The 115,343-nt window shown below is 47.3% G+C and carries 113 protein-coding genes, 2 tRNA genes, 3 pseudogenes, 2 riboswitches and 2 other annotated features (2 of these 122 only partly in view); of the genes and pseudogenes, 28 read left to right on the forward strand and 90 right to left on the reverse strand.

The features are described from left to right. From FA954_RS10225 to FA954_RS14125, 5 genes are all read left to right on the forward strand, one after another. Positions 1 to 71, forward strand: the 3' portion of a protein-coding gene (locus FA954_RS10225; RefSeq protein ID WP_052186632.1) for a hypothetical protein. It extends 139 nt beyond the left edge of the window; 71 of the gene's 210 nt are visible here — the last part of the coding sequence; the start codon falls outside the window, past its left edge; its stop codon occupies positions 69 to 71. 18 nt (positions 72 to 89) lie between these two features. Beyond that, the gene (locus FA954_RS10230) at positions 90 to 392 is read left to right on the forward strand and encodes a hypothetical protein (RefSeq protein WP_052186633.1); all 303 of its coding nucleotides are present in this window, start codon (positions 90 to 92) and stop codon (positions 390 to 392) included. A gap of 398 nt (positions 393 to 790) precedes the next feature. Beyond that, entirely contained in the window at positions 791 to 1,408 is a 618-nt protein-coding gene (locus tag FA954_RS10235; RefSeq protein WP_037993741.1) for a stage II sporulation protein M, read from the forward strand. A 215-nt stretch (positions 1,409 to 1,623) separates the two neighbouring features. Continuing rightward, positions 1,624 to 1,770 (forward strand): hypothetical protein, encoded by a 147-nt coding sequence (locus FA954_RS10240; protein WP_220214882.1) that lies wholly within the window; start codon positions 1,624 to 1,626, stop codon positions 1,768 to 1,770. Continuing rightward, positions 1,760 to 1,867 carry a hypothetical protein gene (locus FA954_RS14125; RefSeq protein WP_121873965.1) on the forward strand — a complete coding sequence of 36 codons (108 nt, stop codon included), beginning with the start codon at positions 1,760 to 1,762 and terminating at the stop codon, positions 1,865 to 1,867. The genes FA954_RS10240 and FA954_RS14125 overlap by 11 nt, the downstream gene beginning before the upstream one ends. Here the strand turns inward: FA954_RS14125 and FA954_RS10250 are convergent. The 7 genes from FA954_RS10250 to FA954_RS10280 form a co-directional block, all read right to left on the reverse strand. Next, the gene (locus FA954_RS10250; RefSeq protein WP_138615074.1) at positions 1,862 to 2,056 is read right to left on the reverse strand and encodes an Imm6 family immunity protein; all 195 of its coding nucleotides are present in this window, start codon (positions 2,054 to 2,056) and stop codon (positions 1,862 to 1,864) included. The two genes, FA954_RS14125 and FA954_RS10250, sit on opposite strands and share 6 nt — an antisense overlap. Positions 2,057 to 2,230: 174 nt before the next feature. After that, positions 2,231 to 2,638 carry an Imm6 family immunity protein gene (locus FA954_RS10255; protein WP_037993744.1) on the reverse strand — a complete coding sequence of 136 codons (408 nt, stop codon included), beginning with the start codon at positions 2,636 to 2,638 and terminating at the stop codon, positions 2,231 to 2,233. Between the two features lie 47 nt (positions 2,639 to 2,685). Beyond that, positions 2,686 to 4,176: a cobyric acid synthase gene (locus FA954_RS10260; protein ID WP_062842903.1), complete on the reverse strand. Its 1,491-nt coding sequence runs from the start codon at positions 4,174 to 4,176 to the stop codon at positions 2,686 to 2,688. Between the two features lie 268 nt (positions 4,177 to 4,444). Continuing rightward, complete coding sequence (locus FA954_RS10265) at positions 4,445 to 6,046, reverse strand: xylulokinase (RefSeq protein WP_062843070.1); 1,602 nt, start codon at positions 6,044 to 6,046, stop codon at positions 4,445 to 4,447. Between the two features lie 5 nt (positions 6,047 to 6,051). Continuing rightward, positions 6,052 to 7,437 carry a sugar porter family MFS transporter gene (locus tag FA954_RS10270; RefSeq protein ID WP_037993748.1) on the reverse strand — a complete coding sequence of 462 codons (1,386 nt, stop codon included), beginning with the start codon at positions 7,435 to 7,437 and terminating at the stop codon, positions 6,052 to 6,054. A 192-nt stretch (positions 7,438 to 7,629) separates the two neighbouring features. Beyond that, positions 7,630 to 9,054 (reverse strand): L-arabinose isomerase, encoded by a 1,425-nt coding sequence (araA, locus tag FA954_RS10275; RefSeq protein WP_138615075.1) that lies wholly within the window; start codon positions 9,052 to 9,054, stop codon positions 7,630 to 7,632. 26 nt (positions 9,055 to 9,080) lie between these two features. Next, positions 9,081 to 9,776, reverse strand: a complete 696-nt coding sequence (locus tag FA954_RS10280) for an L-ribulose-5-phosphate 4-epimerase (RefSeq protein WP_062843069.1) — start codon at positions 9,774 to 9,776, stop codon at positions 9,081 to 9,083. Between the two features lie 322 nt (positions 9,777 to 10,098). Between FA954_RS10280 and FA954_RS10285 the strand changes: the two genes are divergently transcribed. Then, the gene (locus FA954_RS10285; protein ID WP_062842900.1) at positions 10,099 to 11,196 is read left to right on the forward strand and encodes a GntR family transcriptional regulator; all 1,098 of its coding nucleotides are present in this window, start codon (positions 10,099 to 10,101) and stop codon (positions 11,194 to 11,196) included. Between the two features lie 306 nt (positions 11,197 to 11,502). Here FA954_RS10285 and FA954_RS10295 read toward each other — a convergent pair whose 3' ends face one another. The 12 genes and pseudogenes from FA954_RS10295 to FA954_RS10350 form a co-directional block, all read right to left on the reverse strand. Next, positions 11,503 to 12,900: a cobyrinic acid a,c-diamide synthase CobB gene (locus FA954_RS10295; protein WP_121873963.1), complete on the reverse strand. Its 1,398-nt coding sequence runs from the start codon at positions 12,898 to 12,900 to the stop codon at positions 11,503 to 11,505. Positions 12,901 to 12,977: 77 nt separating this feature from the next. Then, positions 12,978 to 14,411, reverse strand: a complete 1,434-nt coding sequence (proS, locus tag FA954_RS10300) for a proline--tRNA ligase (RefSeq protein ID WP_138615076.1) — start codon at positions 14,409 to 14,411, stop codon at positions 12,978 to 12,980. Between the two features lie 193 nt (positions 14,412 to 14,604). Beyond that, positions 14,605 to 14,733 (reverse strand): hypothetical protein, encoded by a 129-nt coding sequence (locus FA954_RS14010; protein WP_255359647.1) that lies wholly within the window; start codon positions 14,731 to 14,733, stop codon positions 14,605 to 14,607. Between the two features lie 2,334 nt (positions 14,734 to 17,067). Next, the gene (locus FA954_RS10305; RefSeq protein ID WP_175413199.1) at positions 17,068 to 18,303 is read right to left on the reverse strand and encodes an MFS transporter; all 1,236 of its coding nucleotides are present in this window, start codon (positions 18,301 to 18,303) and stop codon (positions 17,068 to 17,070) included. 89 nt (positions 18,304 to 18,392) lie between these two features. Further along, positions 18,393 to 18,896 carry a condensation domain-containing protein gene (locus tag FA954_RS14130; RefSeq protein WP_138615078.1) on the reverse strand — a complete coding sequence of 168 codons (504 nt, stop codon included), beginning with the start codon at positions 18,894 to 18,896 and terminating at the stop codon, positions 18,393 to 18,395. Further along, positions 18,893 to 19,147: a hypothetical protein gene (locus FA954_RS10315; RefSeq protein WP_138615079.1), complete on the reverse strand. Its 255-nt coding sequence runs from the start codon at positions 19,145 to 19,147 to the stop codon at positions 18,893 to 18,895. The genes FA954_RS14130 and FA954_RS10315 overlap by 4 nt, the downstream gene beginning before the upstream one ends. Then, positions 19,144 to 20,256, reverse strand: a complete 1,113-nt coding sequence (locus FA954_RS10320; protein WP_244932703.1) for a condensation domain-containing protein — start codon at positions 20,254 to 20,256, stop codon at positions 19,144 to 19,146. The genes FA954_RS10315 and FA954_RS10320 overlap by 4 nt, the downstream gene beginning before the upstream one ends. Before the next feature lie 37 nt (positions 20,257 to 20,293). Further along, positions 20,294 to 20,896 carry an AMP-binding enzyme gene (locus FA954_RS10325; protein ID WP_175413202.1) on the reverse strand — a complete coding sequence of 201 codons (603 nt, stop codon included), beginning with the start codon at positions 20,894 to 20,896 and terminating at the stop codon, positions 20,294 to 20,296. A gap of 28 nt (positions 20,897 to 20,924) precedes the next feature. Further along, a pseudogene (locus FA954_RS14135) lies at positions 20,925 to 21,730 on the reverse strand (AMP-binding protein). Then, positions 21,669 to 21,932 (reverse strand): OapA N-terminal domain-containing protein, encoded by a 264-nt coding sequence (locus FA954_RS10340; RefSeq protein ID WP_138615083.1) that lies wholly within the window; start codon positions 21,930 to 21,932, stop codon positions 21,669 to 21,671. The pseudogene FA954_RS14135 and the gene FA954_RS10340 overlap by 62 nt, the downstream one beginning before the upstream one ends. A 341-nt stretch (positions 21,933 to 22,273) precedes the next feature. Continuing rightward, positions 22,274 to 22,492, reverse strand: coding sequence for a helix-turn-helix domain-containing protein (locus FA954_RS10345; protein ID WP_037993760.1), 219 nt, complete (start codon positions 22,490 to 22,492; stop codon positions 22,274 to 22,276). A 228-nt stretch (positions 22,493 to 22,720) separates the two neighbouring features. Beyond that, entirely contained in the window at positions 22,721 to 23,917 is a 1,197-nt protein-coding gene (locus FA954_RS10350; RefSeq protein WP_138615084.1) for a M24 family metallopeptidase, read from the reverse strand. A 164-nt stretch (positions 23,918 to 24,081) separates the two neighbouring features. On the opposite strand from FA954_RS10350, the gene FA954_RS10355 reads away from it, so the two are divergent. From FA954_RS10355 to FA954_RS10380, 6 genes are all read left to right on the forward strand, one after another. Beyond that, entirely contained in the window at positions 24,082 to 25,659 is a 1,578-nt protein-coding gene (locus FA954_RS10355) for an alkaline phosphatase family protein (protein WP_170151205.1), read from the forward strand. Positions 25,660 to 25,731: 72 nt separating this feature from the next. Continuing rightward, positions 25,732 to 26,442 carry a hypothetical protein gene (locus tag FA954_RS10360; RefSeq protein WP_037993323.1) on the forward strand — a complete coding sequence of 237 codons (711 nt, stop codon included), beginning with the start codon at positions 25,732 to 25,734 and terminating at the stop codon, positions 26,440 to 26,442. A gap of 85 nt (positions 26,443 to 26,527) precedes the next feature. Then, positions 26,528 to 26,845, forward strand: a complete 318-nt coding sequence (locus FA954_RS10365; RefSeq protein WP_037993325.1) for a winged helix-turn-helix transcriptional regulator — start codon at positions 26,528 to 26,530, stop codon at positions 26,843 to 26,845. Positions 26,846 to 26,891: 46 nt separating this feature from the next. After that, entirely contained in the window at positions 26,892 to 27,143 is a 252-nt protein-coding gene (locus tag FA954_RS10370; protein WP_037993328.1) for a hypothetical protein, read from the forward strand. A 218-nt stretch (positions 27,144 to 27,361) separates the two neighbouring features. Continuing rightward, a complete protein-coding gene (locus FA954_RS10375; RefSeq protein ID WP_138615218.1) occupies positions 27,362 to 28,894 on the forward strand; it encodes a fumarate hydratase in 1,533 nt (510 codons plus the stop codon). Between the two features lie 261 nt (positions 28,895 to 29,155). Then, a complete protein-coding gene (locus FA954_RS10380; protein WP_062842887.1) occupies positions 29,156 to 30,067 on the forward strand; it encodes a DUF1002 domain-containing protein in 912 nt (303 codons plus the stop codon). Between the two features lie 47 nt (positions 30,068 to 30,114). On the opposite strand, the gene sdhB is transcribed toward FA954_RS10380, so the two are convergent. The 8 genes from sdhB to FA954_RS10420 form a co-directional block, all read right to left on the reverse strand. After that, positions 30,115 to 30,867, reverse strand: coding sequence for a succinate dehydrogenase iron-sulfur subunit (gene sdhB / locus FA954_RS10385; RefSeq protein ID WP_037993331.1), 753 nt, complete (start codon positions 30,865 to 30,867; stop codon positions 30,115 to 30,117). Further along, a complete protein-coding gene (gene sdhA / locus FA954_RS10390) occupies positions 30,864 to 32,624 on the reverse strand; it encodes a succinate dehydrogenase flavoprotein subunit (protein ID WP_037993332.1) in 1,761 nt (586 codons plus the stop codon). The genes sdhB and sdhA overlap by 4 nt, the downstream gene beginning before the upstream one ends. Before the next feature lie 16 nt (positions 32,625 to 32,640). Beyond that, the gene (locus FA954_RS10395) at positions 32,641 to 33,291 is read right to left on the reverse strand and encodes a succinate dehydrogenase cytochrome b558 subunit (protein ID WP_037993334.1); all 651 of its coding nucleotides are present in this window, start codon (positions 33,289 to 33,291) and stop codon (positions 32,641 to 32,643) included. A 144-nt stretch (positions 33,292 to 33,435) separates the two neighbouring features. Next, a complete protein-coding gene (metX, locus tag FA954_RS10400) occupies positions 33,436 to 34,500 on the reverse strand; it encodes a homoserine O-acetyltransferase MetX (RefSeq protein ID WP_037993336.1) in 1,065 nt (354 codons plus the stop codon). A gap of 93 nt (positions 34,501 to 34,593) precedes the next feature. Then, positions 34,594 to 34,701, reverse strand: a riboswitch (SAM riboswitch). Between the two features lie 42 nt (positions 34,702 to 34,743). Then, a complete protein-coding gene (locus FA954_RS10405; RefSeq protein ID WP_049719810.1) occupies positions 34,744 to 35,757 on the reverse strand; it encodes an ABC transporter ATP-binding protein in 1,014 nt (337 codons plus the stop codon). Positions 35,758 to 35,780: 23 nt separating this feature from the next. Beyond that, positions 35,781 to 36,704 carry an ABC transporter permease gene (locus FA954_RS10410; RefSeq protein WP_062842886.1) on the reverse strand — a complete coding sequence of 308 codons (924 nt, stop codon included), beginning with the start codon at positions 36,702 to 36,704 and terminating at the stop codon, positions 35,781 to 35,783. Between the two features lies 1 nt (position 36,705). Further along, positions 36,706 to 37,638: an ABC transporter permease gene (locus tag FA954_RS10415; RefSeq protein WP_156473311.1), complete on the reverse strand. Its 933-nt coding sequence runs from the start codon at positions 37,636 to 37,638 to the stop codon at positions 36,706 to 36,708. A 226-nt stretch (positions 37,639 to 37,864) separates the two neighbouring features. Then, entirely contained in the window at positions 37,865 to 39,124 is a 1,260-nt protein-coding gene (locus FA954_RS10420) for an aspartate kinase (protein ID WP_138615085.1), read from the reverse strand. Positions 39,125 to 39,236: 112 nt separating this feature from the next. Next, a riboswitch (Lysine riboswitch) is annotated at positions 39,237 to 39,421 on the reverse strand. A gap of 195 nt (positions 39,422 to 39,616) precedes the next feature. On the opposite strand from FA954_RS10420, the gene FA954_RS10425 reads away from it, so the two are divergent. After that, a complete protein-coding gene (locus FA954_RS10425; RefSeq protein WP_121873957.1) occupies positions 39,617 to 39,790 on the forward strand; it encodes a twin-arginine translocase TatA/TatE family subunit in 174 nt (57 codons plus the stop codon). A 4-nt stretch (positions 39,791 to 39,794) separates the two neighbouring features. Here FA954_RS10425 and FA954_RS10430 read toward each other — a convergent pair whose 3' ends face one another. The 4 genes from FA954_RS10430 to uvrC all read right to left on the reverse strand — a co-directional run bounded on the left by FA954_RS10430 (position 39,795) and on the right by uvrC (position 44,608). Then, on the reverse strand, positions 39,795 to 41,351 hold the full coding sequence (locus FA954_RS10430; RefSeq protein WP_170151204.1) for a phytoene desaturase family protein: 1,557 nt from the start codon (positions 41,349 to 41,351) through the stop codon (positions 39,795 to 39,797). Positions 41,352 to 41,359: 8 nt separating this feature from the next. Then, positions 41,360 to 42,121, reverse strand: a complete 762-nt coding sequence (locus FA954_RS10435; protein WP_170151203.1) for a lysophospholipid acyltransferase family protein — start codon at positions 42,119 to 42,121, stop codon at positions 41,360 to 41,362. Between the two features lie 204 nt (positions 42,122 to 42,325). Then, entirely contained in the window at positions 42,326 to 42,823 is a 498-nt protein-coding gene (locus FA954_RS10440) for a DnaD domain protein (RefSeq protein ID WP_037993345.1), read from the reverse strand. Between the two features lie 72 nt (positions 42,824 to 42,895). Continuing rightward, positions 42,896 to 44,608 carry an excinuclease ABC subunit UvrC gene (gene uvrC / locus FA954_RS10445; protein ID WP_244932716.1) on the reverse strand — a complete coding sequence of 571 codons (1,713 nt, stop codon included), beginning with the start codon at positions 44,606 to 44,608 and terminating at the stop codon, positions 42,896 to 42,898. A 291-nt stretch (positions 44,609 to 44,899) separates the two neighbouring features. Between uvrC and FA954_RS10450 the strand changes: the two genes are divergently transcribed. Then, positions 44,900 to 45,667: a hypothetical protein gene (locus FA954_RS10450; protein WP_062842882.1), complete on the forward strand. Its 768-nt coding sequence runs from the start codon at positions 44,900 to 44,902 to the stop codon at positions 45,665 to 45,667. A gap of 63 nt (positions 45,668 to 45,730) precedes the next feature. On the opposite strand, the gene trxA is transcribed toward FA954_RS10450, so the two are convergent. The 6 genes from trxA to FA954_RS10480 form a co-directional block, all read right to left on the reverse strand. Beyond that, entirely contained in the window at positions 45,731 to 46,054 is a 324-nt protein-coding gene (trxA, locus tag FA954_RS10455) for a thioredoxin (protein ID WP_049719804.1), read from the reverse strand. 170 nt (positions 46,055 to 46,224) lie between these two features. Continuing rightward, positions 46,225 to 47,211 (reverse strand): electron transfer flavoprotein subunit alpha/FixB family protein, encoded by a 987-nt coding sequence (locus FA954_RS10460; RefSeq protein WP_037993353.1) that lies wholly within the window; start codon positions 47,209 to 47,211, stop codon positions 46,225 to 46,227. A 19-nt stretch (positions 47,212 to 47,230) separates the two neighbouring features. Beyond that, on the reverse strand, positions 47,231 to 48,010 hold the full coding sequence (locus tag FA954_RS10465; RefSeq protein WP_037993355.1) for an electron transfer flavoprotein subunit beta/FixA family protein: 780 nt from the start codon (positions 48,008 to 48,010) through the stop codon (positions 47,231 to 47,233). 30 nt (positions 48,011 to 48,040) lie between these two features. Further along, positions 48,041 to 48,625: a fatty acid metabolism transcriptional regulator FadR gene (locus FA954_RS10470; protein WP_037993357.1), complete on the reverse strand. Its 585-nt coding sequence runs from the start codon at positions 48,623 to 48,625 to the stop codon at positions 48,041 to 48,043. A gap of 139 nt (positions 48,626 to 48,764) precedes the next feature. Continuing rightward, positions 48,765 to 50,468, reverse strand: coding sequence for an AMP-binding protein (locus FA954_RS10475; protein ID WP_037993359.1), 1,704 nt, complete (start codon positions 50,466 to 50,468; stop codon positions 48,765 to 48,767). 215 nt (positions 50,469 to 50,683) lie between these two features. Then, on the reverse strand, positions 50,684 to 52,177 hold the full coding sequence (locus FA954_RS10480; RefSeq protein ID WP_037993360.1) for a spore germination protein: 1,494 nt from the start codon (positions 52,175 to 52,177) through the stop codon (positions 50,684 to 50,686). Between the two features lie 98 nt (positions 52,178 to 52,275). Between FA954_RS10480 and FA954_RS13725 the strand changes: the two genes are divergently transcribed. The 4 genes from FA954_RS13725 to FA954_RS10495 all read left to right on the forward strand — a co-directional run bounded on the left by FA954_RS13725 (position 52,276) and on the right by FA954_RS10495 (position 55,867). After that, positions 52,276 to 52,464 carry a hypothetical protein gene (locus FA954_RS13725; protein ID WP_037993363.1) on the forward strand — a complete coding sequence of 63 codons (189 nt, stop codon included), beginning with the start codon at positions 52,276 to 52,278 and terminating at the stop codon, positions 52,462 to 52,464. A gap of 229 nt (positions 52,465 to 52,693) precedes the next feature. Beyond that, complete coding sequence (locus FA954_RS10485) at positions 52,694 to 54,013, forward strand: helix-turn-helix domain-containing protein (protein ID WP_049719803.1); 1,320 nt, start codon at positions 52,694 to 52,696, stop codon at positions 54,011 to 54,013. A 179-nt stretch (positions 54,014 to 54,192) separates the two neighbouring features. After that, on the forward strand, positions 54,193 to 55,551 hold the full coding sequence (locus tag FA954_RS10490) for an RsmB/NOP family class I SAM-dependent RNA methyltransferase (RefSeq protein ID WP_049720021.1): 1,359 nt from the start codon (positions 54,193 to 54,195) through the stop codon (positions 55,549 to 55,551). A 121-nt stretch (positions 55,552 to 55,672) separates the two neighbouring features. Beyond that, positions 55,673 to 55,867, forward strand: coding sequence for a hypothetical protein (locus FA954_RS10495; RefSeq protein WP_037993365.1), 195 nt, complete (start codon positions 55,673 to 55,675; stop codon positions 55,865 to 55,867). On the opposite strand, the gene FA954_RS10500 is transcribed toward FA954_RS10495, so the two are convergent. After that, positions 55,864 to 56,886 (reverse strand): aromatic acid exporter family protein, encoded by a 1,023-nt coding sequence (locus FA954_RS10500; RefSeq protein ID WP_049719802.1) that lies wholly within the window; start codon positions 56,884 to 56,886, stop codon positions 55,864 to 55,866. The genes FA954_RS10495 and FA954_RS10500 overlap by 4 nt on opposite strands. 333 nt (positions 56,887 to 57,219) lie before the next feature. On the opposite strand from FA954_RS10500, the gene FA954_RS10505 reads away from it, so the two are divergent. Both FA954_RS10505 and FA954_RS10510 read left to right on the forward strand, forming a co-directional pair. Beyond that, positions 57,220 to 57,441 (forward strand): hypothetical protein, encoded by a 222-nt coding sequence (locus FA954_RS10505; protein ID WP_037993367.1) that lies wholly within the window; start codon positions 57,220 to 57,222, stop codon positions 57,439 to 57,441. Positions 57,442 to 57,723: 282 nt separating this feature from the next. Continuing rightward, complete coding sequence (locus FA954_RS10510; RefSeq protein ID WP_231564558.1) at positions 57,724 to 58,812, forward strand: S8 family serine peptidase; 1,089 nt, start codon at positions 57,724 to 57,726, stop codon at positions 58,810 to 58,812. 135 nt (positions 58,813 to 58,947) lie between these two features. Here FA954_RS10510 and FA954_RS10515 read toward each other — a convergent pair whose 3' ends face one another. The 9 genes from FA954_RS10515 to FA954_RS10555 form a co-directional block, all read right to left on the reverse strand. After that, on the reverse strand, positions 58,948 to 61,302 hold the full coding sequence (locus FA954_RS10515) for an endonuclease MutS2 (RefSeq protein ID WP_138615088.1): 2,355 nt from the start codon (positions 61,300 to 61,302) through the stop codon (positions 58,948 to 58,950). Between the two features lie 98 nt (positions 61,303 to 61,400). Then, the gene (gene sleB / locus FA954_RS14140; protein ID WP_037993371.1) at positions 61,401 to 62,414 is read right to left on the reverse strand and encodes a spore cortex-lytic enzyme; all 1,014 of its coding nucleotides are present in this window, start codon (positions 62,412 to 62,414) and stop codon (positions 61,401 to 61,403) included. A 161-nt stretch (positions 62,415 to 62,575) separates the two neighbouring features. Beyond that, complete coding sequence (polX, locus tag FA954_RS10525) at positions 62,576 to 64,300, reverse strand: DNA polymerase/3'-5' exonuclease PolX (protein WP_340712022.1); 1,725 nt, start codon at positions 64,298 to 64,300, stop codon at positions 62,576 to 62,578. Between the two features lie 82 nt (positions 64,301 to 64,382). Beyond that, positions 64,383 to 64,916 (reverse strand): CvpA family protein, encoded by a 534-nt coding sequence (locus FA954_RS10530; protein ID WP_037993373.1) that lies wholly within the window; start codon positions 64,914 to 64,916, stop codon positions 64,383 to 64,385. Between the two features lie 14 nt (positions 64,917 to 64,930). Then, the gene (gene zapA / locus FA954_RS10535; RefSeq protein ID WP_181732020.1) at positions 64,931 to 65,224 is read right to left on the reverse strand and encodes a cell division protein ZapA; all 294 of its coding nucleotides are present in this window, start codon (positions 65,222 to 65,224) and stop codon (positions 64,931 to 64,933) included. Positions 65,225 to 65,226: 2 nt separating this feature from the next. Continuing rightward, positions 65,227 to 67,644, reverse strand: coding sequence for a phenylalanine--tRNA ligase subunit beta (gene pheT, locus FA954_RS10540; RefSeq protein ID WP_138615089.1), 2,418 nt, complete (start codon positions 67,642 to 67,644; stop codon positions 65,227 to 65,229). Positions 67,645 to 67,661: 17 nt separating this feature from the next. After that, on the reverse strand, positions 67,662 to 68,663 hold the full coding sequence (gene pheS, locus FA954_RS10545) for a phenylalanine--tRNA ligase subunit alpha (RefSeq protein WP_037993383.1): 1,002 nt from the start codon (positions 68,661 to 68,663) through the stop codon (positions 67,662 to 67,664). 106 nt (positions 68,664 to 68,769) lie between these two features. Next, positions 68,770 to 68,988 (reverse strand) — a binding site (T-box leader). Positions 68,989 to 69,013: 25 nt separating this feature from the next. Beyond that, positions 69,014 to 69,850 (reverse strand): TrmH family RNA methyltransferase, encoded by an 837-nt coding sequence (locus tag FA954_RS10550; RefSeq protein ID WP_052186612.1) that lies wholly within the window; start codon positions 69,848 to 69,850, stop codon positions 69,014 to 69,016. Further along, positions 69,847 to 70,506, reverse strand: a complete 660-nt coding sequence (locus FA954_RS10555) for a potassium channel family protein (RefSeq protein WP_280524656.1) — start codon at positions 70,504 to 70,506, stop codon at positions 69,847 to 69,849. Before FA954_RS10555 ends, FA954_RS10550 begins: the two co-directional genes overlap by 4 nt. A gap of 112 nt (positions 70,507 to 70,618) precedes the next feature. Between FA954_RS10555 and sspI the strand changes: the two genes are divergently transcribed. Next, a complete protein-coding gene (sspI, locus tag FA954_RS10560) occupies positions 70,619 to 70,831 on the forward strand; it encodes a small acid-soluble spore protein SspI (protein WP_037993387.1) in 213 nt (70 codons plus the stop codon). Positions 70,832 to 70,889: 58 nt separating this feature from the next. Here the strand turns inward: sspI and FA954_RS10565 are convergent, their stop codons facing one another. From FA954_RS10565 to FA954_RS10575, 3 genes are all read right to left on the reverse strand, one after another. Further along, positions 70,890 to 71,063, reverse strand: a complete 174-nt coding sequence (locus tag FA954_RS10565; RefSeq protein WP_231564556.1) for a hypothetical protein — start codon at positions 71,061 to 71,063, stop codon at positions 70,890 to 70,892. 91 nt (positions 71,064 to 71,154) lie between these two features. Next, entirely contained in the window at positions 71,155 to 71,571 is a 417-nt protein-coding gene (locus FA954_RS10570) for a disulfide oxidoreductase (RefSeq protein WP_037993390.1), read from the reverse strand. 3 nt (positions 71,572 to 71,574) lie between these two features. Continuing rightward, positions 71,575 to 72,279, reverse strand: coding sequence for a DsbA family protein (locus FA954_RS10575; protein WP_082240556.1), 705 nt, complete (start codon positions 72,277 to 72,279; stop codon positions 71,575 to 71,577). 167 nt (positions 72,280 to 72,446) lie between these two features. Between FA954_RS10575 and thiD the strand changes: the two genes are divergently transcribed. The 5 genes from thiD to FA954_RS10600 all read left to right on the forward strand — a co-directional run bounded on the left by thiD (position 72,447) and on the right by FA954_RS10600 (position 76,902). After that, entirely contained in the window at positions 72,447 to 73,256 is an 810-nt protein-coding gene (gene thiD / locus FA954_RS10580; RefSeq protein ID WP_037993393.1) for a bifunctional hydroxymethylpyrimidine kinase/phosphomethylpyrimidine kinase, read from the forward strand. Continuing rightward, complete coding sequence (gene thiE / locus FA954_RS10585; RefSeq protein ID WP_037993394.1) at positions 73,253 to 73,888, forward strand: thiamine phosphate synthase; 636 nt, start codon at positions 73,253 to 73,255, stop codon at positions 73,886 to 73,888. The genes thiD and thiE overlap by 4 nt, the downstream gene beginning before the upstream one ends. A 381-nt stretch (positions 73,889 to 74,269) precedes the next feature. Beyond that, positions 74,270 to 74,794, forward strand: a complete 525-nt coding sequence (locus FA954_RS10590; RefSeq protein WP_037993397.1) for a matrixin family metalloprotease — start codon at positions 74,270 to 74,272, stop codon at positions 74,792 to 74,794. A gap of 28 nt (positions 74,795 to 74,822) precedes the next feature. Then, positions 74,823 to 75,503: a hypothetical protein gene (locus FA954_RS10595; protein WP_037993398.1), complete on the forward strand. Its 681-nt coding sequence runs from the start codon at positions 74,823 to 74,825 to the stop codon at positions 75,501 to 75,503. A 169-nt stretch (positions 75,504 to 75,672) separates the two neighbouring features. Next, on the forward strand, positions 75,673 to 76,902 hold the full coding sequence (locus FA954_RS10600; RefSeq protein ID WP_374057892.1) for a glycoside hydrolase family 10-like protein: 1,230 nt from the start codon (positions 75,673 to 75,675) through the stop codon (positions 76,900 to 76,902). Between the two features lie 55 nt (positions 76,903 to 76,957). Here FA954_RS10600 and leuB read toward each other — a convergent pair whose 3' ends face one another. From leuB to ilvD, 6 genes are all read right to left on the reverse strand, one after another. Continuing rightward, positions 76,958 to 78,067, reverse strand: a complete 1,110-nt coding sequence (gene leuB / locus FA954_RS10605; RefSeq protein ID WP_037993402.1) for a 3-isopropylmalate dehydrogenase — start codon at positions 78,065 to 78,067, stop codon at positions 76,958 to 76,960. Positions 78,068 to 78,081: 14 nt separating this feature from the next. Beyond that, positions 78,082 to 79,632, reverse strand: coding sequence for a 2-isopropylmalate synthase (locus FA954_RS10610; RefSeq protein ID WP_049719798.1), 1,551 nt, complete (start codon positions 79,630 to 79,632; stop codon positions 78,082 to 78,084). 23 nt (positions 79,633 to 79,655) lie between these two features. Beyond that, the gene (ilvC, locus tag FA954_RS10615) at positions 79,656 to 80,660 is read right to left on the reverse strand and encodes a ketol-acid reductoisomerase (RefSeq protein ID WP_037993406.1); all 1,005 of its coding nucleotides are present in this window, start codon (positions 80,658 to 80,660) and stop codon (positions 79,656 to 79,658) included. 18 nt (positions 80,661 to 80,678) lie between these two features. Further along, a complete protein-coding gene (gene ilvN / locus FA954_RS10620; protein ID WP_037993408.1) occupies positions 80,679 to 81,182 on the reverse strand; it encodes an acetolactate synthase small subunit in 504 nt (167 codons plus the stop codon). After that, positions 81,179 to 82,984 carry a biosynthetic-type acetolactate synthase large subunit gene (ilvB, locus tag FA954_RS10625; protein WP_082240557.1) on the reverse strand — a complete coding sequence of 602 codons (1,806 nt, stop codon included), beginning with the start codon at positions 82,982 to 82,984 and terminating at the stop codon, positions 81,179 to 81,181. The genes ilvN and ilvB overlap by 4 nt, the downstream gene beginning before the upstream one ends. Positions 82,985 to 83,506: 522 nt before the next feature. Beyond that, the gene (gene ilvD / locus FA954_RS10630) at positions 83,507 to 85,177 is read right to left on the reverse strand and encodes a dihydroxy-acid dehydratase (RefSeq protein ID WP_037993412.1); all 1,671 of its coding nucleotides are present in this window, start codon (positions 85,175 to 85,177) and stop codon (positions 83,507 to 83,509) included. A gap of 192 nt (positions 85,178 to 85,369) precedes the next feature. Between ilvD and FA954_RS10635 the strand changes: the two genes are divergently transcribed. Continuing rightward, a complete protein-coding gene (locus FA954_RS10635; RefSeq protein ID WP_165489704.1) occupies positions 85,370 to 85,780 on the forward strand; it encodes a MarR family winged helix-turn-helix transcriptional regulator in 411 nt (136 codons plus the stop codon). Between the two features lie 42 nt (positions 85,781 to 85,822). On the opposite strand, the gene rplT is transcribed toward FA954_RS10635, so the two are convergent. From rplT to infC, 3 genes are read right to left on the reverse strand one after another with little or no spacing between them, the layout of a single operon-like run. Further along, positions 85,823 to 86,176, reverse strand: coding sequence for a 50S ribosomal protein L20 (gene rplT / locus FA954_RS10640; protein ID WP_037993413.1), 354 nt, complete (start codon positions 86,174 to 86,176; stop codon positions 85,823 to 85,825). Positions 86,177 to 86,214: 38 nt separating this feature from the next. Beyond that, on the reverse strand, positions 86,215 to 86,412 hold the full coding sequence (gene rpmI / locus FA954_RS10645) for a 50S ribosomal protein L35 (RefSeq protein ID WP_037993415.1): 198 nt from the start codon (positions 86,410 to 86,412) through the stop codon (positions 86,215 to 86,217). Between the two features lie 15 nt (positions 86,413 to 86,427). Further along, positions 86,428 to 86,952, reverse strand: coding sequence for a translation initiation factor IF-3 (gene infC / locus FA954_RS10650; RefSeq protein WP_181732024.1), 525 nt, complete (start codon positions 86,950 to 86,952; stop codon positions 86,428 to 86,430). Between the two features lie 16 nt (positions 86,953 to 86,968). Further along, positions 86,969 to 87,098 (reverse strand) — a sequence feature (ribosomal protein L20 leader region). 208 nt (positions 87,099 to 87,306) lie between these two features. On the opposite strand from infC, the gene FA954_RS10655 reads away from it, so the two are divergent. Further along, on the forward strand, positions 87,307 to 87,855 hold the full coding sequence (locus FA954_RS10655; protein WP_037993416.1) for a DUF420 domain-containing protein: 549 nt from the start codon (positions 87,307 to 87,309) through the stop codon (positions 87,853 to 87,855). Positions 87,856 to 87,895: 40 nt separating this feature from the next. Here the strand turns inward: FA954_RS10655 and thrS are convergent, their stop codons facing one another. The 31 genes and pseudogenes from thrS to FA954_RS10810 form a co-directional block, all read right to left on the reverse strand. Further along, positions 87,896 to 89,803, reverse strand: a complete 1,908-nt coding sequence (thrS, locus tag FA954_RS10660; protein WP_175413204.1) for a threonine--tRNA ligase — start codon at positions 89,801 to 89,803, stop codon at positions 87,896 to 87,898. A 333-nt stretch (positions 89,804 to 90,136) separates the two neighbouring features. Next, complete coding sequence (gene ytxC / locus FA954_RS10665) at positions 90,137 to 91,021, reverse strand: putative sporulation protein YtxC (protein ID WP_062842875.1); 885 nt, start codon at positions 91,019 to 91,021, stop codon at positions 90,137 to 90,139. A 138-nt stretch (positions 91,022 to 91,159) separates the two neighbouring features. After that, positions 91,160 to 91,792: a metal-dependent hydrolase gene (locus tag FA954_RS10670; RefSeq protein ID WP_049719795.1), complete on the reverse strand. Its 633-nt coding sequence runs from the start codon at positions 91,790 to 91,792 to the stop codon at positions 91,160 to 91,162. A 170-nt stretch (positions 91,793 to 91,962) separates the two neighbouring features. Continuing rightward, positions 91,963 to 93,075: a cyclic dehypoxanthinyl futalosine synthase gene (mqnC, locus tag FA954_RS10675; protein WP_037993418.1), complete on the reverse strand. Its 1,113-nt coding sequence runs from the start codon at positions 93,073 to 93,075 to the stop codon at positions 91,963 to 91,965. 159 nt (positions 93,076 to 93,234) lie between these two features. After that, positions 93,235 to 93,324: transfer RNA gene (locus FA954_RS10680), tRNA-Leu, on the reverse strand. A gap of 7 nt (positions 93,325 to 93,331) precedes the next feature. Continuing rightward, positions 93,332 to 93,407 (reverse strand) — tRNA-Phe (locus tag FA954_RS10685). 111 nt (positions 93,408 to 93,518) lie between these two features. After that, positions 93,519 to 94,973, reverse strand: a complete 1,455-nt coding sequence (locus tag FA954_RS10690) for a replication initiation and membrane attachment family protein (RefSeq protein WP_037993419.1) — start codon at positions 94,971 to 94,973, stop codon at positions 93,519 to 93,521. A 96-nt stretch (positions 94,974 to 95,069) separates the two neighbouring features. Further along, positions 95,070 to 95,564: a transcriptional regulator NrdR gene (gene nrdR / locus FA954_RS10695; protein ID WP_037993421.1), complete on the reverse strand. Its 495-nt coding sequence runs from the start codon at positions 95,562 to 95,564 to the stop codon at positions 95,070 to 95,072. Positions 95,565 to 95,700: 136 nt separating this feature from the next. Further along, entirely contained in the window at positions 95,701 to 96,183 is a 483-nt protein-coding gene (locus FA954_RS10700; RefSeq protein ID WP_037993423.1) for a glutathione peroxidase, read from the reverse strand. 218 nt (positions 96,184 to 96,401) lie between these two features. Further along, positions 96,402 to 97,424 (reverse strand): glyceraldehyde-3-phosphate dehydrogenase, encoded by a 1,023-nt coding sequence (locus tag FA954_RS10705; RefSeq protein WP_138615091.1) that lies wholly within the window; start codon positions 97,422 to 97,424, stop codon positions 96,402 to 96,404. Positions 97,425 to 97,550: 126 nt separating this feature from the next. Continuing rightward, positions 97,551 to 98,189 (reverse strand): lytic transglycosylase domain-containing protein, encoded by a 639-nt coding sequence (locus tag FA954_RS10710; protein WP_049719793.1) that lies wholly within the window; start codon positions 98,187 to 98,189, stop codon positions 97,551 to 97,553. Beyond that, the gene (coaE, locus tag FA954_RS10715; RefSeq protein ID WP_309485138.1) at positions 98,159 to 98,755 is read right to left on the reverse strand and encodes a dephospho-CoA kinase; all 597 of its coding nucleotides are present in this window, start codon (positions 98,753 to 98,755) and stop codon (positions 98,159 to 98,161) included. Before coaE ends, FA954_RS10710 begins: the two co-directional genes overlap by 31 nt. Positions 98,756 to 98,778: 23 nt before the next feature. After that, a complete protein-coding gene (ytaF, locus tag FA954_RS10720) occupies positions 98,779 to 99,441 on the reverse strand; it encodes a sporulation membrane protein YtaF (RefSeq protein ID WP_037993427.1) in 663 nt (220 codons plus the stop codon). Between the two features lie 63 nt (positions 99,442 to 99,504). Beyond that, a complete protein-coding gene (mutM, locus tag FA954_RS10725; protein ID WP_037993430.1) occupies positions 99,505 to 100,329 on the reverse strand; it encodes a DNA-formamidopyrimidine glycosylase in 825 nt (274 codons plus the stop codon). Between the two features lie 12 nt (positions 100,330 to 100,341). Further along, positions 100,342 to 102,990, reverse strand: a complete 2,649-nt coding sequence (gene polA, locus FA954_RS10730) for a DNA polymerase I (RefSeq protein ID WP_037993431.1) — start codon at positions 102,988 to 102,990, stop codon at positions 100,342 to 100,344. Between the two features lie 246 nt (positions 102,991 to 103,236). After that, complete coding sequence (locus FA954_RS10735; protein WP_175413205.1) at positions 103,237 to 104,115, reverse strand: LacI family DNA-binding transcriptional regulator; 879 nt, start codon at positions 104,113 to 104,115, stop codon at positions 103,237 to 103,239. A gap of 91 nt (positions 104,116 to 104,206) precedes the next feature. Next, positions 104,207 to 104,404, reverse strand: a complete 198-nt coding sequence (locus FA954_RS10740; RefSeq protein WP_121873947.1) for a hypothetical protein — start codon at positions 104,402 to 104,404, stop codon at positions 104,207 to 104,209. Positions 104,405 to 104,451: 47 nt separating this feature from the next. Next, positions 104,452 to 105,384 carry a type 2 periplasmic-binding domain-containing protein gene (locus FA954_RS10745; protein ID WP_049719781.1) on the reverse strand — a complete coding sequence of 311 codons (933 nt, stop codon included), beginning with the start codon at positions 105,382 to 105,384 and terminating at the stop codon, positions 104,452 to 104,454. A 204-nt stretch (positions 105,385 to 105,588) separates the two neighbouring features. Then, a pseudogene (locus tag FA954_RS10750) lies at positions 105,589 to 105,895 on the reverse strand (phosphate signaling complex PhoU family protein). A 186-nt stretch (positions 105,896 to 106,081) separates the two neighbouring features. Continuing rightward, positions 106,082 to 106,291 (reverse strand): hypothetical protein, encoded by a 210-nt coding sequence (locus FA954_RS10755; RefSeq protein ID WP_037993436.1) that lies wholly within the window; start codon positions 106,289 to 106,291, stop codon positions 106,082 to 106,084. A gap of 293 nt (positions 106,292 to 106,584) precedes the next feature. Further along, positions 106,585 to 106,857, reverse strand: coding sequence for a hypothetical protein (locus tag FA954_RS10760; protein WP_037993437.1), 273 nt, complete (start codon positions 106,855 to 106,857; stop codon positions 106,585 to 106,587). Between the two features lie 10 nt (positions 106,858 to 106,867). After that, complete coding sequence (locus tag FA954_RS10765) at positions 106,868 to 107,170, reverse strand: hypothetical protein (RefSeq protein WP_049719778.1); 303 nt, start codon at positions 107,168 to 107,170, stop codon at positions 106,868 to 106,870. After that, positions 107,152 to 107,841, reverse strand: a complete 690-nt coding sequence (locus tag FA954_RS10770) for a hypothetical protein (protein ID WP_138615093.1) — start codon at positions 107,839 to 107,841, stop codon at positions 107,152 to 107,154. The genes FA954_RS10765 and FA954_RS10770 overlap by 19 nt, the downstream gene beginning before the upstream one ends. Before the next feature lie 40 nt (positions 107,842 to 107,881). Further along, complete coding sequence (locus FA954_RS10775; protein ID WP_037993442.1) at positions 107,882 to 108,415, reverse strand: hypothetical protein; 534 nt, start codon at positions 108,413 to 108,415, stop codon at positions 107,882 to 107,884. Positions 108,416 to 108,638: 223 nt separating this feature from the next. Further along, positions 108,639 to 109,373: pseudogene (pstB, locus tag FA954_RS10780) on the reverse strand (phosphate ABC transporter ATP-binding protein PstB); the annotation flags it as partial. A 36-nt stretch (positions 109,374 to 109,409) separates the two neighbouring features. Continuing rightward, positions 109,410 to 110,231, reverse strand: a complete 822-nt coding sequence (gene pstB, locus FA954_RS10785; RefSeq protein ID WP_082240562.1) for a phosphate ABC transporter ATP-binding protein PstB — start codon at positions 110,229 to 110,231, stop codon at positions 109,410 to 109,412. Between the two features lie 13 nt (positions 110,232 to 110,244). Continuing rightward, the gene (gene pstA, locus FA954_RS10790) at positions 110,245 to 111,135 is read right to left on the reverse strand and encodes a phosphate ABC transporter permease PstA (RefSeq protein WP_049719775.1); all 891 of its coding nucleotides are present in this window, start codon (positions 111,133 to 111,135) and stop codon (positions 110,245 to 110,247) included. Position 111,136: 1 nt separating this feature from the next. Next, positions 111,137 to 112,075, reverse strand: a complete 939-nt coding sequence (gene pstC / locus FA954_RS10795; RefSeq protein WP_052186618.1) for a phosphate ABC transporter permease subunit PstC — start codon at positions 112,073 to 112,075, stop codon at positions 111,137 to 111,139. Between the two features lie 75 nt (positions 112,076 to 112,150). Next, positions 112,151 to 113,053 (reverse strand): phosphate ABC transporter substrate-binding protein, encoded by a 903-nt coding sequence (locus FA954_RS10800; RefSeq protein WP_121873946.1) that lies wholly within the window; start codon positions 113,051 to 113,053, stop codon positions 112,151 to 112,153. Positions 113,054 to 113,183: 130 nt separating this feature from the next. After that, complete coding sequence (pnpS, locus tag FA954_RS10805) at positions 113,184 to 114,926, reverse strand: two-component system histidine kinase PnpS (protein WP_138615094.1); 1,743 nt, start codon at positions 114,924 to 114,926, stop codon at positions 113,184 to 113,186. Then, a protein-coding gene (locus tag FA954_RS10810) for a response regulator transcription factor (RefSeq protein ID WP_037993448.1) crosses the window boundary here: on the reverse strand, positions 114,923 to 115,343 show its 3' portion. 293 nt of this gene lie beyond the right edge of the window; only the last 421 of its 714 coding nucleotides appear in the window; its start codon lies off the right edge, out of view — the gene reads right to left on this strand; the stop codon is at positions 114,923 to 114,925. Before FA954_RS10810 ends, pnpS begins: the two co-directional genes overlap by 4 nt.

Raw genomic sequence — 115,343 nt, forward strand, 5'->3', positions numbered from 1 at the left:
ATGTCGTAAAGCGAGGCGTCGGAATCAAGAGAGCAAACGAGCTGCGACAAGCAGCCGAACGCTCTGTCTGACTGACCGTGGGGACACGCATGGCCAAACGCGTACTCCTAAGCCTGCTCAAGCAATATGAGCATCTTCAAGCCAGAATCATGGAGATTGATGACGAGATTGAGAGGCTAGTCAAACCGATTCCGGGGAACGAAGAGATGATCGCGATGAAAGGTCAGCGTGCTAACCGTGGTGACCTTCTTCGGTGTATCACAAACTATGAGCATCCGCGTCAGATCCAAAACCTTGCCGGGCTGGTTGACCCACAAAGTCGTTCGACACTCAATGACATGGGAAGACAATCGAAGCGCAGAGCCGACCAAATTTTATCCATCAGGGCATAGCCCCCGCAAAGGAGCATTTTCGGCTTCTATCTCATGGACACGCCGGACGCAGGAATGTGAGGAAATGTGAGGAAACGAACCCGCGAGACATGGGAGGGGAAGCGGCCATGAATCGTGTGGAGAAAAAAACGCACGATCATAAAAAAAATTCAGAAATCTCCCCCCCGGAGGAGGTTTGAATCGCCGTCCCCCATTATATTGAAAAATTCCGAAAGAAAGGGTTCTGTCCAAAAGGTGCGTGAAGAAGCTTCGAACAAATGACCATGAAATTTTGATAAAGAACAAACTTGTTGAAGAAAATCATTTATTTCAAGAGGGAGATAAAATAACATACTATCGATTCTAATTACAGAACTGAAGTATTTATCTTAGACAAGTTAAGGGGGGTATAAATTATAATGTTTACTGTGAGACTTGAAGCAAATAAAGTCATATTAAAAAGAGCTAGTTATTTTTTAATATTAACAGCTGCTATAACCTTTATTGCGACAATAATAACCTACATGGTTAATCCAGATTTAAAAGTAGTAATGGAAAGGATAGGGAATAGTTCACCAAGCCAAATAAAAGAATCTACAGGTATTGATAAAGTATGGTCGTATATTGTTCATAATGGTTTTGCAGTACCTTTGCAAATGTTTATCTTAGCTTTAGTGCCAATACAATATCTATATTTAGTAAATATTATTTCAACAAATTCTTTGCTTGGTGTAGTCTTTGGGATTGCATTACAAGTTGATTTTAACAAAGGCTGTGAGCTAATAATTTCTTCCATCCCTCATTCTATTTTCGAAATTTCCGCCTATTGTTTACTAGCGGGCGTCCTATTTGAATTAAATCAGGTTATTAGAACGAAAATTATAAATATGTTTAAAAAAGATAAAGAAGGAGACTCCATTATTAAAAAAATTCTAAAAGTATTAAGAACTTATATTGCTTTTGTTTTGCCACTAATCATTATAGCCGCGTTACTTGAAACATACGTAGCTGATATTATACTCAATTTATTTCAATAGCAAATGAAGTGCCTTTATCAGTCCAAATGAAACAATAATTGTTAAGGATTGTTCTTAAGAGATTGTCGGATACCAATTTTCACGATTTTGTCGTACAGAAGAGCTGCTTTTGGCTGTTGACCAGGCTTTAAACAACCGATTTCCTTTTGGTACAAAAGACAAGGGTCTGACTATTCCGGAGTGACAATGGGTGCCAAATGACGAGCCGCTGCTATATGAAAGCACTAAAAGATGCAGGCATCAAGCAAGAAAGAACGGGATACAACAATCCTGACGCAGATGCTTATATTGAGCGATGGTTTCGCACCCTGAAAGAAGAAACGGTTTGGGCTTCAGGAATATTCTTCTTTCTTGGAAGCTAAAAACAACATTGATCAATATATAAAATTCTACAATGATGAGAGGCGCCACATTCTGCTTTGGGCTATTGATCCCCTAAAGAGTTTCGCAAATCTATAACTTCAATTGTTGCTTAAATGTCTGGACAATGAGTTCATTAAGTCGGCACACCCATTCCCAACACATCTTCAATAATCTCCGAATAAGTCTGTACCATTCATAATCTTTTGTTTGTTTCGCAATCTCTTCTGTCAAAGACAATACATAAGCCACTTTGGCATCGTCAGTTATGTTTTCATACCAAATCATCATAAGCCCCTCCTCAACCAGGATTATAAAAACAAATTCCGCTCCGGTTAAGAGAGCGGAATTCTTTTTATTTATGCAATCAACTTCAAGAACTCTTCTCTTTGTCACTGCCTGCCGTGTGATTTTTCAACAGGTACTCTTTTAAACGTTCGGCCCATTCTTCTTGATAGCCGTTTATTTTTCGGACATTTTGCATAAATGCTTTCTCCATATATTCATCATCAATGGGTTGTATTTCCCGAGGGGTTTCATGTTCTTTTTTTCAAAGAGAAGTGCTTGCTTTACGGTATAAGAAACAGCAAAAAACAGGCACCAATAGACAAAATCTTCCTGTGAGCCTTCTTCGAGATCGTCATATTCCAGTCCGATGATATAAAATCCCTCATCTTCGTCAGCCAATTCCAAGTACATGTGATAGGAATCACCCTTTTTATTCTCTGTCCACTCCCAACACATATCCATGGATTTTCTCACAGTGGAAAACCAGTCATATCCGGCTAATTTATCGAGGACCTTCTCAGATAAGGCCAAATAATAAGCCGCTTTCGCATCCATATTTACTTTCTTATACCATTTCGCCATTGTTTATCCTCCGATTTATTAAAAACCCGTCGTTTGTTCTCTGCTTCTCACCTTGAGATTCCCATGATCTTCTTCACTTGTTCCATGTCCATGTGTTCACGGATCCATTGCGCCAGAAAAGCGTAAATCTTTTCCCTTTCTTCCCTTCTTCGTTTCATCGTTCGTTTCCGTTTTGGCAACCCTTTTTTCAAGCGGAGATGGCAGATCCAATGCCCGGTAAAGGAAGGATTGTCAAAAACGCCGTGAAGTCCGGTTCCCCACACTTCTCCGTCTTCGGAAACCGCGCCGTCGAACCGGCCGTCGGACAGCTCAAACAGCGGAGAAACTCCCGCGGCTTTCCGGGGGCGGACGGAATGAATCTCATATCCTTCCACCGGGTCCGGTCCTCCCCAACCGGCCAAAGGTTTTGCTTGGCTCCGGCTGGTTGGTGTGTTGAAATTCCATTGTATTTCCATGGGAAGAAGCCCCAAACCGGCCTCTTCGCGTTCGGACTCACAATCAGGATAAACCCATTTCGTCCCCAAAATGGGAAAGCCTCCGCCGATCCCGACAACCGAACTTCCTTGTTTTTTTAACACCCGGATTTTTTCTCCCAGTCCGGTCTTTTTCAGCCAAGCAAAATCTTCTTTCGGATTTTCTGTCCCGGGCAGAATGATGACATCCGGTCTTCCCAGTTCCCGGGCCGCTCTTACAAACCGGACCGACAAATCCGGATAATCCATGAGCGGGGAAAAATCCGTGAAGTTGGCAATACGGGGAAAACGGATCACGGCCACATCCAGATCAGCCGCTTCTTTTTGGTTTCCTTTTAACGCCAGTTCGGTGAGCGACAGGGAATCTTCCGGATCGATGCCAACCTCCATAAAAGGAAGGATACCCAAAACCGGAATCCCGGTTCGCTGTTCCAGCCATCGGATTCCCGGCTCCAATAATGCTTTGTCTCCACGAAACTTATTGATGATGATGCCTTTCACCCGCCGCCGCTCGTCCGGTTCCAGCAATTCCAAGGTGCCCACAACCGAAGCGAACATACCCCCGCGGTCAATGTCGGCGATCAGCAAAACCGGCGCATCCGCCATCCGGGCCGTCCACATGTTCGCGATATCCCGTTCTTTCAAATTGATCTCCGCCGGACTCCCCGCTCCTTCTATCACCAGAACGTCATATTCCCAGGATAACCGGTTCAAAGACTGTTGCACGGAGGCCAGAATCGAATCGCTTGCGTGATGGAACGAACCGGCACGAAGTTCAGCAAAAAGGTGCCCGTGCAAAATCACTTCCGACACCATTTCCCCTGTGGGCTTCAAAAGCATTGGGTTCATATCGACCGTGGGTTCAATTCCCGCTGCCTCCGCCTGAACGCCCTGCGCCCGGCCGATTTCCCCTCCATCCCGTGTCACATACGAATTTAGAGCCATGTTTTGCGACTTAAACGGAGCCACCCTGAAACCTTCTTCAAAAAAATAACGGCAAAAAGCCGTGCATATTACACTTTTCCCGACATCGGAAGCCGTTCCTTGCAGCATGATGGCCTTCATCTTGTTACACCTCTCTTTTGCGATCCTGTTTCGTTTCATTATTGCACATTTTCATTCTTTTTCCCTTTTATAAAACGATGCTCTCTTCGCTCCCGCCAATGAAAACAGACAGAAAATGCTGTGACGGCACTGAATGTGCAAAGAAAAAAATTCCCCCAACGCAAGCCGGCATATTGATCCGAAAATCCGTAAACGGCTGAGAAAACCGGCTGCAGAAAAAAAAAGCATTTCCTCAACCTTGTTGAAGAAATGCTTTTTAATGTTACTCCTATGGAAGGCACTTGATTGCCATGGATTCAACGGGCAAGCCCTTTTGATATCGTTCGATAAAGGCTTCATATCCGGAAACTCCTTCAGGCTCCGGAGATAAGATGGTGCTTTCAAGGTTCGCAAAAACTTCCCGGTCCAAAAAGTCCTCCAAATTTTGATACTGATCTTTTCGTTTGGCGTAAATCGCCAGCAAAGCCATCCCCCAAGCTCCGCCTTCCCCCGCTGTACTCATTACCGCAATGGGTGTATTTAAGGCGTTGGCCAGAACTTGCTGGGCAATGCCCGGCGTTTTAAACAGACCTCCTTGGGCAATAAAGAATTCTGTTTCGATTTGCTCTTCCTTTTTCAGAATATCCATCCCGATTTTTAACGGGGCCAAGGCTGCATACAACTGAGCCAGAACAAAATTTGGCAAGGTAAACGTGCTGTCGGGATTCCTGACAAAAAGCGGGCGTCCGGCAGGCATTCTGGTAATATTCTCCCCCGACAAATAACTGTAATTGACCAATCCCCCTGCATCGCAATCCGCCTTGGCTGCAGCCTGAAACAATGTTTCATATAATTTATCCGTATTTATATCCACACCCAAGCATTCTGCAAACTCTTTAAACAGATTGGCCCAAGCATCAATATCCGATGAGCAATTGTTCGTATGGACCATCGCCACAGGGGTGCCATCGGGTGTCATGACGATGTCGACATCTCTGTAAACTTTTTTCAATGGTTTATTCAATACAATCATGGAAAAAGCAGAGGTTCCGACTGATATATTTCCTGTCCGTTTACGAACACTGTTGGTGCTGACCATCCCGGTTCCGGCATCCCCCTCCGGAGGAACCATCAAGCTGCCTTCTTGAAGCTTGCCGCCGGCATCCAGCAACCGGGCCCCTTCCTTGGTCAATCTCCCTGCGCACTCACCTGCTTTTAAAACTTCCGGCAAAATCTCTTTTATCTTCCATGGATAAGACGCCACATTTTCCAGACTCTCAAACCGTTTTAAAAGGCCGGCAGAATAAGTTCCGGTCACTTCGTCGATGGGGAAAACCCCTGAAGCATCTCCGATTCCCAACACCTTTTTTCCGGACAGCCTCCAGTGAACATAACCAGCCAAGGTGGTAATAAAATGAATGTCTTTTACATGGGGCTCTTGGTTTAAGATGGCTTGATACAGATGGGCAATGCTCCATCGTTCCGGAATATTAAATTGAAACAAGTCGGTTAATTGGCTGGCGGCTTGTTCCGTGATGTTATTACGCCAGGTTCGAAACGGGGTTAACAAATCTCCGTTTTTCGAAAAAGCCAAATATCCGTGCATCATGGCACTGACACCGATGGCGCCGATCTTGGTGAGAGGGACCTGGTACTTGCTTCGGACTTCTTTGGCAAGTTGCGCATAACTGCTTTGAATCCCTTCCCATACTTCATCCAATGCATACGTCCATATTCCATTTTCAAATTTATTCTCCCAGACATAACTTCCCGTCGCAATTGTATGAAAATCATCCGCTACCAATACAGCTTTGATACGCGTCGATCCCAATTCAATGCCTAACGTGACATCCCCCTGTTTAACGGCCTCTGAAACTTTAACCAAATCCACTTCATTCACCCCAATCTATTCGTACCCTTCTCAAATTTCTCAATTTCTTCCAAAGTATGGCCACGTGTTTCCGGAACGCGTGTGCGGATAAACAAAACACCGAGTAAACAAATAATACCGAAGATTGCAAATACTGCTTCTTGAGACATTGAAGCCGTCATAATCGGGAACAACAGTCCCACCAAAAAAGAACCGATCCAGTTAAAAGACGAAGCCAATCCGGACGCCCGCCCACGGATTAACAGCGGGAAAATTTCCCCTACGATTACCCAGGTCAACGGAGCCCAAGTAAATGAATAAAAAGCGACATAAATACTCAAAAAAACAACGATCATCATCGGGTTTGCATCTGGAATCAACACATTCATCACAGCCGGGAAAATAAAAGACAATCCCATGATGGTTCCGCCTATGGTCAATAAAGCCCGGCGGTTAAATCTATCCGCAATCAACAGGAACACAAGGGAACCCAACACCAGAATGATCCCTTGAATTATCGGCCACATCAATGCGGATTTTGCCGCATGCCCTGTTGCTTTTTCCACAATCAAGGGAATGTAATAGAAAATGGCGTTCGCTCCCTGAAATTGTTGAAAAGCAGCAATCCCGACACCGGCAATGACCAAATAGCGATATTTGCTCTGAAAAAGCGTACTCCATGATGCTTTTTGATTTGCCTTTTTTTCCTCGATCACGGTTTCTTGAATTTGTTTTATTTCGGATTCGATTTGTTCCGGGTCCTGACGAATATAGCCCAATACTTTGCGGGCTTCATTCAGTTTGTTGTTTTTTATCAGAAAACGGGGAGACTCCGGCAGCCGCAAAACACCGATAAACAGAATCAAAGCGGGCAGGGCGGCCATTCCCAACATCATACGCCAAGCCATGGTTACGGATAAATCTTTCAATAAATAATCAACAATATATGATAGCAACATTCCGGAAACGATCATGGTTTGGTTAATTCCTGACAAACGGCCGCGCAATTTTGCCGGTGCCATTTCCGACATATAAGCCGGGACCAGCGCTGAAGCGGCTCCGACAGCCAGTCCCAATAAAATCCGGACACCGGCCAAAAAATAGATTCCATTGTGCGGGGCAATCCCTGACAAAACAGAACCAACAACAAAAATCAGGGAAGCAATTAAAATCATTTTTCGTCGTCCCAAACGGTCTGAAAGTTGTCCGGCCAAAGCCCCTCCGAAAATCGCCCCAAACATCAGAGAAGAAGTGATCCAACCAATTGCACCGGCATTGTTCTGCAGATTCCAATCATGTTCCAAAAAAGGCAATGCCCCCGTCATCACACCGATATCATAGCCAAAGAGGATACCGCCAAAAGCCCCGAAAAAATAGATAAATCCACTGGGAATTTTCTTATCATTCGCCATTCCTGTCCCTCCTCGTGTTGACAGCTTACTGACTTGCCCTTCTTTCATGTAACAATATCGGACAAACAAATAAAACGTTTTCAAAAATGTGTTTGGCCTTGTTTTCCCTGAAACCATGAACGGGAAAGTGACCAAGATCCCCTTTTCCAAGAAGGATCCCTTCCGGGGAATCCGATTCCCCGGAAGCTGTGATTACTTGATCACCACGTATTCTGCACCGACAAGTTTTGCGTAAGTGACGATCTGATCCGTTGACAAATCCAATGAAACCACGGTATGATGACCGCCTCCGTTCTCAATCCAGGCCTGAACCCCGTCATGAAAATTCGGCTTGACGCGCCAAAGCACACGGGCCACCGGAAGTTTTGGCGCAGGAACGGTCGGCTCAAATGCGGAAACTTCATTGATCAACAATTTGAAATGCGTACCGAAGTCCGCCATTGAAACAACAACGCCATCCCCCGCCTTTCCGTCAAACACCAAGCGGGCCGGATCCTCACGATTGCCTATCCCCAAGGGAGATACAACAATTTTCGGTTTGTTCTTTGCCAGCGCGGGATCCACTTCCAGCATATGGGATTGAAGCACATACTCTTGACCACTCGCCAATTCATACGTGTAATCTTCCATGAAACCGGTTGAACCGTTGCGGCTCATGATTTTGAGCAACCGGTTGAGTGCCGCCGTCTTCCAATCCCCTTCGGCGGCAAAGCCGTATCCTTGGGCTGTCAAACGCTGCACGGCAAGCCCCGGGAGTTGTTTCATGCCGTGCAAATCTTCGAAATTTGTTGTGAAAGCATTGTAACCCCGCTCATCCAAAAAGCGCTTGATGGCGATTTCATAACGCGCCTGAACTTTCACGCTTTTCTCCCAATCTTCCCTGCTGTACGTCCCGTAATCAAATTCATAAAGGTTTGCATACTCTTCAAATAAGGCATCAACTTCCTCATCTTTGACGGCATTCACCTCTTGAACAAGATCGCCGATGCCATAGTAATCAACAGTCCACCCAAATTGAATCTGCGCTTCGATTTTATCCCCTTCGGTTACCGCAACATTGCGCATGTTGTCGCCAAAACGGGCTACTTTAATCTGGAAGCTTTCGTTATAAGCAACTGCCACATCCATCCATTCCGCAATTTGCTTCTGTACTTCCTCGCGTTTCCAGTATCCGACAACCACTTTATTTTGTTTTTTCAAGCGGGCATTAATGAAACCATATTCACGGTCGCCATGCGCCGCCTGATTCAGGTTCATAAAATCCATGTCAATCGTTTCCCAAGGAATGCTTTCATTGAATTGTGTTGCTAAATGAAGCAATGGTTTTTGCAATAATTTTGTCCCGCGAATCCACATTTTTGCGGGCGAAAACGTATGCATCCATGTGATGACTCCGCAAACTTCGTCCCGATAATTGACTTCTTTCATGATGTTCGTGATTTTGTCGGCACTCACGGCCAGGTCTTGCAACACAATCGGGTACGGCAATAAACCGCTTTCATTTAGTTCATCCGTTATGGTTTGTGCATGCGCTTTCACCCTGGCCAACGTTTCTTCCCCATAGAGATGTTGCGAACCCACGACAAACCAAAATTCCCGTCTTTTCGGCGTTGACATCGTACCCCTCTTTTCTTTATTTTCTTTTAATTTTGTCCGTAATAGGCATTTTTTCCGTGTTTTCTATAATAGTGCTTATCTAAAATATGTTTCGGCAATTCTTTTGCAAAGCGATTTAATTCTTGTGTAAAGAAATTCATTTTTGAAATTTCTTCAAGCACGACACTATGCATGACCGCCGATCTTACATCTTTCCCCCATGTAAACGGACCATGTCCTTTTAACAAAATCCCGGGAACGGCCAAGATATCCAATCCCCGTTCTTCAAATGTTTCAATAATCACGTTTCCCGTTTCTGTTTCATATCCGCGTTCAATTTCTTTTGGCGTCAGATAACGGGCGCAAGGAATGGAACCGTGGAATGTATCTGCATGCGTGGTTCCCATCGCGGGAACATCCAACCCTGCCTGAGCCCAGATGGTTGCCCATGTCGAATGCGTATGCACAATCCCGCCAATTTCCTCATAATGCTTATAGAGCACCGCGTGAGTGGGTGTGTCCGATGAAGGCTTCAGCTTACCTTCAACCACATTGCCTTCCAAATCAACCACCACCATGTCACCGGGCTTCATCGTTGCATAATCAACACCACTGGGTTTAATCACAAATAAACCGCTTTCACGATCAATCGCACTTGCATTCCCCCAGGTATATTTCACCAGCCCGTGTTCAACCAATTGCAAATTGGCTTGAAACACTTCTTCTTTCAGCTGTTCCAACAATTTCATCCCTCCGGTTTCCGACTTAAAATCAATGGTTAAAAACAACCACCGGGAAGCGCTTTCAAGGTAAGTATATTTTTTATACGTACATATGTCAATCTTAAACAAAATATGTGCATACATCCTCTACAAAATAAATGATATTCTCATTTATATTTATGTATTAACAAACGAAATGAATGACATCGATTACGATTATTGGAAATTTGTTCGCACCAATTGTTTAACCGCTTTCGATTCATTTCACAACATGTTAAGATATGTCCATACAAATTTTTAAAGCGGAAGCAAAGAACAAACAACTTTCAGGAGCAGTGGTAATATGAAACCAAAGTATCAAGCAATCATCGATGACATCAAAAGTAAAATTCTTTCCGGGGAATACAGTGTTGGAGAACAAATCCCCACGGAGTCAGCCTTGCAGGAAATATACAAAGTCAGCCGGCACACCGTGCGAAAAGCCATTTTGGAACTGTCAAAGGAAGGCTTTTTAAGAAGCAGCAAGGGGTCCGGAACTTATGTCAGCAATCAGTTCCAAATAAAGTCGGGGGCCCACTCAAACCAAAAAACCATCGGGGTGATCACAACCTATATTTCGGATTATATTTTTCCTTCCATCATTCGGGGCATTGAAAGAAGACTGAATGAGGATAACTATTCATTGCTGTTGGCCAGCACCAATAATGAGATCGAACAAGAAAAAAAGGCTTTGGAAATGATGTTGTCTTCCGGCATCGACGGGTTGATCGTCGAACCCACCAAAAGCAACTTGTACAATCCCAACATTTCATACTACTTGTCATTAAAAAAGCAAAACGTTCCGTTTATTATGATCAATGCTTATTACAATGAATTGGATGTCCCTTTTCTTTGTCTGGATGATGTACAGTCCAGTTATCTTGCAACCAATGAATTGATTTCCAAAGGACACACGCAAATCGGACTCATTGCAAAAATGGATGATTTACAGGGTAAGCACAGAATGAAAGGGTATATCAAAGCGCTTGAGGAAGCCCGACTCCCTTTTCAACCGGAGTTGGTTCTTTCCTTCAATACAGAGACAAAACCGGCTTTGGGCATGAACTTAAAAGATTTCCTGAACAAACATCTGAACGAATTGACAGCCATTGTTTGCTACAATGACGAGGTCGCTTTTGAATTGGTGAATGTATGCAGACAACTTGACATCCCGGTTCCGGACAAATTGTCAATTATTGGTCAGGATAATTCTTTTCTCGCCAAAACCTCTTTTATCAAGCTGACGACATTGACACACCCGCAAGAACAAATGGGTTGTGACGCCGCCGATTGGATTATTAAAAAACTACAGGGTAAAAAGGATTTACCTTACCAAACCTATTATCAACCCAGATTAATCGAAGGCGAAACGGTGAAAGAATTAAATAAAGAGAACCCCTGATGATTTTCCATAAACATAAAAACAGACCCGCTTGAAACTTCACTGAGTCGGGTAAATTAAGCGGGTCTGTTATGTTTCAGTGCACACACCTTGCCAGATTTGGCAACAATCCATACAGCTAAACGTATCCTCTCCAACCGTGACATGGACAAATAAAAAAGAGGGGATGTTCCCTCTTTTAATACGGCCGGTCGCCAACAGTTCGGCTTGTTTTTTCTCCAATTCTTCTTTTGTCATGAAATCGCTGAAAGCCGGGGTAAAGTCGTGAACAGCGGACAGCCCGTTGATGCTTTCCTTATGAAACGTTTACCCCCTCTTGCCATCCCTGTAATTCCGGCAAGCCGCAATGAAACGTTTGGCCATGGAAGGGTTGGAAGCAAAATGGAGATGGGTATACCCGGCCAAAAGATTTCTCCGTGCATATCCTTCCCGGTGTTTGCCGGCATGCCCGCTGATTTCATAAGCCCAAGCATCCTGCTCTTTTCGTATCGCCAGCGTGGAATAATGAAATTCATGTCCACGCGCTTTCTCCCCTTGCTTGAGCAGCAGATTGTCCGTCACGGCTTCCACTTCCCGGTACCCCAGCGCCGTCAGCCGGTCACTCATCCGGACCACAGCCGGGATCACGCCCGTCATCGGATGAAGTTTCCCTTTTCGATCGATGATCGCCTCGGTCAGATACATGTATCCGCCGCACTCGGCATAAGCCGGCATGCCTCTTGTGATGTTTTCCCGGAAAGAACGTTTCACTTCCTCATTTGCAGATAATTCCCGGACAAACTCTTCCGGGAACCCGCCACCCACGATCAAGCCATCGGCTTCTTCCGGCACCGGTTCGCCTTTGAGCGGGCTGAAAAACCGCAACCGGGCTCCGTACTGCTTCAGCAACTCCAGATTTTCCGGATAATAAAAATGAAAAGCCGCATCTTTTGCCACCGCGATGATGACGGGATGTGGTTCCATCCGTTTTTGTGAAAAAAGCCGACGCCCGGGCCCGGCAAGCAAAGGGGCATTCCCGGCAACCTTCTTTAAACCGTCCAAATCCACTCCTTTTTCCATGAGCTCTGCCAACCGGTCAAACAGGGGAACCATTTCCCCCCGTTCAAGGGCAGGGATTAAACCCAAATGGCGTTCCGGGATGTCAACGGACGGATCCGGGGGAAGCCAACCGAAAACCGGAATGCCGCACTCTTTTTCAATTGCAGATTTGACAAGCTGAAAATGTCCTTCCCCTCCGGCCCGGTTGGCAATCACTCCGGCCACGGGCACAGACGGATTCAACCCCTGATAACCCTTCACCACCGCCGCCGCACTGCGCGCCAAACTGTAAACATCCACCACCAGGATCACCGGGCTTTGCAACAAAATGGCTATCTCCGCCGTGCTCCCCTTGTCGCTCAAAGGATCTTTGCCGTCATACAGTCCCATGACCCCTTCTACGATGGAAAGATCGGCATCCCGGCTGCCATTGAGAAAAATCTCCACCATGTCCTCCGCCGGCACCATCCAAGTATCCAGATTGCGGGAAGGGCGCCCGGTGATCGCCGTATGGTAACCCGGATCAATATAATCCGGCCCGGCCTTAAATCCCTGCACCTTGAGCCCCCGCTTTTGAAACGCCGCCATCAAACCAAGGGTCACCGTCGTTTTGCCCACTCCGCTCCCCGTTCCGGCAATGACGAGCCTCGGTCTTTTTTCGTTCATGGCACATCTCCCCCGTTCCTTCCCATTTCATAAGAAATCCCCTGCCACTTTATTTGCAGCAGGGTGCATTCCGTTCATTAATAAGACTTGGCAAACCAGACGGTGTATTTGGCTTTCTCTCCGCATGCGACACATGTTTTCATGGTTTCCGGGGGATCAAAAGGAATGTTGCGGCTGACGGCACCGCTTTCTTCTTTCACTTTGGCTTCACAACGGTCATCGCCGCACCAGCCGGACAAGACAAAACCGCGCTTGGCTTGGATAATATCCGTCAATGCTTCAAGGGTTTCCGCCATGTGGGTGTTCCGGTCAAAATTGGCTTTCGCTTGTTGATACAAGTTCTCCTGAATCTCATTGAACAGACGATCGACCGTCTCCAAAACTTCCGCGGTCGGAACCGTGATTTTTTCCAATGTGTCCCGGCGGGCGAGCACAACCTGATCCTGATTGACATCCCGGGGCCCGATTTCCATGCGAAGCGGGATGCCTTTCGCTTCATATTCGTTAAATTTCCATCCGGGACTGTAATTATCCCGGTCGTCCAGTTTCGCCCGGATTCCCTTCGCTTTCAATTGGTCCAGGATTGGTGCGGCATAAGACAGCACACGCTCCCGTTCGCCTTTTGCACCGATCGGGATGATGATGACCTGTGTCGGGGCAATGCGCGGCGGCAGCACCAACCCTTGATCATCGCCGTGAACCATGATCAATGCCCCGATCAAGCGGGTGCTCACTCCCCAGGAAGTGGTGTATGCATACGCCAATTGGTTGTTTGCATCCGTAAATTGGATATCGAAACTTTTCGCAAAGCGTTGCCCCATATAATGGGAAGTTCCTGCTTGGAGCGCCTTTCCGTCTTTCATCATGGCTTCCACGGAATAGGTGTGAACCGCCCCGGCAAACTTTTCCGAAGGTGTTTTCTCTCCGCGGACAACGGGAATCGCCAAAACGCTTTCAATAAACTCCGCATATAAATCCAAGATTTTAAACGTTTCTTCTTTGGCTTCCTGTTCAGTGGCATGAGCGGTATGCCCTTCCTGCCACAAAAACTCGCTCGTCCTCAAAAACGGCAACGTGCGTTTTTCCCAACGGACCACGTTGCACCACTGGTTCATGAGCAAAGGCAAATCCCGGTACGATTTCACCCATTTGGAAAACATGTGTCCGATCATGGTTTCCGAGGTCGGGCGGATCGCCAGCTTTTCCTCCAGCGGATCACCCCCGGCTTCCGTCACCCAAGGCAATTCCGGATTAAACCCTTCCACATGCTCCTTTTCTTTCTCGAAAAAACTTTGCGGGATAAACAAGGGGAAGTAGGCATTTTCATGGCCCGTTTCTTTCAGCCGGGCATCCAGTTCTTTTTGAATCGCTTCCCAAAGCGCATATCCGGCCGGTTTAAAAACAATGCACCCCCGGACCGGCGAATAATCCATTAAATCCGCTTTTTTGATCGTCTCTATGTACCATCCCGAAAAATCTTCGCTCTGCGACACAGTCTTCTTGGAACTCATCCGACATCATCCCCTTCCGGTACTTCAATTCATAATTTTCTGCCCGAGTGGATTCATGTTACTATATTTCATTTCTTTCTTCAACGCGTTTGTTTTATTTCCATTCTTTCATTCCTGAGAATTAAAAATTCCACGCATCCTGCAAGAAAGACCCCTGCCACTTCCTGTGCAGCAAGGGTCTTTCTTTATCTGCTCAAGATTGAACTTCTGCTTTCTCAACGCTTCTTTCAGCTTCCAAACCGGCTTCATCCTTTGACAAACGCGCTTTCTTGCGGACCGGTGATCCAGTAAAGTTTTTGAGTATTGTATCTGAAATCGGCATTGTACCTTCCTCATTCGATATCGTTTTCTCATTACAGGGAATGGGTTCGCACCGGCCCCCGTTCTTGCGGGCATAACACGTTAAAGACCCATTAATCCACTGCACGAATCCCTTTTATGACAGCGATAATCAGCGATCATCCAATATCTTCAAATGCCTTTTCAACTCTTCAAATCGGAGCGTTTTCGGAATCGAGATCGTAAAAATCTGAACAGTATAATTATTACAATACACTTCCAGATAGATCTCCTTTCGAAGTGGGACCTGCATTTTTCCATGAAGGGCAGATGGTGATGAACTAGATAGTAAGATTTCTTTAGCAGGATTACAGTAACTAATGGAACTGATACTCGAAAAACAGTTTCGTGTCAGTTAAAACAACCACTTGAATCTATCTGTTTAAACTTCTACATGCGAACATCTAAGGAAAGGATCCAGTTAGGTACAATAATAATTTAAACAAGTGTGCCAAACTAATCGACTATCTTTACCAGGTGAATAGATGAATAGTATGCATGTAACCACAACCTAGGTAATGTGCGCTCCCCTCTGTAGAACGTGAAATGTGTGATTGACAATGGATCGCTGAAAAACCAACTCCCATTGAATACATCCCTCAGCCAAATTTCCTTGGAGGGAGATTTAAGCAGTGGGACTGCGCAGGGCAAGGCATTTGACAATTGCAAATTTCCACTTGCGCCTTCCCCGCGAGTAAGGGCTACCAACCGGACTCCATTTTACCGACCTAGAGTGAGCCAAGACACCTCGGGACAAAGCTTATCGATTCAATTTCCCGCTTCAGCGATCACACGTGTACTCACTGATAGTGCTGTGAACACGCTCCCTCTATAAACGAAATTGAATCTCTTTTAATGCTCCTATTTACTCCTTTTTTTAAAACGAGGCTCAAACCAAGTCGATGAATAAAATCCCTGATATGTAAGGAGTAGCAAAGTCCAATTTTAAAAGCCATTTTTTTGAAAATATAAGGGCACACAACGGATCTCTACAGAAACCCAAGCAGATAACCCTCCCATTTCTCCCTGTAATATGTCCTTACATTCCTTCGTTCGTCCTGGCTTGAGGTGAAGGCTGAAAAATTGCTGTAGTACAGGGTCGATGCTCGAATCGTGTTCTTTGACAGCTTCTCCATGCCTCGATTTGCAAAAGAATCATCAGGCTGCACTCCAATCTTGTGCAATCTGCAAAGCTTCACGAAGTTTTGGAATTTATAGGACACCTTTCGAACGCCAATCACATACAGAATCGCAGCGGATTCTTTCTCCTAGAAACATAGAACAACACGTAGTCTTGCTCTTCCACGTTTGGTCACCAACTTCGGATAAAAAACCGGCAACCGTAAGGAAACTGACTTCAGGAACCGATTGCATTTCTTGAGTACCAGGGATTTGATCCAACAACGTTTTGATTTGCACATTGAGCTCATTCAACTGTTGATTCATTTCCACCTGTTGCAAGTTAAATGTTGGGCGGATTCCACCGTTTTAATCCGACAGAACGTTGAACATCACAAGGAAGGGGGAAGTATCGTAACGATTGGGTCGCCGTTTTCCCTTTCCAATCCTTGAATACAGTAAGAAACTCAGGAAAATATTGATCCAACCAACGATGCACCCGACCCTCCATTCGAATAGATCTCTGGACAACTGGTCTCGTATTTTTCATGGCCGTTCGTAAGTCTGCAAATGTATCTTCCGGAAGATACGCTTCAAAGTACCGTGCCCCTTGAATTAGCCGAGCAATGACATAAGGCATCTTTAACATCGTTTTTGGTTGGAGAATTTTCCTCAAGTTCCTTCATACGATGAACATGAAACGGATTGACCACGACTACTTTGTTTCAAAAAGTAAGCTAGGTTCAACCAATAGTGCCCGTTGGCTCCATTCCAAACAACACGTGTTGTTTGGAATAAGATTTTTGGATCGTTCAGATCCAAAACAAAGGCTGCTCAAATCCTTTTCTCGTATTGGTAAAGGACAAGGGTTTTCTTAGTTCATTTCCTCGGTCATCCACTGCTCGCGCGATATGTTTTTCTTTGCCCTTTGTCCACTCCTACAATGAGCAGCCAAAATGAATATGATCTATTTTTTCGTTTTGGTTAAAATTCGTATTAAGTACCTCCTTGGTAAAAATGAGCGATCAGTGCGCGCAACCTGACACCCCGTATATTACAGGAGGTAGGTACTCTTTCTTTTTCAAAGCTAATATTAATTCATCATAAGAATGCTGGTTTTTCTGCAATACTATTTAGACATTATTTACATGAAACCTAATGAATCTAGATATCATTTGAAGTAACTTCTGCCCCTTGGTTATGATTGTACCTCTACTTTCCCAACGCTTCCGTTAGGTTCAGCCTTTACTTCAACCTTTGATGGATTCTTTTTTTTGCGGACAGGGAACAGGATTCCAAGTAAAGAGATAACCGCACAGCCCCAAAAAATCTCCGAAATCCCCCACTTGGAAACAACAGCCAACGAGCCTATAAAAATGACATCAAAAACGGAATCAAGAATACTCAACATAGATAACGTGGTCGCACGGCTTCCCGTTGAGATATATTGGTTTCCAATATTGGAAGAAATCGGCCAGCGAATGGATCTGGCCGCTCGAATCATCAGACCAGACATAATAAAAACAGCCAACGAATGATCGAATATCACTGTAGAAACATAAGAAGCGATGATCAAAGCACCGGATATATACATCCAAGCCACTTCCGACACCTTTTTCGTCAGCCAACCGACATAGGTGGAAACCAAATAAGAAAGAAGATAACCAATAGCAAAAACAATCCCCAAAGCCTCAACCGGAAATCCCAATCTCTTAAACCATGGCTGCTCAAAATTTGTAAATATATTTGTTCCAATAAAAATGATGGTGACATTGGCAAAGAGGAACAGCAAATTGGGGTTCTCTATAATTTCCCTCGTCCCTTTTTTCACATGGCTCCACGGGTGATCACGATAATTATCCAAGCTGGCTGGCTCGATAATTCGAAGAACGAAAAAGATTTGAAGCAAAACAAACAACAAATTCAGCCCGATCAGGATATGGAATTGCAGCAGAGTCAAATCTTTTGCCAACCATGCTCCCAGTATAAGCCCCACCATTTTGGGAAGCATGCCGGCCCCTTCAATTTTTCCGTAAACTTTCGCCATATCTTCTTCCCGGCGATCCTCTTTTAACGATTCATAAAGAATGGCTTCCACAGTTCCTGAAAAGAAAGCGGCAGTTATCCCGGACAAAACTTGGCTCGCATAAACATACCACTCATTAGTTGCCAGTAATAACAAAATAAGTGACAAGGCTTTAACCAAAGTTCCAGCTAAAAGCGACTTCTTGGCGCCATATCGGTCAGCAAATACCCCTGTTGGTATTTCAAAAATCAAAATCGATACGCTAAAGCAAAGCAAAACAACAAAAATATTTGTATAATTCAAACCAACCGACAAATAAAAGAATGTCATAATGGGCTCTAATAGATTAAATCCACTAAGTAAACTAACCCAGTATAGTTTTTGTGTATTGTTATTAGAGATCGACATCATATCATCCTCATTCTATATAATATTTATTATTATATGGGGAGAGGTATGCTGATTTTCATTTTGTACCAACATACCTCAATATACAATCACGCTTGGGGGAGTGGAAACTTTGCAATTTCCCAATCTCTCGCATGAGCCACGTGCTCGGTTAAAACTTTGAAATATTCGAGAATCCGGATCATTTTACTCTTTTCGAAATATTGGTCCAGATAAGAAATCATCAATTTCAACGGCTGATCTGGGATGACAATTGCTTTAAGCGGAATGTCCGAATCCGGCACAAAAATGGGATTCGTTAATTTCCCAGAGCGAAATCCTTCCAAAAGTATTTCATTCTGTTGGACATTTTCAAATACGAGACAGTTATTGAGCAACTTTTTCTCCTGACCCAATTTATTCCATACAATAATTTGCCCCAAGGGAATGTGTTGATTTTGAAGAATGTCAAAATGTTTTCCTTGCTGTTTTTTAATCCAATCAAAGAAATTTCCCCTTTGAGCAACATTCATTCGAAAAGGCAACATATTGACAAATCGGCCAACAATTTGGTCGGACCGATCCAAAGAAGCTGGCCTTCCCGAATAGATCATGCCAAACAGTACGGGGACAGGTCAAATACCTGTTCAAATGTTCCATGCGTATCCAGCAAACGTTCCAATCGTTCTTCCGTTAGTGTGGCCAACGGAAAATCTGATACAGCCAACCCCTTTTTTTCCTGCATCTCATGGCAAAGCACTTTTAATTGTGCGATCAAATAATCCACAAGCGCTTGAATCCGTTCTGTTCGATGGATATTTTGATTGTAACTCCAAACAACCCTCAATTTTCCCTGCACGATCATCGCATTGACATCCAACAAATACATACGGGGTGAACTTGGCGCCCATGCATATTCCCGTGCGGTTCCAGTATAGACTCAGATAAGAAAGTTTCTCGATTCACATTCTCAAAATGCCCTAAATAGTTAAAGCTGATTTCCGCATGATGCTTTCTCTTTAATTCCTTACCATAAGAAGTTAAATACTTCAGTACTCCAAAACCAAATCCCTTATTAGGAACAGAACGCAATTGTTCCCTTATTTTTTTCAATACCGCCAAGGGCATTTGACCAGGATCGGCTTCCAACAGGATGGGGTAAACTGTGGTGAACCACCCAACCGTTCTAGATAAATCAAATTTGCCAACCAACTGCTCTTCACGGCCATGCCCTTCAAGATCGATAAGCACCTTTGATTGCCCGGTCCATTCGGAAATCGTCAGGAATAAAGCGGCCAATAGCAATTCATTCATCTGGACCCGATTTGAATGAATGGTTTGAATGAGCCAATCCGTTTCATTTTGATCCAATTCGACATCAAGATGTTGCACCGAACGAACCAAATTGGATTGGTCCTTCCAGTCGACAGGAAGTGCCGGAACTTCTGTGTCCAATTGTTCTCTCCAATAAGCCAATTCTGTCAACAGCGACTCTTCCTTCGCATATTGGTAAAGGGCTTGTGCCCATTCTTGGTATGAAGTGGTTTTCTCCGGCAATGCTGGGGTCTGTCCAGTCTCCAATCCACAAACAAGCATTTCTAAATCCTCAAGAAGGATTCTCCAGGAGACCCCATCCATGACCAAGTGATGTACTACGATCAGCAGACGGGATGATCCACCGCTTCCGTGATCGAAATAAACTGCCCTTATTAGGGGACCTTCCGAAAGATTCAGCTGCTTTCTCTGCGTTCTTTCCCCGATTTCTTCAACTTTTTTCAATCTCTGCTCTTCTGAAAACTTGGATACATCCACATATTCAACAATTTGGTGCAACTCCTTTGGCGCATTGCTTTGCTTCCATCCCCCCTCTTCCTTGTGGAACCGAAGCCTAAGAGCGTCATGATGTTCGAGCAGCTTCTTGAATGCCGTCGTTAACACGCTCATTTTCAATGGCTTCAATACTTTGTTTAGCACCGATTGGTTCCAATGGTGCGGCTCGGGGATTGAACGCTCAAAAAAACCGGTGTTGAATCGGAATGAACATGACTTCCCCGGACACTGCTTCTTGTTGCGCCTTGACCCGGGAAGTGCTTCCCATGATTTTAACCAGCTCAGATACCGTCTGGTATTGGAAGAATTGTCCTGGAGTAAGGTGAAGATTGGATCGTTTGGCGAGCGAAACCGCTTGGATAATCATAATCGAATCTCCACCCAACGCAAAAAAGTTGTCATGTATTCCCACTTGATCGACACCGATCACTTTTTGCCAAACTTCGCATAAGATCCTTTCTTCAGGTGTGCTAGGGGGGACAAAATTCGCATTCGCGGCCAATTTGTTCTCTTCGGGTGACGGTAAAGCCCTGTAGTCGATCTTTCCGTTAGTGGTTAACGGCACCTTCTCCAATTTCGTGAAAGTGGCTGGTACCATGTAATCTGGCAAACATTGTTTCAAAAAGCTCCTTAATTCCTGCAATTCCAGGTTCCGTCCCACTTTTGGCACAAAATATGCGGCTAAACGTTTTTCCTCCTGGTTGCCATCATCAATCCCTATCACAACGGCTTCCTGAATGGATGGATGCAGACACAATGCCGCTTCAATTTCACCAAGCTCCACACGGTGCCCCCGCACCTTCACCTGATGATCATTTCTTCCTATATACTCGAGTGACCCATCTTCCTGAAATCTTACCAAAACGGTCACCCGGTTTGTTGGAATAAGGATGGGGAACAAAACGTTCATTGGTCAATTTTGGATCATTAAGATAACCGCGCGCCAGTCCAGCTCCCCCTATATAAAGTTCCCCCGTGGCGCCGAATGGCACTATTCTCAATTTTTCATCTAAAACGAACACCTGTGTATTGGCAATGGGATAGCCAATGGATGGAAGCCGTTTCTCCCGGATGCAACAGACTGTCGCATCAACTGTACATTCGGTCGGACCATATAAATTATAAAAAACGGTTTTCTCATCATTGTGTAGTTGCCGCCACATATCGGGACGTATGGCCTCTCCCCCCACCAAAACATAGTTGGGACGTTCCTCCAATTCCAAAAATCCGGCTTGAATCCACACTGCCAACTGTGAGGGCGTACAATCAATCACATTCACTTTGTATTCCCGCAAATACTGAAACAATCTCTCCGTTTCAAATCGAATTTCGGGGACAAAAGGTGCAAAGTATGGCCATCGAGCATCTGGATTATTTGTTTCACCGAAGTGTCAAATACAAACGGACCATTCAACGCAACTTGCAAAGAGTCGTGTGCATCTTGATAAATCTTCTCCCGTAACGCTTCCAACAGGTTCACTACAGAACGATGCTCAATTAAAACTCCCTTTGGTTTCCCTGTTGTGCCAGAGGTATAAATAATATAAGCCAAGTTTTCAGGACCTGCTAATGGTGTCGGATTTTCCCTCGACTCCTTTTTTATTTCCTTCCAATACATAGGTCTTTTGGTCTGGCTTGAGGAATGTTTTGGAATTTTCCGTGCGCAACGCTTCGATTTCGACCGGTTTGGGATCCGGTGCAGCCAATGCCTGGTAAACCCAGTCTGGCCACAAGGTGAGGATCAGGGTGAGAATGACGGCCAGAAAGACCATTCTGCGATGAGGCAAGTAACGCCCGGAATAGAAGAACTGCAAACTCATCCCTCTTTCCTTCAAAGAATCGCCTTTCTTTTGTAACAATATTTTCGGATTTACGAAATAAATTTACCTCTTCCTCTGAACAATTGCAAGATGGTTTCGATTACATTTATATTGCAAAATTTATATTTTAAATAAATATTCCTTATAAATGGGTAATTTTACTTTAGATATAAAATATAGTATTTATTCGATTGTATTTATTGGAAAATATCAGTGATCCTTCCTACTCATCCTTATCATAAATCAGCATTTTTATCTGTCTTGAGGGGAAAAAGGGGCTTGAATCCCCCTTCCATACAACAAAAACCCCTGCCACATGCATGCAGGCAGGGATCATCCCATTAAATTTTCAATTCGCCCAACCGGACCAACTCGACGACAGCTTGGGAACGCCCTTTTACATTTAACTTTTGCATCACATTGCTGATGTGGTTACGAACGGTTTTTTCGCTGATAAACAGTTGTTGGGCGATTTCTTTGGTTGTCTTGTCTTGCACCAAAAGCTCAAACACTTCCCTCTCCCGGTTGGTCAACAAGGAGTTGCCTCTTCGGTTACTCAAATGATGCCACCCTTCCTTGCTCGAGCACTTGATTTACAAGGGTCAGGGACCAGTCAAGTTATATTATGTCGGGGCTCCGCTAATGGTGAGTATTTATCGGTTATTTAGGCGCGTATCCTGTTATTTTCGAAGCGCTGCGTCACTTTTCTCCATCATCATATTCAACATCCCCTGTAACGGTTCCGGAAACTTCGGAAGGAAGGGATGAAAAACGGGAGAGTAAAAATTTTATTCCGGAATGTAGATGATTTCTTCCGGGGCGGTGGTCAACGATTCCAATCCGTTTTTTGTCACCAGGTATGTGTTTTCAATTCCGACGACCCCGCGGCCCGGGAAGGTAAACTTCGGTTCAATGGCGATCACCATTCCTTCTTGCAACGGCTGGTCAAATCCCCTTGCCAAAACGGGAAGCTCGTCCATTTCCAGACCGACGCCATGCCCCAGGAACTTGGCCTGATCCGGCCCGTACCCCATGAAATGCTCCGCCAATCCGGCTTCCTTTGCCATTTCCAGCGAACGGAGATACAATGACTTCCAGGAAACCCCGGGTTTTCCCATCTCTTCGGCTTCTCTGATGATGGAAACGGCCACCTTGTAAGCCTGCTTTAAATCGTCATCCAAATCTCCGATCACTGCCAGCCGCGTTTGGTCAATCAGATAACCTTCCACTGTTGTGGCAATGTCCACCAGAATCGGTTCATTGGCTTTAATCGGTTTGGCACTCGCCCCTTGCGGACTGGCCAGTTGCGCACCCAATCCGCCGGCAGGTCCGTCAAAATAAGTGGGCGTGGCCGCAGCGGAACCGGAAGCCACCATTCCCAGGCAAAGTTCCTGGTTATACCCCCGCATCCGGAACAATCCGATGCTTCCTTTTAACCGCAAGGTGTATTCAATTTCTGCCGACAGTTCCAATTCGGTTTTGCCTTCCCGGATCAAACGGGGAAGGGATTCCACGATTTCTTTGACATGGGAGGCCGCCTGGCGCATTTGCCGGAGTTCATATTCGGACTTGACCGCTCTTTGGAGCCTTAAATCAAAGGAGATGTCCACCGGTTCGGCCCCGGGAAACAAACCGATATATCTTTGGGCGAGGCCGTAAGGAAGTACATCCCATTCCAGCCCCAACCGTTTGACCGGCCCGAAGGCCGATTCGATTTTCCCGCCCAACTCGCGTAATCTTCCCAAAGGTTGCACAGGAAGAACCGTCTCAAATTCGGCTCGGGTTACACTTTTTTTTACATAAAAACAGGGTTCTCCTTTTTGTGGCACATACAAGACCCCGTTTTGCATCGTCCCGGTCAAGTAATAAAGATCGATGTTCTGGGTGATCAAAGCACCGTCTGTTTCCTTCTCTTGAAGCATGGATTGAAAACGGGCAATCCGTTCCCTGATTTCCGTTTCCGGCACTTTTGAAAGCGTATGCATTTTTGCGCGATCCCCTTTCTGACTTACGCCTGAAATGTTAAAATCCTCACTCTTTTAAGGTACAATGTTTTTTTCCCCACCGTCAAACCCGGGCATAATTGCCCCGAGTCCGAGCCAAACTACTTGCAAACAACCAAGAGAAAGGAAACCACGGAATGATCCTCATGGGAATAATCCTCATTGCACTTTTCATTGTCATCCTGGCTGTCGGATCGGGGCTTTCCGGTTCCAAAGAGCGTCGTAAGCAACAGCAGGAAATGCAATCCTTGAAATATTCCCCGGCGCAAAAGCCGGTGGTTTTGATCATCATTGATTCTTTGATGCACATTCCATTGAAAGAAGTGCTGGATTTTGGCAAAGCACCGGCAATGAAATATTTGGTGGAAAACGGGCAATATCATCCCAAGGTGGTGACCAGCTTTCCAACCATGTCCGTGAGCATCGACACAACCTTGCTCACGGGAGCAACCCCCAATGAACATCATATTTACGGCCTGGTTTATTTTCACAAAAAAGAAAACCGCATCGTCAACTTTGGCACGGGTTTCAAAGAAACGTTTATTTTCGGCTTGAAAACCGTGTTGCAAGACAGCCTCTTGAATCTGAACCAAAAATACATCAGCCAAAAGGTGAAAACCATTCATGAAGAAACGGACTTGCCCACCGCATCCATCAACGGATTGATTTACCGGGGTAATTATCAAAGAACGTTGTTTCCTCCTTTGTTGGCGCGATGGACCGCCCTTTTGCCCAGTCGCATTCAGACCAAAGCCCCGTTTCTTTTTTCATTTGGTGCCATGTCCAAAATCTCGAAGTCTGGTAAATATGATTCGCTTTGGAGACGTTTCGGGTTTAATGACTCCTTTTCGCGAAAGGAACTGGCTTCGCTTATTAAAAAGGGCAATTTGCCGGCGTTTACCATTGCCTATTTCCCCACCAATGACGATGCGGTTCATCGGGAAGGCCCGTCGCAAATCAAGGGGATTGAAAAAGCGGACAAAGAACTGCAAAAGGTTTTGGATGCCTTCGGTTCCTGGGAAGAAGCCATCCGGCAAGTCACTTGGATTGTCATGGGCGACAGCGGACAAACCCCGATTCTTCCCAATCATCAAGCCGCTTACATCGATTTGCGAAAACTTCTCAGTGACTACAAAATCATGCCCATCCGGCAAAAAACGCCGCGAAAAGAAGACCAACTGGTGTTATGCGTCAATGAACGGATGGCTTACATTTATTTAACAGACCCTGATCTTAAGATGAACGAAGTGGTTCAGGCATTGAAAAAGGAACCCAAACTGGACCTGATTGCCTGGCAAGAAAAAGATTGGATTCACGTCATCAGCGGTAATGTCCCGGAAGCCCGTTGCCGGTTTCAAAAAGAAGGCCCGTATGCGGACGAATACGGCCAAACCTGGAAGCTGGAGGGAGACCTGTCCGTCCTGGACCTGAAACCGGATGAATCAAACCGGATCCGCTACGGCATTTTTCCTGATGTGTTATTCCGTTTATCCGGTGTCATGAATACTTGGGACCGGGTGATCATAGTCACTGCTTCGCCGGGATATGAGTTGACGGGGGAAGGCTCTCCGACACATAAAGGCGGATCTCACGGTTCCCTGCATTATCTGGATTCGGAAGTGCCCATGATTATTTGCGGGACAAACTCCAAGCCCGAAACGCTGCGCTTTATCGACATCAAAGACTGGATCCTTCAATTAATCTCGAAAGAAACAAATCTCTGATTGGTTGGAATGAGTCAAGCCCGGTATCGCATAAAAGTAACTGTAAAATAAAAATATCGGGGAGAAACCAATATGAGCCGCGTGGCGAATCCGGACAAAACCTTGATGAATTTGGATGAGCGGTGTCCGACACTGCCTCCGAAATGTTTATTTGTTTTGGAACTGGAGCAAGATGAGTATTTTCCCCATCTGTCTCCATCCGAAGTTCCTTTGTTGATTGACCAGGCCATTCAAAAAGGAATCCTTGCATCCGGCAAATGGGCGGAACAAAAACAATCGCTCAAGGATATGATCAATCTGCTCATAAGACAAGGAATCACCGTGCGCTTTTTGGACCGGCATCCGGAAAAACCCGCCATTCGCGCCGAATATAACAAGAAAACCAAAACCATCCGCATTTACCGCAAATCCATGCATCAAATCCAGCGGTTCTTCGAAGAACTCAACATCCCGGTAACGGAAGAAGATCTTTTCTTGCTGCATTTATACCATGAATGGTTTCATCACTTGGAAGAAACCAAAATCGGGCGGACCGATGATGAATTGCCCCGTGTTACCATCAAGCAGAAAGGCCCTTTCGCCATTCGCAAACGATTGAGCCGGTTGCGGGAAATCGCCGCCCATGCGTTTGTCCAACAAGTGTTTGACCTCAACTGGTCCCCTCTGTTACTGGATTATTTGCTTTATTTCAAAGAAAAAGGATGGAGCTTTGGGCAAATCCGCGAATCTTTCCAAAAAGAAAAAGAAAGAATTCAATCGGTTTATCATTTGGGCGGCACATAGATTGGTCGACAAGACCAATCTATTTTCTTGAGAAAGGTGCCAACATCCGGATCATTTGCTAAGATAATAAGAGAGGTGAAAAGCTATGGACCGCTGTATTTGTCCGAAATTTGAAATGGCTGTTGAAATTATTTCCAAAAAATGGACAGGCCTTATCATTCGTGTTTTGATTGAAAAAACAAGCCGCTTTCGGGATATTCGCGAGCAAATTCCTTTGATGAGCGAGCGGATGCTTGCCGAACGATTGAAAGAACTTGAGGCCAAAGGATTGGTGGAACGGAGAGTTTATGCGGAAACGCCGGTGCGGATCGAGTATGCTTTGACCGAGAAAGGAAAAGCACTCACCCCTGTCATTGACGCCATTCAAAAATGGGCGGACGAATGGATCGACTGTGACGAATAATTTTTAAAAAAGCAGGGGACATTAATGGCACCGGAGGTGTCCAACGATGTCATTTCCATATCGATGTCCGGCTTGCGGCACAAACCGGAGTCGTTTTAATATCATTGAACAAGTGGTGCATTCCGTCAAAAAGGATCGGCTGACCGGTGAAATCATTGAGACCGTGCCGGAAGACGATCCTTTTCAAATTCGGTACCGCGGCGAAAAATACCGTGTCCAATGCGGTGTCTGCGGAATGATTGACAAAGAAGAACGGTTTGTCAAATCAGCGCAAAACGCATTGGACCCGGCAAACTGAATTTGCTGTTTACAAATGCCGAAGGGACTTCCCCTCGGCTTTATTTATGGAGAAAAACCCTCTCTTTTTATCATGCTGAGAAATGTTTTAAATATCGTTATAATAGATATTGAATAGAAGATTCTGTTCTTATGCCTTATGATTCTGCGCTTTGTTCTCACAGCGCTTTCATCATTCAGATCATGCGTTACCAATTCATAAAAGAAGAAGGGGTTTACATGCAAGCGTTCAAAGAGTCCATATTACAACTGATCACCGAAACATCCACCAATCTTCCGGCAGATGTGCGCAAAGCCATTAAAAAATCCAGAGAACTGGAAAATGCGGGGACGCGTTCCGCTTTGGCTTTATCCACCATTTGCGACAACATTCAAATGGCTGAAGAAAACGTTTCCCCGATTTGCCAGGACACCGGCATGCCGACTTTTAAAATCAAAGTTCCCGTCGGCGCCAATCAGATTGAAATGAGCAAAGCCATCCGGGTAGCGATTGTCGAAGCCACGCAAAAAGGGATTTTGCGTCCGAACTCCGTGGACTCCCTCACCGGGGAAAACAGCGGAAACAACCTGGGAGAAGGCGTTCCGGTCATTCACTATGAACAATGGGAAAAAGACGAAGTGGAAGTACGCCTGATATTAAAAGGCGGCGGCTGCGAAAACAAGAATATTCAATATAGTTTGCCTTGTGAATTGGAAGGCTTGGGACGGGCCGGACGCGATTTGGACGGAATCCGCAAGTGTATTTTGCATTCGGTTTACCAAGCCCAAGGGCAAGGATGCAGTGCTGGCTTTATCGGCGTCGGGATTGGCGGCGACCGGACCACCGGCTATGAATTGGCCAAAAAACAATTGTTCCGTCATTTGGATGACACCAACCCGAATCCAAAACTGGCTGAATTGGAAGAATATATTCTCGAAAAAGCCAACACGTTGTCCATCGGAACCATGGGCTTCGGCGGAGAGGTGACTTTATTGGGCTGTAAAATCGGCGCCATGCACCGGATTCCTGCCAGCTTTTATGTATCGGTCGCATATAACTGTTGGGCTTTCCGTCGCCAGGGTGTCACCATCGATCCCAAAACCGGAAAAATCACCCGCTGGCTGTACCAATCCGATGAAAAAGTGGATCTCCAAGTGAAAGAAGAAAACCATGCCGTTTCTTCTGAAAACACACGCACCGTGGAACTTCACACCCCGATCACCGAAGAACAAGTCCGTCAGCTGAAAGTGGGGGACATCGTCATCATCAACGGTCCGATCTACACCGGCCGTGACGCCATCCACAAACACTTGATGGATCACGACGCTCCGGTCGATTTAAACGGCAGCGTCATTTACCACTGCGGTCCGGTCATGCTCAAAGATCAGGACGGCAACTGGCATGTCAAAGCCGCCGGCCCCACCACCAGCATCCGCGAAGAACCGTATCAAGGGGATATCATCAAGAAATTCGGCATTCGCGCCATCATCGGAAAAGGCGGCATGGGCAAGAAAACCTTGCAAGCCTTAAAAGAACACGGGGCGGTTTACCTCAACGCCATCGGCGGAGCGGCCCAATATTATGCCGACTGCATCACCAGCGTGGACGGCGTCGACTTTATGGAATTTGGCGTTCCGGAAGCAATGTGGCATCTCCAGGTGAAAGGCTTTGCCGCCATCGTCACCATGGATGCCCATGGCAACAGTTTGCATGAAGACGTGGATAAAACTTCTCTGGAAAAACTGGCTGAACTGAAAGATCCGATCTTTTAACCGGATGTATGACACAGGAAGCGTTTGCCGTTTGAAAATATGTCCGTCCTGCCGGCAAACGCTTCTTCCCAATCCTGCATTATTTTTCTGATTTTTCAGAAAAATAAATGATAAATTTTGATTTCCTGCCTGCTTTTTACTGTTCACAGAATCCACGGAACAAGTTAAAATAAGCTTGAGCCACTTTACCTCAATGGAAAATGAAGGAAACATCTGGATTGTCACATGTTTCTTTTCATGAAAAGGGGGATTTCATTACGGATGAAAAATATTAAATTGTGGAGCATCCTTGCCCTTGTGGCAATGACGGCTTTCTCCTTGATTGTACCGCAACCGGCTTCCGCCGATGCCATTAAAGGAGAAACCGTCGTCACCTTGGGGAAAGATTTGACCGGAACCCAACGTGATCAAATTTTGAAAGAAATGGGTGTCAGTGAAAGCGCGGATACTGTCACCATCATTGATGTAACCAACGAAGAAGAACATCAATACCTTGGAAAATATTTGGGGGCGGATGTCATCGGACGCCGGGCCATCTCCTCGGCAAAAATTGTACTTACTTCTTCCGGGGAAGGTATCTCGGTGAAAACCAACAAAATCACCACCATTACCCCCAGCATGTATGCCAATGCTGCCATTACAGCCGGAATCAAAGATGCGGACATTTATGTCACCGCTCCGTTTGAAGTTTCCGGCACCGCAGGTTTGACCGGGATTATCAAAGCTTTTGAAGCAGCAACCGGAGAAAAAATTGATGAAAATAAAAAACAAGTGGCTAACGAAGAAATTGTCCGGACGCAAGAGCTCTCCCAAGAGATCGGCGATCCCAACAAAGCTGTTCAATTCATCAACGAAGTGAAAAAGCAAGTCTCTGAAGAAAAACCAAAAACTCCGGAAGAATTCCGGGATATCATTATCAACGTTTCCAATGATTTTGATATCAACTTGAATCAGCAAACCATCAACAATCTGGTTCAATACGCCCAAAACTTCGATAAATTGGGCATCGACTGGGATCAATTGAGCCAGCAATTTGAAAGCTTGCGTGGAGATATCAAAGACATTTTAAACTCGGAAACCACGCAAGGAATCATCGACACCATTTTTGAATGGTTGGGCAATCTCTTTAAAGCAATTGGTGAATTCTTCACCTCTGCCTCTTCACGGCAATAATTTTTAAAAAAAGAACCGCTGGAATCTTTCCAGCGGTTCTTTTTTGTTTAAATGGACAACCACTTTTTAAACAAATATTTTGTCGCATCGCGGTTTGATTTGGCAATCGCTGTTGTCAGCGGGATGCCTTTCGGACAAGCTTGCACGCAGTTTTGCGAGTTTCCGCACTCTTGCAAGCCGCCTTTGTCCAAGAGGGCTTCGAGACGTTCTTCCTTGTTCATGGCCCCTGTCGGATGTGAGTTAAATAATTGCACTTGTCCCACCACAAAGGGTCCCATGAAATCCGATTGGCTGTTAACATTCGGGCAGGCTTCCAGACAAACCCCGCAGGTCATGCATTTTGACAATTCATAACGCCATTGCTGTTCATTTTCGCTCATCCGCGGTCCCGGACCGAGATCGTGAGTTCCGTCAATCGGAATCCATGCTTTCACCTTTTTCAAGGCATTAAACATCCGGCTGCGGTCCACAATCAAGTCCCGAATCACCGGGAATGTTTTCATCGGTTGAACCCGGATGGGTTGCTCCAATTTGTCAATGAGTGCGGTACAAGCTTGGCGTGGCTTTCCGTTAATTACCATCGAACAAGCTCCGCACACTTCCTCCAGACAGTTGGACTCCCATTGAACCGGAGAAACGGCTTTTCCTTCGCTGTTTACAGGATTTCGTTGGATTTCCATCAATGCGGAAATGATATTCATGTTTTTGCGATAAGGAATTTTAAACTCTTCTTCATAAGGTTTATCATCAGGTCCGTCTTGGCGTGTTATGATGAGGTGCACTGTTTTTTGTTCACTCATTTTTTCGCACCTCCTTTATCCACATCATAACGACGCGGGCGAGGCTTAATCAAAGAAACATCAACCGGTTCATATTCAAACACAGGGCCTTCCGGTGTAAATTTCGCTTTGGTGGTTTTCAACCATTCTTCGTCGTTCCGGTCGGGGAATTCCGGTTTATAATGGGCACCGCGGCTCTCATTCCGGTTGTAAGCACCCAGCGTGATCACACGGGCCAATTGCAACATGTTCCACAAATGGCGGGTGAACGGTCCGGCCTGGTTGCTCCATTTGCTGGTATCCACCATATTGATGTTTTGATAACGTTCCATCAGCTCCTGGATTTTCTCGTCGGTTTTCTTCAGACGGTCATTGTACCGGACTACCGTGACATTATCCGTCATCCATTCACCCAACTCTTTGTGCAAGAGATAGGCATTTTCATTGCCGCTGTCCATTTTCAGGATGCTTTCATATTTTTCTTCTTCCGCTTTGCGTTGCGATTCGAACTGATCCACGGACATGTCTTCAACGCTGTGATTCAGTCCGCGCACATACTCAATGGCTTTCGGCCCGGCCACCATTCCACCATAGATACTGGAGAGCAAGGAGTTCGCCCCCAGGCGGTTGGCTCCGTGATATTGGTAATCACACTCTCCGGCGGCAAACAGTCCGGGAATATTGGTCATTTGATCAAAATCAACCCACAAGCCTCCCATGGAGTAGTGTACGGCAGGGAAAATTTTCATGGGGACTTTTCTCGGGTCTTCTCCGACGAATTTTTCGTAGATCTCAATGATTCCACCGAGTTTGATATCCAATTCGTGCGGATCTTTGTGAGACAGATCCAGGTAAACCATGTTTTCGCCGTTGATTCCCAATTTCATATCAACACAAACTTTAAAAATGGCGCGTGTTGCGATATCCCTCGGAACCAGGTTTCCGTATGCGGGATACCATTCTTCCAGGAAATACCACGGCTTCCCGTCTTTATAGGTCCAGACGCGTCCGCCTTCACCCCTTGCCGATTCCGACATCAAACGCAACTTGTCATCTCCCGGAATGGCCGTGGGATGAATTTGAATAAATTCACCGTTGGCATAATAAGCCCCTTGTTGATACACCGCACTGGCAGCCGTTCCGGTATTGATCATCGAGTTGGTCGATTTCCCGAAGATGATTCCCGGGCCACCGGTTGCCAGGATCACTGCATCGGCCAAGAAAGTGACAAATTCGCTGCTCCTCAGGTTTTGGGCGACAATCCCCCGGCAACGCCCTTCATCATCTTGAACAATCCGGACAAATTCCCAATGCTCGAATTTGGTGACTTTCCCTTCCACCTCAAACCGGCGGACTTGCTCATCCAGCGCATAAAGCAACTGTTGTCCGGTGGTGGCTCCGGCATATGCCGTCCGGTGATGTTTGGTCCCCCCGAACCGGCGGAAATCGATCAATCCTTCCGGGGTCCGGTTAAACGGGACACCCATGCGATCCATCATATAAATAATTCCCGGGGCTGCTTCACACATTGCTTTTACCGGCGGCTGGTTGGCCAAGAAGTCTCCGCCGTAAACCGTGTCGTCAAAATGTTCCCACGGGGAATCTCCTTCACCCTTGGTATTGACAGCACCGTTGATACCGCCTTGTGCACATACAGAGTGAGAGCGTTTCACAGGAACAAGCGAAAAGAGTTGTACATCGGCACCGGCTTCAGCCGCTTTGATGGTTGCCATCAAACCAGCCAAACCACCGCCCACAACGATTATTTTTTCATTCATTGGCAAGTGCTCCCTTCTAATGCTGTGCCAATTGTTGAATAAATTCAGGTCTGGCAAACGCGAATAGTGCTGAAATTCCCAAATAAGAAACAATCACAAAAACTGCGCTCCACACCCATGTGGAAACAAGCTGGGCACGCGGTCCCACCGTCACACCCCAGCTGACAAGGAATGCCCACATTCCATTGCTGAAATGGAAAACGGCGCAAAGGACCCCGATGATATACAGAGCGAAAACAACCGGATTTTGCATAATGTCTGCCATGAGCTGAGCCAATTGTTCAGACGTCATGTCATACAAAGCAACCTTTACCCTGGTTTCCCACACATGCCAGATGACATAAACCAATGTCACAACACCGGTTACCCGTTGCAAAACGAACATCCAGTTACGGAATGTACCAAAGTTTCCCACGTTGTTTTTCGCCTGGAACACAATGTACAATCCGTAAATGCCGTGATATAAGAGAGGCAGAAAAATAAAGAAAATTTCAAGTACAAGCAAAAACGGTAAACCCCAAAGCCATTCGACTTTTTCCACAAACGCATCTGCCCCTCGTGTGGCGTAGTAGTTGGTGAATAAATGCTCAACTAAAAAAAAGCCCACCGGTATTACGCCCAACAACGAGTGAATCCGACGGTTGAAAAAGCTGCGTTGTGTGCTCATCATTTGCCTCCAATCTAGGACATAATCGCAATCAGTGAATGAATTGAAAAGTCTATCAATAATTTTTAAGAAAATAGAAAAGGGTTTCAACTCGCTATATATTTTACTCCCATATTGTTTCCGCCGTCAAGGAACGGTCAAATTTTATCCTCCGTTTAAAAACCGGTGAATCTGCGGACCGAACCGGTTGAACTCGACAAGGAAAGCATCATGCCCGTAATCGGAAGAAAACTCATGATAAACAGACTTGACCCCTTTTTTCAGACAAATTTGGTGGAAATCGCGCTGTTGCCAGACGGGAAAATAAATGTCTTCCTCGATTCCGATGTTCAAAACTTCGGCATGAATTTTCTTAACCGCTTCTTCCACGCCGCCCCGTCCGCGTCCCAAATCATGATGATCCATGGCATCGAGAAACCTGAGATACGTATTGGCATCAAACCGGTTGACCAGCTTGCGGCCTTGATAATGCAAATAACTGTCCACCATTTCCCGCGCATTTTCCGGATTCTGCCGGGAAAAACGTTCTTCAAACAAAAGATCTGTACGGTATGTCACCATTCCGATCATCCGGGCAATGGACAATCCCCGAACCGGACCTTTTGACGGGTAATAATTCCCTCCCTGCCAATCCGGATCACTGACAATCGCTCTGCGCCCGATCGTGTTATAAGCCATGGACATGGCCGACAGCGAGGCGGCGGTTGCAATCGGGATGCACTTTTCCATGAAATCCGGGTACATCACGGCAAACTCCAAAGTCAGCATCCCGCCCATCGATCCGCCGATCACTGCTTTCAAACGATGGACGCCCAGCTTCAAAAGCGCTTCATATTGCGCCCGCACCATGTCGCGAATGGTCACCTTTGGAAACCGGCTTCCATATGGTTTTCCGGTGCGCGGGTCCGTCGAAGCCGGGCCGGTGCTTCCTCCGCATCCTCCGAGCACATTCATCGTGATCACGGTGTATTCGGTCAAGTCAATATATTTGCCCGTGCCAATCAGTCCGTCCCACCATCCCGGATCCGACTCATCTCCCACTGCATGGGCATCCCCGGTCAATGCATGGCAAACCAAAATGACCTGGTCTGATCCGATCCGGCCCACTTTCTCATAAGCCAGCGTCACTTCCGGCAAAATTTCCCCGCATTCCAATTCAAAAGGTCCGATCGACACCGTATCTTTTATCTTGACCAACTGTAAAGTCATTTTTCATTCCCCCAAAAGCTCCTGGATAAAAAGATGAAGCCCTCTCCTTGAGCGAAGAGGGCTTCACGATCCGTCGCACGTTCCGTCAACCTCTTCTCATCTCTCAGGAATCAAATCCTGCAGGAATTGGCACCATCCGCTAATAACTAGCGAGGTTGCCGGGTTTCATCGGGCCAGTCCCTCCACCACTCTGGATAAGAAGCAGTTTCTTATATGGTTTTCCAATCAATTATAGAGATAATTCTATAAATTGTCAACCATCTTGGAAAAATCCGCCGGCGGCGCCTGGGGGTCTTCCAACCAACAGCGCACTTGATGCGTATGGGTGACCGGAGTGACTTCCGGCATTTCTTCAAAACAGATATTCATCGCATGGGAGCAGCGATCCGCAAACGGACATCCCCGGGGAGGAAGGAACAAATCCGGAGGGGATCCGGGAACCGGCCGGAGTGCTTGTTCTTTGGACCGATCCAACCGGGGCATGGATTGAATGAGTCCCCAGGTGTAAGGATGATGCGGTTGATGGAATATTTCCCGCACGGTTCCGGTCTCCACGATCTGTCCCCCGTACATCACCGCAACCCGGTCCGCCGTTTCCGCAACAATCCCCAAATCATGCGTAATCAGCAAAATGGAGGTGCCGGTCTGTTGTTGGATGCTTTTCATCAAATCCAATATTTGCGCCTGAATGGTGACATCCAACGCCGTGGTCGGTTCATCGGCAATCAATATTTCCGGAGAACAGGACAGGGCGATGGCAATCATGACCCGCTGCCGCATCCCGCCGCTGAATTCGTGCGGATATTGCTTCATTCTTCTTTCCGGATGGGAAATCCCCACCCATTCCAAAATCTCCAAGGCTTTTTGACAGGCTTCACGATAACCGCACTGCTCATGCCAGCGAATGCCTTCCATGAGCTGATACCCGATGGTCATGGTTGGATTCAACGAGGTCATCGGATCCTGAAAAATCATTGCAATCCGGGAGCCGCGAATCTGATACCATTCTTCCTCCGGCAAATTCGTCAATTCCTTCGGCCCCAAAAAGATTTTTCCCTGTTTGATCCTTCCGGGAGGAGACGGGATCAGCCGCATGATGGATAAGGCCGTCACGCTTTTTCCGCTTCCGGATTCACCGACGATGGCCAGCGTTTCTTTTTGATTTAACGAAAAACTCACGCCCCTGACGGCCTGCACTTCCCCTCCGGGAATCCGGAAAGATACATGGAGATCCTCGACTTTCAAGATGGTTTCCAACTCAAACCCTCCTTTGTCCTTTGCTACTTCCTCATTTTCGGATCAAGGGCATCACGCAAACCGTCTCCGAAAACATTAAAAGCCAGCATGGTCAAACAAAGAAACACTGCCGGGAACAAAAGGCGCCACCATTCTCCGGACAGAATCGTGATGAGCGAGTCATCAATCATCGTCCCCCAGCTGGCAACGGGAGATTGGACCCCCAAACCGAGGAAACTCAAAAATGCTTCTGAAAAAATGGCAGAAGGAACCGTTAAGGTCAACATGATGATGATGGGGCCGAGCGCATTGGGGATCAGATGCTTAAAAAGCAGTCTCGGCGTTCTTGCCCCCAGGGTTTTGGCGGCAAGCACAAATTCCTGCTCCTTCAACTGTAAAATCTGCCCCCGCACCAGACGCGCCATATTGAGCCAGCCGGTCACCGTCAATGCAATAATGATGGTTGTCACACCCGGCGGCATCACCACCATCAATAAAATCACCGTCAACAGATGTGGCAGTCCCCATAAAACATCCACCACCCGCATCATGATTTCATCCGTGCGTCCCCCGCGATAACCGGCAATTCCTCCGTAAATCACACCGATCACCAAATCAATGAGTGCCGCGGCCAAGCCGATGGTGAGGGAGATTTTTCCTCCTTCACACACCCGCACAAACACATCCCGTCCCAAATCATCGGTTCCAAACCAGTGTTCTTTGGAAGGAGGAAGGTTCCGCCCGTGTTCCAAATCCTGTTGGTGAACATCATAAGGGGAAACGACCGGACCGATGACTGCAATCAGTGCAATCAGCAAGATGGCGGCCAGTCCGGTGATGGCCAGATAATTTTTACGGAGCCGCCCCCATACATCCTGCCAATAAGTTTGGGTGGGACGACGGATTTTTTCGATGGACGCCGGATGGCGCCGGGCAGGTTGAAACCGGGGATTCACTGATGGTTGCATGTCATTTCCCCTCCTTTTTGCCCAGTTGGATACGCGGATCAATCAGTCCGTAGGCCAAATCCACAAGAAAATTGATTCCCACCAGCAAAACGGAATAAAACAACGTAACCCCCATGATCAACGGATAATCGCGATTATGAATGCTTTCCACAAAATATTTGCCGATCCCCGGAATGGAAAAGATATTTTCAATCACAAAACTTCCCGTCAAAATGCCGACCGCAAGAGGACCAATCACGGTCACCACGGGCAAAATGGCATTTCGGATCGTGTGGCGGGAAATCACATAAACGGGTGGCAATCCCTTGGCCCGGGCCGTGCGTATATAATCTTGCGTCAACACTTCCACCATGCTGGAGCGCATCAACCTCGTAATGGTGGCAAGCGGCAAAGCCGCCAGTGCCAGTGTCGGCATGATCGTCGAGGCAAACCCTTCCCAGGTGGCCACCGGCAACAGTTCCCACTCCACGGCAAGATACTTTTGCAATAAAGGCCCCAACACAAAACTCGGGATGGAAATGCCGAGCACAGCAAGCACCATAGCAAAATAGTCTGCCGTCCGGTTCTGTTTGAGTGCGGCAACAACCCCCAGCAACAAACCGGCAATGATTGCGCAAACCAATGCCTGGATTCCCAATTGGAAGGATACCGGAAACCCTTCTTGGATCATGTCATTGACTGAACGGGTTTCAAATTTGATGGAAGGGCCCAAATCCAATTGCAATAATCGCTTCATATAGTTCAAATATTGAACCGGAATGGGGTCATCCAACTGGTAATGGGCGCGCAAATTGGCCAATACCTGCTCCGGCAGTTTCTTTTCATCCGAAAACGGATCTCCGGGAATTGCTTTCATCATAAAAAAGGTAACCGTTGCAATCACCCATAGCGTAATGATCATCTGGATGAAGCGCTGAAGGATGTATTTCAGCAATCCTCTCCCCCCCAACCTGCATAAAACTGAAACATTTTCATCTCTTTTTCAATTGCTATTTTTCGGAAAACAAAGTCAATTTCCGGTCACAGCGCAAACCCATCCTCTTCCGCTGTGTTCTTATTTCATGATGAAGAAAAAACTGCATATTAAATATTATTCTATAAAAAACAGAGTAACCCTTTGCACGGGTCATCCGTTCATGAAAAAAGAGAGCCGATCAAGATCAGCTCTCTTTGGCCACTCCCTGCAGAACGGGTTCTTTCCCTTCGGTTTGATCCAACCCGAAAGCCGTATGAAGCCGGCGCACGGCTTTTAATGCCACTTCCCTGTCCACCACACAAGAAATTTTGATTTCAGATGTCGAAACCATTTTCACCCGGATTCCGGCTTCACTCAGCGTGGCAAACATTTTCGCGGCCACCCCCGGCTTCGTCATCATGCCCATCCCCACTGCAGACACCTTGGCAAGACCGGAATCGGAAATCAACTGGGCATAACCCAGGGAATCTTTTGCCGATTCTAATAATTCAATCGTTGCATCCTTTTCAGATTCTTGCACACTGAAAGCCACATCGATCTCCTTATGGTCATGTTCACTTTGCACAATAATATCTACATTGATATTCGCTTCACCGATGAGTCCGAATAATTGCGACAACATATTTTCGCGGTTGGGCAGGCCCAGCACTTTGATTCTTGCTACATCGAGATCATGAGCGATGCCCCGTACGTTTAATTCGTTTTCCACGGTTTTCTCCCCTTTCACCCATGTTCCGGGTTCATCCACAAAGCTGGAACGGACCACCAACCGGACTTGATGATGGAGCGCCGTTTCCACCGAACGCGGATGAAGAACGCCGGCTCCCAAGTGTGCCAGTTCGAGCATTTCTTCATAAGTGATTTCATCCATTTTCCGGGCGGCGGGCACCACCCGCGGGTCAGCTGTAAATACCCCGGTGACATCCGTGTAAATTTCGCAACAATCCGCCCCCAGGGCTGCCGCCAAAACAACCGCCGTTGTATCGGAACCGCCGCGTCCCAAAGTGGTGATCTCATGATCTGGGGAAATCCCCTGAAATCCTGCGACCACAACGACTTCACCCTGTTTCAGGCATTCAAGAACGGCTTCGGTGCGGACTTCTGTCACCCTCGCTTTACCATGCGCATCATCCGTTTGGATTCCAGCTTGCCACCCCGTCATGGATCTTGCTTTCAATCCCCGTTCTTTAAGCGCCATCGTCAACAAAGCGATGCTGACTTGTTCTCCTGTGGCCAAGAGCATATCCATTTCTCTCGGTTCCGGATGTGCACTAATCTCATTGGCCAGATGAACAAGCTCATCTGTGGATTTTCCCATCGCAGACACCACGATGACACACTGATGTCCCTGCCTTGCGGTTTCAGCAATCCGGTCAGCCACTTTATGGATTCTTCCCACATCGCCCACCGAAGTACCGCCAAACTTTTGCACAACGATCCCCATGGTTCCTCTCCTCTTTCCTCAGCTGGACTAAACTCGCTCAGAAAAAACAGAAGGCCACAGCAGAGATAGCTTGCTGTCGCCTTGGTTTCCAACGCTCCAGCCCGCATATTCCCTGCGGATTAGCTCTCCACAAAAGCCGTGGCTTCTGTGACAGTGTTGCCCCTGTTCGAGCACAACACCAGCTTGTGTTCAATCGGGATCTCCCACAAGCTTCGGCGGCATTTTCCTTTCCTTGTCCATCCTTGTGTCCCGACACTCCGGACAAGTACTCATAAAAGCCGCGCCTCTAGTCCACATGATCAGCGAGCAATATTTATTCATTGTCCTGATTTTTTACGATCTTACCATAACCGGGTTCCGGATTCAATCCATTCAAACACTTTTTTCTTTAAATCAAAGAAAAATCTTCACGGGAAACGGCTGACCAAAATGCATCACTGGTACAAGCCCGCTTGAAAGATTATAATAAACAACATAAAGGAGTGAAAGTTCATGGCAAACATCGGATTACCCGGACTGATCATTATTCTGGTTGTTGCCTTGTTAATGTTCGGGCCCAAAAAGCTGCCCGAGCTGGGAAGGGCCACCGGACAAACGTTGAAATCTTTCCGCGATGCCTTAAACGGCAAGGAAAAAGAAGAAGAAAAAAATCCTCAAAAGGATTAATCGTTCATTCCTTCTGCTGACTGGAAACCGGTGCCTTGTCAGCAGTTTTTATTTTGGAGGCACGACGGGCTTCTTTCTTTAATTGCTTTGCTTTCCGCTTTTCCTCCAATCCGATGAAGTATTCATGATCATCGCGAAGAATCCGTGCCACATGAAGCCCGCTTAAAGCCGAGGCAGAAACTCCTCCGTGGCCCGGATACGTCGTGGATCCCGTGTAATACAGGCATTGCACTTTTTTATCTTTCATGGGCGGACGGATCAAAGACCGGAAACCGTGAAAAGCCCGGCCGTTTAAGGCTCCGCCCTTGGCACCGGTTAATTCCTCCAGCTCAGCCGGCCCCATGATTTGCTCCGTTTCGATGTGATCTTTCAAATCTTTCAATCCCCATACTTTATCCAGCAAAAACAACAATCGTTCCCGGTAGGTTTCCATATTCTCCCGGCTTCCTGAGGGCACCGGCACCATCACCGTGAGATTGCCGGCTCCTTCCGGTGCGCGGTCCGGTTCGGACACACTGGAATTTCCGACATAGATAAGAGGAGACTCCGGCCATCTTTGTTGTTCAAAAATATCGATATACTGCCGGCCGACATCATCCGGATAAAAATAGTTGTGGTGCAACAATTGCGGATAGCTTTGCTTTACCCCGAGCAACCACAAAATCCCGGAACTGCTCATCCGCTCCGGTTTGTCTTCTTTCCTTCCCAGGAAGTATTTTTTCGTTACTTGCACGTCCACATTGCTGATGACAAAATCCGCTTCCCATTTTTCTCCGCCCGCCTTGACCCCTGACGCTTGTCCTTCTTTGACCAGGATCTCTTCCACCTCGCAAGAGGTATGTATCATCACCCCCACCTTTTCGGCCAACCGGACCAACGCTTCCACCAAACGCCGGTTCCCGCCTTCGACATAGCTTAACCCGTGCACCATCTCCAGATAACTTAAGATCGCCAACGCTGCAGGCGCCTGATAAGGAGAAGAACCCACGTACAGTGCATACCGGTTCATCATGGCGATCAGCCGGTGGTCCTTGAAGTAGCGGCGGTGAAAAGCATCCAGCGATTCAAACGGGCGGGCTTTCAAACCACGCCAAATCGCTTTGTTCCGGAAAAAATCGGTCCAACTGCGGTTGGGTTTTCGTATCACATAATCTTCAATCACTTCATACATCTGCTGCACTTCGGACAAATAATCAAAAAAACGGTTTTGCTCTTCCTGGGAAAAAGCTGTCAATTGTTCCATCATATAATCCGGATCGGCCGACAAATCAATGACCGTTTTATTATAAAAAAAATGGCGGCTGTTGACCGGAAGCGGAATAAAACGCAAGTCGGGATCCATTTCCTCTCCTGCTTCCCGGTAAACTTCCCCGATCACTTCCGGCATCATGACCGGCACGAATTCCCCATCAAAAAAGTAAGAATTCAGCTGAAAAGAACGACATCGCCCTCCCAACTCTTTTTGCTTTTCCAGCAAGGTGATTTCATAGCCATATGCCGCCAGCCGGATCGCGGCCACCAGTCCGGCAATCCCGCCTCCAATGACAATTCCCTTTTTCATGGAGTGTGTCACCCTTTCTTTATTTTCTGTATCCATTGTTCAATTTGCTTTTTCCAATCTTCTACCGGCGGCCACGGATGGTCCCCGGCCATGATTCCTGCCAGTACACACTCAAAATCGCCAAGATTTTCGGAAATGACCTGTTCCTTGACCATATCCAGATGATAGGTGAGTTCCTTGCTGCAGGCGGCAATCCATGCCCGGCGGTTTCCCTGTTCAAAAGTGGAAGGCACAATCGGTGCAGACAATTGGATGCAAGCTTCCGGAGAGGGTCCGGTCATGGAATAATAAAACGCAACCGGCACCACTTGCACATGTTTCACCTTTTCAAGCAATGAGCCCAGTCCCGGCAAAAAACGAAGCGGGCGAAAATCCGGATGTTTCACTTCTCCCTGCCCGAAAACCCAAAGCGAGCCAAATCTTCCATCCAGGATCTCTGCACCGTGTTCCAAAGCTTCTTGAATTTGTTGATAGGAATCCCCGTCAAAAGAGAGCACCTCTTCCTTCCCCAGCCATCCATACGTGTCGGTTTCCTGTTCATTGAGCAAAAAATAAGCATCTTGCCGCAAGTAATTCCGGCTGATCCACATGGCCAGGTAAAGATCCCACCAGCTTGCATGATTGGCCATATATAATGTAGGAATCGAAACGTTGATTTGTTCGCTGCATCGGACATACACACGGGCAAAGTGTTTTTTTAATTTCCTTGTCAAATAAACCTGCCAAACCCAATCGGCCACGAGGTTTTGTTCCCCGGATTTTTCCCTCATACGCATTTCTCCTTTCCCCGATTTTCTTCTGAAACAAACATAAGGATCTGTATCGAAAATGACGCCCTGTATACTTTCTTCGTAAACTCTTGTTCTTTTCGGCCGGGAAGACTTCCTGCCAAGCACCAGACCAATCAAGGATTATAACCGATTCACCCCAAAAAGAAAAAAGACCCCTGCAGGCCTTTTTCATCTTTTTCCTTTTTATTTCATCAGATTAGACAATCGTTTCAGATGTGATTCAATTTGATCCAATTGTTGATCCATGTTCAAAAAGGATTCTTTGATTTCCTTCCGCAACTCATGCAGCTGTCTGGCAAGCAAAGCAATATTGGTCTCCACATATTCCATATTGTATTCCCGGCTTTCCGGGTTGGAGGTGCGCGAAACATCAGGGGATGAAGACGGGTGTTTCCGCTTTTGCAAACTTTTCAAATAATGCAATGCTTCTTTTCCCGTGGAAATGTTTCTCCGGAATAAGTCTTCAGCCAGGTTGAGCACATCGGCACGGATGATCTTATAGTTATTTTCCAACATGCAAAATTCGAGTAAAACGTTGATGACCCCGTTGGAAAAAGAATACCTTTCTTTTAATTCATAAATCAACTGCACCATTTGTTTCGAAACAGCTTGTCCCCTTGAATATTGACGAAGAAAATAAACAGGATCCATGGCTTCAATTTTCTCATGAATGTCACGCACCAAGAAGTCCCCCTTACATCATCAAATGATCGATTGGTAAAAAAGATCCTCACCCTCCCGACGGCGAGGATCTTATTGGTTTAACTCCTTCAGAATGGTCCGGGCCAGCTGATCGCCAATACCCGCCTTCCGAAACTCTTCAATGGAAGCTTTTTTCATGTTTTCAATGGATCCAAAATGTTGATAAAGCAGTTGCTTTCGTTTCGGCCCGACTCCCTGGATTTTATCCAATTCGGATTGGAACATGCTTTTGCCGCGAACCTGCCGGTGAAACGTGATGGCAAAGCGGTGTACTTCTTCCTGAATGCGCTGGATCAGGAAAAAAGTGTCGCTTCCCCGCTCCAGCTTCACTTCCTCCACCGGATCCCCGGCCATCAGTTTGGCTGTTTGGTGTTTGTCATCTTTCACCATGCCGCCGACCGGGATAAACAATCCCAATTCGTTTTCCAACACATCCACGGCCGCATGGATTTGCGCTTTTCCGCCGTCCACCAAGACCAAATCCGGCAACGGACGGTTTTCTTTCAAAACGCGCGTATAACGGCGCCGGATCACTTCCCGCATGGTTTCCACGTCATTGGGGCCGGAAACGGTCCGGATCCGGTATTTGCGGTATTCTTTTTTGGCCGGTTTTCCATCGATAAAACATACCATCGCCGACACCGGATCGGTCCCTTGGATATTGGAGTTGTCAAATGCTTCAATCCGGCGGGGCAACCCGATGCCAAGCGCCCGGCTCAAACTTTCCAACGCATTCCACGTTTTTTGCTCGTCCCGCTCCAACAATTGGAAACGTTCTTTCAAGGCAATCTCCGCATTTTCGGTGGCCATGTTCACCAGATTCTTTTTGTTGCCGCGCCGGGGAACATGAATGTGAACTTCCGGAAGCATTTTTGTGAGAATATCCGGATCCACTCCTCGGGGCAAATGAATTTCTTTCGGGAGTGTAGGCATTTCGTGATAAAACTGGGCGACAAAAGAAACAAAATCTTCTTCTGCCTCGTGGTAGTGCGGAAACACCGATACTTCCCGTTCAATCAATTTTCCCTGGCGCACAAAAAACACCTGGACACACATCCAGCCCTTTTCCGCCGCATAGCCGAAGATGTCCAAATTCTGTTGAGCGGGAAGGACAATGTTTTGTTTTTCAATGGTTGAGTCAATATCCAAGAGCAGGTCCCGGTACTCTTTGGCTTGTTCGAACTCCAAGTTTTCCGCTGCTTCTTCCATTTTTCTTTGCAATTCTTTTTTCAGTTCCGTAACTCCCCCGTTTAAAAAGCGGACGATTTCCTTCGTTATTTTCTCGTAATCGTCCGGATCCACATCCATTTCACAAGGAGCCAGACATTGTCCCATATGGTAATACAGGCATACCCGTTTGGGGATGGTTTTGCACTTGCGCAGCGGAAACAAGCGGTCCAATAACTTTTTGGTGTGTTGAGCCGCTCCGGCATGGGGATAAGGTCCGAAGTATTTGGAACCATCCTTTTTTAAGTTCCGGGTCACTTCCAGGCGGGGATGTTTTTCTTTGGTCAGCCGGATGTAAGGGTACGATTTGTCATCTTTTAACATCACGTTATATTTCGGGCGGTGTTTTTTGATCAAATTCAACTCCAGAATCAAAGCCTCCACGTGATTGGACGTGACAATGTACTCAAAATCGGCGATATCCATCACCAAGCGTTGGGTTTTTCCGTCATGGCTCCCCGTAAAATAAGAACGAACCCGGTTTCGCAAATTTTTCGCCTTGCCGACGTAAATCACTTCCTGGTCTTGATTTAACATCAAGTAACAACCGGGTTTTTCCGGCAACAGAGACAGTTTGTCTTTTATCTCCAAACAAGTCCCCCCTCCTGGATTTAATTTCATTTATATCCATAAACATTTTTCTGTTTGCCAAGTTAACTATTTATAGTTTAGCATATTACCATTCGCTCCTCACGAAAAAAGATTGCGCATCTTCCGCACAGATCATTCATAAAATTCGAAATAAAACTTGAAAAAATACACAACATATTTTAGTATAAAGATCTGTACTGTCTCAATAAATACATAAATTTATGTAGGTGATTTGATATGTTTTTAAAAGACCAAGTCCAAAAAAACCTTTATCTGTCTTATCTGATTGTCTCCTTGCTCTTAGCGGTCTTTACATTTTTTATCAATGTGAATATCGATCCGGTAACCAAAGAACCAACAGCCTGGGCCTTTGTATTTATCATCATTTTAATCATATTAACTCCTGCCCTTAGCGGGGGAATTATGTCGGTGACCATTTCCGCTCACTATAAAAGTGAAGCTTCCGTTCAAGTTTTGCTTCAGGAAATGTTGCCGAATTACTGGAAAATTTTAAGACTCGGTTTATGTATTTATTTATTGTCCATTCCGGCTGTGCTGGTTACTTTTTTAGCGGTTTTTCTCTTTTTATTTTTTCCTCCGTTGGCAGTTTTGGCAGCCATATTGCTTTCAATTGGCTTGATTGCTTTGTTGTCTTATTTGTCTGTTCAATCTTCGGTTCTGGTTTTAAAAGACGGAATGAAGAGCTGGCAATCGATTAAACATGCCTTTGTTATGCTGAAAAAAGCTTTCACAAAAATTTTTCTTTCTCTTCTGACTGCATTTGGGTCCTACCTTGCTCTTTCAATTATTTTCTGGTTGGCGGGATCTTTGCTCATCATCGCCATTTACATGGTGTTTGGATTTTCGGACTCACATCCTGTTATCTTATGGATTGCAAGTTTGGTAGCACAACTTACAATCACCTTCCCGTCACTGTTTGCTTTATCCGTTTATGTCAAAAGATACAAAGACAAAATTGAACCGGAATTCAATCCGGCTGATTGAGAGGCCGTTTAAGATCATAAAAACAAAAGGCGATGCCAACCGGCATCGCCTGATGAACATCCATCAAACATATTCTTTCAACCAGGCTACCAATTGTTCTTTCGGTTGAGCCCCGACCATTTTGGAAACCATTTCCCCGTCTTTGAACACCATCAAAGTCGGCACACTCATGACTCCAAACTTCCCGGCCGTTTCAGGGCTGTTGTCCACATTCACTTTGGCAATTTTCAATTGGTCGCCCATTTCTTCATCCACTTTTTCCAATTCGGGTGCCAACATGCGGCACGGACCGCACCACGGAGCCCAAAAGTCAACCAAAACGGTCCCGGCTTCTTTGCTTTGTACTTCTTTATCAAAATTTTCATCGGTAATTTCCACGATTGCCATAAGTTACTGCCTCCTTATTTTGCTTGCGCATCATGATCCAAACCAAAAATATCTTTGGCTTTCACAGTGTAGTATACCACTTTAGAAAAAAAAGTACCAAGTCATTTTGTAAGTAAACCAAAAAAGAAGAGCACCACCCGTGTGCTCTTCTTTTTAAAACCAATCTTTTCTTATTGTTGTTCACCCAACAACTTTTTAAACTCTTCCGTCAGCATCGGAACCACTTCAAACAAGTCGCCGACGATGCCGTAATCCGCCACTTGGAAAATCGGAGCTTCCGGGTCTTTGTTGATTGCAACGATGACTTTGGAGTTGGACATCCCTGCCAGGTGCTGGATCGCTCCTGAAATTCCGCAGGCAATGTACAAATCGGGGGTCACCACTTTACCGGTTTGGCCGATTTGCAACGCATAGTCACAATATCCGGAATCGCAAGCCCCCCGGGAAGCGCCGACGGCTCCTCCCAATACATCCGCCAGCTCGTACAAGGGTTTGAATCCTTCCTCGCTTTTCACCCCGCGACCGCCGGAGACGACCACGCGTGCTTCGGTCAAATCCACGCCATCCGAAGCTTTTTTAACCACATTTTTAACAATGGTCCGCAATAAATCTTTATCCAGATCCACGCTGAGCGCCTCAACATCCGGCGTGCGGCTGGTATCCGGCTCTTCCTGAGGAATATTGTTGGGACGGAATGTTGCAAAGATCACGCCGTCTTTCACCACTTTTTTCACAAACGCTTTCCCAGCGTAGATGGGGCGGGTGAAGACAATGTTTCCATCTTCCACCTCAATATTGGTGCAATCGCTGATCAACCCGTAACCCAAACGGGCCGCAATCCGCGGGCACAAATCTTTTCCCACCGCCGTGTGGCCGGTAAAAATCACATCCGGGTTGACATGCTCAATCACTTTTTTAAAGGCTTGGAAATATGCATCTGTAGTATATTGATCCAATTCGCCGTTTTCCACAACGATCACTTTATCGGCGCCATGATGAGCCAGCGGTTCGGCCAAATCTTTGGCAAAACTTCCGAATACCGTGGCGGTTACCGTCCCGCCTTCTGCCACCTGTTTTGCCGCTGCCAGCGATTCAAATGTCACATTTCTGAGTTTCCCCTCACGCACGTCTGCAAGAACCAATACATGTTTGCTCATGATTCGCTCCTCCTCGCTGTTAAATCACCTTTGCTTCAGAGTGCAACAATTGAACCAATTCTTTTACCTGATCTTCCAACTCGCCTTCCAAAATTTTTCCTGCTTGTTTTTTGGGCGGCAGGAATACTTCCGTCGTTTCGGTTTTGGCCTGAATTTCTTCTTCTTCCAGGTCCAAATCATCCAAATCCAAACGGGAAAGCGGTTTCTTTTTGGCTTTCATGATTCCGGGAAGCGAAGGATAACGAGGATCATTCAATCCTTGCTGTGCCGTCACCAAAATCGGGAGGGTTGATTCGATGTATTCAACATCCCCTTCCACGTCTTTTTCCACTGAAACTTTTTCGCCCTCAATTTCCAATTTGGTAATGGTGGAAATATGGGGAATCCCGAGCAATTCAGCCAGTCTGGGCCCCACTTGGGCAGACCCGTCATCCACAGCCATGTATCCACACAAAATAAGGTCATATTCCAGGTCTTCTTCTTCGATCGTCGCAGCCAGGATTTGAGCAACGGAATGTTCATCCAGTTCTACATCCAGATCTTCGGTATCGACAATGACTCCTTTGTCCGCCCCCATGGCCATGGCGGTGCGAAGTGCTTGTTCAGCCCGTTCCGGACCAATGGTGATGACCGTCACTTCCCCGCCGTGTTCTTCTTTCAGGCGGACGGCTTCTTCCACCGCATATTCATCATAAGGGTTGATCACAAACTCGACGCCATCCTCACTGATCTGACCATTTTCAATCGTGATTTTTTCTTCGGTGTCAAACGTCTGCTTGAGACAAACGAGAATGTTCATCTTCCACTCCCCCTTGTTGTCGGCTGTTTTTTATTTCTTCATCCCATGAATGAATAAACGGTGAATCTCGTTGATCTGGTCCAACAGGCTGTATTTAAAACCATTCATAATCCAAGATGTCACCGTTTCATCCAAGGTTCCAAACACCATTCTGCGGGCAATCCGCACATCCAGATCTTCGTGAAACACACCTGTCTTTTTACCGTTTAAAATGACATTGTCAATGATATCCAAGTACCTTTTTAAAATATTGTTGATTCCTTTTCGCACTTCCGGATTGGACTGCCTCAGTTCGATTTGGGTAACCAGTGCCAATTTGCGGTCTTTTTCCAAGTTTTCGAAATGGAGTTTGATCAAATGGTACAGTTGCTCTTCAGGGGATGTGATTTGGCTCAATTCTTTTTCGGCCTGGCTGATAAAAGAACCCATTTTTTCATCAAACAGTGAAACCAAGACATCATCCTTGTTTTCAAAATAAAGATAGATGGTACCGTCAGCCACCTTGGCTTCACGGGCAATTTTAGATATCTGGGCATTATGATAACCATATTCGGCAATCACTCTTACTGCAGCATCAATGATTGCTTCATATTTTTCCCCGGTTCTTTTTGCCATCTTTCCATATCCTCTCCGGCTTTTATGAATGACTATTCATTCAATTTTTAGTTTAGGATAACCGCTTTCAATTGTCAATTGATTTGAACAGATTTTATTATATCAAATTAATCCTATTATAGAAATTTTCAAGATAAATTTATGCATTTTTCTTGGTTAATTGGGAAGACCGTTCTTTTTCTTCATCCATCAACACCCGCCGCAACACTTTTCCGATGGAGCTTTTGGGCAATTCCTTGCGGAACTCATACAAGCGGGGGACTTTAAATTTGGCCAGCCGTTCGCGGCAGAACCGGTCCAATTCCTTTTCGGTCACCGAATACCCTTCTTTTAAAACGATGAATGCTTTCACCGTCTCGCCCCGGTAATCATCTTTCACGCCGATGACCGCTGCTTCTTTGACCGCTTCATGTTCGTACAGGATATCTTCGACTTCCCGGGGATAAATGTTAAACCCGCCTGCAATGATGACATCTTTCTTCCGGTCAAGAATATAGAAATAACCGTCTTCATCCATTTTGGCAATATCCCCTGTACACATCCATCCGTCTTTCAACACTTTCTCCGTTTCATCCGGACGGTTCCAATACCCTTTCATCACTTGCGGACCTTTGACTTGCAATTCCCCCTCATGTCCGGGAGGAAGCACTTCTCCTGTTTCAATGTCAACAATTCTCGCATCGGTATCCGGCCAAGGCAAACCGATGGTTCCGCTTTTTTTGCGGTCCCACAACAAATTGGCATGGGTTACCGGGGAAGTTTCCGTCATTCCGTATCCTTCCACCAACAAGCCACCGGACAACTCTTCAAACTTTTCCTGAACCTCCAGCGGAAGCGGTGCCGAACCGCTCAAGCAAGCATCCACCGAGGACAAATCGTATTGACTGATCTTGGGATGATTGATCAGCCCCACATACATCGTGGGAGCCCCGGGGAAAAAGGTGGGTTTGTGTTCTTGAATCTTTTTCAACACGAGATCCGTGTCAAACTTAGGAATCAAAATGATTTTTGCTGCCATTTTCATTCCCAGGTTCATCACGGTGGTCATGCCATACACATGAAAAAACGGCAAAGCCCCGACAAAGGATTGCGGCTCGGTTCGTTTGGTCTTATACAACCACGCTTCGGCCTGGCAACAGTTTGCCACCAGATTGCGATGGGTCAACATCGCCCCTTTCGCAAACCCTGTCGTCCCTCCGGTATATTGGAGCAACGCAATGTCATCCACTGACTCAAAAACCGGCTCCATCGGCTCGGGATCCGACTTTTTCAAAAGAGAAACAAAAGAATACGTGTCCCCGCCATAGTTAACGCTTACACTTTCGCCCGCAAGTTTGGATTTAAGCTGAAACAGCCAGTTTTTCGGAACAGGCAGATAATCGCACAACCGGGTTACGATCACCCGTTTCAGTTTTGTTTCCGGTTTTACTTCCTGCACCCTCGGCCACACCAAATCCAGGCAGACAATCGTTGTGGCCCCGGAGTCAGCCAATTGGTGCTTCAGTTCTGTTTTCATATATAACGGATTAATTTGAACCACAATTCCGCCGACCATCAAGACCGCATAATAAGCAATGATTCCCTGAGGCGTGTTTGGGAGCATGATGCCCACACATTCCCCTTTTTGCACTCCCAATTCTTTCAAAGCGGCGGCAAACCGATAAACTTCATCCAACAACTCCCGAAACGTCATACTTTTCCCCATAAAATCAAAGGCATCCCGCTCTGGATAATCTTTTGCGGCATCAAGCAGAAACTGTGTTAACGGAACTTCAGGATAGTCCAAAGTTGCTGGAACTTCCGGAGGATAATGACGAAGCCATATTTTTTCTTTTTCAGCCATCTGAACTCCTCCTTTTTCGACTGAATAGTCATTCATAATTTTATATATTTTTATAATAAAAAATAATTAACTAAAAGTTATTTTATCTAATTTCACGTTATTTTTAAAGATTAGTTTTTTGGAAATATTCGATATCTGTGTGTTTTTTTGCCATAAAAAAGGCAAGGCGTCTCCCTGCCTTGCAAAATTTCTTTGTGTTTGAGCCAAAACCCCCGTCATGTTTCCGGCTTTGCCTGCCGATCCGGATCTTGCGGAGCAATGCCGCTGGGTCTTTTCGTTTTGTTGGGCATGGGTGTCCGGATCAAAATATCCAGCATGGCCTTTCCGTTAAACGGAATCAACGGCCATAAATAAGGGGTTACCAATACTTCAATCCGTGCCAGCCAGACAATCCAGGCGATGCAGGCAATGATAAATCCGGCCCATCCAAAGAGTGCCGCTGCGACCAACAATCCGAAGCGGACCATTTTGTTTGCCATCCCCATCTCATAACTGGGGGACGCAAACGTTCCGATCACTGCCAATGAAACATACAGAACCACTTCCGGAATGAACCATCCGATTTTGATCCCGATCTCTCCCAATAAAACGCCGGCTATCAATCCCATCGCCGTCGCCAGCGGAGAAGGGGTGTGGATGGAAGCCATCCGCAAAATTTCCACCCCGGTCTCCGCAATGAGAATTTGAACAAAAAGCGGAATGTCCGCGGTGTTTTGCACGGCAAGAAATTGAAGAAAAGAAGGAAGGGATTCGGGACGCGTGGAAAGCAAATACCAAAGCGGCAACAAAAAAATCGAAACACCCATCGCCAGAAACCGGATCAAGCGTAAAAATGCACCGACCACCGGTTGTTGCCGGTACTCCTCTGCATGCTGCAGATGATGAAAAAATGTGGATGGGGTGATCATCACACTGGGAGACGTATCCACATAAATCAGCACATGCCCTTCCATCAGGTGAACCGCCGCCACATCGGGGCGCTCCGTAAAGCGCACCATCGGATAAGGATTCCAATAACGTTTAAACAAATGCTCTTCCAATGTTTTTTCCGCCATGTGCAAACTGTCTGTATCAATCTTTTGAATCGCCTCCCGCAACTCATTCACCACGCGGGGATCCGCCAAATCTTCCACATACGAAAGGCAGACATCGGTTTTTGACCGTCGCCCGACTTGCATGTGTTCCATCCGCAATCCGGGATCCCGCACATGCCGGCGTGTCAAAGCCGTGTTAAAAATCAGCGTTTCGACAAACCCGTCTCTGGCGCCCCTGACCACTCTCTCAATATCCGGCTCCTCGGGACCGCGTGCCGGATAAGTCCGGGCATCAATGATGACGGCTGACGATTCGCCTTCAATCAACATGGCGGTGGCACCGGACAACACCGAAGTGACGATTTGCTTCACCTGATCGGTCAATTCCGCTTCCACATAGGCGATTTCCCTCTTCAACAGCCGTTGCAAAGCATCGGTCTTCAAATCTTCCGCCCTCAAATCGGCGAGGCGGTCCATGATGTAATTCATGATTTCATCCTTCACAAAACCGTCCACAAAATAGAAGGCGCATGCTTTTTTTCCATAAGTCATCGGACGGCAAATCATATCAAAACTTTGACCGACTCCCAAAATCTCATTCAACATTTCGGTGTTTCGTTCCAAATCCTTATGAAGCGATGCATGCTCCCACCACTGGGTTTTGAGCTCACTCATCCGAAATCCACCTTTTCGATTGTCTGCATCCAGTCTCCATTATTGCCCGGCTCCGAAAGAGTTAGACCCCGGCGGAATCCAAAGATTTTTTAACCCGGATGACTGGATTCCCGGATCTAAAAATCAACCGATACGGAGCGTTTGAGCTGCACGATGATCCGTCCCGCATCCGATTAAGCGAAGCTCATTCAGCTTATCAGTGGATCTCCGAAGGGGAAGTCCAACATTACCTCCTGAGCGAGGAAACCAAGGATTCCATCTTGCGGGGCTTTCATCTGTCCGGGTGACAAGCGGTCTTTCCGGCACATCACGGATGAAGCCCGGATTCGTTACAACATCGTTTATTTCATTAAAGTTCCATGATTTTTAAATGAGTGCCATCCCGCAAAAACCGCATGAACTCCTCCATCGAATAAAAAAGCCATTGATTAAACCTTAAAAATTTATACCCCTGCGAAGAAAATATATAGACAAATATGATATTTCAAAATATGATAGAGGCAAGAGGTGATCTTTTTGAACGAACTTGATTTAAAAGTTTTGGGAGAAGCTTTGCGAAAAGTCCGCAAAAAGCGGGGACTCAGACTGGTGGATTTGGAGGATGATCAAATTTCATTCGCCACCATCTCCAGCATTGAGCGCGGCGTTCCCACCGTCAAACCGCAGAACCGGCTTTATTATTGCCAAAAACTCGGATTTGACGTTTCCCAACTTCCCTCCCTGATTCATCAGGAAAACGGCGAGCGCAATAAAACGGAAAACTTGCTCTTTTTAATTGAAACCTGTATACGTTTGGATTGCGATGCAGCTTTGGAACAGCTCCGCAAATTGCAATCCCAAGGAAAAGAATATTATTTAGACAAGATTTATTATTTAAAAGGCTTGTGCTATGTGAAGAAAAATAAACTAAAAAAAGCGGAACATTTTTTTCTCCAATCCATCCATGCCATCGAAAAGAAAAATCACGCCTCCGACTCCCATATCAAATCGGCTTGCCTGTATGAACTGGGGCAAATATATTACCTCCGGGATCATTTATATAAAGCGCTGGATTATAACGAACAAGGGCTGAACGCCTTTCAACCGGGAGAAAACCCTTCCGATCTTTATGATTATTTAATGATTGCCAAAGCCACATATCTGGAAAAACTGTACCGGACTGATGAAGCTTTGCAAATATTGAATGAATTATGGGAAAGAATCGGACAAATCAACAGCCTGAAAGTCAAACTATATATGTATGAATTAAAAGCTGCTTTGTTAAATAAAAAGAAAAAATATGATGAAGCCTTAAAATACGCCCGGGAAGGACTACATATCGCGCGTACAAACGGCGCACACGAACAGGCGGTCGAATTGTTGACTGTTTGGGGAAACATCCTACAAAACGCCAATGACTACCAGACTGCCGAAAATTGTTATCAACTGGCTCTCCGCTTGGAAAACAAGCTGAAAGACAAAAAAGTTTTACTCGTGTCAACCCTGACCCGGCTCGGGAAATTATACAGCAAGATGAACAAAAGCCGCGAAGCATACCTCAGCTTGTCAACGGCTGTGGAACGCGGAAAAAAATATAATGACTCCCATCGCTACTGTGAATCGTTAATGGCTTTGGGCGATTATTACATTGAAAACGGACAATATCCGAAAGCCGTCGATCCTTACGAAGAAGCCTTGCACATCGCCAGTTCCTGCAACTTTACCCGGCTCATGGAAAAGGCCTTGCTCAATTTATCCGAATGCTGGAATAAATTGGGAGAAAAAGAAAAATACATAAAAATGCTGGGTGAATTGCAACAACTCCGGTTACGGGATCTGGAAGTCATGGAAGTGTAAATGCAATTTCCTTCACTGCGGCATCCCCCCTTTGGAAGAATGAGTTTCCTTTACCGGGGGATGCTATTTTCATCACCGGATTTTTCATCTGTGGTATAATAGTGCCTGATTTTTTGGATGGAGCTTAACTTTAAGGAGGAAATACTGTGCAATCTCTTCCGCAAGACTTCTTGGAACTGATGAAATCCCTGTTGGACGATGAATATCCGGCATTCCTCAAAACTTATGAATCAGCTCCGGTTCGCAGTTTACGTGTCAACACGTTGAAAACCGGACACCTCTCCTTCCCGGAAAAAGTTCCTTTCCGGCTGGAACCGGTTCCATGGTGCCCGCCGGCTTTTTATTATGACCACGAACGGGACCGTCCGGGGAAACACGTTTACCATGCAGCCGGTTTATACTACATTCAAGATGCCAGCGCGATGGCTCCGGCAGAAGCCCTTTCCGCCAAGCCGGGAGAAAAAATTTTGGATTTGTGCGCCGCTCCGGGAGGAAAAACCACACAGCTGGCCTCCCAGATGCAAGGAGAAGGGGTCCTGGTTGCCAATGAAATTGACGGCAAACGGATCAAAGCCTTGGTGGAAAACCTGGAACGCTGCGGAGTTACCAATGCCGTCATTCTGAATGAAACCCCCGCCCATCTGGCAGCCCGTTTCCCCCAATATTTCGACGGCATTTTGATTGATGCCCCTTGTTCTGGAGAAGGCATGTTCCGGAAAGACCCTGAAACCGCCACCCGCTGGAGCCTGAAAGCGGTTGAGAAATGCGCGGAATTACAATATGAAATTCTCACTGCCGCTGCCCCGATGTTGCGTCCGGGCGGCCGGTTGGTCTATTCGACATGTACGTTCAACCCGACGGAGAATGAGCAAGTCATCGCATCCTTTTTAGAAAATCATCCAGGTTTTGAGATCAAATCGATCCAAGCGGCTCCCCACTATCAACCGGCACGTCCCGATTGGGCAGGCAACCGGGTGCCTGCATTAAATCAAGCATGCCGCCTTTGGCCTCATCACTTGAAAGGAGAAGGCCACTTTGTCGTGCTTTTGGAAAAAAAAGAAGATCAGGAAAGCAGAAAAGCCCGGCCCGGCAAATACCCGCCCGTTCCACAACCGGCGGCAAAAGTGTGGAAATCCTTCATTCAGGAAACTTACAACCAAACGGATCTTTCAGAAGGGACTTTCACCATGTACGGCGATCATCTTTATCAAGTACACCCGGATCTCCCTTCATTAAAAGGTTTGCGGGTGGAAAGGCCCGGCAGATACCTGGGGCAGGCCAAACGCAGCCATTTTGTGCCTTCCCACGCCTTGGCACTCTCCAGCCTTCCGGAACAGGTGAAACAAACCTGTGATTTTCAAGCGGATGATCCCGATCTTCTTCTGTATTTGCAGGGAGAAGCCTTGCCGAGCGATCTGGCCAAAGGCTGGACGCTGGTCACGGTGGACGGATATCCGCTGGGCTGGGGAAAAGTTTCCGGCCGTTTATTGAAAAACCATTATCCCAAATGGTTACGCTGGGATCGCACATTGAAATAAAAAAAGACGGGAGATATCCCCCGTCTTTTTTTATTTTTAATCATAAATCCCCTTTTGTCTCACATAGGTTACGGTAGATGAATCATTTTAAAGAGACAGAACCCAGGGAGGGGTTGCCCCGGTGGAAAAAAAGCCGTCCGATACCTGGCCGAAATATCTTCCCTACACCCAGGTGGCCATGGGAATGATTCAACCTGAATGGTTGTTTATGTCACATTTTTTTGAGGACCCGGAAGAAGAGGAAGAGCAAGAACCGCCACCTCCGGCTGTCAAACCCCGCAACATCCGGATCAATATCCGTCCCCGCAGACGCTAGCCTTGTGACTTTTTCTTCCACCTGACCACCGGGAACAGGCGAAAAGGCCTTTTTTCTTTTTGTTTTTTCTCTCCTTTTTCCTTCCATAATTTCTTCTTAATCATCAAGTAGCGGCGCATTTCATTGATAAAATACAGATAAGCGGCATGCGTTTCAAATTCTTCTTTTGTCGCAGGCAAAGGAGAATTATGAAAACTTTCCCTGATCTCTTGCAACCGGTCTAGGAACACTTGTGAGGAATCGCCGTAATGAATGGCATCCGCTACATCCTCCAGAAATCCGGCAATCATTTGCCCCTGTTCACTGCTGTTGTTTAAAGTGGAAACGGTCAGCGCAATCCGTTCCAAAACTTCAAACTGTCGCTCTCTCATTTCAAAATACTGGTAATAATCAAGAGCTGATCCGTTGAATTGATTTTCGATATCCCTGACAGCCAGCTCTTTGGCTTCCTTTAACCATTGCGCCGTCTCCGTGATTTGTTTCCCGTCCCAATACCGCTCGGGTTCACGGAGATAAGCGGCAAATTCCCGCAAGATAATCTTAAAATTTTCTTCGATTTTGTGCCGGTACGCTTTCAGCTCTTTTTCCGCACTGGGAATGTATGCATTGAGCAGAACCGCCATGCCGATTCCGATCACCAATAACATGATTTCATTGACGATGATCTCCACATTGACATCTTTCAACAAATAAAGATGCAGGATAACCACCGCACTGGATACAATCCCGTCTTTAATATTTAAATAAACATTCATCGGAATCAACACGAGCAACAATAAGGTCAACGTCCAGGTATGATAACCAATCCATTCAAAAAAGACGGCTGAAATCCCCAATCCCGCCAAAGAGCCGAAAAAACGTTCCCATGCCGTTTGATAAGATTGCTTCTTTGTCGTTTTAATGCAAATCATCGTAATGATTCCGGCTGCCGTATAATATTGCAGTCCCATCCATTGCGCAATGGAAATGGATAACGCAATGCCGATCGCCGTTTTAATGGTTCGGTATCCGATTATCATGCACACTCACTCTTTTATTTTTCTGATCTTGAATCACTATATACCATCATATGACGGCAGTGCCCAAGGTGCAAGCAAAACCGGCAATCAAAAATGCGCTGAACAGTTCGAAGCCGGCAGACGCGACTTTGTGACAAAAACATCAACGATACGGACCATGTTTCTCCGGAAAACTCAACTGTCTGGATAAATACATGCAGGAGAAAATCACTTTTTTCGGTTCGGGGAAACCGATCTTTTTTCAATTTTGTAATTTCCCGGGAAATCAGTGGTTCATTTTCAAATCTGGTATGATATGAATGTCGGGGATTTTACGGCAAGGAGAAGGTTTCAATGAATACATCCGTCATCAAAAACATTTCACCCAAAAAAACTTATTATCACTTATTGGCATCCAGTTACCAACGGGCTTTACATCTGCTTTCCCAAACGGAAACAGATCCGGTGAGACAACGGGATACCATGGCGTATTTACATCAATTACAAAAAGAGATACAACAGTTTGCGGAAGATCACGAAAAAGCGGTAACCAGCCATCCCGGAAGGGAGCCGTGAACCGACAACCCGTTTCAGGAGCTGATGATGCGATGATGGTCAGCTCTTTTTTTAAATTCCAAATTGTTAAAAATTAAAGGAGGATATATTACTTTTTTGTAGAAAATTATTTATGGATAAAATAAAAAGGAGGGTTGCCACCACTTACCTTTTTGTTTTGTTGTTTTGCTGAAAAATCAGATAAGGGGATCTCATCAAGAAACAGGAGGAGAAAAAATGAAACGTTTCCTGAGTGTTGCCACGGCACTGTTATTGGTTGTCCTTCTTGCAGTGCCCGGAACCATGTTTGCCGCCAGCCCTGCCTCAACCGATGACTATGTGCCGGGTGAGTTGATTGTGAAGTTTAAAGATGGCATCTCCGCCCAATCCACCCAATCGATTCACGCACAATACGGGGCCAAGTCGATCGAAAAATCCAAATATTTGGGTTTTGAAGTGGTTAAGTTTGATGGTTCGGTTGAAAAAATGATCGAAAAATACAAAAACAATCCCAATGTGGAATATGTTGAACCCAACCATTACGTTCACATCATGTGGACACCCAATGACCTTACCAGTCGCCAATGGGGACCGCAAAAAGTCCAAGCTCCCCAAGCTTGGGATGTCACCCGCAGCAGCAGCAGCACGGTGATTGCCATCGTGGACACCGGAGTCCAAACCAATCATCCGGATTTGCAGGGAAAAATCGTCCAAGGGTATGACTTTGTCGATAACGACAGCAATCCCCAAGACGGGAACGGACATGGAACCCACTGCGCAGGAATTGCCGCTGCCGTGACCAATAACGGAACGGGAATTGCAGGAATGGCTCCCAACGCCTCCATCATGCCGGTTCGCGTGCTGAATAACAGCGGAAGCGGAACCATGGCAGCCGTTGCCAACGGAATCGCTTATGCCGCCCAAAACGGGGCAGATGTCATCAGCTTGAGCTTGGGTGGCACTTCCGGAAGCTCGGCCTTGCAAAGCGCCGTTCAACAAGCTTGGAACAGCGGAGCTGTCGTCGTTGCCGCTGCAGGAAACAGCAGCAGCTCCACTCCCAACTATCCGGCTTATTACTCTCAAGCCATTGCTGTCGCTTCCACCGATTCCAATGACAGCCTGTCTTACTTCTCCAACTACGGAAGCTGGGTGGATGTAGCCGCTCCGGGTTCCAACATCTACTCCACCTACCTCAACAGCAGTTATGCATCCTTGAGCGGAACCTCCATGGCCACACCGCATGTGGCAGGACTTGCCGCTTTGTTGGCCAGCCAGGGCCGCAGCAACTCGCAAATCCGGGCTGCCATTGAAAATACAGCCGATAAAATCAGCGGCACCGGAACTTACTTCCAACACGGAAGAATCAATGCTTACAAAGCCGTCAATTATTAATAAAGAAGGAGGGGATTCCCTCCTTCTTTTCATGCATAAAACATAAAGAAAATAACCCCTGCTATGAAAAAAAGCAAAGAAATGGTTCCCAAGATCCATGGCAAGTGTTTCATCGGTTTCCTCCATATGCAATCTTTACTTCAATTCGACCACCGTCACGCCGGATCCGCCTTCATTATGGTTGCCCAAACGAAAACTTTTCACATGCCGGTGGCTGCGCAAAAACTTTTGCACTCCTTGGCGAAGTGCACCTGTCCCCTTGCCGTGAATGAGATGAATTTCTTTATAGCCCGCCAACAGGGCTTTATCCAAATAATTGTCGATTTCCAGCAATGCCTCTTCCACCAGCTTGCCCCGCAAATCGCACTCGGGTTTCACATTGGCAGACATCCGGTTGACCGTCGGCTTTATTTTCACGTCAGCCGGTTTTGGCGAAGAACGCTTTTCCAGCTGGTCTCGATGCATTTTCATCTTCAAAAAGCCGACTTGCACTTGATAATATCCGTCGCCCATATCCTCGGTGATGGTTCCGTTCTGATTCACAGACAAAACGCGAACTTCATCCCCCACGTTCAGTTTCTCGGCTTTGCCGGTGTTTTTCCTCGGCTTTTGCGGCAATTCCCAATCCGGCACGGCATTTTTCAGCCTGGCTTTTGCTTCATTCAATTCATGCTCTTTTAAATCCCCCGGCCGGGCTTTGGCCCATGCCCGCAATTGCTTCAAGACCTCTTCCGCTTCTCGCTCGGCATCGGCAATGATCCTTTGCGCCTCTCGACGCGCTTTTTCCTTGAGAGCGGCTTTTTCTTCCTCAAACTGTTCCCATTTTTCCCGGATATCCGCATACAAAGCTTCTGCTTCTTTCTGCAATGCATCCGCTTCCTTGTGCTTTTCCCGAGCCAGCTTCTGCTCAGTGGTCAAAGAAGAAATCATTTCTTCCAAGCTTTTTTCATCACTGGACAGATGTGCTTTGGCCCGCTCAATGATTTCTTCCGGCAATCCCAAACGGCGGGAGATGTTAAACGCGTTGCTGCGGCCGGGAACCCCGATCAACAAGCGGTAGGTCGGTTTCAATGTCTCCACATCAAATTCCATGCTGGCATTGACGGTTTTCGGATGATGATGGGCAAACAGTTTTAATTCACTGTAGTGGGTGGTCGCCATGACAAACGACCCTTTTTGGATCACATATTCCAAAATGGAAATGGCCAGCGCCGCCCCTTCTGTCGGGTCGGTTCCTGCGCCCAATTCATCGAACAATACAAGGCTTTTTTCATCCACCTGTTTTAAAATGCGGATAATCTTGGTGAGGTGTCCGGAAAAGGTACTCAAATTTTGTTCAATGCTCTGTTCATCCCCGATATCGGCATACACCCCGCCAAACACCGGCATGATGCTGTCTTCTTCAGCGGGAACGGGAATTCCGGATTGTGTCATTAAAGCAAACAAACCGACCGTTTTCAGTGTCACCGTTTTTCCTCCGGTGTTGGGGCCGGTAATAATAATGGCATGGTAATCATCCCCGATCGAAACTTCGATGGGAACCACATCTTCTCCTTTAATCAAGGGATGGCGGGCTTTTTTCAGGTGCAGTAACGATTCGGAAATCTCCGGGCAAATTCCCTTCACCCGATATCCGAACCGGGCACAAGCCATGATACAATCCAGGCTGGCCAAAATTTCCAGATTTCTTTTTAAGCTCTCCACTTCGGGGGCAATTTTCTCCGTCAGCTTTTTCAATACTTTTTCAACTTCCTGTTTCTCTTGCAACTCGAGCTGACGCAACCGGTTGTTCCATGACACCACCGCTTCCGGTTCGATAAATAACGTCGCCCCCGATGAGGATTGGTCATGGACAATTCCCGGGAACCGGGAACGGTACTCCTGCTTGACGGGGATGACATACCGGTAGAACCGCTGGGTGATGATGGCTTCCTGCATCATCTTCGTATAATGCGGATTGCGCAAGATTTCTTGTAATGTTTGTTGAATTTGCTTTTTCGCTTCCCCGATGCGGCTCCGGATTTTCCCCAATCCGGGACTGGCCTGGTCTTTGACAACTCCCTGTTCATCAATGCTTTTCAGGATTTCTTCTTCGACCCATTCCAAACTTTCAACCTGCTCGGTCAAACCACGCAGAATGGGAAGCGGCGCCTCTTCATCTTCCACTTGCCGCAAAAAGGACTTCACCTTGCGTCCGGCCGAAATGGTACCGGCGATGTCCAGACATTCCGATTCGGTCAAGACACCGCTCTTTTCAGCCCGCCGGACCGCTGCGCGTATATCCCGGACCCCTCCCAGCGGAAGGTCCCCTTTCAGCCGGATCAAGTCCATGCCTTCTTGTGTGGCTTGCAGGCGGTGTTTCACCTGATCCCTTTGGCCGGAAGGGGTTAATTGGCTGACTTTTTCTTTTCCCAAGACCGTTGCGGCCTCGCTTTTCACCATCTCTTTAACTTGGTCATATTCCAACGATTTCAGCGTCCACTGCTCCACGCCGGACAACTCCTCTTTCTTTTCAAAATCATTCTTTATTATAGCATTTCCTGTTAACGAAAAACCATCGAGCCGATCGAAATCAGCCCGATGGTTTTTCAGCGTGTGAAAATATGTTTCCCGATTTTTTTGATTTGCGGACGGTTCCAAATCCATTTGGAAGTTGCCCGTTCCGGGTTGAAGTAATACAATGCGCCTCCGGTCGGATCCCAACCATTTAAAGCATCCCTGACTGCTTTTTTGGCCGTTTCATCCGGCTGCATCCAGATTTGCCCGTCGGCCACCGCTTCAAATGCCAAAGGTTGAAAGATAATCCCGGAAATGGTATCCGGAAATTCTCTGCTTTCCAGCCGGTTCAAGATCACCGCGGCAATGGCAACCTGTCCGATGTAAGATTCGCCCCGCCCTTCCGCATAAACGGCTTGCGCCAACAGATGAATATCATTTTCTGACAAACCGTAACTGCTTTTTGGAATGGAAACCTGCTTGCTCTCTTGCGGCTGTTGCCACTTGGTTTCGGGGGCGTAATTTTTGGTTGCTTTCCTGAGTTTTTGCATTGTCTTCGGTCCCGCCACGCCATCCACTTTCAGGCCGAATTCATATTGGAACAACCGGACGGCGCGATACGTTCTTTCTCCAAAATTGCCATCCCATTTTCCGGTGTAAAAACCGATATGCTTGAGACGTCCCTGCAACTCCCAGACACCGCCGCCCCGGTTCCCGCGTTTTAGCACCGGTCCTTTCTTATTGGTCATTTCCGGTCGCCAATGCTTTGTCGATTGCCAAAGTTTCAATTTTGTCTTCGGACCGACCACTCCGTCAATCTTCAAGCCGAATTCATATTGGAACAACCGGACGGCCAAATAAGTGCGATGGCCAAATACTCCATCCACATCTCCGGTGTAAAACCCCAAAAGTTTTAAACGTCCCTGCAATTCATAAACATCGCCGCCTCTGGCACCTTTTTTGAGAATGGTGTCACCAAATGCTGTTGCCGACGACGCTGAAATCTTTTGTTGATCCGCCGCAAAAACCGGAGCCAACCATGCACTCACACAGAGACTGACGATCAAGCAAGACGCAAACCATTTCAAAGTTACACGATTGACCATACAAGCTCACAACCCTTTTTCTGGTTGATATTTACTGGTTATTATGCCAAGTCCCGTTCAAAATCATGCAGATTCCATCCACATCCACAAAACAAAAAAAGCCGGATCTTTTCCGTCCGGCTTTCAACGAAAAAATCCGGTTGACGAATCACGTCCGGCCGTTAATTCTTGTTAAGCACGGCTTTCAACCGGTCCAACGGGTATGCATTGATGACATCTTCTTTTTCCAACCAACCCCGGCGGGCGGTGGCAATTCCGTAAATGATGGAATCATACTCCGCGGTGGCGTGCGCATCAGTGTTGATCGTAAATTTTAATCCGTATTCTTCTTTGGCTTTCTTTAACAACCGGTCATTTAAATCCAAGCGATGCGGATTGGCGTTTAACTCCAAAATGGTGCCGGTCTCCCGGGCGGCTTGAAACAACCGGTCCACATCCACGTCATAAGCATCCCTCCGCAGTAACAACCGTCCGGTCGGATGCGCAATGATATTGACATAAGGATTTTCCATCGCCTGGATGATGCGGCGGGTCATGGTCGCTTCATCCTGCCGGAATTGTGTGTGCACCGATGCAATCACCAGATCCATCTGTTTCAGCAAATCATCCGGATAATCCAGGGTTCCGTCTGCCAGGATGTCGACTTCCGCCCCTTTTAAAATCTGAATTCCCAATCCCTCCCGGTTCAGCCGGTCGATTTCCTCCCATTGCTCATACACTTCATCCACTGTCAAACCGCCGGCAACCTTCAAAGACCGGGAATGATCCGTCACCGCCATGTATTCGTACCCTTTGGCTTTGGCAGCCAGTGCCATGTCTTTAATGGAATGCGCCCCGTCGCTGTACAGGGTGTGCGCATGTAAATCCCCGCGATAATCCTCCAATCGGATGAGCGAAGGGAGCAAGGACTGATCCGCTCTTTCCATTTCCCCGCGATCTTCGCGCAACTCCGGCGGAATGAAAGGAAGATGCAGGTGGGTAAAAAAATCGGATTCCTTTTCAAATTTTGCCGTTTGGCCGGTTTCGGCATCATAAATGCCGTATTCGCTCACTTTCCAACCATATTGTTTCGCCCGCTGACGGATGCGGATGTTAAATTCTTTCGATCCGGTGAAGTGACTGAGGGCACTGCCAAATTGGTCCGGGGACACCAGGCGCACGTCGACTCCCATCACCAGGCCTTCTGTATCCACGACAATACTGACTTTGGTTTCCCCTTGCCCGACAACTTGTGTCACTTCAGGCAATTGTGCAATCCGCTCCGCCACTTCGGCGGGTTGATTCGTCGCCAAAACAAAATCAATGTCTTTGATCGTTTCCTTAAACCGTCGGATGCTGCCGGCCAATTCCACCTTCTCCACCCCGGGAATGGCTTGCAAACGTTGTTGGATGACGGCGGCCACCGCCATGGCTTCATGCAGCAGAAAACGCTCGGGCCGCTTTTGAAATTGTTCGATGGCTTCCAGGATCTTTTTTTCTTTTTTGGATCCGAATCCCGCAAGGGTTTGGATTTGTTTTTTCTCTGCCGCTTGTTTCAACTCGTCCAAATTGGTGACCGAAAGTTTGTGATACAACGTATGGATGGATTTCGGCCCCAATCCGGGCAATTTCAGCAACAACGGCAATTCCGGGGGCAATTCGGCTTTTAATTCTTCCAGATAACGGGAAGTGCCGGTGGCGACAATTTCACGGATCACTTCCGCCGTTCCTTTGCCGATTCCGGGAAGTTCAGGCAAACGATCCAATGCCTCCGCAATCTGAAAGCGGCTGTTTTCAATCGTTCGCGCTGCCCGGCGGAAGGCGTTTACTTTAAAAACATTTTCCCCTTTGATCTCCATGTAATCGGCCAATGCATGCAAGGTGCCGGCGATTTGTTTATTGTTCAAAGCATTCCCTCCCGTCATGCCTTTTTTCAAAAAAAGCAGCTGTCAGGCGTCCCTCCCCGACAGCTGTTGCATACTAAACATATTATAATGCCTTTCCTTGAAACAACCGATCCAGTTCCCGGGTCAAATCCGGCGTCCAGCCGGTGATCGCATGAGCCACTTTCGACCCCTCCACCGCTTCCTGCCCGGTGCTCCAGGGAAGAACCGCAAGCACGTTGACCATAATAAACGTGATCAGCATCACCTTGGCCAGCCCGAGGATGGCCCCTCCCGCTTTATTGATGGAATGAAGAACGGGAAAGCTGGCCACCTGATTCAAAAGGGATGCGAAGATGGACAATACCCAGCGTGCACCGATCAACAGGATGAAGAAAGCCATTGCCGAGTAGATCATTTTATCCACCGGCACCAATGTCATCCATCCTTGTTGCGTGGAATCCGGCAGTTTCCACAAGTTGCTCAGCACCGGCGCGAGCTCATCGGTAAAATGAAAAGCAATCCAGAGGGACAAAATGTAACTGAGCAACGAAGTCACTTGCATGACAAACCCCTGCCGGTATCCTTGGATCAATGCACCGGCAAGAAGAAGAAGGACAATCATGTCAAAACCATTCATGCTGTTTTTTCACCTCATGGCTCTTCGTCTTCAATCAAGTGCATGATCTCATCGTATTCCTGTTTCAGTTTTAAATAATCATCCGCAATATTGACCGCCGACAAGACGGCCAGGCGGGCCACGTCCAAACGCGGGTTATTGTCGGCGATTTGCCGCATTTTTTCATCGACGTGGCTTGCCACCTGACGCATATGGCTGGGACTGGCTTTTCCCGTCAGCTGATATTGGGTTCCGTAGATTTCCACACTTAATTTATTTCTCACTGCACCGTCCTCCTTCACACTGTGAAGGTTTCCTCGTTGATCCATGCTCATTGTCTGAGCTGTGCGCCAAATTGCTCGGTCAGATAATGGACAATTCGCTCATGGATTTGATGAACTTCTTCATCGGTCAAGGTCCGTTCATTCGTCCGGAAAACCAAAGAATACGCCACACTTTTTTTACCTTCCCCAATCTGCTCCCCGGTAAACACATCAAACAGGGTTACAGATTCAAGCAATTCTCCGGCCACTTTCCGGATCCCTGCTTCGATCCGGCCGGCCGGCACATTTTCATCCACCGTCACGGCCAGGTCACGGGTTACGGCCGGATAGCGGGGAATCGGTTCATAAATCACTTGCAGATCCTTTTTAAGAAGTTTTTCAAGATCCAGCTGGAGCACAACCGGTTCACTTAAATCATATTCCTTGGACAATTTCGGATGCAGTTGCCCCAATACGCCGATCACTTCATCCTCCACCACACACAGTGCGGTCCGTCCCGGGTGGAATCCGTTCAAATCGGCCGCTTGATACTCGGCATCCCGCACTCCGAACCGTTCCAATACGCTTTCCAAAATTCCTTTCAGTTCATAAAAATTCTGCGCATCCACTTGCGGGGTTTTCCAGATGGACGCGGCTTTCGGCCCGGCAATGAGCGCGGCCAGTTGCAGCCGTTCTTCCGGCAAATCGGTCAATGTTTCTTCTTGCGTCAAATAAACTTTCCCCACTTCAAACAGTTGAACCCGTTCATTTCCACGATGGACGTTGTATGCCGCCACTTTGATCAATTGGGGCAACAATGTCGTCCTCAGCACCGCATGTTCCTTACTCATCGGCATGGCCACACGGATGGGTTGAAGATCATACAACGAAGCGATTTCCTGCTCGGCCTCATCCGATGTCAAACTGTAAGTCACCACTTCGTTTAACCCGAGTTCCCGCAACATATGCCGGGCATCGCGGTGCAGTTTTTGTTCCTTTGTCAGGGCGCCCGGCAATTGCTGGCCCCAGGGCAATGTCGCGGGAATCCGGTCATAGCCGTACAATCGGGCCACTTCTTCGACCAAATCCACTTCCATCATGAGATCGGGCCGCCGCGTCGGAATTTGCACCTGGTAAACATCGTTTTCAAATTCAGCCGGCAATCTCAGCCGACGGAAGATGTCCATGACTTCATCCGGACTGATTTGCACGCCCAACAAATTGACAAGTCGTTCATGGCGCAGGGAAATAGTGACTTCTTCAACATCTCCCGCCTTATGCACAGACGCATCCGAAGAAACGACCCCTCCGCAAAGTTGGCGCAACAATTGTACCGCCCGGTAAAGCGCGGGAAGAATTTGTTCCGGATCCACCCCTTTTTCGAAACGGGTGCTCGCTTCCGACCGGAGCCCCAGATTTTTGGAAGTTTGGCGGACGGTCAGCGGGTTGAAGAACGCAGCCTCCAGCAATACGGTTTTGGTTTCTTTCGTTACCTCCGAAGAAGCTCCCCCCATCACGCCCGCAACCGCCAGCGGCTCTTGTCCGTCCGTCACCAACAACATTTCGGGGTCACATTCACGCTCCACATCGTCCAACGTCACAATCTTTTCCCCATCGTTGGCGCGACGGACCAGGATTTGGCCGTTTGCGATTTTGTCAAAATCAAAAGCATGCAAAGGCTGTCCCGTCTCCAACATCACATAGTTGGTAATGTCGACAATGTTATTGATCGGCCGGATCCCGGCGGAAATCAAGCGGTTTTGCATCCATTGCGGGGAGGGTCCCACTTCCAGATTGCCCACCACTTGCGCGGCATAAAAAGGACAGTCCTCAACAGATTCTACGACAACTTCCACCCCGGTTCCTGCTTCGCTCGGAACTTGTTCGGAGATGACCGGCAGGCGCAATTCCCGGTCAAAAATCGCCGCCACTTCATGGGCCACTCCCCACATTCCCAAACAATCGGAACGGTTCGGGGTCAACTGCAATTCAATCACTTGGTCATCCATGCTCAAGTATTCTTTAATATCCATCCCGACCGGAGCATCCGGTTCCAATACAAAAATCCCTTCGGTTTGCTCCTTCATCAGCACTTTGTCGGGAAATCCCAGTTCTTTGGCCGAGCAAATCATCCCGTGCGATTCCACGCCGCGCAGTTTGGCTTTTTTAATATGGACTCCGCCCGGCAGTTTGGCACCGATCAAAGCAACCGGAACCCGTTGGCCTGCCGCCACGTTTTTGGCCCCGCAAACAATTTGCAACAGTTGCCCTTTCCCCACATTCACCGTGCAAATATTCAACCGGTCTGCTTCCGGATGGGGCTCCACCGCCAACACTTCACCGACAACCACGCCGTTTACTCCCGGATCCCGGGTGTAAATGACTTCCACCTCAATCCCGGTCCGGTTCATCTCCTCCGCGATATCTTCCGGCGAAATTCCTTCCAGGTCAACATATTGAGACAACCATTCATAAGATACTAACATCCTTCCAATTCACCTCTTCAGACGTTCTTAAATTGCCGCAAAAAACGCAAATCGTTGTTGTAGAAATGGCGAATGTCGTCAATGTCATATTTCAACATCGCAATCCGTTCCACACCGATCCCAAACGCAAAGCCGGAATAACGTTCCGGATTGTAACCCGCTTTTTCCAGCACGTAGGGATGAACCATTCCGGCCCCCAAAATTTCAACCCACCCTTTTTCAGGATGATAAATGTCCACTTCGACACTCGGTTCGGTGAACGGGAAGTAGCTGGGACGCAAACGGATCTCGGTTTCCTCGCCAAACATTTTCTCGATAATGGTCAACAGCACGCCGTTTAATTCGCTCATGGACACCCCGCTGTCCACCACAAGCCCCTCTATTTGCGTAAACTGATGCGAATGCGTGGCATCGTCGTCATCGCGCCGGTACACCTTTCCAGGAGCAATAATCCGCACCGGAACCCGTCCTTCTTTTTCCAAAAGGGTTCGAACCTGTACCGCGGATGTATGGGTCCGAAGCAGAATTTCCGGAGTGATGTAAAAAGAGTCCTGCATGTCCCGGGCCGGATGCCCTTTCGGCAAGTTCAACATTTCAAAGTTAAATTGATCAGTTTCCACTTCAGGGCCCTCCGCAATTTCAAAGCCCATTCCGACAAAAATGTCTTCCATTTGTTCAATGATCAGTTGCAAAGGATGCAACGTCCCCGGTTCGGGTTTGATCCCGGGCAAAGAAACATCAATCACTTCCCGGTTGATTTGTTCCTGAAGAACCGCTTCTTCCAATTCTTTCTCTTTTCCCGCAATCAACTCTTCCAGATATCCACGGACTTCATTGGCCATGCTTCCAATCACCGGACGCTCTTCGGGGGGAAGATCTTTCATACCCCGGAGCACTCCGGTCAATTCGCCCTTTTTTCCGAGATACCTCACTTTCAATTCACGTAATTCATCCAAGCTTTGCGCCTGATGAATGACCGAAGTCGCCTCTTCTTTCAAGACTTCCAATCGCTCACGCATTGTTCGATCTCCTTTCGGTAAAAACTGTCGTCAATGGCACCACAAATGGTATCAAATGAAAAGATAAAATAGAAAATTATTCCATAAACAAAAAAGACCTCACGCCCAAAGGGACGAGAGATCCGCGGTACCACCCTTTTTTGAGAAGGAAACATCCTTCTCCGCTTCTTTGCAATAACGGTCATCAACCGGTCCCCCCTACTCCATCGTTCAGGGGTCAGCTCCGGAGTGAATTTCAACAGCCGGTTCCTTAGAAATGCTTTCAGTCACGGCATTTCCTCCCTGAAAGGTCGTACTGCCTACTTGTCTCCTTCACAGCCGTTTATGGATATGATTTTTCTGCGGAAAAATTATTTTATATTATAATCGAACTCTCCATTTCCCCGCAAGGAGCCTTCGCGAATTCGTTCATACATGAGTAAAGCGCCGGTGACGGAAACATTCAGTGATTCCGTTCCGCCGGGCATGGGGATGGTCACATGGTCATCCACAAATTCCTCCAAGCGGCGATCCACCCCCCGCCCTTCATTTCCCAACAAGATGGCAACCCGGGACGGAAACGGATAATGAAAATAAGAGCGGGTTGCATGCGGAGAAGCGTTCACAACCGTCACGTTCCGATCCTTTAAAACGGGGATGACCGCACTTAAATCTTCCTGCCATAACGGCACTTTGAAAATGGCCCCCATCGAAGCCCGGATCACTTTGCCATTGAAAGGATCCACGGTCCCTTTGCCCAAAAAGATCCCGTCCATGCCCGTTGCTTTGGCAGTCCGGATCAATGTGCCCAAGTTTCCCGGATCCTGAATGGAATCCAAAAGCAAGAAAGTGTTCCCGCCTTTGGTTTGTTTCCACACTTCATCCAGCGACCAACGGGGGCAACGGACCACCGCCATGATTCCCTGGGGAGTCGTGGTCTCTGCCAGCTGTTGAAACAAAGACGAAGGCAATTCAAACACCGGAACATTCTCAGGGATCTTTTTCAACCAATCTGCCGTTTTGTCCTTCGCAGCTTCGGAAAAAATCACGGCTTGAAAAGCCATTTTTGCCCGCAACGCTTCTTCAAGCAAATGTTCCCCTTCGATCAGTAATGCGTCTTGCTGCTTTCTTCCTTTTTTGGTTTTCAGCTTTTTCCATTGTTTCCACTGTCGGTTTTCCGAAGATGTAATCCGTTCCATCTTTTTCATTTGGCATGCTCCTGTAATTTTTGCAAATCTTTGTTGTGTCCGATCACGACCAGAACGTCTCCTTCATGAATCGCATCGGTGGCCGAAGGCGCAATGTTAAAGGTGTTTCCCTTTTTGATGGCCATCACGTTGCAACCAAACCGGGCCCGGATATCCAATTCTTGCAACGTCTTCCCGGAAAAAAAGTCCCGGGCGATAATTTCAATGATGCTGTAGTCATTGGATAACTCAATATAATCCAGGATATTCGGGGAGATTAAACTGTGCACCACCCGAACGCCCATGTCTCTCTCCGGAAAGACCACCCGGTCGGCCCCGATTTTGTCCAACACCTTCCAATGCAATTCGTTGATGGCTTTGACCACCACCTGTTTACAGCCGATTTCTTTGAGCAGCAAAGTCGTTAAGATGCTTGACTGAATATCGTTTCCAATGGCCACGATGACCACGTCAAAATTGCGAATCCCCAAGGATTTGAGTGCATTTTCATCGGTGGTGTCCGCCTCGACGGCATGGGTGACGATTTGCGACATCTCTTGGACACGGGAAGCATCTTTATCGATGGCCAAAACTTCGTATCCCATCTCGTGCAAAGTGCGCGCCATCGTCCCTCCAAACCTCCCCAGCCCGATGACAGCAAAAGTTTTGATTTCCAATCGTTTGTCCACCTCTTTCTCCCATAAAAGCTGGCGCCGCAACTTTTTCATCCATTGTTGGATAATGTTCCATAATCCGCACAATCTATATTCAAAAAGGAGGATTATACACATGAATTTTGACATCCGTGGTGCAGTGATTCACAACATTCATAACATGAATGAAGAAGAACTGCAAGAATTGGTTGTTGACTCCATTCAACAACGTGAAGAAAAGTTGCTTCCGGGTCTGGGGGTTTTATTTGAAGTCATCTGGAAAAACAGCACGGAAGAAGAACGCCAGGAAATGATTGAAACCCTGCGTGAATCCCTTTCCAAACAATAATGCCCCAAAATAAAAAAAGCCTGTTCTTTAAAAAAAGAGCAGGCTTCTGCATTGTTCCTCACCAGAAGAAACCGCCGCCATATCCGCCGAATCCGCCAAAACCGCCGAATCCGTAGAATCCCCAAAAGCAAACAAAGAGGATGAACAGAATCACCAGGATCGCGATCAAAAACCACTTCGATCCCAAACCGTCATAGTGATCGTAGGGACCACTCGCCAATTTCCGTTTCATAGGCTGTCTCCTTTCATTTGCCTATCTCTCACTACTTTATGTATCAAAAGACAGGAAAGAAATGGACAAATCCCTAAAAAAACAGCCTAATTTACTCAAAATGGTTCCGTGCCCCCCACAGGAACCCGGTGATGAGCAGAAAAGCCACCAAGGCCAAAAATGGAATGGTGACGAAACCAAACCAATTGATATACATTTGCTCACAGGGAACGCCAACCCGACAAGCAGCAACTTCGGAGAGAAACGGAACTTTTTGTTTGAGATAATGGAAAAGCGAAATGCCCGCCCCCAATACGGTAAGCGGCAACACATAAGGAATGATGCCCCGGTCATTCCGGTAGGAGGCAATGCCGAGAAGGATCACCAGCGGATACATCAAAATCCGTTGCACCCAACACAACGTACAGGGAATAAATCCCAATATTTCACTGAAATAGAGGCTTCCCAATGTCGCGATGAGTGAAACGAGCCAAGCAAAATAAATCCCGTACGTTCTCACCAGACGCATCCTTCACTTCTCCTTGTTTGCCAGCTCGCTGTCGATCATTTTTTTGAGGGCTTCATAATCCAGTGCATTTTCCACTTTTTTTCCGTTGACGAAAACCGCCGGCACCGATTCAATGTTTAATTTTTTTGCTTTGTTGTTGTCTGCCGTCACTTCATTTAAATACGTTTTGTTATCCAAGTCTTCCCGCACTTTTTTTGCATCCACTTCGGGAATGTTTTGTTCAATCAATTGTTCCAAAAAGTCCGGAGTGGCCCATTTCACGGATTCATCTTTCTGATGGTTGTAAATGGCGTCATAAAACTTCCAATAAGCTGCGGGATCTTGTTGATAGACGGCTTCTCCGGCCATTCCCGCTGTGATCGAATCTTCCCCGATAAACTGGTAATTGGTGAAATACATCTGCACTTTGCCGGTATCGATATATTCTTTTTTCAATTTGGGATAAACGGTGTCATGAAACACTTTGCACACCGGGCACTTATAATCGCCAAACTCCATCAACTTGACAGGGGCATTGTCATCGCCAATCGCCGGCTGGCCGTCGTATTCAACCGGAAGCACACGGGCCGTCTCTTCGCCGGGATTATCCTTCCCCGCGAAAGAATTGATGATGGCAAAAACACCCAATCCGATAAAAACAACCAAAACCGTCACCATGGTAATGGTGCTCATCCGGGTCTTTTTCTTTTTTTTATGCGCATTGGCCATAAATCAAGTCACCTCCCTCATCGATTTTACAATAAAAAGAAAGAAAGTTCATTCCGTTTTCTTGGACGGGCAACCCTCCCTCTTTCCGGCAGGTTTTGCAGCTTTATTCTTTTGTTTCCCTTGTGTTACAATGCGATGGGAAAGATCAGGACAGAAGGAGAAGCACCATGAAACAGATTGCACGCGCACTCACCATCGCCGGCTCCGACAGCGGCGGGGGCGCCGGAATTCAAGCAGATTTAAAAACATTTCAAGAGCTTTATGTATTTGGGATGAGCTCAATTACGGCCATCACAGCCCAAAACACCCTCGGGGTTCAAAAGGTGGGTGTGGTGGATCCCGATCTGGTTGCCAAACAGATCGACTCCGTTGTCACAGACCTCGGAGTGGATGCAGCCAAGACTGGCATGCTCGCCAATGCGGAAATCATCGAAGTGGTTGCGGCCAAAGTCAAAGAACACCAAATCGGTCCCTTGGTCATCGACCCCGTGATGGTTTCCACCAGCGGACATCAACTGCTCACCGAAGACGCCCGGGTGGCGATGAAGAAAAAATTATTGCCGCTGGCAACCCTTGTCACTCCCAATTTGCATGAAGCGGAAATTCTTGCAGGCCAACGGATCACCGGCTGGGAAGACCGGAAACAAGCAGCCCGGAAATTGGTGGATGAAGGAGCCAAAGCAGTGATCATCAAGGGTGGACACGGCAAAGAAGAAGAGGCGATCGATTTGTTGTATGACGGAAAAGACTTTGTCTCCTTTTCATCGCCTCGCTTCAAGACCAAAAACACCCATGGAACGGGTTGCACCTTTTCGGCAGCCATCACCGCTTATTTGGCAAAAGGAGAGTCTTTGCATGAAGCCGTCCGTCAAGCCAAGAATTTTATCACTGCTGCAGTCGGAAATCCTTTGATGCTCGGAAAAGGAAACGGCCCAACCAACCACTTTGCACACCGCCTGAAGGAGGAATACCAATGAAATGGTCTGGCGACGTTCTGTCGGTTTATTTCATCATGGGCAGCCAGGATTGCTCCGGCCGTTCACCGGAAAGCATTCTGGAGGAGGCTATTCAAGGCGGCATCACTTGCTTTCAGTTCCGGGAAAAACATCCGGATCTTCACATGCACCAAGTCGTGGATTTGGGATTTCGCCTGCGCGCCATTTGCCAAAAACACCAAATTCCTTTTATTGTGAATGACCGTGTCGATTTGGCCCTCATCCTGGAAGCGGACGGAGTGCACATCGGCCAGGAAGACCTGCCTGCTTTCCATGTCAGAAAGTTGATCGGCAAAGAGCGGATTCTCGGGGTTTCCGCCAAAACCGAAACCGAAGCACTGGAAGCTGTACAAAACGGAGCCGATTATATCGGCGTCGGGCCCATGTTTGCCACAAAAAGCAAATCCGATGCCGGACATCCCGTCGGGCCTGAAACGATTACCCGCATCCGCCGTGTCGTCGGGAAAACCTTTCCCATTGTGGGAATCGGCGGCATTAACCGGCAAAATGCGCGGCAGGTCCGGGAAGCAGGAGCAGACGGGGTCGCCGTCATCTCCGCCATTGCACAAAGCCGGTCACCCCAACAGGCCGCGGAAGACTTGAAAAACGGATAAACCAACAATATTAAAAAAACACAAGATATTATTCTTATATTTCTAAAAATTATATTTACACATATAATAATATTATTATATAATTGGGTAGAGAACGCTCAAATCTCTTCCAATCTCACTTCCACTTTCCGTGAAGGAGGTGCGCCAATGCCTTCGCTCATCCTCTCGAAATGCGACAAATGCGGAACTCCGGATTGCAAATGCCCGGATTGCGACTGTAAAAAATAACAAATCCTCCCATGGCCAGTCCTTCAGGGCTGGGTTTTCTTTTAATAGAAATACTTTTGATAAAAAATACATGCGTTAGACAAAAATATAAAAGTATTATAACTTAGTAGATGATTACAGCAGCTGGGCATTCCACATTAGGAGGGAAACAAGTTGAAAAAGAAAGCACTCATTCTCTTCCTCATCACCCCTTTATGTGTGTGGATATTTCCTTCCATGACTTTCGCATACAGCTTTACGGGTGACAAATTATGTGATTATTATTATGTATACTATCGCTGGGGCGGACACATCACGAATGAACATCAGGAAGCTTCCAAAAAAGCGATTCAAAGCTGGAATGAAGCACAGGACAAACGCCGTTTTGTGCAAGGCGATTCCTCCGCAACCGGAGTGGTCGATTCTTATTACTCCAGCACAGATGGTTATTTTGGCTATTCTTACTGGCAAACCGGCGTGGGTTCCTGCATCAATTCCTGGGTGGCAAAAATGAATACATACTATGAGTCCAATAACGACTCCCAATTTGGGCAAAGCGTCCTGGGCCATGAAATCGGGCACATTCTCGGTTTGGCGCATACCAATTGGACATCCCTGATGAATACGGAACGTGACCGGTTTCATACATATACCCCGCAGACCGACGACATCAACGGGGTAAACAATTTATATGAGTGAAACTTCCTGGCTTAAAGGAGGATTTTCATTGAAGTGGAAAAAAATCTCTTTTCTGTTTACAACCGTCTTTCTTCTCTTGGCTGCCGGCTGTATGCCCGGTGACAAAAAAGAAGAAGTGAACATGGGCATGCATGTCGATTTGGCTATGGCAAACAATTTGCCGGCCATGATTGATCAAGCCCCCGTCATCGTCCTCGGCGAGTACAAGGGAATGGACCGGGTGGAAAACGGGGCACGGAATCCGAAAAATCCGGCACTCCCTTCCGAAAACACCTATCATGAAGTGCAAGTGTACAAATTTCAAGTCGATCGGGTGCTCAAAGGAAAACTGGAGCAAAAGAACATCGAAGTCGGCATTGCCCACAAGCTTCAACTGCAAACCAATGATGACCAAAAAATTGAAATCATCCATCCTCTTTACACCCAACCGGAGAATAACCAAAAATACATTTTATTTCTGAATCACCCGGACACGTACACCCGGTACCACACGTTTCGGTTTACACCGCATTCCATTAAATTGGACAAAAAAAATATTGCCCATTTGGTCATGCCTTCCATGAAACTGCAAAAACAACGAGTGGAAACGCAAGATCAAATCTTCCATATCAACATTGACGGTTTTCCGTCCGATTATCATGATCAAATCACAGGTAAACCTTTATCTTCCCTCTTTGATTTGATCCGTTTGGAATCAAACCCGAAATAAATAAGCACCCTGAGGGCAAAAAGGCTTATTGGATTGATTTTGGACAAGCGAACGTGACACTCGCTTGTTTTTTTTATTTTGTCTTTCAGAGATTTCAAGACGAGACGTCGAAATATTTTGATATAATAAATTTGCGAAACATTATCAAACAATTGAGAGGAGATGGATTGTGAAGCGATTGGTTCTGTTATTGCTTTCATCTTTGATGATCGCTTTCACATGGTATCCGATGGCTGAAGCCCGCACTTCCAGTCAAAGTGAATTCCGGGGGGTTTGGATCGCCAGTGTCACAAACATCGACTGGCCGTCCAATCCATATCTGAGTGCGGAAGAACAAAAGAACGAGTTCATCACGATTCTGGAAGAGTCCAAAAAAATGGGGTTAAACGCGGTGGTGGTGCAAATCCGTCCGACAGCGGACGCTTTTTATCCCTCCCAATGGAATCCGTGGTCAAAATATCTGACCGGGGAACAAGGAAAATCCCCCGGCTATGACCCGCTGGCCTTTATGATTGAAGAGGCCCATGCACGAAATCTGGAGTTTCATGCCTGGTTCAATCCCTACCGGGTGAGCATGGACACCCGACTGGATCAACTGGTTCCGGATCACCCGGCGCGAAAAAACCCGAATTGGGTGGTTTCTTACGGGGGAAAACTTTGGTTCGATCCGGGTATCCCCGCTGTCCAAGATCATATTGTGGACAGCATCATGGAAGTGGTCCGCAATTATGACATTGATGCCGTTCATTTCGATGATTATTTTTACCCGTATCCTGTGCAAGGACAAGACTTCCCGGATGATGAAACCTACCAAACTTACGGACAAAATTTTCCGGACAAAGGAGACTGGCGGCGGCATAATGTCAACACCCTCGTCCAGCGCGTCAGCCAGGCCATCAAAAGCGAAAAACCGGGTGTGAAGTTCGGCATCTCTCCGTTTGGCATCTGGAAAAACAAATCAAGTGATCCGACCGGCTCCGACACGAACGGATCCGAAAGCTATTTCACGGTTTATGCCGATTCGCGCACATGGATCCGGCAAGGATGGCTTGATTACATCGCCCCGCAAATTTACTGGAACATCGGCCATCCGGCCGCCGACTATGCCAAGTTGCTTGCATGGTGGTCCGGTGAAGTGGCGGGAAGAAACACTCATTTATATATTGGACATGCCGCCTACAAGATCGGCAATGATAACGAAGCCTGGGACAACCCGGAAGAAATCCCCAACCAGATCAAAATGATCCGGCAAAACGCGTTTGCAAAAGGAAGCATTTTTTTCAGTTACAAAGACTTAAATGCCAATCGTCTCGGCATCAAGGACCGCCTGGCAAACGATCTGTACCGGGAACCAGCCGGGATCCCGTCCATGCCCTGGTTGGACAGCACATCGAAATGATTTAAATTCCATTCAAAAAAGCCGGCAATGCCGGCTTTTTTCACTTTCATCTTCTTTAATTCGCTTGGGACAACACCGGAGAACACCGCTTCAGTTCTTCCACGACCAAATCTCCAAATTCCTCCGTATCCACCGCCATCGTATCCGGTTTTGCCAAATCCGGCGTCAGGTACCCGTTAGCAAGAACCGTTCGCACGGCCTGCTCCACTGCCTCAGCCGCTTGGTGGAAACCAAATGAAAATTTCAACATCAATGCAGCAGACAATATCGTCGCCGCCGGATTGGCCACTCCCTGTCCGGCAATGTCGGGGGCGGAACCATGAACCGGTTCATACAAACCAAAGGAATCTTCACCCAGGCTGGCCGACGGCAACAAACCGATGGAACCGGAAAGAATGGCGGATTCATCACTTAAAATATCGCCAAACATGTTTTCAGTCACCAGCACATCAAAAGAAGACGGGCGCAGAATTAATTGCATGGCGCAATTGTCCACCAGCATGTGTTCCAAGGTGACATCCGGGTATTCTTCCGCCACTTTTTCGGTCACCTCCCGCCATAACCGGGAACTTTCCAACACATTGGCTTTATCCACGGATGTCACTTTTTTCCCCCGCTTTCTGGCAATTTCAAATGCTTGCCGTACAATTCGTTCAATTTCGTATTCATGATACACCAGCAGGTCAGTGGCCACTTCGCCCTGTAACGTTTGCGAACGGGTCTTCTCTCCAAAATAAATGCCGCCGGTCAATTCGCGAACCACAATGAGATCCACGTCTTTCACCACATCGAACCGCAAAGAGGAATTTGTGTTTAATCCTTCAAACGCCATGACCGGACGCAAATTGGAAAACAAACCGAGTTCTTTTCTCAGTGCCAGCAAAGCCTTTTCCGGACGCAGTTCAGCCGGATACCGGTCCCATTGGGGTCCCCCGACCGCCCCGAGCAAAACCGCATCTGATGCTTTGCATAATTGCAACGTTTCATCGGGGAGGGGAGTGCCCACCCGGTCGATGGCCGTCCCCCCCACCAAGCTGTATTGAAATTCAAAGGCGCAACCATACATCCGTTCCACTTGATACAAAACCTTCACAGCCTCTTCCACAATCTCCGGACCGATTCCGTCTCCCGGCAATACAGCCACTTTTTTCTTTGCTCCGCTCATCTCTGTCCACTCCTTTATACTGTCGTCACTGCTGTTTTCTCGGCAGGATAATCTCCTTTGCGACGAATCAGACGGTTGATCGCATCCAGGTACGCCCGGGCACTGGCCTCCAGCACGTCTGTGCTCACACCTCTGCCTCTGACATAAAGCTCGCCTTGTCTCAACTGAACACTCACTTCACCCAGCGCATCTTTTCCTTGCGTCACTGAATGGATCCGATAATCCTCCAAAGACACTCTCTCCTGTGCAACCCGGTCAATGGCTTTAAAGATGGCATCCACCGACCCGTTCCCGCAGGCCGCTTCAAAGAAGGTTTTGCCATCACTTTCTCTTTTGATCTTAATGCTTGCCGTCGGAAGAGACGGATTGCCGCAGGTGACCTGCAATGATTCCATCACATAAAAGTCCTGTGCATGCACCAGTTTTTCTTCCACCAATGCAATCAAATCATCATCGGTGATTTCTTTTTTGCGGTCGGCCAACTCTTTAAAGCGTTCAAACAACGGATTGACTTGCTCCTCTTTCAGCTCAAACCCCAATTCCACCATCTTCGTTTTGAAGGCATGGCGGCCGGAATGTTTGCCCAACACCAGACGGCTTTCATTTAACCCGACGCTTTCCGGAGTCATGATTTCATAAGTTTCGCGGTGTTTCAGCATGCCATCCTGATGAATGCCCGACTCATGGGCAAACGCATTGGTTCCCACCACCGCTTTGTTTCCCGGAACCGGCATGCCGGTCAATTTGCTTACCATCCGGCTGGTGCGGTGAATTTCTTTTAAATTGAGTGTCGTTTGCACGCGGTAATAAGCTTCTCTTGTTTTCACAGCCATGGCGATTTCCTCCAAAGCTGCATTTCCCGCCCTTTCACCGATCCCGTTGATGGTGCATTCCACTTGGGACACACCGGCCTCAATCGCTGCCAGACTGTTGGCCACCGCCATCCCCAAATCATCATGGCAGTGCGCGCTCAACCGCACTTGATCCACCCGCGGCACCCGGTTGATCACTTCGCGGAACATATCCGCATATTCTTGCGGCGTCAGATAACCGACCGTGTCCGGCAGGTTAATCACCGTGGCCCCGGCTGAGATGGCAGTGTCAACCACTTCGCACAAAAAGTCGATTTCGGTTCTTCCCGCATCTTCTGCCGAGAACTCAATCTGTGAAAAATACTTTTTTGCATAGGTGATCGCTTCACGGATCCTGGTTTTCACCTGTTCTTTATCCATCTGCAACTTGTATTCCCGATGGATTGGAGAGGTTGCCAGAAATAGATGGAGATATGGGGATTCCGCCGCTTGTAACGCTTCCTTTGCAAAGTCGATGTCCCTTTTCACCGCCCGGGACAAACTGCAGACAGACGCATTTTTCACCACTTGTGCCACTTCTTTGACAGCATTCAGATCTCCTTTGGAGGAAGCGGCAAATCCGGCTTCAATCACATTCACCCCTAACTTTTCCAACTGAATCGCAATCTCCACTTTCTCCCGGGTGCTCAAATTGACACCCGGTGACTGTTCTCCATCGCGCAATGTCGTGTCAAAAATCATGACTGTACGCATACCCGCTTCCTCTCCTTTAAACTCTATTGTTTCACAGGCTCAGCTTTCGTCCAGACCATCAACTTTCTCAACTGACTCCCCACTTGCTCAATCGGATGCTCTTTCCCAGCTCTTCTCAACTCTGCAAACTCTTTTCGTCCATTCTCGTTCTCTTGGATCCACCGGCGGGCAAAGGAACCGTCTTGAATTTCTTTTAAAATTTCTTTCATGGCTTCCCGGCTGGATTCTGCAACCACCCGTTTTCCGCTGACATAATCGCCGAACTCAGCCGTGTCACTGACCGAGTAGCGCATCTGGCTCAAGCCGCCTTCATACATCAAATCGACAATCAATTTCAATTCATGCAAACATTCGAAATAGGCGATTTCCGGTTGGTATCCGGCTTCCACCAGGGTTTCGAACCCGCTTTGGACCAGGCGGCTGACCCCGCCGCACAAAACGGCTTGTTCCCCGAACAGGTCGGTTTCGGTTTCTTCCTTGAAGGTGGTTTCAATCACGCCGGCTTTGGTGGAACCGATGCCTTTACAGTAAGCCAAGGCCATGTCTTTGGCTCTTCCGCTTGCATCCTGATAAACCGCGATCAGGGACGGAACACCAAATCCTTCTTCAAAAACTCTTCTTAACAGATGGCCCGGCGATTTGGGGGCAACCAGGATGACATCCACCTTTTCGGGCGGAACAATTTGTTTAAAATGAATATTGAATCCGTGTGAGAACATCAATACATTTCCCGGTTGCAAATAAGGGGCAATCTGTTCTTCATACACCTTTTTCTGAAGCTCGTCGGGAATCAGCACTTGCACAACATCGGCACGTTTGACGGCTTCATCCACCTCCAGCACTTCAAATCCGTCCGCGGCCGCCTGTTCCCAAGATTTCCCCTTCCGGAGTCCGATCACCACGTTCACTCCGCTGTCCCGCAAGTTTTGTGCCTGGGCATGCCCTTGGCTTCCGTATCCAATCACCGCAACCGTTTTCCCTTGCAACAAAGACAAATCCGCATCTTGCTCATAATACATTTTCGCCATTGTTCCATTCCTCCTTAATTAAAGTGAAACCATTTTGTTTTCAGACACACTGCCTCTGGAAATCGCCGTCACTCCGGTTCGGGCCACTTCCTGAATCCCGTAGGGACGAAGCAGTTCAATCATGGCTTCCAGTTTGAGCGGGTCACCCGTCACCTGGATCACCAGCGATTTTTGACCGACATCCACGATGTTTGCCCGAAAGGGTTCGATCACTCCGGTGATCTCGGCTCTGACCGACGGCGGTGCCGCCACCTTGATCAGGAGAAGCTCCCGTTCAACCGACTGGTCTTTTTCCAACTGTTCCACCTGGATCACGTCGATCAATTTGTTTAATTGTTTTGAAATTTGCGCGATGGTCGACGGGTTTCCCCTGGTGACGATCACCATGCGGGAGTAGGCCGGATTCTCAGTCTCCCCCACACTGATGCTTTCAATGTTGAAGTTCCTCTGCCCGATCATACTGGCCACCCGCGCCAAGACCCTGGGTTGATTGTTGACCAACACGGATAAAACTCTTCTCATCTCAACTCATCTCCCATCACCATCTCATCCAGACTCGATCCCGGAGCCACCATCGGATAAACATTTTCATCCGGTTCGACCCAGAAATCGACCAACGCCGGTCCGGGATGATTCAGGGCCTCATTCCAGGCGGAGACGGCTTCTTCCCTGTTTTTAGCCCGCCAGGCCTTGACTCCGTAGGCATCCGCCAGTTTGACAAAATCCGGACCGCCTGAAAGATCAACGTCACAATAACGTTGCTCATAAAACACTTCCTGCCATTGCCGGACCATCCCCAAACACTGGTTGTTGATGATGGCGATTTTCACCGGAAGATTCAAAAGAGGAAGAAGCGCCAGTTCTTGGGCGGTCATTTGAAATCCCCCGTCCCCTGTCACGGCGATCACCGGGCGGTCCGGCACTCCCAATTGGGCCCCGATGGCTGCCGGAAAACCGAATCCCATCGTGCCAAGACCGCCGGAACTTAACAGCGAGCGGGGATGGTGGAACCGGTAAAACTGTGCGACCCACATTTGGTGTTGTCCCACATCCGTGGTTATGATCGCTTCCCCTTTGGTCGAGCGGTAGATTTCTTCAATCACCCACTGGGGCTTTAATGAACAGCCGTCGTCGCGGTAAGTTAACGGATATTCTTTCTTCCAAAAATCCAACTTCTCCATCCACGCTTTTGAATTGCTCCGCGGCACGTTTCGGTTCACCTTTTGCAAAACGGTTTTGACATCTCCGACCAGCGGGATCCAAGTCTCCACATTTTTTCCGATCTCCGCCGGATCGATGTCGATATGCACGATTTTGGCCCGTTTTGCAAATGTGTCGATGCGCCCCATGGTGACCCGGTCATCAAAACGGACGCCGATGCCGATCAGCAAATCACACTCCAACAAAGCGTGATTGGCGGTGTACGTTCCATGCATCCCCGGCATCCCCAGCCAATACGGATGGGTGCCGGGAAATCCCCCGATTCCCATCAAGGTTGTGGTCACCGGGATCTCCGATTGCTCGGCTAACTCCCTCAGCTCGTCGGCCGCACCGGATGTGACCACGCCTCCTCCTGCCAAAATCAATGGTTTTTCGGCTTTGGAAATGGCGTCGTAAAGTTGTTCAATCCGGGCTTGCTCAGGCTCTTCCGGAATTTTTAACCCGGGGATGTGGACTTCTTCCGGATAGGAAAGCGTTGTTTTCGCATTGGAAACATCCTTCGGAATGTCAATCAACACCGGTCCGGGACGCCCCGTTGTGGCAATTTTGAACGCCTCTTTCACAATCCTCGGCAACTGGGAAACATCCCGGACCAAATAGTTATGCTTGGTGATCGGCATCGTGATTCCCGTGATGTCTGCTTCTTGGAAAGCATCCGTCCCCAGCAAATCCTGGGCCACATTCCCTGTGATACAAACCAAAGGGACGGAATCCATCATGGCTGTTGCAATGCCTGTGACAAGGTTGGTTGCTCCCGGTCCCGAAGTGGCAATGACCACCCCGGGCTTTCCGGTTGCTCGCGCGTATCCGTCCGCGGCATGAATGGCTCCTTGCTCGTGGCGAGCGAGCAGATGTTGAACTTTTTCGTGATATAACGTGTCATAGATCGGCAGTACTGCTCCGCCCGGATAACCGAATATCACCTCTACTCCTTCCCGGATCAAACTGCGAAGCAAAATCTCGGATCCAGTCAGTTCCTCCCTCTTCTCTGCTTCTGACTCAACTGCCTCCGTCGTTCTGGTTTCCACTTGGGGAGCCAACGCTTGTTCCTCCTTTTCGGATGTAAATAAAAAAACCCGATTCACCCCACACGACAAGTGCATGCCGTCATTGGGACGAATCAGGTTCGTGGTACCACCCAATTTTACCGACTTTTCGCAAAACCGGTCTCAATGGGTACAGACAAAACACCATGGCCTGTACCCTGTCGATAACGGGACAACCGGGAATGTACTACTCGATGCAAGCACATTGCATCTTTGGCCACCCGACTCCGAGGTGAGAGAATCATAAGCTCATGGTTCCGGTCTCAGCAAAATCCGGACTCTCTGTAACGCACTCGCTTATGTTCATTCCTCTTCATCGTCTCAATATACTGAATTATCAGGCTTGTTGTTGTTTTAAAACAGCCGCTTGAAAAACGGCAGAAATTTAGGAGACATCAGCGGTGAAGTTTTTTAAGAATTACAATTTCGACTATTTAGATGCTATTATAATCACCCTCTTCACAGGGTGTCAACCGGTTTTTCCGGGAAAATTCATTACAAATTTGTAATCGTTTGCAAATTTTTTAAATAAGTTGAATCACCTCTTTTTTCAGAAAGTGATTCAACCGTTAAAAATTCCTATACTTTTTTTAAAACAGCCCCGGTATTGGCGGAAGTCACCATATGGGCATAACGTCTTAAAAAACGTCCCTCCACTTCGATGGAAGGTGCTTTCCATGCCGCTTTCCTTTTTTTCATCTCCTCATCGGAAACCAAAAGCTGAAGCGTTCCCTTATCCAAATCGATTTCAATTTCGTCTCCCGGCTCGACCCATCCAATGGGGCCTCCTTCTGCCGCCTCGGGAGAAATATGACCGATGCAAATTCCTCTCGTCGCCCCGGAAAAACGGCCGTCGGTGATCAACGCCACCTCTTTTCCGAGCCCCATTCCCATGATGGCGGAAGTCGGCGACAACATTTCCGGCATTCCCGGGCCGCCTTTGGGGCCTTCATACCGGATGACGACAACATGTCCGGACTTCACTTTTCCCATGGCAATTCCGGCAATGGCCGAATCCTGGGAATCAAACACAATGGCTTTTCCCTTAAACCGGCGAATCGAAGGATCCACCGCCCCGGTTTTAATCACTGCACCGTCGGGGGCGAGGTTCCCGTATAAAATCTGCAGTCCTCCCGTTTCACTGTATGGCTTGTCAACCGATTTGATGACCGCGCGGTCTTTCACTTCCGTTTCTGCAATATTTTCACCCAGTGTTTTCAAGGTCACCGTCGGTCGATCCAGATTCAGCAACCCCCCGATTTTACTCAACTCATGGAGAATGGCCGAAATGCCTCCCGCCCGGTCCACATCTTCCATGTGCCAATTTCCCGCCGGGCTGACTTTACATAAGTATGGGACTTTTTTCGAAAGTTCATTGATGGACTCCAGTGGATAATCGATTCCTGCTTCGTATGCAATCGCCATGGTGTGAAGAATCGTATTGGTGGAACCTCCCATGGCCATATCCAACACCAGTGCATTATCCACCGATTCCTTGGTAACAATATCCCGCGGCTTCAGGTCCGCTTCGATTAAACGGAGAATTTGGCGGGCCGCTTTTCTCGCCAATTCATTTCGTTCCTCCGTACCGGCAAGGATGCTTCCGTTTCCCGGCAAAGCCAATCCCAGTGCTTCCGCCAGACAGTTCATCGAATTGGCCGTAAACATACCGGAACAAGACCCGCAGCTTGGACACCCAAACTGTTCCAACGTTTGCAATTCCCGTTCGTCCATTTTCCCGGCGTGATAAGCCCCTACTCCTTCAAAAACCGAAACCAGATCCACTTTTTCTCCCTGCGGTGTCACCCCGGCCCGCATCGGTCCGCCGCTGACGAAAATGGTCGGGATATTCACCCTCAAAGCCCCCATCATCATGCCGGGCGTAATTTTGTCACAATTAGGAATACAAATAAGCCCGTCAAACCAATGGGCCAACGCCACCGTCTCCACCGAATCGGCAATGATCTCCCGGCTGGGCAACGAATAGCGCATGCCGATATGCCCCATGGCAATACCATCGTCCACACCGATCGCATTAAATTCAAAAGGAACTCCGCCCGCCTCCCGGACGGCTTCTTTCACCACTTCGGCAAATCTATTTAAATGCATATGCCCCGGAATGATTTCAACAAATGAATTGCATATGCCGATAAAAGGCTTGTCAAAATCTTCATCTTTCAATCCGGCTGCCCGCAACAATGCGCGGTGCGGCGCCCGGTCGATCCCTTTTTTAATTTTGTCACTTCGCATTGTTCTCCCCCTTTTTTGATTTTTCATATCAGTTTATAACAAAACGGGACGGATGTCACGACTAAAAAAGGGACCAAAAAACAAAAACAACAGAAATTTATGTTGTAAAATTGAAAGAGAATGGTTTATAATCATGACTAATATTTCACTTCATAAAACAAAATAGGGAATCCCATGAAGGAGAAAGTGATGTTGGACAGAATTGAAATGTCAATGGAATTGGAACAAGTGTTTCGCCTCATTTTACGACAAATCCGTAAAGATTTAACGGAAATTTGGGGAGATCAAATTAACGGGGCTGAATTCGGCGTGCTCAAAAAGCTCCATAAAAGCCCTCAAATCATCACAGCACTGGCCCAGGAATTTGATGTGTCCGTCAGCCACATCACCCATGTGGCGGATCAGTTGGAGAAAAAAAATCTGGTGTACCGGCAACGGTCGCAATTGGACAAACGCGTGGTCGAACTTCACCTGACGGATCAAGGCAAGGAGATGATTCAAAAACTTGCCGACCAAAAATCAGAATACTTTCGGAAAAAGTTTGAAAACTTGTCCACGGAAGAGTTGAAAACCTTGCTTTCCCTGTTGCATAAAGTCATTTAAAAAAACCCCCGGCATCCGGGGGTTTCTCCATCGATCAGTCCGTTATTTTGCGTTTTTGGCAACATTGACCAATTCAGCAAACGCTTTTTGGTCTGTCACGGCCAATTCCGCAAGAACTTTTCGGTTGATGTCCACGCCTGCCACTTTCAGACCATGGATAAATTTGTTATAAGAAATGCCGTTCATGCGTGCGGCCGCATTAATGCGTGTAATCCACAATTTACGGAAGTCACGCTTACGTTGACGGCGGTCACGGTATGCATACATCAACGATTTCATGACTTGTTGTTTTGCCGTACGGAACAACGCATGTTTGGAACCAAAATAACCTCTAGCCAATTTCAGTACCTTTTTGCGACGTGCACGCGTCACGGTACCACCTTTCACTCTTGCCACAATAAATCCCTCCTGAAGTCTCTTTCTTTAGGCGTTTCTTACAGATAGGAAATCAACTGTCTGATCCGTTTTTCATCACCGGAGTGCATGATTGCACTTTTACGCAATTTGCGTTTGCGCTTCGGGCTTTTTGCCTCAAACAAGTGGCTTGTATACGCATGGGAGCGTTTCACTTTGCCGGTTCCGGTTTTCTTAAAGCGCTTTGCCGCAGCTTTTTTGGTTTTCATTTTTGGCATAACATTGTCCTCCTTCTACTGTTTCGGTGCTAAAATCATGATCATCTGACGGCCTTCCAATTTCGGAGCCCGTTCGATTTCCGAAAGGTCTTCCACTTCCTTTGCCATCCGGTCCAAAATACTGCGTCCCAATTCCTGGTGAGTGATTTCCCGGCCGCGGAATCGAATGGTCAACTTCACTTTGTTTCCTTTTTTAAGGAATTTTTTCACATTGCTTAATTTGGTTTTGATGTCGTTCTCTTCAATCGTCGGGCTGAGGCGCACCTCTTTGATTTGAATCGTTTTTTGATTCTTGCGTGCTTCTTTTTCGCGTTTGCTTTGTTCGTAACGGTACTTTCCGTAATCCATGATACGGCAAACCGGCGGTTTTGCCTGCGGGGCAACATTCACGAGATCGAGATTGGCTTCTTGTGCAAGCTGCAAAGCCTCACGGATGGGTTTGATTCCCAATTGCGTACCGTCAACGCCGATCAGGCGAACTTCCCGAGCACGAATCGACTCATTGACTTGGTGCTGATGTTCCTTGCTGATACCTGCCACCTCCGGAAAAAAATTGAAAAATAAAAAAGTGTAAGCGCAGAAAACGCCCACACTTTGCTTCCAATATCCAACAGGAAAATCAGTTGCATCAGAACCTGCCAACTCCGCGTTGACCAGGTGAGAAGCGGGCGCTTCTTCTTGCATGACAAAAATATACTATCACAGAAATAAAACCCGTGTCAAACGTGACGCACGATTTCAAAACGGCCACTTTGAATATATTCTTTTCTCCGGGATCCGTCAAACGGAAAATAAAGGGAAAAGTTTTGTCCGTTTTGTCACCTTTTTTACAGGAGTTTGTCAGTAAAAAAATGTATACTGAAGTTGAGTTCATTGCAATGAAAGGGTGAAACCATGGCTGACCAAACCAGGCAAATTCCGGCGGACGAAAAGAAGACCACAGCATGGATCGTCGCATTGACCATCATCATCAATGCCATCATCGTCGTCCTCTTTTTCATGCCGAAATACCAAGGGTTCGATCATGTGGATTTAACGTTTTTGCCCATGTTAAACGCGATTTTCAACAGCTTTACGACGGTGTTCCTCATTACCGCATTATATTTCATCAAGAAAAAAAATATACGCATGCACCGTCGTTTTATCTTTGCCGCCTTTGGTTCGACTGCTCTTTTTTTGATCACTTATCTGGTTTATCATTCGTTGGCGCCTTCCACTTCTTACGGCGGCGAAGGGTGGATCAAAATCATATATTACTTCATCTTGATCACCCATATCGTTCTGGCCGCCCCCACCGTGTTTCTGGCCCTTTTCACGATGGTTCGCGGCCTGAAGATGCAGGTGGAAAGGCACCGGAAAATCGCACGCTGGACCATGCCGATTTGGCTGTATGTCAGCATCACCGGCGTGCTGGTGTATTTGATGATTTCCCCTTATTATTAAAAAAAGCACCCCTTCACCAAACGGGGTGCTTTTTTCATTGTCATTTTTTCTCTTTGATTTCGGACACCAATTGTTCTATCACTTCATCCAGCAGCTTGGCCCCGAGGTCTCCTTCGGTCCGCTTCCGGACAGCCACGGCGTCGGCATTCATTTCTTTTTCACCGATCACCAGCATGTAGGGAACTTTTTGCACCTGGGCTTCCCGGATTTTATAACCCACTTTTTCATCACGACCGTCCAGTTCCGCGCGAATTCCCGCATCCCGTAACCGGGCCGTCACTTGTTCAGCGTAGTCATTGAACGCGCGGGAAATCGGAATCACCTTGGCTTGAACCGGAGCCAGCCATAACGGGAAAGCACCGCCATAGTGCTCGACCAATATCCCGATAAAGCGGTCAATTGATCCGTAAATGGCTCGGTGAATCACCACCGGGCGATGCCGCTCATTGTCTTCCCCGACATAGGAGAGATCAAATTTCTCGGGCATTTGGAAATCCAATTGGATGGTGGCGCATTGATGGCTCCGCTTCAAAGCATCCCGGATATGGAAATCGATCTTCGGACCGTAAAACGCACCGTCCCCCTCATTGATCCGGTATTTGATGCCGGACTTATCCAACACGTTCTGCAGCGCGGATTCGGCTTTTTCCCACAGTTCGTCCGAACCCATTGAATCTTCGGGACGGGTGGAAAGCTCGATGGAATAGGGGAAACCAAAAGTGCTGTAAATCTGATCCACCAGTTGAAGCGCGGCGGTCACTTCTTCTTCGATCTGATCCGGCCGCACAAAGATATGTGCATCATCCTGGGTGAAAGTCCGGACCCGGAGCATGCCGTTTAAGGCTCCCGACAACTCGTGGCGATGCACTTGCCCGAATTCAGCCAGGCGAAGCGGCAAATCCCGGTATGAGCGGATATCATGTTTAAATATCAGCATATGTCCGGGACAGTTCATCGGTTTGACGGCAAAAGCGGATTCATCCACATTGGTGAAGTACATGTTTTCCTTGTAATGGTCCCAGTGTCCCGATTGTTCCCACAAGCGCTGGTTCATGATGAGCGGAGTGCGGACTTCTTTGTAACCGGCTTTGATTTGCAAATCACGCGAGTATTGTTCCAATTCATTGCGCAAAATCATCCCGTTCGGCAAATAAAACGGCATGCCGGGGGCTTCCTCCGAGAACATGTATAAGCCGAGTTCTCTTCCCAGTTTCCGGTGATCCCGCTTTTTCGCTTCTTCCAGGAAGTTCAGATGTTCCTCCAACTGGGATTGTTTCGGCCAGGCCGTCCCGTAAATCCTCTGCAACATCTGGTTGTCCGAATCCCCGCGCCAATAAGCTCCGGCAATGCTTAATAATTTAAACGCTTTAATCTTTCCGGTGGACGGCAAATGGGGACCGCGGCACAGATCAAAAAACTCGCCTTGATGATACATGGTGATCACTGCATCTTCCGGCAGGTCACGAATGATCTCCAATTTCAGATGATCCCCGGTTTCTTCATAAATCCGGATGGCTTCCTCCCGGGAAACGACTTTTCGCTCAATCGGCAAATTTTCTTTGACGATTTTTCTCATCTCTTCTTCGATCTTGGGCAGGTCCTCCGGCGTCAAACGAACCGGCAAATCCACGTCATAATAAAATCCGTCTTCAATCACCGGGCCGATCCCCAGTTTCACATCCGGATACAATCGTTTCAACGCCTGCGCCATCAAGTGAGCGGTGCTGTGGCGGTAAACTTCCAAGCCTTCCTCATCTTCCAAAGTCAGAACTTGGATTTCGGCACCGTCCGGCACTTCTCTGGACAAATCCACCACTTGGCCGTTGATTTTGCCGGCAACAGCCTTTTTGGACAAGCTCCGGCTGATGGAGTCGGCAATCTCCCCAACCGTGACGGACGATTCATACTCACGAACGGAACCGTCCGGGAATTTGACACTGATGCTCATTTCCATCTCTCCTTTTTTCATCTTCAATAAAAAAAGCCCCTCCCATAAAGGGACGAGCTGGTCGTCGCGGTTCCACCCTTTTTCAACCTGAAACAGCCGGACCAGGCTGTTCAAGGTTCTCTCATCTCAATAACGGCGAGTCCCGGCAACAATTACTGGCATCCAAGATGCGTTCCTTGTTGCAGCTCTGAGGTGGTAAGCATTTTCCGATTGGGTTATGGAGGCTTCCAGCCGCTGACCCCCACTCTCTGAAACCGTCGGAGATGCCCGTGTCCTCATCATTGCTTTCGGATAAAATTTGTTATGTATTATACTCATTCCGTCACGGGTTCGTCAAGCATCTTCCAAAAACGGCCGGGCGGAAGGCTGACATTGGCTGCAGCCGTCACAAGTCATCACTCTTCCTTCAAAAATTTGCATCAGGGTCTTGATCACATTTTCATCCGGACAGGTGGTATGAATGATGATTCGCTCCGGCGTCATGCTTAACAAAATGCTCATCAGGTGATCTTTTTGGGATGCCGTTTGATCGGCCATTTCCATAAAAACCGGCTCCAGGTCTTTGTCCAAAACCGGGGTGCCGTCCGATTTCAGCACATGAAATTGTTGGTTGTCATGGATGACATGCACCAGCCCGATTTTCGGGGGCCGGGACTCGATGAACATGCGCAACAATTCAATAAATTCATGGTATTGCCTTTTCAAACGGTAAGCTTGAATGGCTTCCTCCACACAAGCCATCAGCGTTTTCCGGTATGCCTTCAAGCGAAAGGAAACAAAACCGTCCAAAGCAATGTGATGATTTTCTTTCAAAAATCCGGTGATTTGTTTCTCCAATTTCTCCCGCCGGCTGCGGTATATCACCTGTTGGCATTCCCATGCGCTGGTCTCCAATTGCTCCAACACCTGCTGCTGAATCTGCCTGATTTCCTGCTTTGTGAAATAATGGTGACTGGATTGAATCATTTTGCTGATCCATTTCGGTTCCAGATGGTCACAAATGTAACGGGTCAGGATTTTGCCCACTTGCCATACAATCCGATCCCTTTGTTTCTCATCCATCCACTTTCTCAACCGGATGAGGATGACAAAACGTTCTCCCATCCCCATCTCTTTCATGTCAAAAACCGGGCAGACGGAGCGGATGCCCTCCCGCAAGTCTTGCAAACAGGAACGAAATGGCTCATCTCTCTGATCAAACGAAATCAGATATTTCAACCGTCTCCCCTCCCATCCACGGATATTCTCAGAACCACTTTCCATACCAATATATGTTGCAACCAATAACGGTATACAAAAAAACAAAAGGACCCACAAGAAATAAAAAAGACTTGGTCAAAAAACCAAGCCTTCTCTTCAGAACCATCCGGCCATTTTTACTTCGTTATAAAGAATCAGTCCGATCAAATAAACAAACCCCAGCGCAGCCAACAAAATGGACAGCCTTCCGATCAATTTTTCTTCGCTCCCGCCCGTTTTCACTTTGATTCCAAAAGCTTTCATTGAAAATTTCTTTTTATAAGGCCACAAATAAGGAACACCCGCACTGGTTAACGTATCTGCAAAAAGATGGGACAAATAACCGACCAACACCGGTACGGACATCCACGGTTGAATCGTGTAAAACATCCAAGTAACATAAGCGCAGGTAAGAATCGAATGGGTAACCGACCGGTGAGGGGCATAAGCGACGCCGGCGGCAAAAACCCCCATCAGTAACACCCAAAGAGGCAGGCTTTTGATGAAAAACAACAGAATCATGACCAATCCCAAAGCCGCCAGCGCAAATGACCGGTAGGTCCTGCTCAGCGAAGGAAACAAAAAGTTGTTGATCAGGCTGCCGTCTTCATCGATGTCCGGGAGCAAAGAAGCAATTCCCGCCAAAACAATGGTTAAAGCAAGTTCTCCTACATCATCCGTATTTCCGGAGGCCACGGCCAGTCCGACACCCGATGCCACGCCGATGGCAAAATGTGTTTTTCCTGTCAAACCCTCTCCTCCTATCTCTCTGTATCTGAGGGCAAATGAAGGATTTGCCATAAGAAAACCTTTTTGATCACATATTTAAAATAGCAAATATATAAAGTAAAATCTATTTATTTTCTTAAATTATAAAATGACACCCCGGTACCGGAGTGCCATTGCATCCAAAACCCCAATCAGTTTTGCATCACGAAATCCTTTTCGGTATACTCTCCCTCTTGAAAAACACGCAAGATCTCATATTTCGTGTTCCGTTGCGCCGGAATTTTCCCGGCTTCCCGGATCAGGCGCAAAATGAGATGGTTGTTTACTTTATGAGTGGTGCCGGCAGCCGAAACCACATTTTCTTCGATCATGGTGCTTCCAAAGTCATTGCAGCCGAAGTGCAGTGATTTTTTCCCGATTTCCGGTCCCATGGTTACCCAGGAGGATTGGAGATTAGGGATATTATCCAGCATCAAACGGGCGATCGCCACCGCTTTCAAATATTCTTCAGGCGGCAATTTTTCCCGTTTCAAATTGGTGTTGTCCGGCTGGAACGTCCATACGATGAAAGCGAGGAAACCTTTCGTCTCGTCTTGGGCCTGCCGGATCCGGAGCAAATGATTCACCCGGTGTTCATTCGTTTCGCCAAAACCGATCACCATGGTTGCCGTGGTATGCATCCCCACGCGATGGGCCGTTTGCATGACATCCATCCAGTCCCGCCAAGAACCTTTCAACCGGCTGATTTTCCGGCGAATTTCATCATCCAGGATTTCCGCTCCGCCACCAGGCAGGGAATCCAACCCCGCTTCATGCAACCGGCGGACCACCTCTTCCAGGGAAAGGCCGGAAACTTCTTTCATTTTCAGGATTTCAGCGGGCGAAAAAGAATGCATGGTGATATCGGGAAAGCGTTTTTTAATTTCCCGTAACAGATTCGTATAATATTCAAACGGCAAATCCGGATTGGTGCCGCCTTGCATCAGAATTTCCGTCCCGCCCACATCCACGGTTTCCTGGATTTTTTGGAAGATCACTTCATTCGGCAGGACATATCCTTCTTCCGACCCCGGCCGGCGGTAAAACGCACAAAACCGGCAATACGTATCACAGATATTGGTATAATTGATATTGCGACCGATGACAAACGTTGTGATCGGCTCCGGATGCCATTTTTTCATGATCTGGTCCGCTGCCCATCCCATTTTTTCTATCTCATCACTTTCCCACAGAGCCAACCCGTCTTCAAACCCCAGGCGTTCTCCGGCAAGCGCCCTTTCGATTATGGAATCAATCTTCGACATATCTATTCAACCTCCTAAAGAGTCAGATCGACCGCCAACCCAATCATGTCCATCGTATCACAAATCAAAACGGATGGGGCGGGAATACTGCACAAAAAATCCTCCTGTTTTCAGGCGATGTGAATTCACCCATTGAAAACAGGAGGATTTTTTTTGTTATGGTGCCGAGGGTCGGACTCGAACCGACACGGTGGTACACCCACCGCAGGATTTTAAGTCCTGTGCGTCTGCCAATTCCGCCACCCCGGCAAAAAAATGGTGGTTCGGGACGGAATCGAACCGCCGACACGAGGATTTTCAGTCCTCTGCTCTACCGACTGAGCTACCGAACCTTATGTAACAAATTGTTGGCGACAAATGATATTATATCATGCAAGCATCAAACATGCAAGATGAATCAGGAAATTTTTTTCTTCTGACACCCCCTGCAACCATTCGTTGATTCAGGGGGTGTTTTTTTTCTCCTTGTTGCCGGCCACAAAGCGCTCATTCATCAACCGAAGTTTCGCGCGAATCTGTTCCTGCTGGTCAGCCCATTCATCTTTTGCCTCTTGTTCGGATTTTGACCGTTTGGATTGTTCCATTTGCATTTGCAACGTCCGGGGCAATGCTTCCGGCTTGTTGCGGGGACTTTTCGGATGGAAAGAACGCGGCTGCTGCTTTTTCCTTTTCGTTTCCCATTCTTCTTTTTTCGCCTGCTCCACGGCCTCTTCCACCGTGGAAATCCCCAGCCGCTTCCAATGGCCCGCAATTTTTTCCACCAAATTCCGCGGCAGTTTATAATCATATTTCAACAAGACATATTCCAAGAGCACATTGACAACCCCCGGCGGCAATCCGTAATGGCGAATCAACGACTCCACGATTTCCACATCGCTGGCCGGGATTCGCCCGCCTTTCTGGTAAAATGCCAAAAGTTGCATGGGGGAAATTTGCGCCAACTGCCGAATGTGCTTTTCTTCTTCGGAAAGCGGCTTATCCGGATCCGTCGGCATCTTTTTCTCCTCTTTTGCCTGTTCCGCATCCGCCTTCTTGGCCACCACGGGCGTGCTGCCAAACTGCATGCAATATTCACTTCGGACAAAAGAACGCAAGCGGTCCAGACGGATTTGCCCGTGACTGGTCACATAAGGATTCTGCAACGCTTTTAAAATCGCCCATTCATCCAGCTGATACAAAAAACCAAGCTCTCTGATTTCTTGTTTTAAATCCTCCGTCCAAACATCTTTTCCCAATAAATGCGCCAAGCGCAACTCCAGCATGGAAAAATCAATGTCCTGCTTAAAATCCGGCCTTTTTCCCTGATGCAGGCTTTCGTCGATTTTGGCCACCGGCACGGTCATTTCTTTTTCCCGTTCAGCTTGTTTGGCCAGTTCTGCCGGCGAAATGCTGTCAAACACATCCTGAAACGAGCGGGTGATGTTTTTCTTTTTTTCTTCCTTCCGGCCAGGTTGAAAACGGGTGTCCCCGGTCAGCCAGTCTTTTAATGCAATGTACCTTTCTTTGCCCAATGAGTTGTAAAGCGTGACACTTAAAATATCACTTTGAAAAAACTTTGCCGGCGTCAGTGGGGGAAGCATTTCGTATTCATAATAAACATGATCTTCTTCCTCTTCGATCTCATACGTATTGATCAGTCCGACACCTTCCAGCAAATGTCTGGCTTCCAACAGTTGATCAAACGTAAAAGAACATAATTGCAATAAATACGAATGAGCATACAACTTGGAAACACCGGCACGGTGAAGGGGAACTTGACAGGCCAGCGTCATGTATAATGAGATGGCAGAAGCTCCGACAATGGGTTGATACAGATGAATCAGCCCAATGAGATCTGCTTGATGGATCGGACGATGGGTGCGGCAACGCCAACCCGCGTCTTTCCAAAACATAGCCATGGTTTGGCCTCCTCTGCACTTCGCATTCGCTAGCATTGGAATATCATTGTAACATAAGAGCCTGCCGGATCATCAAATCCCATTTACCACCAATTCTTACTCAGACCCTTGTTTTTTTTCTTTATCAAAGGCCATTTGCGACCGTTGCAGCAGTTCTTCCAATTCATTGACAAAAACGTTGATGTCTTTAAATTGCCGGTAGACCGAGGCAAACCGCACATACGAAACTTCATCAATGTCAACCAGCCGCTCCATCACCATTTCACCGATTTCTTTGGACGGAACTTCTGCCGCTCCGCCTTGACGCAACTTTCTTTCAATATCCACGACAAGGTCTTCCAGCTTGGCCAACGGAACCGGCCTTTTTTCGCAGGCACGAATCAGGCCGCGAAGCAGCTTTTCCCGGCTGAATTCTTCGCGGCTCCCGTCTTTTTTGATCACGATGAGCGGTTGTTCTTCAATCATTTCAAAAGTGGTGAAGCGCTGTTCGCACTTTTCGCATTCCCTGCGCCGGCGAATCGCCCTTCCTTCATGAACCGGGCGGGAGTCCAGGACACGGCTGCCATGATTTCCGCAAAACGGGCATCTCAACGTTTCATCATCTCCTCCTGACTTCGTCTGCTTTTGCGTCTCTGTGCGAACCACCCTCATTCTGAGCGCAAATGTCATATTTCCATTTTAAATATTTGTTGACAGGATTCAACCCATATTTGTCACCGGTCCGGACTCACTTCTGATCCAACAAGGCTTCGATCCGGGGGGCAATCTTCTTGGGCGAGGTGGTCGGAGCAAAGCGTTTGACCACATTTCCTTGCCGGTCAACCAGGAATTTGGTGAAGTTCCATTTGATCTCTTTGTTTAACAATCCTTGTGCCGATTGGGTCAGGTATTTGAAAAGCGGATGTTGATTTTCCCCCTTCACATCCACTTTTTGAAACAAGGGAAAGGTGACGCGGTAGTTTATTTCGCAAAAATTGCGGATTTCTTCGTCCGTTCCCGGTTCTTGGTTTCCAAATTGGTTGCACGGGAAGCCCAGCACATAGAAGCCGCGGCTGTGGTATTTTTCATACAGTTCTTGCAACTCTTTGAATTGCGGGGCAAATCCGCACCGGCTCGCCGTATTGACGATCAACAGGACGTTCCCTTCATATTCTCCAAGAGATTGTTCCTTCCCTTGATTGGTTACAGCGGTATATTCATAAACACTCATGGTTCAACCTTCCTTTCAAGGATCATGTCACAGCTTCAGCGGCGTTCATCAGACCTTGTAAGCTGTTACAAATTTATTTTCCCAAAAGTGAAAAACCCTAAATAGAGAACATACATTCTATTTGTTTCATTAAATAAACAATCCGTCGAACGCCCGGCAAAAACATCCTATAAAAGGAAAAAGCTTGCAGAATCATTTTCCACAAGCTTTTCATCCCGTCACACTGTCACTTTCGTGTTCATTTTTTCCCCGACATATTTGGCCAAGTCGACGACACGGCAGGAATATCCCCACTCATTGTCATACCAGGCCAGGATTTTCACTTGCCGGTTGCCCATGACCATGGTCGACAAGGCATCCACAATGGATGAATGTTCGTTTCCGTTGAAATCGGAAGAAACCAGCGGCGCTTCACAAACATCCAAAATCCCTTTGAAACGGGTTTGGGCTGCATGTTTCAACGCTTGGTTGACCTCTTCTTTGGTCACCGGTTTTTCCGTATCCACCACCAAATCAATGACCGAAACGTTCGGCGTGGGAACCCGAAGGGCAAATCCGTTCAACTTCCCTTGCAGTTCGGGAATCACCAACCCCAATGCTTTGGCCGCCCCGGTTTTGGTCGGAATGATGGATTGCGCACAAGCACGGGCCCTGCGCAAATCTTTATGCGGATTATCCAGGTTCTTCTGGTCATTGGTGTACGCGTGAACCGTGGTCATCAACCCGTGGACAATCCCGAACGATTCATGCAACACTTTGGCCACCGGTGCCAAGCCGTTGGTGGTGCAGGATGCATTCGAAATAATGTGATGCCGGTCCGGATCGTAATCGCTTTCATTAACTCCCATGACAACCGTGATATCCTCATCTTTTCCGGGAGCGGTGATCACCACTTTTTTGGCGCCGGCGTTCAAATGTTTTTGCGCCCCTTCGCGGTCCCGGAATTTTCCCGTCGCTTCTACCACAATGTCAATATCCAATTCGCGCCAGGGCAACTCTTCGGGATTGCGGTTGGAAACCAGACGGACTTTATGTCCATCGACACGAAAACCGTGATCGGATACCGTCACATCTTTATGATATAACCCGTGAATTGTGTCATACTTAATCAAATGCGCCAAGGTTTCAGCCGGATAGCTCGCATTCACGGCAACCACTTCGATTCCCGGAACTTCCATAGCTTTGCGGAAAACCATTCTTCCAATGCGCCCAAATCCGTTAATTGCGATACGAACTGCCATAATGGTATACCCCTTCCCATTTGTCACACGCTAATATTCACTTTTATTATAATAAGTATGTCACATTTTGCAACCAGCAGAAACAAAAAAACCTGTTCCCGTACAGGAACAGGTTTCAAACCGTATTCATTTTTCTTGTTTTCTTTTGTATTCCTCGAATTCCCCTTGGTACAATTGTTTGTACTTCTCATAATAATAACTGACCCTGGTCACATAATGGCGGGTCTCCCCGAAATTCTCCGGAATTTGTGTGACATTTTGCCGTGTGCCGTCCCAAACCCCTTGCTCCAACCATTTGTCGACACGGCCATGACCGGCATTGTAAGCGGCCATGACCGCCACTTTATTTCCTTTATACCGTTCGGTCAAGTAAGCAATATACCAGCTTCCCAATTGTATGTTGATAGCCGGGTCATACACGTAATCTTTCAACGCTGGTGAAAAGTTTCCGTTTTTGATGATAAAATCCGCAGTATCCGGCATAATTTGCATCAAACCCTGTGCCCCGACATGCGATTCCCTTTTCGGTTGAAACTTGGTTTCCACCCGGATAATCGCCATGATCAAAAAGGGATCGGCGTTGGTTTCAATCGCACTGTTAAAAATATATTCTTCATATTTCAACGGATAGATCATCATGTTAAAAAGCGGGATGGCCACGATGACAAACACCAGCAACAGGATTAAGGCGATCATGATCGTGCGCTTGGGAGGCAGTGCATCCACTGCCGGCTTTACCCACTTTTTGAGATTAGTTGTTTCCATAACTGATCAACCTGTCTTTCCGTCTCTGACAAAGTTCCCCGATTGTCAATCACATAATCGGCATGCTTCTTTTTCTCTTCGATATCCATCTGTGCGAGAATCCGTTTTTCCGCTTCCTCTCTGGAAAGTGCGTTTCGTTTCATTAATCGTTCCAATTGGATTTCTTTCGGTGTATATACTAAAATAACGGCTTCCACCCATTGCGTCAAATTCCCTTCAATCAGCAACGGGACATCCCAAATCAACAAATCCGGATCTTTCTCTTTTTTTATTTTTTCCGTTTTGTCACGCATGGAATCCACGATCAACGGATGCAACAACCGATTCAACTTTTCCCGTTCGGCAGGGTTATGAAAAATTCTTGCTCCCAACCGTTCGCGATTCAGTTTCCCTTCATCATCCAGTATTCCGGGGCCGAATTCCCGGGCAATCCGCTCCAACCCTTCGGTTCCCGGCTCAACCACTTCGCGGGCAATTTGGTCTGCATCGATGATTTCCGCTCCCTTTCGGCGAAACATCTCTGAAACCGTGCTTTTTCCGGTTGCGATGCTTCCCGTCAATCCCACCAACAACGTCCTTCACCACCTTTTCACATGAATCGCATCACTCCGAGCAAAATCAAAATAACCCCCGGCATATATGCCCAGAAACGATTTTTTAAGTTCTTGGCACAGGAAAACCCGATCCACATCCCCAACCGTAAAAACAAGGCACTCATCAAAGCAATCAAAAAGGCTGTGGGAACAGGCGGGAACCCCATCATCGCCGCCCCGATGCCGGCGCCAAAAGCATCCAGGGACAAAGCCGTTCCCAACAAAAACGCTTCGGCGGAAGAAATCGATCCGGAATTATCCATATCTGCCATCACGGGGGTTTTTAACACCTTGACCACCAAGCCAAGGCGTTTGATTTGAAAGGTCCAGGTTTTTATCGATAAACAGGATGGACTCTGCGAACGGATTTCATCCTCATTCGTTTCTTTTAAATTCTTTTCCCCCTGCAAAATGATCCACAAGCCGAGGACGATCAATAAAACGGCTCCGAGTGCTTGGGTAAATACGGGGGAAAACAAAGCAGAAAAAAATTTCCCCATGCACATCCCCATGTATAGCACGGCGCCTGAGCATCCGGCAATGATGACGGTAGATACCAGGGGGATACGAATTTTTCTCAGCCCATAGGTTGTTCCCACTCCAAAACTGTCCAAACTGACCGCAAAAGCCAACGCGATGATCAACCAACCATGCAACATCACTGATCCCCCTCATAAGATAGGCATTTGTTACCCTATCTTATGAAGGAACCATCCATGAGGTCACCGTTGGCAATGGGAACACACATGCGTTCCCCGCCCGGCCACAACCATCCGTTCAATCGGCCTTCCGCATTTGGGACAAGGTTCATGTTTCCGGCCATAAACCTGGATTCTCAACTGGAACATTCCCATTTCGCCTTCCCCGTTCAAATAAGAACGGACGGAAGACCCTCCCAGTTCAATGGCTTCTTTCAGGGTTTGTTGAATGCTGTGGTACAAACGTTCCACTTCTTCTTCCTTTAATGACGAAGCCGTCCGGGTCGGATGAATCGCCGCCCGGAACAAAGACTCGTCCACATAAATATTTCCAAGCCCCGCGATATATTCCTGATTTAAAAGAACCGCTTTGATATTGGTTTTCCGTTTGGCGAGCAACGCCTGAAACCAGGAAAGCTGAAACTCATCCGTAAGCGGCTCCGGCCCCAGTTTCTTCAACGGCAACTGCTCATCTTCTTCCCCGTATGGAAACAAGTGCATGGTGCCAAATTGCCGCACATCCCGGTAGCGGAGCTCGGTACCGTCCGTAAAGTGAAAGATGACATGGGTATGCTTCTCGCAAGGCTCCCCTTGTTCCGCCAGACGATACTTTCCTTCCATGCGCAGATGAGAAACCAGCACCAGCGGATCGCAGACGATTTTCAAAAACTTTCCCCGCCGGCCGATCCCGATGATGGTTGTCCCGGCCAACATGCGCCGAAAGGCCTCTGTGTCATCCGGACGTTTGATAATTCTGGGCAAACGGACCGTCACATCTTCGATCTGTTTGCCGATGACCAATTTTTGCAAAGTTTTTCTGACTGTTTCAACCTCAGGTAATTCCGGCAATCGTTTCTCCTCCTATTTTGCTTCGTACCAGTTGCTCCCGACACTCACTTGCACTTTCAGTGGAACCGATAACCGGACAGCTTGTTCCATCGTATTCTGAACCAACTCTTTCATGACCGTCAATTCTTCTTCGGGAACTTCAAAGATCAATTCGTCATGCACTTGCAAAAGCAACCGGCTTTTCAACCCTTTTTCACGCATCAACCGGTCCACTTTCACCATCGCATGCTTGATGATATCCGCCGCCGTTCCCTGAATCGGAGTGTTCATGGCCGTCCGTTCGGCAAAACTTCTTTCCCCGAAGTTGCGGGCATTGATTTTGGGCAAATAACGGCGCCGGCCCAACATGGTGGTGACATAACCTTCTTTTTTGGCCTTTTCAATCGTGCTGTCCATATACTGCTTGATACCGGGATACGTTTCAAAATAACGCTCAATAAACAACTTGGCCTCTTTTTGCGGAATATCCAGCCCTTGAGCCAGGCCGTATCCGCTGATGCCGTACACAATGCCAAAGTTGACGGCTTTGGCTTGTCTCCGCATTTGATCCGTCACTTCATCTTCCCTGACCCCGAAAACATCCATGGCTGTTTGGGCGTGCACATCTTTATCTTCTTTGAATGCTTTTTGCAAATTTTGGTCTTCTGACAAATGGGCAAGGACTCTCAGTTCAATCTGGGAATAATCCGCAGACAGCATGTACCATCCTGTTTGAGAAGGGACAAAGACCTGGCGGATTTTTCTGCCTTCCTCCATCCGGATCGGGATGTTTTGCAGGTTCGGCTCGGTCGAACTCAACCGGCCGGTGGCCGTAACCGTTTGTTGAAATTGGGTATGGATTTTTCCATCCGGCCCAATCTCTTTTTTTAATCCTTCTATATAAGTAGAATACAATTTTCCAACCTGGCGATAATGTAAAATTTTCTCGACAATTTCATGTTGCGGAGCCAATTTTTCCAAAACATCCGCACTGGTTGAATAGCCGGTTTTCGTTTTTTTGATCACGGGAAGCCCCAATTTTTCAAACAAGATTTCCCCCAGCTGTTTGGGAGAATTGATATTAAACGGCACACCTGCAATGTCATGGATTTCTTCCTGCAACCGGTCCATTGACGCCTTCAATTCCCGGCCCAGCTCATCCAACCGTTCATGGTCCACCCGGACGCCCCTTTGTTCCATGTCAGACAAAATGGAGGAAAGCGGCAGTTCCATTTCATACATAAGCGCATCCAATTTGGCTTCTTGCACTTGCTCTTTCAACAACGGGGTGAGTCTGTGAACAAACCGGGCTTTCCGCGATAGGTGTTCTGCCAGCTCATCCCCTTCCAATTGACGGCGTTTGACTCCTTTTCCATACACCTCTTCATCCGGCGGCAAATACCCTTCCCCACGCCGCTCAACGATATCAGACAAAGCCGGATGCGAATCAGACGGATCGAGCAAATAAGCCGCCAACAGCACATCAAAAGCCATCCCGTCCACCTGAAGTCCGGCATGTTGTTGAAAGGCGGTTTGAATCGTTTTGGCATCGTAGACAAATTTCGTCTTTTTTGAATCGGAAAGCCAATCGCGAACCATTTGATTTTCCCTCACCAACCCGGCCGGCAAAACCAGCTGGGTTTCACCGTCGGAAACCGCCATGGCCAGAAATTCCCCTTTGATCGGATGCGGTTCGGTCATTTCAACCACGAGCGCCTTATCCCCTTTGGAAAAAAAGGACTCCCACGGGCCGAGCGCTTCACCAGTTTCAATCCGGTGATAAGAAATGCTTTTCAAATCCCGGTCATCCTTCCGTCCTTCTTGCGGGGACAAGCGGGAAAGCAACGTGTTAAACGACAGCTTCTTAAATAACGAAACGATTTTTTCTTCATCCCGCTCTTTCAAAGCCAGATCATCCAATTCCAGGGACAAGGGAACATCGGTAAAGATGGTCGCCAGCTTCTTGCTCAACAGCGCCTGCGCTTGATGTTCTTTCACTTTTTCGCGCAATTTTTTCCCCGGCAACTCATCGGCGTGTTCGATCACTTCTTCCACCGACGGATAGAGACGGAGCAATTTGAGAGCTGTCTTTTCCCCGACCCCCGGAATTCCCGGGATATTGTCCGAAGTATCCCCCATCAAGCCTTTGAGGTCGATGATTTGTTCCGGTTTTAATCCGTATTTCCCGTCGATCGCCTTTCTGTCATAGTGCTCCACTTCCGTGATGCCTTTTCGGGTCAACAACACATGCACCCGGTCATTCACCAGTTGCAGCAAATCTTTATCCCCGCTGACAATCCGGATATCCAGGTCTTTGCGGTCACACGTTTTGGAAAGCGTCCCGATAATGTCATCCGCTTCATAGCCGCTTTCCTCGAAGTAAGGAATTTGAAAAGCATCCAAAACCTCTTTAATGAGGGGAAATTGCTCCCTCAGCTCGTTCGGCGTTTCTTTTCGCGTTCCTTTGTATTCCTGAAAATCTTTGTGCCGGAATGTGGTTTTCCCGGCATCAAACGCCACCAGCATGTGGGTCGGCTTTTCGTCTTCCAGGATTTTCATGAGCATCATGGTAAAGCCGTACACCGCATTGGTATATTGCCCGCTGGCATTGGATAAAAGCGGCAACGCATAGTAAGCCCGGTACGCGATGCTGTTGCCGTCGATCAAAATCAATTTACCCACGCTATCTTCACACCTTTTCCCATCACGTTTTCAAACATAAACCTATTGTAACATGTCCAAAATTCCTCCTTCCAGTCAATTGGTAACAATATGCGAACAAACGATCTGGATCTGCGCCTTTTGGGAAAGGATTCCACAAAAAAGAAGGGTCGGCAACACCCCTTTCCGTTTGTTTGTCCGGCTTTTTCCCTTTTAATCAACTATTCCGCCCGGCAACGCCCCCGTGCTGATCCGGCTCCGGCGGCTTCACATCGCCGGGATTTTGCCCGTTGTTTCCCGGATGATCAATTCCGGGTTATACAAAATGCGTTGGCTTTGAAACCGGCCTGTTTGGATTTTGTCGATCAACAAATCCACCGCCGAATTTCCCAGTTCGGAGATCGGTTGGACCACCGTGGTCAGACACGGATAGGTGGCCCTTGCCAGAATGGTGTCATCAAAGCCGACCAAAGACAGCTGACCGGGAATGGGGATTCCTTTTTCTTTGGCCCCCAAAATCACGCCGATGGCCAACTGGTCATTGCAGGCAAAAATGGCGGTCGGCGGATCCGGCAAGCGGAAGAAGTCGTCCAAGGCTTTCATCCCGTTGGGAATCGAACCCCTGGTTTTGATCATATACTTCGGTTTCGGTTCAATGCCGTAAGTTTTAAGGGCTTGCAAATATCCTTCCGTCCGTTTCACGCTGGAAAGGGCCCATTGCTCACTGATGATGGCAATTTTCCGGTGCCCGTTTTGCAAATGGTGCATGGTTGCTTCATAGCCGTCTTTAAAATCATCCACAATCACTTTCGGTGCATCGATGGACGGGTCATCCTGCGTCAGCAACACCACCGGCAACCGATTTTGGATCAATTCGGCCAGGATTTTATTATTTTGGAATGTGGAACCGATGATAAAACCATCGATCAGTTTGTTTTGTAACAGTTCCACATACTTCGTTTCTTTTTCTTCATTTTCACCGGTACTGCACAAAATCACACTGTAGCCCCGTTCATGCGCCCGGTTTTCAATGATTCCGGCGATTTCCGAGAAAAAGGGATTGGATATATCCGGCACCAACAACCCCACTGTTTTCGTCCCTTTTCCCATGAGTGCCGAAGCCATGATGTTCGGATGATAATTCAACTCTTCCATCGCTTTTTATATTTGAAATCAATGTATTTTTAGACTATTTTGCATCATTGGCTTGACGGCTCATAAAAAAAGAGAGGGCTTTTCAGCTCTCTCTTTTCCCGCAGCTTGCAGGCTCCCCGTCCTCATCCACCTGCCTCACGCCCCCTCCAAAATGCCATCCGTTTGACTCCACCCATTCAAGAAAAGCGTCCACAAACTCATCCAGATCCACGTTTTGATTTTGGTCATTGGCAAAAACACAACCGTCCACCAGTACTCTGATCTGTTTTTTCTTATCCATATCCGTCCATCTCCTCCTCGCCAAGTTTATGCTTTTGAAACCGGCGGCTACTCTTTCATCCGCTCACCGGCCCCTCTTTCCGCCCTCTTTCTGGGATTCAACACATCCATCAATCGTTGCCTGAGAAGCCTTTGGTTCTTCTCTTTCACTTTGTTTTTGAGCTCAAAAAGATTGGTTTCCTCAGGATCGATCAGTCCGGTTTTCCGGTAGAATTTCTCGATTTCATCGATCGTTCCCTTAATTTCTTCGGAAACCTTGCCAAACGACTCATCGATCTCCTCTTCCAAGACCAACAAGCCCAAATCCATTTTCATGGCAATCACCAGCTGTTCCAAGCTGACTTTCCTTGCTTTGGAAGCTTTCCTGTATTCATGCCACTCCGTGATCTGCTCCAAAGGGACATTTCCATAGTGTCTCCTGCCCATATTGATTTTGCTTGTCACTTCCAAATAGCAACTTGCCGTCCAATTTCCCAACAGGTCCATCACCGTGGGGGAGACGACCAGGTATTTGCTTCTGCAAAACTGGTAAAAATGCTCGATTTCCTTTTTCAAATTTGCCAGTGCATCATGATAATCCGGCCGGACGGCCGTTCGCTCAAACTCCTGTTCAATCTTCTGCACCTTCTCCCAAATCCGGCTGTATGCCTCAAACTTTTGATCATACACTTTCTGGCTCATGACAGCCGTTTTCGACCGGTTGTAAATATAAAAGGTTGTGACCACCGTGAGCGCTGTCACCAAACTCTGAATAGCTCCTCCATATACCTCCGGACTGTTCAAAGCCTCCGGATCCAGCCCGAGGGATTTGAAAAAATCCTTGGTATGGGGGGAAATAAAAAATTTGAAATTGATGAATAAGAGCACGACAACAAAAGCGGCGATCCCCCATTTCACGGCTCTTTTCCATTTTTGCCTTCTCAAAATCTTCTGCCTCAATTTCCCGTCCATCGGCTCGGGGATGTCTAAAAACAGCATCATGCATGACCTCCAATCATCGTTGACATGAGACATTATAAACTGCAAAATGTTCCAAAACATCCCCCTTGAACCATTTTTGAGACAACGGGAGCAAAACACAAATGAAAAAACAGGGAACATCACCGTCCCCTGCCTGTCCTTCTTGCTTTTCCCAGGTCCCTTCAGCCTCCAAAAAATCCCCCAAAGGGTCCGGACAAAATCCTGTTAATTCAAATCCATTTGTTTACCGGTTTCCATATATACAACACTTTCGGCAATATTGGTGACATGGTCCGCTATTCTTTCCAAGTCGGATGCAATCTTCATCGCCTTGAATATCTTTCTGAGATCGGTGGCCAGGTTGTTGGGTTGCAATCAGTTTGACCACGGTATCATCGATTTTTTCTTCCATCTCATCGACATGGTGGTCTTCCCGGATCACTCCTTGCGCAACCGTAACTTCTCTTTTCTCAAAAGCCTTGAGCGCTTTGTGAATCGAAACTTCCACCTGCTCCCCCATCTTCAACAACATGGACTCCAGAGAGAAAAGAGTTAAAATAAAAATTCTTCATTCAATCAACTTCGGCTTTGAAACTTCAGTGTATCGGCTTTGGAAATCATCAAAAAGTCATTTACTCAATTGCTTCTACGATTAAAAGGGGAAAATCCCCTTCAGATAATACACCAAATATAGCGGAAATGTTCCACTTCATAATCTTTATGCAATCAAGTTCAACAATTCTTCTCTCCTAATTTTCCTATCACTGCCTGCCGGATAATTTTCCAATAGGTATTGTTTTAAACGACATTCTTCTTGGTATCCGTCTACTTTTTTAATTTCTTGTGTAAACGCGTTTATCATTTCATCATCAACAATCTCAATAGAAAGCATAACCACACCATTTTGCCCAGCTATTGGCATCGCCATGGATCACATCCCAAGCACTAATTTCTTAATAATCCATTGAATTGTTCTATTTATAAATCATACGCCTGCTTTCTTCCATATACATAATGGCTTAAGCAGGCGTATTCCCAGCTTAAAGTTTTTTATCAATCCCATAATTAAGATTCAATAAGTGATGCTTTCATTTAAAAATCATTCCCAATCCAGATCATTGGAAAGCTCTCTCGTTTGGTAAAAATACTTCATCGCATGGACTACTTCTTGAAAACCCACCAGATGAATATCTGCTATATCTGTTGCAATTTGACCTGTAGCTAAAAAAAGTATTCATCAGGGTCTCCATTTGGGTTAAGCAAGGTATTAAAATCACCATTTTCATCAAAGAACTCAACAATATATACTCTTTGTCCTTTCTCTTCAATAAACTCTCCACCCACTACTGTCATAAATCCAACATCTTCTATTTTTAGACTTGCTTGACTCACTTTCTTGCCATCCAGACTTTCCAAGACTTCATAAACTTTTTCCCAAGTAGGATTTGAAATTACTTTTGATTTATTTTGAATACTTAATTCATAATTTTTCAATATATACCACCTACCAACTTTGTCTTTTATATCCCGGTCTTGGACGAATTATTTCCTTTCCATCAGGTGTTTTAACAATCAATTCATCTAGTCCCACTTCTTCAACTAGATTTTGAACACCTCTACCATCACCACATGGTCCGCAAAATGGACGGTCTACCACTAATGTGGCTTTCCCACCTAGTATCTTTTTGCTCTTTCTATACTTATATAAATGCCAAAATACATCGCCTTCTGCATGAGTATAGGTTTGTCCATTTGTAGCAAATTTCTCCCGGGGGGTACCTAGTTTTCCTATTTTTCTTTTGCCCATTCCTTCCTCAATTCTGAATACCCTCCTACATCAATTCCCCATCCACTTCTTCCCCAAATTTGTACTCCATCCGATTCAAGTACTGCGACGGTATTTCCACTCTTCAATATATCATTTTCTATTAACAAGTTATCCTCTTTTAAAAACGGGATTCCTAATTCTTTTCTTAATTTAGCAACATATTCTAAGCTTAGTTTTCCTTCCGCTTTTCTATATTTTTCTATTGAATTTACCTTCACTATTTTCTGTCCTTTAATAATTGCACCGTTTTTTAGTTTATATCCTTTTCCTTTTAACCCTTCTTTACTTAAATCTGTATATTCTGCTATATGTTTTACATTTTCTCGTCTTTGTTCCAGAGAGAGTGGCTTTGCAGATGAAGAATTTCCACCTGAAGTTACTCCATCTGGAGCATGAAAACAATTAGAAAATGGAATATCAATTAAAGCGTGATATCTCCCCGTTTGCCGAACCGCAACACAATCGCCAACTTTGTTGAAAACATTTTTGACAATCGGGGTTTTGGCCAGTACCGGTTCCAGTGATGCAACGGCTTTATTAATCGCTGGTTGGGCAAAGTGAACCACGGCGACGGAGCCGGCTCCAAAAATTCCTGCCAAAATGGCATTTTTCCAATTGATCTTCCGTCCATGCAAAATATCGTCTGCCACACTGGTGCCGGCACCCTCGACGGCTCCGATGGCTCCGCCTTTACCAAACATTTTCTGAAGAGGTGCCGGCAATTTGGAAACCAGTTTTTGTCCTCCGCGAAGAACAGGCCCCCAAGACTTTGGAATTCTTGGCACCCATGATCAGTTTTTGTCCGATACCGCTCGCCAATCCCCGGGAAGCTCCTGCCGTGATGCCTCCGCCGACCAATCCCAAGATGCCGCCAATGGCTACTTCCAAGAAGGTCATTTTGTTAATTTCCCAACCATTCAGGGCCATACTGATCACAAATGACAAAGCCATACCACTAAGTACGGCTCTCCCTAACGGTGTGGCAAAGATGCACAAGACGATCCCCAAAATCAAAACACCGGCAAAAGCTATATATTCTTTATATTTTTTCCCCCATTCCCAAGCCGTTGACATCGTATCAATCACGACTTCTGCCATTTTGGAGCAAATCTTGGTGAGCCAATCCCAAAAGGCAGCCGCTTTCTCTTTGGTCCATTCCCATGCCCCTGAAATTTTGTCCCCGAACCAATCTCCAACCTTTGACAATGATTCGGTAACAGACAATTGAATTTCTAACTAATTTTTAACAAAAAAATAAACCTGCTCTTTTGCAGGTCAAGCAATATGCTTCAGTTTTTGTGTATATTAAATTTTCAGGTGTTCGAGTTTTTCAAGATCCATATAATCCCAGAAGAAATTAAAGTTAGGTTGGGCACAAGCTTTACTGAAGTGGAATTCTTTTAATGAATGATCCAACGGACGGGCCAAGAAGGACCCTCTCCTTTCCTCAACCAAACCGGCCTTGAATATATTCTTCCGTCCGGCGGTCCCGGGGTCGGGTAAACAGTTGCCAGGTGTCATTTTCTTCCAACACTTCTCCATTTAAGAAAAACACGGTTTGATCCGACACCCGGGCGGCTTGTTGCATATTGTGAGTGACCATCACAACGGTGTAATTTTCCTTTAACTGGACAACCAATTCTTCCAAGCGTTCGGTGGAAACCGGATCCAGGGCGGAAGCCGGTTCATCCATCAGAATGATTTCCGGCTCCACCGCCAACACGCGGGCAATCACCAAACGCTGTTGCTGTCCTCCCGACAACCCCATGGCCGACTGGTGAAGCCGGTTCTTCACTTCCTCCCATAAATGGGCTTGCGTCAATGTCCGTTCCACAATCTCATCCAGCTTCTTTTTTTCTTTCACCCCGTGAACACGGGGCCCGTACGCCACATTATCGTAAATGGAAACGGGGAAAGGGTTGGGTTGTTGAAAAACCATCCCCACTTTTTTCCGGAGTTGCACCAAGTCCACTTCCGGTTCATAAATGTTTTTCCCGTCAATCAAAATCCGGCCGGAAGTCTTCACCCCCGGAATCATGTCGTTCATCCGGTTGATGCTCCGGAGCAAGGTGGACTTCCCGCACCCGGAGGGACCGATCAATGCTGTGACTTTGTTTTTCCTGATATTGAATTGAATGTTTTTCAACGCTTGCTTCTCCCCATAAAAGAGATTGAATTGTTTAATGGAGATTTTGTCCGCCATTTGACTCCCCTTCCTTCAACCAAATCGTCCGGTCAAATAATCCCCGGTCTCTTTCTTCCCGGGCCGGGTAAACAGCTCCCGGGTCTCATTCCATTCAATCAAACGCCCCATGTAAAAATAAGCCGTATAATCGGAAACCCGGGCAGCCTGCTGCATGTTGTGGGTCACCATGACAATGGTGAACTCTTCTTTTAATTCCCGGACCAACTCCTCAATTTTGGCAGTGGATACCGGGTCCAGCGCGGAGGTGGGCTCATCCAGCAAGAGGATTTTCGGTTTCACGGCAATGGCTCTGGCAATGCACAACCGTTGTTGCTGTCCGCCGGAAAGCGTCAAGGCAGACTGATGCAAACGATCCTTGACTTCCTCCCACAACCCGACTTTCTTCAAGCTATCCTCAACAAGTCCGTTCAGCTCTTTTTTCTTGGCTCCGTAAATCCGGGGAGCAAAAGCAATGTTTTCATAAATCGATTTGTGAAACGGGTTGGGGCGTTGAAACACCATTCCGATCCGGCGCCGCAAGGCATTGGCATGAATCCCGGGGTCGTTGATGTCAATGCCCTCCACCAAAATTTTTCCTTCCACACGGGCGCCCGAAATCGTGTCATTCATCCGGTTTAAGCATCGCAAAAAAGTGGACTTCCCACACCCGGAGGGGCCGATCAAAGCCGTGACATGATGTTGATGGAAAGGGAGATTCACATCTTTCACCGCATGATTTTCGCCGTAATAAACGTTTAAACCGACGGTTTCCAACTGGACCACCCGATTTTTCGTTTCCAGTTGCCGGCCCTGTTTTACCTTTCCCTTCACAGGCAACCCGACCGTTTGTAACATCCCGCATTCCCCCTTATCGATTGGATGTAAGGCGTGCATGAATCCACCGCCCCAACCAACGGGCAAGCAGATTGAAAATCAAAACAGCGATCACCAGCAAAGCAGAAGCCCCGGCAGCCACTTCCTTGGCATCGGGAATGATCCCTTCGGCATTGACTTTCCAAATGTGAACCGCCAATGTCGATGCCGGGCGGAACGGATTGAACGGTGAAGCCGGTGAGGTAACATCCCAATGGGTAAAGTCCAGCGGAGGCGAAGTCATTCCCGCTGTAAACAACAAGGCGGCGGCTTCCCCAAACACACGGCCCGAGGCCAAAATGGTCCCGGTGATAATCCCCGGCAATGCAGCCGGAAGCAACACTCTGCAAATCGTTTGCCAATGCGTCACTCCGAGAGCCAGACTGGCTTCCTTCTGCTCCCGGGGAACCGAGGACAAAGACTGTTCCACAATCCGCACCATCAAAGGCAGGTTAAAGACGGACAAAGCCAGTGCCCCCGCCAGAAGCGAATATCCCCATCCGGTGTATTGGACAAACACCAACAGGCCGAACAGACCGACCACAATCGAAGGAAGGGAAGACAACACTTCGATACTCAAGCGGATGAAGCCGGTCAGCTTGCCGGGTTTGGCATACTCCGCCATGTAAATGCCGCCACCCAGCCCCAACGGGATGGTGATCAACATCGTCAACACCAGAAGATAAAAGGAATTGAACAACTGCGGCCCGACACCTCCGCCACCGGTCAAAACCGAACCCGGCGCTTCGGTGATAAACGCCCAATCCACCACTTTCAAACCGCGCATCAAAATAAAACCGATCAGTCCGAGCAATATTCCGACGATCAAAACGGCGATCGCATAAAAGATCGCGGTTGCAATCCGGTCGATAACTTTTGCGTTCATGTCAATCTTCTCTCCTTCGGGAAATAAAACGGATCAAAAAAATAAAAATCAGGGTCATGAGTAGCAAAATCAGTGCCATCGACCACAGCACATCCTGTTCGGTTGTTCCTTGGACGGTATTTCCCATGTTTAAAGTGATCACACTGGTCAGGGTGCTGATAGGGGTGGTGAAGCTGACCGGCAAATTGGGGGCATTTCCGATCACCATTTGGACCGCCAAGGCTTCCCCGAACGCCCGGGCCATTCCCAAAACCACTCCGGTCATCAATCCGGGCATCGCCGAACGAACCACCAGCCGGGAAATGGTTTGCCAGCGGGTTGCCCCCAGTGCATAAGAGCCTTCCCGAACCGTTTTGGGGACGGCTTGAATGGCATCTGCCCCGACACTGATGATGGTGGGCAAAATCATCACGGCCAAAACCAGCATTCCGGATAACAAGCCGAATCCGAAACCGCCGGCCACGCTGCGTATCCATGGAACAATGACTGTCAGGCCGATGAATCCGTAAACGACAGACGGAATTCCCACCAACATTTCAGTGACCGGCTGCAAAATTTTCCTCCCCCAACCCGGCGCAATTTCCGTCATAAAGATGGCTGCACCGATCCCGAGCGGGGCACTGATGATCACCGCACCCGCGGCAACCGCCAGCGAACCGTACACAAAAGCAAGCACTCCGTAAAAAGGGCCGCCTTGCTCCGGTGAAATGGCGGGACCCCACTGCAATGAAAAAAATTCAGACAAGGTGATTTCGTTTCGGAAAAACGGGGCAATTCCTTTGGAAGCAATAAACCAGATGAGCGAAAATAAGGTCACGATTAAAATCCACGCACAAAGAAACGTGATGATTTTTCCTTGTTTTTCAATTCTCAACATTTTCCGTTCGGGCTGAATCAGTTCTTCTTTCAGCGAACGGTTTGCGGAAGCAACTTGTTCCATCTTCCATCTCCTTCCTGTCCTGTCCAATGAAAGGGACAGAATTTGCAAACCCCTGTCCCTTCAGGATGCCGGAAATTATGATTGGATCGGGGTCACCTTGCCTTCAACGTCCCGCTCCACCTTCATTTCGCTGATGGGGATATACCCCAGTTTTTTCACCAATCCGTTTTGCACTTCATCGGACTGGATATATTGGATGAAAGCTTCTTCCAACTCTTTGTTTTTGCCGTTTTTATGGGTGTACATGTGTTCATACGCCCAGATTTTCCATTGATTGGTGTACACATTTTCATTGGTTGGCTCGTCACCATCCACTTTCAATGCCTGCACCGAATCATCCACGTAAGAGAAGGCAAGATATCCGATGGCTCCGGGCGTTTCTGAGACGATTTTGAGAACCGTTCCGGATGATTCTTCCTCAATGCCGCCTTCACCGCGGAATTCCTGATTTTCGTTTAATCCGTATTTGGTGAAGGCCGCCCGTGTCCCGGAGCTGGCCGGGCGGTTCACCAAGACTATCGGCTGATCTTTTCCGCCAAGCTCTTTCCAGTTTTTGATTTTGCCTGTGAAAATATCAATCAGCTGTTGCCGGGTCACATCCCCGACCCCGGTATCCGGATGGACAACCGGCGCAATTCCGACAACAAACACTTTATGGTCAACGACTTGATTGGGATCGATTTTTTCTTTTTCTTCAGCGTAAACATCGGAATTTCCGATATCGGCCGTATCATTCATGACCGCACTTAATCCCGCTCCGCTTCCACCTCCCTGAACATTGACTTGCACGCCGGGATTTGTGGCGGTAAAAGCATTGCCCGCTTCATCGACGAGCGGTTGCATGGCGGTGGAACCCACCACGGTCAACGTGCCGGACAATTTCCCGTTGCCCTCGCCTTGGCCGTTGCCTCCACAACCTGTCAAAGTTCCGAGGGCGAAAAACAAAACCCCGGCAAGCAAAAAACCTTTTTTCAGCATGGTAAAAGTCCCCCTACTGTCAGGAATGATTCCGTTCAACACTTTGAACTTTAATCTTTTTCTTTTATATACAAATAAAACAGCTGTAAAGATTCTGTTAATCTCTCACAGCTGTTCAGATTCACACGATTTAGTCATCCTTCAGGTGCAGGGGAAAAGTCAACCGGAATGACGTGCCTTGCCCCACCCGGCTTTCCACATCAATCTTGCCTTGGTGCACTTCCATCAAATGTTTCACAATGGCCAATCCCAGACCGGTGCCCCCTGAATCGCGGGATCTGGCTTTGTCCACCCGGTAAAAGCGTTCAAAAATGCGCGGCAAATCCTCGGCCGGTATGCCGATTCCCGTATCTCGAACTACAAGCGTCCATTCTTTGTCATCGCCGGTGGCCCGGACCGTGATGCACCCGCCTGGAGGGGTGTAGTTCATGGCATTGGAAAGCAGATTCAACAAAATTTGCCGGAACCGGTCTTGATCGATTTCCACCTCAAAAGGTTCCGGAATCTCCATGGAAAAGGAAAGCCCTTTGCTGAAGATCCGGTCTTTGACCGTCTTGCTCACATTTTCAAGCAGGGTTTCAACCGGAACCCGTTCCAATTTCAAAGGCATCTTTTTGGATTCGATTTGCGTCAATTCCAGCAAATCGCCAATCAGCCGTTCCAACCGCAAACTCTCTCCATGAATAATGTCAAGAAATTCCCGGCATGTTTCTTGATCGGACATCGCTCCATCCAACAACGTTTCGGCAAATCCCCGGATGGAAGTGATCGGCGTTTTCAATTCATGGGACACATTGGCCACAAAATCTTTGCGCAATTGTTCCAGACGCCGGATGGCAGTCAAATCATGAAAGACCACCACCACGCCGACTCCGTTTTTTTCCACCCACATCGGCGCCAGATTGGCTTCCAGCATTTTTTCTTCCGGATAGTACAAATGGATTTCTTTACGGATTCGCATGTTTTTTTCGGCACACTCGGTAATCAGGGAGCGAATGTCGTAAGGATAAGTTAATTGCTTAAAAGAACGGCCGATCAAATCACTTTCGGGTATCCCGAACATCCGCTCAAACGCCCGGTTGGCCAAACTCACTTTTCCGGTGGCATCAATCATGATCAGGCCGCTTTCCATCGATTCGATGATGCTGTTTAACCGGCGTTCGTTTTTCCGGATCATTTCCATCTGTTTTTGCAAACTGTGGGACATCCGGTTGATCGCCTGCCCCAAATGCGCCATCTCATCCCCGCTTTCATGCCGGATCCGGCGATGAAAATTCTTGCGGGCAATGTCAACTGCCACCTGGGTGATTTCTTCCAACGGACGAGTGACTCCGCCGGCAATGCGGGAACTGAAAAATGCGGCCAAAGCATAAGCAATCAAAAGTCCCAGCACCAGGGAAACCCACACTTGGTGCAACGACTGATTCACTTCTTTGATATCCAAAGACAGCCGGATCGCTCCGACCACTTCTTTTCCTTTTTGAACGGGAACGGCAGCATGCAAATAATCATCCCGGATCGCGGTTCGCACACCCCCTTCTTTCCCGCTTGCCAGTGCATTTTTCACTTCCGGAAGTTGCAGTCCCGTTTTTGAATCCAATGTTGCGTTGCCAAACGGCTTGCCATGTACGTCAAAGAAATTGACGTGCACGCCCAACGTCCGCTCATACAACTCTTTTTGCTTCTTCAAAGCTTGCTGATCCGTCCACTGCACGGTTTCAGCCAACACTTTGCTTTCTTTCTCCAAGCGGTCGGTTAATGAATCCAAATAGGAAGATCTGAGCAGCAAAGCCACAAAAACCCCGGTTCCCAGCACGGAGCACCCGATCAAAATCAAAAAAGACCAAGTGATTTTCGCTCTCAGTGATCTCATCTTTCTTTGGGCCCTTCAAATTTATATCCGATTCCGCGAACGGTTTTGATATAAACGGGGTTGCGCGAATCCGCCTCGATCTTATCGCGCAAATGGCTGACATGAACATCCACAATCCGGGAATCGCCAACATAATCATAATTCCAGACCGCATTGAGCAATTGATCCCTTGACAGCACTTTTCCGCGGTGGCAGGCCAAGTATAAGAGCAACTCAAATTCTTTCGGGGTTAAATCGACCTCCTGGTGATCCCTTAAAACCACATACCCTTCCGGGTCGATTTGCAAATTCCCGATCCGCATCACCGACGGGTTCCCGCGTTCCTGCGCTTCCCTTCTCAACACCTCAATCCGGCGGAAAATGGCTTTGACACGCGCCAAAAGCTCCCGCGGGCTGAATGGTTTGGTCATATAATCG

The sequence above is a fragment of the Thermoactinomyces vulgaris genome, assembly GCF_005886755.1.
In the GTDB taxonomy this organism is placed as follows: Bacteria; Bacillota; Bacilli; order Thermoactinomycetales; family Thermoactinomycetaceae; genus Thermoactinomyces; species Thermoactinomyces vulgaris.

Bases quoted from the DNA above. Each gene is read 5' to 3' on its own strand.
- FA954_RS10260 (WP_062842903.1), bottom strand. From the start codon at position 4,176: ATGAAGGCCATCATGCTGCAAGGAACGGCTTCCGATGTCGGGAAAAGT.
- FA954_RS10435 (WP_170151203.1), bottom strand. From the start codon at position 42,121: ATGAGGGAAAAATCCGGGGAACAAAACCTCGTGGCCGATTGGGTTTGG.
- FA954_RS10490 (WP_049720021.1), top strand. From the start codon at position 54,193: ATGAAATCCCTGTTGGACGATGAATATCCGGCATTCCTCAAAACTTAT.
- FA954_RS10480 (WP_037993360.1), bottom strand. From the start codon at position 52,177: ATGAGTGAGCTCAAAACCCAGTGGTGGGAGCATGCATCGCTTCATAAG.
- ilvD (WP_037993412.1), bottom strand. From the start codon at position 85,177: ATGCGAAGTGACAAAATTAAAAAAGGGATCGACCGGGCGCCGCACCGC.
- FA954_RS10575 (WP_082240556.1), bottom strand. From the start codon at position 72,279: ATGGCCAATGCGCATAAAAAAAAGAAAAAGACCCGGATGAGCACCATT.
- ilvN (WP_037993408.1), bottom strand. From the start codon at position 81,182: ATGAGAAGAGTTTTATCCGTGTTGGTCAACAATCAACCCAGGGTCTTG.
- FA954_RS10235 (WP_037993741.1), top strand. From the start codon at position 791: ATGTTTACTGTGAGACTTGAAGCAAATAAAGTCATATTAAAAAGAGCT.
- FA954_RS10475 (WP_037993359.1), bottom strand. From the start codon at position 50,468: ATGGCTGAAAAAGAAAAAATATGGCTTCGTCATTATCCTCCGGAAGTT.
- FA954_RS10710 (WP_049719793.1), bottom strand. From the start codon at position 98,189: ATGGAAACAACTAATCTCAAAAAGTGGGTAAAGCCGGCAGTGGATGCA.
- thrS (WP_175413204.1), bottom strand. From the start codon at position 89,803: ATGAGCATCAGTGTCAAATTCCCGGACGGTTCCGTTCGTGAGTATGAA.
- FA954_RS10705 (WP_138615091.1), bottom strand. From the start codon at position 97,424: ATGGCAGTTCGTATCGCAATTAACGGATTTGGGCGCATTGGAAGAATG.
- FA954_RS10765 (WP_049719778.1), bottom strand. From the start codon at position 107,170: ATGGGCAAAAGAAAAATAGGAAAACTAGGTACCCCCCGGGAGAAATTT.
- FA954_RS10360 (WP_037993323.1), top strand. From the start codon at position 25,732: ATGAGCCGCGTGGCGAATCCGGACAAAACCTTGATGAATTTGGATGAG.
- pstA (WP_049719775.1), bottom strand. From the start codon at position 111,135: ATGAACGCAAAAGTTATCGACCGGATTGCAACCGCGATCTTTTATGCG.
- FA954_RS10250 (WP_138615074.1), bottom strand. From the start codon at position 2,056: ATGATTTGGTATGAAAACATAACTGACGATGCCAAAGTGGCTTATGTA.
- FA954_RS10285 (WP_062842900.1), top strand. From the start codon at position 10,099: ATGAAACCAAAGTATCAAGCAATCATCGATGACATCAAAAGTAAAATT.
- FA954_RS10610 (WP_049719798.1), bottom strand. From the start codon at position 79,632: ATGCGTACAGTCATGATTTTTGACACGACATTGCGCGATGGAGAACAG.
- FA954_RS10270 (WP_037993748.1), bottom strand. From the start codon at position 7,437: ATGGCGAATGATAAGAAAATTCCCAGTGGATTTATCTATTTTTTCGGG.
- leuB (WP_037993402.1), bottom strand. From the start codon at position 78,067: ATGAGCGGAGCAAAGAAAAAAGTGGCTGTATTGCCGGGAGACGGAATC.
- FA954_RS10565 (WP_231564556.1), bottom strand. From the start codon at position 71,063: ATGAAACGGAAATTGGCGAGTGGTCCCTACGATCACTATGACGGTTTG.
- FA954_RS10365 (WP_037993325.1), top strand. From the start codon at position 26,528: ATGGACCGCTGTATTTGTCCGAAATTTGAAATGGCTGTTGAAATTATT.
- FA954_RS10230 (WP_052186633.1), top strand. From the start codon at position 90: ATGGCCAAACGCGTACTCCTAAGCCTGCTCAAGCAATATGAGCATCTT.
- FA954_RS10745 (WP_049719781.1), bottom strand. From the start codon at position 105,384: ATGATGCTGTTTTTAGACATCCCCGAGCCGATGGACGGGAAATTGAGG.
- FA954_RS10530 (WP_037993373.1), bottom strand. From the start codon at position 64,916: ATGAATGGTTTTGACATGATTGTCCTTCTTCTTCTTGCCGGTGCATTG.
- thiE (WP_037993394.1), top strand. From the start codon at position 73,253: ATGAAATGGTCTGGCGACGTTCTGTCGGTTTATTTCATCATGGGCAGC.
- thiD (WP_037993393.1), top strand. From the start codon at position 72,447: ATGAAACAGATTGCACGCGCACTCACCATCGCCGGCTCCGACAGCGGC.
- araA (WP_138615075.1), bottom strand. From the start codon at position 9,054: ATGTCAACGCCGAAAAGACGGGAATTTTGGTTTGTCGTGGGTTCGCAA.
- sleB (WP_037993371.1), bottom strand. From the start codon at position 62,414: ATGGTCAATCGTGTAACTTTGAAATGGTTTGCGTCTTGCTTGATCGTC.
- FA954_RS10740 (WP_121873947.1), bottom strand. From the start codon at position 104,404: ATGGATAAGAAAAAACAGATCAGAGTACTGGTGGACGGTTGTGTTTTT.
- FA954_RS10430 (WP_170151204.1), bottom strand. From the start codon at position 41,351: ATGAAAAAGGGAATTGTCATTGGAGGCGGGATTGCCGGACTGGTGGCC.
- ilvC (WP_037993406.1), bottom strand. From the start codon at position 80,660: ATGGCGAAAATGTATTATGAGCAAGATGCGGATTTGTCTTTGTTGCAA.
- sdhA (WP_037993332.1), bottom strand. From the start codon at position 32,624: ATGAATGAAAAAATAATCGTTGTGGGCGGTGGTTTGGCTGGTTTGATG.
- uvrC (WP_244932716.1), bottom strand. From the start codon at position 44,608: ATGTTAAATCAAGACCAGGAAGTGATTTACGTCGGCAAGGCGAAAAAT.
- FA954_RS10350 (WP_138615084.1), bottom strand. From the start codon at position 23,917: ATGCATACGCTTTCAAAAGTGCCGGAAACGGAAATCAGGGAACGGATT.
- FA954_RS10395 (WP_037993334.1), bottom strand. From the start codon at position 33,291: ATGAGCACACAACGCAGCTTTTTCAACCGTCGGATTCACTCGTTGTTG.
- ilvB (WP_082240557.1), bottom strand. From the start codon at position 82,984: ATGCACTTGTCGTGTGGGGTGAATCGGGTTTTTTTATTTACATCCGAA.
- FA954_RS10295 (WP_121873963.1), bottom strand. From the start codon at position 12,900: ATGAACGAAAAAAGACCGAGGCTCGTCATTGCCGGAACGGGGAGCGGA.
- FA954_RS10410 (WP_062842886.1), bottom strand. From the start codon at position 36,704: ATGCAACCATCAGTGAATCCCCGGTTTCAACCTGCCCGGCGCCATCCG.
- FA954_RS10510 (WP_231564558.1), top strand. From the start codon at position 57,724: ATGTTTGCCGCCAGCCCTGCCTCAACCGATGACTATGTGCCGGGTGAG.
- FA954_RS10755 (WP_037993436.1), bottom strand. From the start codon at position 106,291: ATGGCGATGCCAATAGCTGGGCAAAATGGTGTGGTTATGCTTTCTATT.
- FA954_RS10375 (WP_138615218.1), top strand. From the start codon at position 27,362: ATGCAAGCGTTCAAAGAGTCCATATTACAACTGATCACCGAAACATCC.
- pheT (WP_138615089.1), bottom strand. From the start codon at position 67,644: ATGTTAGTATCTTATGAATGGTTGTCTCAATATGTTGACCTGGAAGGA.
- ytaF (WP_037993427.1), bottom strand. From the start codon at position 99,441: ATGTTGCATGGTTGGTTGATCATCGCGTTGGCTTTTGCGGTCAGTTTG.
- FA954_RS10450 (WP_062842882.1), top strand. From the start codon at position 44,900: ATGTTTTTAAAAGACCAAGTCCAAAAAAACCTTTATCTGTCTTATCTG.
- FA954_RS10305 (WP_175413199.1), bottom strand. From the start codon at position 18,303: ATGTCGATCTCTAATAACAATACACAAAAACTATACTGGGTTAGTTTA.
- FA954_RS10690 (WP_037993419.1), bottom strand. From the start codon at position 94,973: ATGGCTATGTTTTGGAAAGACGCGGGTTGGCGTTGCCGCACCCATCGT.
- zapA (WP_181732020.1), bottom strand. From the start codon at position 65,224: ATGGATCAACGAGGAAACCTTCACAGTGTGAAGGAGGACGGTGCAGTG.
- trxA (WP_049719804.1), bottom strand. From the start codon at position 46,054: ATGGCAATCGTGGAAATTACCGATGAAAATTTTGATAAAGAAGTACAA.
- rpmI (WP_037993415.1), bottom strand. From the start codon at position 86,412: ATGCCAAAAATGAAAACCAAAAAAGCTGCGGCAAAGCGCTTTAAGAAA.
- FA954_RS10655 (WP_037993416.1), top strand. From the start codon at position 87,307: ATGGCTGACCAAACCAGGCAAATTCCGGCGGACGAAAAGAAGACCACA.
- FA954_RS14010 (WP_255359647.1), bottom strand. From the start codon at position 14,733: ATGCCGATTTCAGATACAATACTCAAAAACTTTACTGGATCACCGGTC.
- FA954_RS10505 (WP_037993367.1), top strand. From the start codon at position 57,220: ATGAATACATCCGTCATCAAAAACATTTCACCCAAAAAAACTTATTAT.
- metX (WP_037993336.1), bottom strand. From the start codon at position 34,500: ATGACTTTACAGTTGGTCAAGATAAAAGATACGGTGTCGATCGGACCT.
- proS (WP_138615076.1), bottom strand. From the start codon at position 14,411: ATGAGTTCCAAGAAGACTGTGTCGCAGAGCGAAGATTTTTCGGGATGG.
- FA954_RS10700 (WP_037993423.1), bottom strand. From the start codon at position 96,183: ATGAGTGTTTATGAATATACCGCTGTAACCAATCAAGGGAAGGAACAA.
- FA954_RS13725 (WP_037993363.1), top strand. From the start codon at position 52,276: ATGACTGGATTCCCGGATCTAAAAATCAACCGATACGGAGCGTTTGAG.
- sdhB (WP_037993331.1), bottom strand. From the start codon at position 30,867: ATGAGTGAACAAAAAACAGTGCACCTCATCATAACACGCCAAGACGGA.
- FA954_RS10550 (WP_052186612.1), bottom strand. From the start codon at position 69,850: ATGAAAAAGATGGAACGGATTACATCTTCGGAAAACCGACAGTGGAAA.
- FA954_RS10425 (WP_121873957.1), top strand. From the start codon at position 39,617: ATGGCAAACATCGGATTACCCGGACTGATCATTATTCTGGTTGTTGCC.
- FA954_RS10570 (WP_037993390.1), bottom strand. From the start codon at position 71,571: ATGCGTCTGGTGAGAACGTACGGGATTTATTTTGCTTGGCTCGTTTCA.
- FA954_RS10370 (WP_037993328.1), top strand. From the start codon at position 26,892: ATGTCATTTCCATATCGATGTCCGGCTTGCGGCACAAACCGGAGTCGT.
- mqnC (WP_037993418.1), bottom strand. From the start codon at position 93,075: ATGTCGAAGATTGATTCCATAATCGAAAGGGCGCTTGCCGGAGAACGC.
- FA954_RS10340 (WP_138615083.1), bottom strand. From the start codon at position 21,932: ATGAGTTTGCAGTTCTTCTATTCCGGGCGTTACTTGCCTCATCGCAGA.
- FA954_RS10465 (WP_037993355.1), bottom strand. From the start codon at position 48,010: ATGAACATTCTCGTTTGTCTCAAGCAGACGTTTGACACCGAAGAAAAA.
- sspI (WP_037993387.1), top strand. From the start codon at position 70,619: ATGAATTTTGACATCCGTGGTGCAGTGATTCACAACATTCATAACATG.
- FA954_RS10255 (WP_037993744.1), bottom strand. From the start codon at position 2,638: ATGGCGAAATGGTATAAGAAAGTAAATATGGATGCGAAAGCGGCTTAT.
- pnpS (WP_138615094.1), bottom strand. From the start codon at position 114,926: ATGAGATCACTGAGAGCGAAAATCACTTGGTCTTTTTTGATTTTGATC.
- FA954_RS10240 (WP_220214882.1), top strand. From the start codon at position 1,624: ATGAAAGCACTAAAAGATGCAGGCATCAAGCAAGAAAGAACGGGATAC.
- pheS (WP_037993383.1), bottom strand. From the start codon at position 68,663: ATGCGTGAGCGATTGGAAGTCTTGAAAGAAGAGGCGACTTCGGTCATT.
- FA954_RS10380 (WP_062842887.1), top strand. From the start codon at position 29,156: ATGAAAAATATTAAATTGTGGAGCATCCTTGCCCTTGTGGCAATGACG.
- pstB (WP_082240562.1), bottom strand. From the start codon at position 110,231: ATGTTACAAACGGTCGGGTTGCCTGTGAAGGGAAAGGTAAAACAGGGC.
- FA954_RS10500 (WP_049719802.1), bottom strand. From the start codon at position 56,886: ATGATAATCGGATACCGAACCATTAAAACGGCGATCGGCATTGCGTTA.
- FA954_RS10315 (WP_138615079.1), bottom strand. From the start codon at position 19,147: ATGATCGTGCAGGGAAAATTGAGGGTTGTTTGGAGTTACAATCAAAAT.
- FA954_RS10420 (WP_138615085.1), bottom strand. From the start codon at position 39,124: ATGGGGATCGTTGTGCAAAAGTTTGGCGGTACTTCGGTGGGCGATGTG.
- FA954_RS10470 (WP_037993357.1), bottom strand. From the start codon at position 48,625: ATGGCAAAAAGAACCGGGGAAAAATATGAAGCAATCATTGATGCTGCA.
- FA954_RS10460 (WP_037993353.1), bottom strand. From the start codon at position 47,211: ATGAGCAAACATGTATTGGTTCTTGCAGACGTGCGTGAGGGGAAACTC.
- FA954_RS10800 (WP_121873946.1), bottom strand. From the start codon at position 113,053: ATGCTGAAAAAAGGTTTTTTGCTTGCCGGGGTTTTGTTTTTCGCCCTC.
- pstC (WP_052186618.1), bottom strand. From the start codon at position 112,075: ATGGAACAAGTTGCTTCCGCAAACCGTTCGCTGAAAGAAGAACTGATT.
- FA954_RS10355 (WP_170151205.1), top strand. From the start codon at position 24,082: ATGGGAATAATCCTCATTGCACTTTTCATTGTCATCCTGGCTGTCGGA.
- FA954_RS14130 (WP_138615078.1), bottom strand. From the start codon at position 18,896: ATGATCTATTCGGGAAGGCCAGCTTCTTTGGATCGGTCCGACCAAATT.